Source organism: Micromonospora sp. WMMD812, from assembly GCF_027497215.1.
Lineage (GTDB): Bacteria > Actinomycetota > Actinomycetes > Mycobacteriales > Micromonosporaceae > Micromonospora.
The window spans coordinates 918,955-1,030,780 of sequence record NZ_CP114904.1 but is presented as its reverse complement, the minus strand read 5'-3'; the positions used below and the strand labels follow the sequence as shown (position 1 = coordinate 1,030,780).

At 73.8% G+C, this 111,826-nt stretch carries 110 protein-coding genes, 1 tRNA gene and 1 pseudogene (2 of these 112 running past the window's edge); 53 read left to right on the top strand and 59 right to left on the bottom strand.

Annotation, left to right across the window (positions count from 1 at the left end; translation table 11 throughout):
- The 9 genes from O7603_RS04650 to O7603_RS04610 form a co-directional block, all read right to left on the bottom strand.
- A protein-coding gene (locus tag O7603_RS04650) for a hypothetical protein (RefSeq protein WP_281574446.1) crosses the window boundary here: on the bottom strand, positions 1-147 show its 5' portion. 51 nt of this gene lie to the left of the window's left edge; the window shows 147 of its 198 coding nt (coding positions 1-147); it begins with the start codon at positions 145-147; the stop codon falls past the left edge of the window.
- Between the two features lie 49 nt (positions 148-196).
- Positions 197-928, bottom strand: a complete 732-nt coding sequence (locus O7603_RS04645) for a hypothetical protein (protein ID WP_281574445.1) — start codon at positions 926-928, stop codon at positions 197-199.
- Positions 929-976: 48 nt separating this feature from the next.
- Complete coding sequence (selB, locus tag O7603_RS04640) at positions 977-2,740, bottom strand: selenocysteine-specific translation elongation factor (protein ID WP_281574444.1); 1,764 nt, start codon at positions 2,738-2,740, stop codon at positions 977-979.
- 1 nt (position 2,741) lies between these two features.
- Positions 2,742-4,046 (bottom strand): L-seryl-tRNA(Sec) selenium transferase, encoded by a 1,305-nt coding sequence (gene selA / locus O7603_RS04635; RefSeq protein ID WP_281574443.1) that lies wholly within the window; start codon positions 4,044-4,046, stop codon positions 2,742-2,744.
- Positions 4,047-4,067: 21 nt separating this feature from the next.
- A tRNA-Sec gene (locus tag O7603_RS04630) sits at positions 4,068-4,163 on the bottom strand.
- Positions 4,164-4,233: 70 nt separating this feature from the next.
- Complete coding sequence (nrfD, locus tag O7603_RS04625) at positions 4,234-5,406, bottom strand: NrfD/PsrC family molybdoenzyme membrane anchor subunit (protein ID WP_281574442.1); 1,173 nt, start codon at positions 5,404-5,406, stop codon at positions 4,234-4,236.
- Positions 5,403-6,449: a 4Fe-4S dicluster domain-containing protein gene (locus O7603_RS04620; RefSeq protein ID WP_281576595.1), complete on the bottom strand. Its 1,047-nt coding sequence runs from the start codon at positions 6,447-6,449 to the stop codon at positions 5,403-5,405. Before O7603_RS04620 ends, nrfD begins: the two co-directional genes overlap by 4 nt.
- Positions 6,442-9,711 (bottom strand): formate dehydrogenase, encoded by a 3,270-nt coding sequence (gene fdh, locus O7603_RS04615; RefSeq protein ID WP_281574441.1) that lies wholly within the window; start codon positions 9,709-9,711, stop codon positions 6,442-6,444. The genes O7603_RS04620 and fdh overlap by 8 nt, the downstream gene beginning before the upstream one ends.
- A gap of 719 nt (positions 9,712-10,430) precedes the next feature.
- Positions 10,431-11,024, bottom strand: a complete 594-nt coding sequence (locus tag O7603_RS04610; RefSeq protein ID WP_281574440.1) for a hypothetical protein — start codon at positions 11,022-11,024, stop codon at positions 10,431-10,433.
- Positions 11,025-12,053: 1,029 nt separating this feature from the next.
- Between O7603_RS04610 and O7603_RS04605 the strand changes: the two genes are divergently transcribed.
- Both O7603_RS04605 and O7603_RS04600 read left to right on the top strand, forming a co-directional pair.
- Complete coding sequence (locus O7603_RS04605) at positions 12,054-12,380, top strand: hypothetical protein (protein WP_281574439.1); 327 nt, start codon at positions 12,054-12,056, stop codon at positions 12,378-12,380.
- Positions 12,377-13,030: a nucleotidyl transferase AbiEii/AbiGii toxin family protein gene (locus tag O7603_RS04600; RefSeq protein ID WP_281574438.1), complete on the top strand. Its 654-nt coding sequence runs from the start codon at positions 12,377-12,379 to the stop codon at positions 13,028-13,030. Before O7603_RS04605 ends, O7603_RS04600 begins: the two co-directional genes overlap by 4 nt.
- A 104-nt stretch (positions 13,031-13,134) precedes the next feature.
- Here the strand turns inward: O7603_RS04600 and O7603_RS04595 are convergent, their stop codons facing one another.
- Positions 13,135-14,037 carry an SDR family oxidoreductase gene (locus O7603_RS04595; protein ID WP_281574437.1) on the bottom strand — a complete coding sequence of 301 codons (903 nt, stop codon included), beginning with the start codon at positions 14,035-14,037 and terminating at the stop codon, positions 13,135-13,137.
- 240 nt (positions 14,038-14,277) lie between these two features.
- Between O7603_RS04595 and O7603_RS04590 the strand changes: the two genes are divergently transcribed.
- On the top strand, positions 14,278-16,071 hold the full coding sequence (locus tag O7603_RS04590; RefSeq protein ID WP_281574436.1) for a 5'-nucleotidase C-terminal domain-containing protein: 1,794 nt from the start codon (positions 14,278-14,280) through the stop codon (positions 16,069-16,071).
- A 120-nt stretch (positions 16,072-16,191) separates the two neighbouring features.
- Here O7603_RS04590 and O7603_RS04585 read toward each other — a convergent pair whose 3' ends face one another.
- Entirely contained in the window at positions 16,192-16,380 is a 189-nt protein-coding gene (locus O7603_RS04585) for a hypothetical protein (RefSeq protein ID WP_281574435.1), read from the bottom strand.
- Positions 16,381-16,584: 204 nt separating this feature from the next.
- On the bottom strand, positions 16,585-17,742 hold the full coding sequence (locus O7603_RS04580) for a geranylgeranyl reductase family protein (protein WP_281574434.1): 1,158 nt from the start codon (positions 17,740-17,742) through the stop codon (positions 16,585-16,587).
- Between the two features lie 155 nt (positions 17,743-17,897).
- On the opposite strand from O7603_RS04580, the gene O7603_RS04575 reads away from it, so the two are divergent.
- Positions 17,898-18,134, top strand: a complete 237-nt coding sequence (locus O7603_RS04575; protein WP_281574433.1) for a hypothetical protein — start codon at positions 17,898-17,900, stop codon at positions 18,132-18,134.
- An 82-nt stretch (positions 18,135-18,216) separates the two neighbouring features.
- Positions 18,217-19,659, top strand: a complete 1,443-nt coding sequence (locus tag O7603_RS04570) for an MFS transporter (RefSeq protein ID WP_281576594.1) — start codon at positions 18,217-18,219, stop codon at positions 19,657-19,659.
- Positions 19,660-19,746: 87 nt separating this feature from the next.
- Here O7603_RS04570 and O7603_RS04565 read toward each other — a convergent pair whose 3' ends face one another.
- From O7603_RS04565 to rho, 4 genes and pseudogenes are all read right to left on the bottom strand, one after another.
- A complete protein-coding gene (locus O7603_RS04565) occupies positions 19,747-20,340 on the bottom strand; it encodes a hypothetical protein (protein ID WP_281574432.1) in 594 nt (197 codons plus the stop codon).
- 1,196 nt (positions 20,341-21,536) lie between these two features.
- A complete protein-coding gene (locus O7603_RS04560; protein WP_281574431.1) occupies positions 21,537-22,244 on the bottom strand; it encodes a hypothetical protein in 708 nt (235 codons plus the stop codon).
- 361 nt (positions 22,245-22,605) lie between these two features.
- Positions 22,606-23,082 carry a VOC family protein gene (locus tag O7603_RS04555; RefSeq protein ID WP_281574430.1) on the bottom strand — a complete coding sequence of 159 codons (477 nt, stop codon included), beginning with the start codon at positions 23,080-23,082 and terminating at the stop codon, positions 22,606-22,608.
- An 11-nt stretch (positions 23,083-23,093) separates the two neighbouring features.
- Positions 23,094-24,206 (bottom strand): annotated as a pseudogene (gene rho / locus O7603_RS04550) (transcription termination factor Rho); the annotation flags it as partial.
- 357 nt (positions 24,207-24,563) lie between these two features.
- Between rho and O7603_RS04545 the strand changes: the two are divergent.
- Complete coding sequence (locus O7603_RS04545) at positions 24,564-25,433, top strand: MEDS domain-containing protein (RefSeq protein WP_281574429.1); 870 nt, start codon at positions 24,564-24,566, stop codon at positions 25,431-25,433.
- Positions 25,430-26,371, top strand: coding sequence for a sensor histidine kinase (locus tag O7603_RS04540; RefSeq protein ID WP_281574428.1), 942 nt, complete (start codon positions 25,430-25,432; stop codon positions 26,369-26,371). The genes O7603_RS04545 and O7603_RS04540 overlap by 4 nt, the downstream gene beginning before the upstream one ends.
- Before the next feature lie 6 nt (positions 26,372-26,377).
- Here the strand turns inward: O7603_RS04540 and O7603_RS04535 are convergent, their stop codons facing one another.
- Both O7603_RS04535 and O7603_RS04530 read right to left on the bottom strand, forming a co-directional pair.
- A complete protein-coding gene (locus O7603_RS04535; RefSeq protein ID WP_281574427.1) occupies positions 26,378-27,007 on the bottom strand; it encodes an MBL fold metallo-hydrolase in 630 nt (209 codons plus the stop codon).
- Positions 27,004-28,092, bottom strand: a complete 1,089-nt coding sequence (locus O7603_RS04530; RefSeq protein WP_281574426.1) for an S-(hydroxymethyl)mycothiol dehydrogenase — start codon at positions 28,090-28,092, stop codon at positions 27,004-27,006. The genes O7603_RS04535 and O7603_RS04530 overlap by 4 nt, the downstream gene beginning before the upstream one ends.
- 194 nt (positions 28,093-28,286) lie before the next feature.
- On the opposite strand from O7603_RS04530, the gene O7603_RS04525 reads away from it, so the two are divergent.
- Positions 28,287-28,715 (top strand): hypothetical protein, encoded by a 429-nt coding sequence (locus O7603_RS04525; RefSeq protein WP_281574425.1) that lies wholly within the window; start codon positions 28,287-28,289, stop codon positions 28,713-28,715.
- Here O7603_RS04525 and O7603_RS04520 read toward each other — a convergent pair.
- The 3 genes from O7603_RS04520 to O7603_RS04510 all read right to left on the bottom strand — a co-directional run bounded on the left by O7603_RS04520 (position 28,681) and on the right by O7603_RS04510 (position 31,929).
- A complete protein-coding gene (locus tag O7603_RS04520) occupies positions 28,681-30,045 on the bottom strand; it encodes an MFS transporter (RefSeq protein WP_281574424.1) in 1,365 nt (454 codons plus the stop codon). The two genes, O7603_RS04525 and O7603_RS04520, sit on opposite strands and share 35 nt — an antisense overlap.
- Positions 30,042-30,734: a GntR family transcriptional regulator gene (locus O7603_RS04515; RefSeq protein ID WP_281574423.1), complete on the bottom strand. Its 693-nt coding sequence runs from the start codon at positions 30,732-30,734 to the stop codon at positions 30,042-30,044. The genes O7603_RS04520 and O7603_RS04515 overlap by 4 nt, the downstream gene beginning before the upstream one ends.
- Before the next feature lie 97 nt (positions 30,735-30,831).
- Entirely contained in the window at positions 30,832-31,929 is a 1,098-nt protein-coding gene (locus tag O7603_RS04510; RefSeq protein WP_281574422.1) for a CapA family protein, read from the bottom strand.
- A gap of 143 nt (positions 31,930-32,072) precedes the next feature.
- Between O7603_RS04510 and O7603_RS04505 the strand changes: the two genes are divergently transcribed.
- The gene (locus O7603_RS04505; protein ID WP_281574421.1) at positions 32,073-33,275 is read left to right on the top strand and encodes a low temperature requirement protein A; all 1,203 of its coding nucleotides are present in this window, start codon (positions 32,073-32,075) and stop codon (positions 33,273-33,275) included.
- A gap of 37 nt (positions 33,276-33,312) precedes the next feature.
- Here the strand turns inward: O7603_RS04505 and O7603_RS04500 are convergent, their stop codons facing one another.
- From O7603_RS04500 to O7603_RS04490, 3 genes are read right to left on the bottom strand one after another with little or no spacing between them, the layout of a single operon-like run.
- The gene (locus tag O7603_RS04500; protein WP_281574420.1) at positions 33,313-34,320 is read right to left on the bottom strand and encodes an alpha/beta fold hydrolase; all 1,008 of its coding nucleotides are present in this window, start codon (positions 34,318-34,320) and stop codon (positions 33,313-33,315) included.
- On the bottom strand, positions 34,317-35,261 hold the full coding sequence (locus O7603_RS04495) for an SDR family NAD(P)-dependent oxidoreductase (RefSeq protein ID WP_281574419.1): 945 nt from the start codon (positions 35,259-35,261) through the stop codon (positions 34,317-34,319). Before O7603_RS04495 ends, O7603_RS04500 begins: the two co-directional genes overlap by 4 nt.
- Complete coding sequence (locus O7603_RS04490) at positions 35,254-36,738, bottom strand: NAD(P)/FAD-dependent oxidoreductase (RefSeq protein ID WP_281574418.1); 1,485 nt, start codon at positions 36,736-36,738, stop codon at positions 35,254-35,256. The genes O7603_RS04495 and O7603_RS04490 overlap by 8 nt, the downstream gene beginning before the upstream one ends.
- 111 nt (positions 36,739-36,849) lie before the next feature.
- Here O7603_RS04490 and O7603_RS04485 point away from each other — a divergent pair, with 111 nt between their 5' ends.
- The gene (locus tag O7603_RS04485) at positions 36,850-37,512 is read left to right on the top strand and encodes a TetR/AcrR family transcriptional regulator (protein ID WP_281574417.1); all 663 of its coding nucleotides are present in this window, start codon (positions 36,850-36,852) and stop codon (positions 37,510-37,512) included.
- Here O7603_RS04485 and O7603_RS04480 read toward each other — a convergent pair.
- Together O7603_RS04480 and O7603_RS04475 are read right to left on the bottom strand one after the other, a co-directional pair.
- Positions 37,482-37,970 (bottom strand): hypothetical protein, encoded by a 489-nt coding sequence (locus O7603_RS04480; protein ID WP_281574416.1) that lies wholly within the window; start codon positions 37,968-37,970, stop codon positions 37,482-37,484. The genes O7603_RS04485 and O7603_RS04480 overlap by 31 nt on opposite strands.
- Positions 37,970-38,443 carry a hypothetical protein gene (locus O7603_RS04475; RefSeq protein WP_281574415.1) on the bottom strand — a complete coding sequence of 158 codons (474 nt, stop codon included), beginning with the start codon at positions 38,441-38,443 and terminating at the stop codon, positions 37,970-37,972. Before O7603_RS04475 ends, O7603_RS04480 begins: the two co-directional genes overlap by 1 nt.
- A 45-nt stretch (positions 38,444-38,488) precedes the next feature.
- Between O7603_RS04475 and O7603_RS04470 the strand changes: the two genes are divergently transcribed.
- From O7603_RS04470 to O7603_RS04450, 5 genes are all read left to right on the top strand, one after another.
- Positions 38,489-39,469 carry a WYL domain-containing protein gene (locus O7603_RS04470; protein WP_281574414.1) on the top strand — a complete coding sequence of 327 codons (981 nt, stop codon included), beginning with the start codon at positions 38,489-38,491 and terminating at the stop codon, positions 39,467-39,469.
- Positions 39,470-39,555: 86 nt separating this feature from the next.
- Complete coding sequence (locus O7603_RS04465) at positions 39,556-40,182, top strand: ATP-binding cassette domain-containing protein (RefSeq protein WP_281574413.1); 627 nt, start codon at positions 39,556-39,558, stop codon at positions 40,180-40,182.
- Positions 40,179-41,444 (top strand): extracellular solute-binding protein, encoded by a 1,266-nt coding sequence (locus tag O7603_RS04460; RefSeq protein ID WP_281574412.1) that lies wholly within the window; start codon positions 40,179-40,181, stop codon positions 41,442-41,444. The genes O7603_RS04465 and O7603_RS04460 overlap by 4 nt, the downstream gene beginning before the upstream one ends.
- Positions 41,441-43,210, top strand: a complete 1,770-nt coding sequence (locus tag O7603_RS04455) for an ABC transporter permease subunit (RefSeq protein WP_281574411.1) — start codon at positions 41,441-41,443, stop codon at positions 43,208-43,210. The genes O7603_RS04460 and O7603_RS04455 overlap by 4 nt, the downstream gene beginning before the upstream one ends.
- A complete protein-coding gene (locus O7603_RS04450) occupies positions 43,207-45,597 on the top strand; it encodes a tetratricopeptide repeat protein (protein WP_281574410.1) in 2,391 nt (796 codons plus the stop codon). The genes O7603_RS04455 and O7603_RS04450 overlap by 4 nt, the downstream gene beginning before the upstream one ends.
- A gap of 210 nt (positions 45,598-45,807) precedes the next feature.
- Here O7603_RS04450 and O7603_RS04445 read toward each other — a convergent pair whose 3' ends face one another.
- Positions 45,808-46,290 carry a hypothetical protein gene (locus tag O7603_RS04445; RefSeq protein ID WP_281576593.1) on the bottom strand — a complete coding sequence of 161 codons (483 nt, stop codon included), beginning with the start codon at positions 46,288-46,290 and terminating at the stop codon, positions 45,808-45,810.
- A gap of 198 nt (positions 46,291-46,488) precedes the next feature.
- Between O7603_RS04445 and O7603_RS04440 the strand changes: the two genes are divergently transcribed.
- Positions 46,489-46,803: a hypothetical protein gene (locus tag O7603_RS04440; RefSeq protein WP_281574409.1), complete on the top strand. Its 315-nt coding sequence runs from the start codon at positions 46,489-46,491 to the stop codon at positions 46,801-46,803.
- 230 nt (positions 46,804-47,033) lie between these two features.
- Positions 47,034-48,896, top strand: a complete 1,863-nt coding sequence (locus O7603_RS04435) for a LamG-like jellyroll fold domain-containing protein (RefSeq protein WP_281574408.1) — start codon at positions 47,034-47,036, stop codon at positions 48,894-48,896.
- Positions 48,897-49,011: 115 nt separating this feature from the next.
- On the opposite strand, the gene O7603_RS04430 is transcribed toward O7603_RS04435, so the two are convergent.
- A complete protein-coding gene (locus O7603_RS04430) occupies positions 49,012-49,803 on the bottom strand; it encodes an MBL fold metallo-hydrolase (protein WP_281574407.1) in 792 nt (263 codons plus the stop codon).
- Positions 49,800-50,600 (bottom strand): alpha/beta hydrolase, encoded by an 801-nt coding sequence (locus O7603_RS04425; protein ID WP_281574406.1) that lies wholly within the window; start codon positions 50,598-50,600, stop codon positions 49,800-49,802. The genes O7603_RS04430 and O7603_RS04425 overlap by 4 nt, the downstream gene beginning before the upstream one ends.
- A gap of 104 nt (positions 50,601-50,704) precedes the next feature.
- Between O7603_RS04425 and O7603_RS04420 the strand changes: the two genes are divergently transcribed.
- Together O7603_RS04420 and O7603_RS04415 are read left to right on the top strand one after the other, a co-directional pair.
- Positions 50,705-51,706, top strand: coding sequence for a helix-turn-helix domain-containing protein (locus tag O7603_RS04420; protein WP_281574405.1), 1,002 nt, complete (start codon positions 50,705-50,707; stop codon positions 51,704-51,706).
- 206 nt (positions 51,707-51,912) lie between these two features.
- Entirely contained in the window at positions 51,913-53,124 is a 1,212-nt protein-coding gene (locus tag O7603_RS04415; protein WP_348651068.1) for a serine hydrolase, read from the top strand.
- A 120-nt stretch (positions 53,125-53,244) separates the two neighbouring features.
- Here O7603_RS04415 and O7603_RS04410 read toward each other — a convergent pair whose 3' ends face one another.
- A complete protein-coding gene (locus O7603_RS04410; RefSeq protein WP_281574404.1) occupies positions 53,245-53,838 on the bottom strand; it encodes a hypothetical protein in 594 nt (197 codons plus the stop codon).
- 211 nt (positions 53,839-54,049) lie between these two features.
- Between O7603_RS04410 and O7603_RS04405 the strand changes: the two genes are divergently transcribed.
- Positions 54,050-55,102 carry a zinc-dependent alcohol dehydrogenase family protein gene (locus O7603_RS04405; protein ID WP_281574403.1) on the top strand — a complete coding sequence of 351 codons (1,053 nt, stop codon included), beginning with the start codon at positions 54,050-54,052 and terminating at the stop codon, positions 55,100-55,102.
- Between the two features lie 110 nt (positions 55,103-55,212).
- Here O7603_RS04405 and O7603_RS04400 read toward each other — a convergent pair whose 3' ends face one another.
- Complete coding sequence (locus O7603_RS04400) at positions 55,213-55,959, bottom strand: hypothetical protein (RefSeq protein ID WP_281574402.1); 747 nt, start codon at positions 55,957-55,959, stop codon at positions 55,213-55,215.
- A 125-nt stretch (positions 55,960-56,084) separates the two neighbouring features.
- Between O7603_RS04400 and O7603_RS04395 the strand changes: the two genes are divergently transcribed.
- The 3 genes from O7603_RS04395 (at position 56,085) to O7603_RS04385 (ending at position 59,679) form a co-directional block, all read left to right on the top strand.
- Positions 56,085-56,315 (top strand): DUF2188 domain-containing protein, encoded by a 231-nt coding sequence (locus tag O7603_RS04395; RefSeq protein WP_281574401.1) that lies wholly within the window; start codon positions 56,085-56,087, stop codon positions 56,313-56,315.
- A gap of 192 nt (positions 56,316-56,507) precedes the next feature.
- Positions 56,508-58,172 carry an ATP-binding cassette domain-containing protein gene (locus O7603_RS04390; protein ID WP_281574400.1) on the top strand — a complete coding sequence of 555 codons (1,665 nt, stop codon included), beginning with the start codon at positions 56,508-56,510 and terminating at the stop codon, positions 58,170-58,172.
- Positions 58,162-59,679: an aminotransferase class V-fold PLP-dependent enzyme gene (locus tag O7603_RS04385; protein ID WP_281574399.1), complete on the top strand. Its 1,518-nt coding sequence runs from the start codon at positions 58,162-58,164 to the stop codon at positions 59,677-59,679. Before O7603_RS04390 ends, O7603_RS04385 begins: the two co-directional genes overlap by 11 nt.
- A gap of 69 nt (positions 59,680-59,748) precedes the next feature.
- Here the strand turns inward: O7603_RS04385 and O7603_RS04380 are convergent, their stop codons facing one another.
- Positions 59,749-60,735 carry a hypothetical protein gene (locus O7603_RS04380; protein WP_281574398.1) on the bottom strand — a complete coding sequence of 329 codons (987 nt, stop codon included), beginning with the start codon at positions 60,733-60,735 and terminating at the stop codon, positions 59,749-59,751.
- Complete coding sequence (locus O7603_RS04375) at positions 60,732-62,027, bottom strand: MFS transporter (protein ID WP_281574397.1); 1,296 nt, start codon at positions 62,025-62,027, stop codon at positions 60,732-60,734. Before O7603_RS04375 ends, O7603_RS04380 begins: the two co-directional genes overlap by 4 nt.
- A 261-nt stretch (positions 62,028-62,288) precedes the next feature.
- On the opposite strand from O7603_RS04375, the gene O7603_RS04370 reads away from it, so the two are divergent.
- Entirely contained in the window at positions 62,289-63,665 is a 1,377-nt protein-coding gene (locus O7603_RS04370) for a DNRLRE domain-containing protein (protein ID WP_281574396.1), read from the top strand.
- Positions 63,666-63,720: 55 nt separating this feature from the next.
- Here O7603_RS04370 and O7603_RS04365 read toward each other — a convergent pair whose 3' ends face one another.
- Together O7603_RS04365 and O7603_RS04360 are read right to left on the bottom strand one after the other, a co-directional pair.
- On the bottom strand, positions 63,721-64,944 hold the full coding sequence (locus O7603_RS04365) for a multidrug effflux MFS transporter (RefSeq protein WP_281576591.1): 1,224 nt from the start codon (positions 64,942-64,944) through the stop codon (positions 63,721-63,723).
- Between the two features lie 258 nt (positions 64,945-65,202).
- Entirely contained in the window at positions 65,203-65,676 is a 474-nt protein-coding gene (locus O7603_RS04360) for an ArsI/CadI family heavy metal resistance metalloenzyme (protein WP_281574395.1), read from the bottom strand.
- 78 nt (positions 65,677-65,754) lie between these two features.
- Between O7603_RS04360 and O7603_RS04355 the strand changes: the two genes are divergently transcribed.
- From O7603_RS04355 to O7603_RS04345, 3 genes are read left to right on the top strand one after another with little or no spacing between them, the layout of a single operon-like run.
- Positions 65,755-66,126 carry a metalloregulator ArsR/SmtB family transcription factor gene (locus O7603_RS04355; protein ID WP_281574394.1) on the top strand — a complete coding sequence of 124 codons (372 nt, stop codon included), beginning with the start codon at positions 65,755-65,757 and terminating at the stop codon, positions 66,124-66,126.
- Positions 66,123-66,860, top strand: coding sequence for an aquaporin (locus O7603_RS04350; protein ID WP_281574393.1), 738 nt, complete (start codon positions 66,123-66,125; stop codon positions 66,858-66,860). Before O7603_RS04355 ends, O7603_RS04350 begins: the two co-directional genes overlap by 4 nt.
- Positions 66,857-67,267 carry an arsenate reductase ArsC gene (locus tag O7603_RS04345; protein ID WP_281574392.1) on the top strand — a complete coding sequence of 137 codons (411 nt, stop codon included), beginning with the start codon at positions 66,857-66,859 and terminating at the stop codon, positions 67,265-67,267. The genes O7603_RS04350 and O7603_RS04345 overlap by 4 nt, the downstream gene beginning before the upstream one ends.
- A 36-nt stretch (positions 67,268-67,303) precedes the next feature.
- Here O7603_RS04345 and O7603_RS04340 read toward each other — a convergent pair whose 3' ends face one another.
- Positions 67,304-68,863, bottom strand: a complete 1,560-nt coding sequence (locus O7603_RS04340; RefSeq protein WP_281574391.1) for a PLP-dependent aminotransferase family protein — start codon at positions 68,861-68,863, stop codon at positions 67,304-67,306.
- Positions 68,864-68,933: 70 nt separating this feature from the next.
- On the opposite strand from O7603_RS04340, the gene O7603_RS04335 reads away from it, so the two are divergent.
- Entirely contained in the window at positions 68,934-69,545 is a 612-nt protein-coding gene (locus tag O7603_RS04335; RefSeq protein ID WP_281574390.1) for a LysE family translocator, read from the top strand.
- 9 nt (positions 69,546-69,554) lie between these two features.
- Positions 69,555-70,283 carry a phenylalanine--tRNA ligase beta subunit-related protein gene (locus tag O7603_RS04330; protein ID WP_281574389.1) on the top strand — a complete coding sequence of 243 codons (729 nt, stop codon included), beginning with the start codon at positions 69,555-69,557 and terminating at the stop codon, positions 70,281-70,283.
- A gap of 130 nt (positions 70,284-70,413) precedes the next feature.
- On the opposite strand, the gene O7603_RS04325 is transcribed toward O7603_RS04330, so the two are convergent.
- Positions 70,414-71,016, bottom strand: a complete 603-nt coding sequence (locus O7603_RS04325; RefSeq protein ID WP_281574388.1) for an MBL fold metallo-hydrolase — start codon at positions 71,014-71,016, stop codon at positions 70,414-70,416.
- A 242-nt stretch (positions 71,017-71,258) separates the two neighbouring features.
- Between O7603_RS04325 and O7603_RS04320 the strand changes: the two genes are divergently transcribed.
- Positions 71,259-71,687, top strand: a complete 429-nt coding sequence (locus tag O7603_RS04320; protein WP_281574387.1) for an archease — start codon at positions 71,259-71,261, stop codon at positions 71,685-71,687.
- 12 nt (positions 71,688-71,699) lie between these two features.
- Here O7603_RS04320 and O7603_RS04315 read toward each other — a convergent pair whose 3' ends face one another.
- The gene (locus tag O7603_RS04315) at positions 71,700-73,118 is read right to left on the bottom strand and encodes an RtcB family protein (RefSeq protein WP_281574386.1); all 1,419 of its coding nucleotides are present in this window, start codon (positions 73,116-73,118) and stop codon (positions 71,700-71,702) included.
- Positions 73,119-73,173: 55 nt separating this feature from the next.
- Positions 73,174-73,680: a DUF5818 domain-containing protein gene (locus tag O7603_RS04310; protein WP_281574385.1), complete on the bottom strand. Its 507-nt coding sequence runs from the start codon at positions 73,678-73,680 to the stop codon at positions 73,174-73,176.
- A gap of 168 nt (positions 73,681-73,848) precedes the next feature.
- Between O7603_RS04310 and O7603_RS04305 the strand changes: the two genes are divergently transcribed.
- Together O7603_RS04305 and O7603_RS04300 are read left to right on the top strand one after the other, a co-directional pair.
- Positions 73,849-74,319 carry a hypothetical protein gene (locus O7603_RS04305; protein ID WP_281574384.1) on the top strand — a complete coding sequence of 157 codons (471 nt, stop codon included), beginning with the start codon at positions 73,849-73,851 and terminating at the stop codon, positions 74,317-74,319.
- Positions 74,316-74,657 (top strand): hypothetical protein, encoded by a 342-nt coding sequence (locus O7603_RS04300; RefSeq protein WP_281574383.1) that lies wholly within the window; start codon positions 74,316-74,318, stop codon positions 74,655-74,657. The genes O7603_RS04305 and O7603_RS04300 overlap by 4 nt, the downstream gene beginning before the upstream one ends.
- On the opposite strand, the gene O7603_RS04295 is transcribed toward O7603_RS04300, so the two are convergent.
- On the bottom strand, positions 74,658-75,812 hold the full coding sequence (locus O7603_RS04295) for a winged helix DNA-binding domain-containing protein (RefSeq protein WP_281574382.1): 1,155 nt from the start codon (positions 75,810-75,812) through the stop codon (positions 74,658-74,660).
- Positions 75,809-76,927: an epoxide hydrolase family protein gene (locus O7603_RS04290; protein ID WP_281574381.1), complete on the bottom strand. Its 1,119-nt coding sequence runs from the start codon at positions 76,925-76,927 to the stop codon at positions 75,809-75,811. Before O7603_RS04290 ends, O7603_RS04295 begins: the two co-directional genes overlap by 4 nt.
- Before the next feature lie 63 nt (positions 76,928-76,990).
- On the opposite strand from O7603_RS04290, the gene O7603_RS04285 reads away from it, so the two are divergent.
- On the top strand, positions 76,991-77,959 hold the full coding sequence (locus O7603_RS04285) for a YafY family protein (RefSeq protein WP_281574380.1): 969 nt from the start codon (positions 76,991-76,993) through the stop codon (positions 77,957-77,959).
- A 13-nt stretch (positions 77,960-77,972) separates the two neighbouring features.
- Here O7603_RS04285 and O7603_RS04280 read toward each other — a convergent pair whose 3' ends face one another.
- From O7603_RS04280 to O7603_RS04260, 5 genes are read right to left on the bottom strand one after another with little or no spacing between them, the layout of a single operon-like run.
- Entirely contained in the window at positions 77,973-78,842 is an 870-nt protein-coding gene (locus O7603_RS04280; RefSeq protein ID WP_281576590.1) for a sugar ABC transporter permease, read from the bottom strand.
- A gap of 35 nt (positions 78,843-78,877) precedes the next feature.
- Positions 78,878-79,921, bottom strand: coding sequence for an ABC transporter ATP-binding protein (locus O7603_RS04275; RefSeq protein WP_281574379.1), 1,044 nt, complete (start codon positions 79,919-79,921; stop codon positions 78,878-78,880).
- A complete protein-coding gene (locus O7603_RS04270; RefSeq protein ID WP_281574378.1) occupies positions 79,918-81,240 on the bottom strand; it encodes a sugar ABC transporter substrate-binding protein in 1,323 nt (440 codons plus the stop codon). Before O7603_RS04270 ends, O7603_RS04275 begins: the two co-directional genes overlap by 4 nt.
- Positions 81,237-82,082 (bottom strand): carbohydrate ABC transporter permease, encoded by an 846-nt coding sequence (locus O7603_RS04265; RefSeq protein WP_281574377.1) that lies wholly within the window; start codon positions 82,080-82,082, stop codon positions 81,237-81,239. Before O7603_RS04265 ends, O7603_RS04270 begins: the two co-directional genes overlap by 4 nt.
- Positions 82,083-82,116: 34 nt before the next feature.
- Positions 82,117-84,912 carry a sialidase family protein gene (locus tag O7603_RS04260; protein WP_281574376.1) on the bottom strand — a complete coding sequence of 932 codons (2,796 nt, stop codon included), beginning with the start codon at positions 84,910-84,912 and terminating at the stop codon, positions 82,117-82,119.
- Between the two features lie 171 nt (positions 84,913-85,083).
- Between O7603_RS04260 and O7603_RS04255 the strand changes: the two genes are divergently transcribed.
- Entirely contained in the window at positions 85,084-85,899 is an 816-nt protein-coding gene (locus O7603_RS04255) for an SDR family oxidoreductase (protein WP_281574375.1), read from the top strand.
- A gap of 114 nt (positions 85,900-86,013) precedes the next feature.
- Positions 86,014-86,421 (top strand): SSI family serine proteinase inhibitor, encoded by a 408-nt coding sequence (locus O7603_RS04250; protein ID WP_281574374.1) that lies wholly within the window; start codon positions 86,014-86,016, stop codon positions 86,419-86,421.
- Between the two features lie 75 nt (positions 86,422-86,496).
- Here O7603_RS04250 and O7603_RS04245 read toward each other — a convergent pair whose 3' ends face one another.
- A complete protein-coding gene (locus O7603_RS04245) occupies positions 86,497-87,102 on the bottom strand; it encodes a hypothetical protein (protein ID WP_281574373.1) in 606 nt (201 codons plus the stop codon).
- 181 nt (positions 87,103-87,283) lie between these two features.
- On the opposite strand from O7603_RS04245, the gene O7603_RS04240 reads away from it, so the two are divergent.
- From O7603_RS04240 to O7603_RS04230, 3 genes are all read left to right on the top strand, one after another.
- Positions 87,284-88,396, top strand: coding sequence for a hypothetical protein (locus O7603_RS04240; RefSeq protein ID WP_281574372.1), 1,113 nt, complete (start codon positions 87,284-87,286; stop codon positions 88,394-88,396).
- 97 nt (positions 88,397-88,493) lie between these two features.
- The gene (locus tag O7603_RS04235; protein WP_281574371.1) at positions 88,494-89,405 is read left to right on the top strand and encodes a pentapeptide repeat-containing protein; all 912 of its coding nucleotides are present in this window, start codon (positions 88,494-88,496) and stop codon (positions 89,403-89,405) included.
- A gap of 171 nt (positions 89,406-89,576) precedes the next feature.
- Positions 89,577-89,822 carry a preprotein translocase YidC gene (locus O7603_RS04230; RefSeq protein WP_281574370.1) on the top strand — a complete coding sequence of 82 codons (246 nt, stop codon included), beginning with the start codon at positions 89,577-89,579 and terminating at the stop codon, positions 89,820-89,822.
- Positions 89,823-89,832: 10 nt separating this feature from the next.
- Here the strand turns inward: O7603_RS04230 and rnhA are convergent, their stop codons facing one another.
- On the bottom strand, positions 89,833-90,303 hold the full coding sequence (rnhA, locus tag O7603_RS04225) for a ribonuclease HI (protein WP_281574369.1): 471 nt from the start codon (positions 90,301-90,303) through the stop codon (positions 89,833-89,835).
- Positions 90,304-90,349: 46 nt separating this feature from the next.
- Positions 90,350-90,820, bottom strand: coding sequence for an ASCH domain-containing protein (locus O7603_RS04220; RefSeq protein WP_281574368.1), 471 nt, complete (start codon positions 90,818-90,820; stop codon positions 90,350-90,352).
- A gap of 155 nt (positions 90,821-90,975) precedes the next feature.
- Between O7603_RS04220 and O7603_RS04215 the strand changes: the two genes are divergently transcribed.
- Together O7603_RS04215 and O7603_RS04210 are read left to right on the top strand one after the other, a co-directional pair.
- Positions 90,976-92,112, top strand: a complete 1,137-nt coding sequence (locus O7603_RS04215) for a serine hydrolase domain-containing protein (protein WP_281574367.1) — start codon at positions 90,976-90,978, stop codon at positions 92,110-92,112.
- Positions 92,109-92,639 (top strand): GNAT family N-acetyltransferase, encoded by a 531-nt coding sequence (locus O7603_RS04210; protein ID WP_281574366.1) that lies wholly within the window; start codon positions 92,109-92,111, stop codon positions 92,637-92,639. Before O7603_RS04215 ends, O7603_RS04210 begins: the two co-directional genes overlap by 4 nt.
- Positions 92,640-92,920: 281 nt before the next feature.
- On the opposite strand, the gene O7603_RS04205 is transcribed toward O7603_RS04210, so the two are convergent.
- The 3 genes from O7603_RS04205 to O7603_RS04195 form a co-directional block, all read right to left on the bottom strand.
- Positions 92,921-94,153, bottom strand: coding sequence for a lycopene cyclase family protein (locus O7603_RS04205; protein WP_281574365.1), 1,233 nt, complete (start codon positions 94,151-94,153; stop codon positions 92,921-92,923).
- A gap of 53 nt (positions 94,154-94,206) precedes the next feature.
- A complete protein-coding gene (locus tag O7603_RS04200; protein ID WP_281574364.1) occupies positions 94,207-94,746 on the bottom strand; it encodes a YfbM family protein in 540 nt (179 codons plus the stop codon).
- A gap of 140 nt (positions 94,747-94,886) precedes the next feature.
- Complete coding sequence (locus O7603_RS04195) at positions 94,887-95,513, bottom strand: LUD domain-containing protein (RefSeq protein WP_281574363.1); 627 nt, start codon at positions 95,511-95,513, stop codon at positions 94,887-94,889.
- A 128-nt stretch (positions 95,514-95,641) separates the two neighbouring features.
- Here O7603_RS04195 and O7603_RS04190 point away from each other — a divergent pair, with 128 nt between their 5' ends.
- A complete protein-coding gene (locus tag O7603_RS04190; RefSeq protein ID WP_281574362.1) occupies positions 95,642-96,229 on the top strand; it encodes a TetR/AcrR family transcriptional regulator in 588 nt (195 codons plus the stop codon).
- Positions 96,230-96,262: 33 nt separating this feature from the next.
- Here the strand turns inward: O7603_RS04190 and O7603_RS04185 are convergent, their stop codons facing one another.
- A complete protein-coding gene (locus O7603_RS04185) occupies positions 96,263-96,397 on the bottom strand; it encodes a hypothetical protein (protein ID WP_281574361.1) in 135 nt (44 codons plus the stop codon).
- Between the two features lie 97 nt (positions 96,398-96,494).
- On the opposite strand from O7603_RS04185, the gene O7603_RS04180 reads away from it, so the two are divergent.
- From O7603_RS04180 to O7603_RS04165, 4 genes are all read left to right on the top strand, one after another.
- A complete protein-coding gene (locus O7603_RS04180; RefSeq protein WP_281574360.1) occupies positions 96,495-97,310 on the top strand; it encodes a metalloregulator ArsR/SmtB family transcription factor in 816 nt (271 codons plus the stop codon).
- A gap of 324 nt (positions 97,311-97,634) precedes the next feature.
- Entirely contained in the window at positions 97,635-98,120 is a 486-nt protein-coding gene (locus tag O7603_RS04175; protein WP_281574359.1) for a hypothetical protein, read from the top strand.
- A gap of 89 nt (positions 98,121-98,209) precedes the next feature.
- The gene (locus O7603_RS04170) at positions 98,210-98,842 is read left to right on the top strand and encodes a class F sortase (protein ID WP_281574358.1); all 633 of its coding nucleotides are present in this window, start codon (positions 98,210-98,212) and stop codon (positions 98,840-98,842) included.
- A gap of 87 nt (positions 98,843-98,929) precedes the next feature.
- On the top strand, positions 98,930-100,036 hold the full coding sequence (locus O7603_RS04165; protein WP_281574357.1) for a magnesium and cobalt transport protein CorA: 1,107 nt from the start codon (positions 98,930-98,932) through the stop codon (positions 100,034-100,036).
- A 39-nt stretch (positions 100,037-100,075) separates the two neighbouring features.
- On the opposite strand, the gene O7603_RS04160 is transcribed toward O7603_RS04165, so the two are convergent.
- A complete protein-coding gene (locus O7603_RS04160) occupies positions 100,076-100,789 on the bottom strand; it encodes an MBL fold metallo-hydrolase (RefSeq protein ID WP_281574356.1) in 714 nt (237 codons plus the stop codon).
- A 74-nt stretch (positions 100,790-100,863) separates the two neighbouring features.
- On the opposite strand from O7603_RS04160, the gene O7603_RS04155 reads away from it, so the two are divergent.
- Entirely contained in the window at positions 100,864-101,631 is a 768-nt protein-coding gene (locus O7603_RS04155; RefSeq protein WP_281576589.1) for an SGNH/GDSL hydrolase family protein, read from the top strand.
- Between the two features lie 134 nt (positions 101,632-101,765).
- Here O7603_RS04155 and O7603_RS04150 read toward each other — a convergent pair whose 3' ends face one another.
- Positions 101,766-102,380: a DsbA family protein gene (locus O7603_RS04150; RefSeq protein ID WP_281576588.1), complete on the bottom strand. Its 615-nt coding sequence runs from the start codon at positions 102,378-102,380 to the stop codon at positions 101,766-101,768.
- Positions 102,381-102,593: 213 nt separating this feature from the next.
- On the opposite strand from O7603_RS04150, the gene O7603_RS04145 reads away from it, so the two are divergent.
- The 3 genes from O7603_RS04145 (at position 102,594) to O7603_RS04135 (ending at position 104,346) form a co-directional block, all read left to right on the top strand.
- On the top strand, positions 102,594-103,013 hold the full coding sequence (locus tag O7603_RS04145; protein ID WP_281574355.1) for a YchJ family protein: 420 nt from the start codon (positions 102,594-102,596) through the stop codon (positions 103,011-103,013).
- A gap of 209 nt (positions 103,014-103,222) precedes the next feature.
- Complete coding sequence (locus tag O7603_RS04140; RefSeq protein ID WP_281574354.1) at positions 103,223-103,960, top strand: hypothetical protein; 738 nt, start codon at positions 103,223-103,225, stop codon at positions 103,958-103,960.
- Positions 103,957-104,346 (top strand): VOC family protein, encoded by a 390-nt coding sequence (locus O7603_RS04135; protein WP_281574353.1) that lies wholly within the window; start codon positions 103,957-103,959, stop codon positions 104,344-104,346. The genes O7603_RS04140 and O7603_RS04135 overlap by 4 nt, the downstream gene beginning before the upstream one ends.
- Positions 104,347-104,361: 15 nt before the next feature.
- Here O7603_RS04135 and O7603_RS04130 read toward each other — a convergent pair whose 3' ends face one another.
- From O7603_RS04130 to O7603_RS04115, 4 genes are all read right to left on the bottom strand, one after another.
- On the bottom strand, positions 104,362-105,144 hold the full coding sequence (locus tag O7603_RS04130; RefSeq protein ID WP_281576587.1) for a maleylpyruvate isomerase family mycothiol-dependent enzyme: 783 nt from the start codon (positions 105,142-105,144) through the stop codon (positions 104,362-104,364).
- Positions 105,145-105,162: 18 nt separating this feature from the next.
- Positions 105,163-106,419 (bottom strand): MFS transporter, encoded by a 1,257-nt coding sequence (locus O7603_RS04125; RefSeq protein WP_281574352.1) that lies wholly within the window; start codon positions 106,417-106,419, stop codon positions 105,163-105,165.
- Positions 106,420-106,624: 205 nt separating this feature from the next.
- Complete coding sequence (locus O7603_RS04120) at positions 106,625-107,620, bottom strand: hypothetical protein (protein ID WP_281574351.1); 996 nt, start codon at positions 107,618-107,620, stop codon at positions 106,625-106,627.
- 162 nt (positions 107,621-107,782) lie between these two features.
- Positions 107,783-108,637 (bottom strand): SPFH domain-containing protein, encoded by an 855-nt coding sequence (locus tag O7603_RS04115; protein ID WP_348651052.1) that lies wholly within the window; start codon positions 108,635-108,637, stop codon positions 107,783-107,785.
- A gap of 245 nt (positions 108,638-108,882) precedes the next feature.
- Here O7603_RS04115 and O7603_RS04110 point away from each other — a divergent pair, with 245 nt between their 5' ends.
- The 4 genes from O7603_RS04110 to O7603_RS04095 form a co-directional block, all read left to right on the top strand.
- Positions 108,883-109,575: an RraA family protein gene (locus tag O7603_RS04110; RefSeq protein WP_281574350.1), complete on the top strand. Its 693-nt coding sequence runs from the start codon at positions 108,883-108,885 to the stop codon at positions 109,573-109,575.
- A gap of 161 nt (positions 109,576-109,736) precedes the next feature.
- Complete coding sequence (locus O7603_RS04105) at positions 109,737-110,870, top strand: N-acetylmuramoyl-L-alanine amidase (RefSeq protein ID WP_281574349.1); 1,134 nt, start codon at positions 109,737-109,739, stop codon at positions 110,868-110,870.
- A 127-nt stretch (positions 110,871-110,997) separates the two neighbouring features.
- Positions 110,998-111,411, top strand: coding sequence for a VOC family protein (locus O7603_RS04100; protein WP_281574348.1), 414 nt, complete (start codon positions 110,998-111,000; stop codon positions 111,409-111,411).
- A 140-nt stretch (positions 111,412-111,551) separates the two neighbouring features.
- Positions 111,552-111,826, top strand: partial view of an FMN-binding glutamate synthase family protein gene (locus O7603_RS04095; protein WP_281574347.1) — the start only. The gene runs 1,300 nt beyond the window's last position; the window shows 275 of its 1,575 coding nt (coding positions 1-275); its start codon is at positions 111,552-111,554; its stop codon lies off the right edge, out of view.

Below are 111,826 nucleotides of genomic sequence, written 5' to 3'. Positions count from 1 at the left end.
GGCCAGCGCCGACATCCCGAACAGCCACAGCGGGGCCGACTCCGTGGTGCCGTTGGTCGCGAAGATGGCGAACCGCAGGTCCGGCGCCCGGTACGCCTCGATCCGCCACTTGTGCTGCCGGTCCCGCCAGACCGCGGAAGGGTCCATGCCGTCACCGTAGGTGACCAGGGCTGGGCGGGAGGGGCCGTTCGCCGGGCTAGCCCGGCACGACCGTGCCACCGAGGAGCGCACGCGCCCCGGCGACCAGCACGGACAGCCCGATCCCGCCGAGGACCAGCAGGCCGAACCCCCACCACCCGGTCCGGCGTCTGTCCGGGGCCGGTGCCGGGGTCGGGGCCGGGGTCGGTCGCCACCGCTCCCGGTACAGCCAGGCCAGCACGCCGACCCCGAACGGCAGCAGGCCGACCCAGAACCAGAACCAGCGGGTGCCGGCGCGCGGCGGCCGCCCGCTCACAAGCATCACCAGCCAGGTCAACCCGATGGCGGCGGCCGACAGGACGGCCGCGTCGGCGATCCGATGCGCCGGCGCGCCGTCGGCACGCCACGCCTGGGCCGTCGCCGTCAGTCGGGCGTCACGCCCCACCGGCTCCGCGTCGGGCCCCTGCGGCGGCCCGCCGTCGTACGTGTACCGGACCTGTCCGGTCGGCACCGTCCACGCGACGATGCCGCCCTCCTCCGCGCCGTAGCGAGGCTCGGGGGCGCTACCCCAGTAGGCGGTGGAGTCGTTCCAGCCGTCCGTCCGCTGGAACGTCACGACGCGGCCGGCCGCGATGTCCCGGTCCAGGTCGCTCACCGACACCTCCCGGGGCGCCGACCACCAGGCCAGGCCCGCCCACAGCACCCACAGGAGCAGCAAGGCCCACGGCAACCCCACGCCGGCCAGAGCCGGCAACCGCCGCCCGAGGGGGCGCACCCGTTTGCTGGACACGCCGGCACGATGCCACATGCCAGCGCCGTCCGCCGCCCGGCGGGCGGGTCACGGCCGGCCGGCGACCACGATCCGGACGTCGTCGGGCAGCCGTCGGGTGGCGCCCCGGCGGTCCAGCAGCTCCAGCAGCGGCACCGCGACTCGGCGGGTGGTGTCCAGCGCCTGCCGGGCGGCGGAGAGGGTGAACGGCTGAGGCAGCCCGGCGAGCACCCGCACCGCGCCGTCGACGGCGTCGGGCAGCAGCACCACGTTCTCCGCCAGCCGCAGCAGCGCGCCGGCGCGGACCGCCGCGCCGATCTCCCGGGGTCCCAGGCCCAGGTCGGCGAGGCGGTGCGCCTCCGGCGCCCGGAACGGGCGGTCGCCGTACTCGTCGTGGATGCGTCGCACGGCCCGCGCCACCGGCTCCGGCAACGCGTCGCCCGCCGTCGCGGTGACCCGGCCGCCGTGGATCCGCAGCGGCGGACCCACCAGAGCCTCGACCAGGGCACGGTCGGGCAGGGCGAGGCGTTGCCGCAGCGTCTCCACCGGCGCGCCGGGCTCCAGCGGGTGCTCCCGGGCGTGCCGGGCGACCTCCTCGACGAGGTGGGACCGGAGCTGCGTCCAGTGATCCGGGTCGGCCAACCACTCACCGGCCACCGGCCGTGCCTCGACGGGCACACCCATCCGCAGCAGGTCGGCGGCGCGGGCCAGCCGGCGGCGACGCAGTTCCCCCGCCAGGTCGGGACGGCCGTCCAGCCCGGCCAGCACCGCCGCGCGGGCCGCTGCGGCGCCGCGTCGGTGCAGCGGCGGCGGCGCCACGTCGAGTACGGTCACCCCGCCGGCGACGTGGCGCCGGCCCGGGTCGCGCAGCAACGCCCGGTCTCCGACGAGCAGCGGCAGCGGGCGGGCCAGCCGGAGCCGGGCGGTGTCCGGCCCGAGCGGGCGGACCCGGGCCGGCACCGCGGCCGAGCCGACGTGCAGGGTGAGGGTGACCGGCAGGTCCCCCGCCGGGTCGCCGGCGAGGCGCACGTCCAGCAGGTCAGTCCGGTGGAACCGGCCCGGGCTGAGCAGCGCGTCCCCGCGGGCCAGCCGGTCCCGCGGGGTGCCCCGCAGGTTGACGGCCACCCGGGCCACCGCGGCCACCTCGGGCCGGGCCACCCCGAGCGACTGCAGGCCGCGTACCCGCACCGGCTCACCGGTGGCCGCCAGTTCCAGCTCGTCGCCGAGCCGCAGCCGGCCCGCGCCGAGGGTGCCGGTGACCACCGTGCCGCTGCCCCGGATGGTGAAGCTGCGGTCCACCCACAGCCGGACCGGGCCGTCTTCTGTCGGCGTCGGCAACCGGGCGGCGAGCCGGTCCAGGGCGGCGCGCAGCTCCGGCAGGCCCGCGCCGGTCAGCGCGCTGACCGCGACGGACTCCACCGCGCCGAGTGAGGTGGCGGCGATCTCGGCGCGGGCCCGGGCCGCCGCCGGTCCCGGATCGGCCAGGTCCGCGCGGGTCACCACGAGCAGGCCGTACGCGACGCCGAGCGCGTCCAGCGCGGCCAGGTGTTCGGCGGACTGCGGCATCCAGCCCTCGTCGGCGGCCACCACGACCAGCGCGGCCGGCACCGGGCCGACCCCGGCGAGCATGTTCGGCACGAACCGCTCGTGGCCGGGCACGTCGACGAATGCCACCGTCGCGCCCGAGGGCAGCGTGGTCCAGGCGAAGCCGAGGTCGATGGTCATGCCCCGGCGGCGTTCCTCCGCCCACCGGTCGGGTTCCATCCCGGTCAGCGCCCGCACCAGGGTGGACTTACCGTGGTCGACGTGCCCCGCGGTCGCGACGACCCACACGTCAGTCGTCCCCCGGCACGGCCAGCACCGCGGCGCGGACCGCCTCGTCGGCCTCCGGCGGCACGCAGCGCAGATCGAGCAGCAGTCGTCCACGCACCACCCGGCCGAGCACCGGTGGCTCCCCGGTACGCAGGGACGCCGCGTACCGCTCGGGCAGGCTCAGCGCCCAGGAGTCCAGCTCCACGCCCGGCGCGCCGCCCCCGCCGACCACCGCCACGGACGGCACCACCTCCGCCTTGCGGCCGTCGGCGCCGAGCCGGTCACGCAGCCGCTCCACCCGGGCCCGCAGCGCGGTCGGGTCGGCGTGCAGGGCCACCCGGGTCGGGGTGTCCGCCTGGTGCAGGGTGGCAGCCAGCGCGGCGAGGGTGAGCTTGTCCACCCGTAGCGCCCGCGCGAGGGGGTGCCGGCGCAGCCGCTCGACCAGATCGGCGTCGCCGAGCAGCAGCCCCGCCTGCGGCCCGCCGAGCAGCTTGTCACCGCTCGCCGTGACCAGGTGCGCCCCGGCGCGCAGGGTGCTGGCGGCGTCCGGCTCGTCGGGCAGCAGCGGATCCGGGGCCAGCAGCCCGGAGCCGATGTCCGCGACCACCGGTACGCCGAGGGTGGCCAGCTCGCGCACGCCGACGGCGGAGGTGAACCCGGTGACCCGGAAGTTCGACGGGTGCACCTTGAGCAGGAAACCGGTGGCCGACCCGACCGCGGCGGCGTAGTCGGCCAGGGTGGTGCGGTTGGTGGTGCCCACCTCGCGCAGCCGCGCGCCGGTGCTCTCCAGCAGGTCCGGCAGGCGGAAGCCGTCGCCGATCTCGACCAGTTCGCCGCGGCTGACGACGATCTCCCGGTCGGCGGCGAGCGCCGTCGCCGCGAGCACCAGCGCCGCGGCGCCGTTGTTCACCACGTGCACCGCGGCCGCGTCGGGGACCGCGGCGGCCAGCGCGTCCAGTGTGTCCCGGCCGCGCCGCGCCCGCCGGCCGGTGGCGAGGTCCAACTCGACGTCGGTGTGCCCGGCTGCGGCCACCAGCGCCGCGACCGCGGGGCGGGACAGCGCCGCCCGGCCGAGGTTGGTGTGCAGCACGACGCCGGTGGCGTTGAGCACCGTGCGCGGTGCCGGCGTCGGCAGCGTCGCGGCAGCGGCGTCGCGTACCGCGTCGGGGCTGATCTCGCCTCTGCGGGCCCGGTCCTGCGCGGCGAGCACGGCGGCCTTGACCCGGTCGCGGCCGAGGGCGGTCACGGCGGCGGCCAGCCGGGGATCGGCGAGCAACACGTCGGTGCGGGGTACGCGGCGCCGCGGATCGGTCTGCCCGTCACCCATCGCGTCATCTCCCACCGCGGTTGGCGGAGACGGACGGGAATCGAACCCGCCTGGCCCGGGTCCCGGACCACACCGGTTTTGAAGACCGGGAGGGGCACCAGCCGCCTGAACGCCTCCACCGAGCATTTGACCACAGGGGCCGGACGGACCGCGCGGCAAGGTCGAAAACTGTTCGGGCCCGCCGGTGTCAGTCCACCGGGTCGGCGGCCGCGTCCCGGCGGTCGGCGCGCTCGCGCTGCGGCACCACCGTGTACTTCGGATCCCGGGCGGAGGCCACGCCGGCGTAGAAGACGCCGAACCGGGTGGCGACCGAGGCGCCCAGCAGCGCCGCGCCGGAGAGCACGGAGAGCGCCCGGCTACGCCGGCCCAGCAGGGCGCCGGCCACGCCGGCCGCGGTGAGCATCCGGCCGGCGCGCAGCAGCTGGCCCGGCCGGCCGGTGCGGTACGGCTCGCCGAGCAGCCCGAACCGGGTCTCCACCCGGTGCGACCCGGCGAGCTCCAGGGCCGCGCCGGCCACCGCCATCCGCCGGGCCGGACCGGCCTGCGCCGGCGGTGCGCCGATCAGGCCCACGGCGGCGCCGCTGGCCAGCGCGCTGCCCGCGAAGATGACCGGCAGCTCCGGGTACGCCTCGTGCCAGGACGGCACCGCGGTGTCGGCGAGCAGCACCCCGGTGTACGTGGCCAGCGCCGGCGCGGTGACGGCGGCGGCCAGCCCGGCCGCCTGCCCGACCGGCGGCAGCAGCCGGCGGGCCAGCCCGGGCACACCACGCTCAGGCAGCAGCGGCGCCGCCTCGGAGATCGCCGCCACGCCGGCCATCGGGCCGAACGCGGTGAGGATCCAGGTGCCCACCGACATCGGCGACGTCAGCTTCGCCACCCGCAGCATGTGGTGGAACCGGGACGGCCGGCCCAGGTCCCGGATCAGGAAGCCGGCGCTCGCCGTGATCGCGGCGAGCGCGGTGACCCGGCCGGCCCGGCGCAGCGCCGGCCGGCCGGTGAGCTGGCCGCCCGCCGCGAGCAGCGCCGAGCCCGCCGACAGTCCACCGGTGAAGAGGTACGCGGCGATGTCCCACTTCCACACCGGCGCCTTGAGGATCGGCCGGCCGTAGTAGGAGGTGAACTCGGCCTCCGGAACCCGCAGCTCCTCGCCGCCCCGGCGGCGCCCGCCGCCCCGACGGCGCTCTCCGGGCCGGGCCTCGCGGCCGGGCACCGGCGCGAGACCGGCGGCGTCGGCGTCGCTGCGCGGCGCGTCCGTCCGGAAGCTGCTCGCGCGGGTGCCGTCCTCCGCCCGCTCGCGCCCGCCGTCGAGGCGGTCGCGGAAGCGGCGGAAACGGTCGCCGACCGGGCGGTCCGAACTCACGAGTTACCTCCGACGAACGCGACCACGGCGGCCGCCGCCATCGCCAGCGCGGCCAGGCCGGCGCGCTTCCACATCTTCGGCAGGTCCCGGGTGGTGACCACCGGGTCGGGCGGCAGCCCGTACACCTCCGGCTCGTCCAACAGCAGGAAGAACGCGCCGTCACCGCCGACCCCGTCGGTCGGGTCGTGGCCGTAGAGCCGGGCCTCCGGCACCCCCCGCTCGTGCAGCGTCGCGACCCGGGCGGCGGCCCGCTCGCGCAGCTCCTCCAGCGGCCCGTACTGGATCGACTCGGTGGGGCAGGCCTGCGCGCAGGCCGGGGTCATGCCGGCGCCCAGCCGGTCATAGCAGAGCGTGCACTTCCACGCCCGGCCGTCGCCCTTGCGCTGGTCGATAACTCCGTAGGGGCAGGCGGAGATGCAGTAGCCGCAGCCGTTGCAGATGTCCTCCTGCACCACGACGGTGCCGAACTCGGTGCGGAACAGCGAGCCGGTGGGGCACACGTCCAGGCAGGCGGCGTGCGTGCAGTGCTTGCACACGTCGGACATCATCAGCCAGCGGAAGTCGGTGCGGCTCTCCGGGCCGGTGGCCCGCCCCGGTGGCTGCGCGCCGGGCATGCCGAGGAACTCCGGTCCGGCGGCCATCCGGGCGGCCGCCTCCGGCGACCCGGGTGGCAGGCCCGGGTCGGTGCCGGTCGGATTGGCGGTGGACGCGGAGACCGCCGCGGCGGTGGGACTCACCGCGGCGTCGGTGGGGTTGCCGGCGAACGACGGGGTCCGGTGCTGCCCGAGGGGGCGGGGCTGTTCGATGAACGCGACGTGCCGCCACGAGTTGGCGGTCAGCGCGCCGGTGTTGTCGTACGACATGCCCAGCAGGTCCAGGCCGGACGCGGGCACCGCGTTCCACTCCTTGCAGGCCACCTCGCACGCCTTGCAGCCGATGCAGACGCTGGTGTCGGTGAAGAAACCCATCCGCGGCGGCGCGTCGGACCAGCCCGCGTCCGGCGCCGGGTCGAGCGGGCCGTAGAGGCTGTTCGGGTCAGGAATCATCGCGCCCCTCCCCGTCGCCGGGGGTCACCGCCGGGGCGTTCTGGCCCGGCGTGATGCCGGCTCGCCGCCGGTAGTCGTCGACCAGCTCCAGCAACGCCGGGCCGGTGGGCCGGCGACCGGATCGTACGTCACACGTGCCGACCTTGCTCTCCTGGATCAACACGTTCGGGTCGAGGGTGATCCCGAACAGGTCGTTGGCCGAGTCGCCGGTCACCAGGCCCTCGAAGCCGAAATGGTACGGCAGCCAGACCTGGTGGATCATTCGACCGTCGACCCACAGTGGCGTCATCCGGTCGGTGACCAGCACCTTCGCCTCGATCACCGCCCGGCCGCTGACCAGGTGCGCCCACCCCAGATGGTTCACCCCCACCTGCGCGGCCAGCTCCGGCGACACCTCGACGAACATCTCCGGCTGCAGCTCCGCCAGCGACCGCACCGTGCGGCTCATCCCGCCCGCCGTGTGGTGCTCGGTGAGTCGGCTGACCGAGAACACGTACGGGAAGACCTGGCTGTGCTCCTGCGGCGGGCTCGGATTCACCGAGTTCACCGGGTGCGTGTACACCTTGCGGGTCGGATTGGCCTGCTGCTGGTACAGCGGGTTGCGCAGCGGCGACTCGGCCGGCTCGTAGTGGGTGGGCAGCGGCCCGTCCACCACGCCGGTCGGCGCGTACAGCCAGGCCTTGCCGTCGCCCTGCATGACGAACGCGTCGTCGCCGGCGATCCCCTCCGTGCCGGACGTGCCCAACGCCGGCCGGTACGTCGGCGACTTCGTCTTCTCGAAGTCCGGCACGTCGTAGCCGGTCCACTCGCCCTTCTCCGCGTCCCACCAGACGTACTTCTTCCGCTCGCTCCACGGCCGGCCCTCGGGATCGGCGGACGCGCGGTTGTAGAGGATGCGCCGGTTCGCCGGCCAGGCCCAGCCCCACTCGCCGGCCACCCAGTCCTGCTCGTGCCGGGACTTGCGGCGCGCGGCCTGGTTCACCCCGTCGGCGTACACCCCGCTGTAGATCCAGCAGCCGACCGCGGTCGAGCCGTCGTCCTTCGCCTCCGGGAACCCGCTGAGCGGGCGGCCGGTGGCCACCTCGTACCCGTTGATCTCGCGCAGGACCGCCTCGGCGCTCGGCTCGGCGTGCGGACCCTCCGTGGGGTAGTCCCAGGTCAGGTCCAGCAGCGCCCGGTCGCGGGGCTTGTCCGACGCGGCCAGCTTCTCCCGCAGGCGGCGGCCGAGGTGGTAGAAGAACCACAGCTCGGAGCGGCAGTCGGCCGGCGGGTCGAGAGCCTTCTCCCGCCACTGCAGCAGGCGCTGCGTCTGGGTGAAGGTGCCCTCCTTCTCCACGTGCGAGGCGGCGGGCAGGAAGAACACCTCCGTCCGGCACTGCTCCGGGACGATCTCGCCGGTGGCCACCTCCGGCCCGTTCTTCCAGAACGTCGCGCTCTCGATCATGAACAGGTCCCGGACCACCAGCCAGTCCAGGTTCGCCATACCGAGGCGCTGCGCCCGCCCGTGCGCCGAGCCGACCGCCGGGTTCTGCCCGAGCAGGAAGTAGCCCTTCACCTTGCCGTCGATCATGTTGAGCACCTGCTGGTAGGTGCCGTGGTCGCCGGTCATCCGCGGCAGGTAGCCGTAGCAGAAGTCGTTCTCCGGCGTCGCCGCGTCCCCCCAGTACGCCTTCAACAGGCTGGCCCCGTAGGCGCGGGCGTTGCCCCAGAAGCCCTTCTGCCCCGGGTGCCGGATGCTGTCCACCCACTCCTCGAAGGTCGGGTGGTTGGCGTGGTGCGGCATCGGCAGGTAGCCGGGCAGCAGGTTGAACAGGGTGGGGATGTCGGTCGAGCCCTGGATGCTGGCGTGCCCGCGCAGCGCCAGCACGCCGCCACCGGGCCGGCCCATGTTGCCCAGGAGGCTCTGGATGATCGCCCCGGTCCGGATGTACTGCACGCCGACGCTGTGCTGGGTCCAGCCCACCGAGTAGATGAGCACCCCGGTGCGCTCCCGCCCGGAGTTCTCCGTCCACGCGCGGGCCAGCTCGAGGAACTTCTCCTGCGGGATGCCGCAGACCCGCTCCACCATCTCCGGCGTGTAGCGGGCGAAGTGCCGCTTGAGGATCTGGTAGACGCAGCGCGGGTGCCTCAACGTCTCGTCCCGGATCACCCGGCCCGGAATCGGTCGGCCGTGCGACTCGTGCCGCAGCCCGGCCGCGGTCTCCCGCTCCTCACTGGTGTCCGTCGACCCGGCGTTGCCCTCGTGACCCGCGTACTGCCAGCTGGTCTGGTCGTACGCGCTGGTGTCGGGGTTGAACCCGGAGAAGATGCCGCCGCCGTCCTCGGCGTCGACGAACTGGTCACTGACGATCGTCGCCGCGTTCGTGTACGCGAGAACGTACTCCCGGAAGTCGAGCTCGTTCTCCAGGATGTAGCGCACCACCCCGCCGAGCAGGGCGATGTCCGTGCCGGCCCGGATCGGCAGGTACGTGTCGGCCAGCGCGCTGGTCCGGGTGAACCGCGGGTCGACGTGGAAGACCTTGGCACCGCGCGCCTTGGCCTCCATCACCCACTGGAAGCCCACCGGGTGGGCCTCGGCCATGTTCGAGCCCTGGATGACGACGACGTCAGCGTTCGCCACGTCCTGCTGGAAGTCCGTCGCACCACCGCGACCGAAGCTGGTCCCCAGACCGGGGACGGTGGCGGAGTGTCAAATACGGGCCTGGTTCTCGATCTGGAGCGCCCCCATCGCCGTGAACAGCTTCTTGATGAGGTAGTTCTCCTCGTTGTCCAGCGTCGCCCCGCCCAGGCTGGAGATGCCCAGCGTGCGGTTGAGCGGCCGCCCCTCGCTGTCCACGTCCTCCCAGGTCTGCTCACGCGCGGCGAGCACCCGGTCGGCGATCATGTCGACCGCGACGTCGAGGTCCAGGTCCTCCCACTCCGTCGCGTACGGCCGGCGGTAGCGCACCTTCGTCTGCCGCAGCGGGCTGGTCACCAGGCCCTTGCTGGCCGAACCCTTGGGGCAGAGCCGGCCGCGGGAGATCGGGCTGTCCGGATCGCCCTCGATCTGGGTGACCTGCCCGTCCTTGACGTAGACCCGCTGGCCGCAGCCCACGGCGCAGTAGGGACAGATGGAACGGGCCATGCTGTCGGCGGTCTCGGTGCGGGCGGTCAGCGCCGCCGAGTGGGTCGACTGGGCGGCCGCGCCCCGGCCGAGCGGGTCGGTGCCGGTGAGCTGCCGGTAGACCGGCCAACCCTCGATGAAGGTACGCAGACCCATCCGCGACACCCCCTCCCGACCGTCGACGCCGACCCCATGAACATAGGCCAGCCGACGCGCCGCCGCGACCCGAGCGGCCGATCTTCCACCCACTCCGTGAGCCGCCGGATCATGGCCGCTTTTTCCTCGATCGTGGGCCCGCCCGGTTCGACGGGCCTGGCTGACCCGGTCAAGGGCCTGGGAGCGGGCCGCGCGCGTGGGCGGCCTCGGGCAGCGCGGATGCGCGACCTCGGACGGCGTGCGTGGGCGGCCTCGGGCGGCGCGGATGCGCGACCTCGGACGGCGCCCGGGCGCGGGCGGGCGCGGGAAGGCCGCGCGGGCGGGCGCGGGAAGGCCGCGCGGGCGGGCGCGGGAAGGCCGCGCGGGCGGGCGCGGGAAGGCCGCGCGGGCGGGCGCAGGTAGACAGCGCCGCCCCCGGCCGGGTGGCCGGGGTCGGCGCTGAGGTGTCGGTGTGCAGGTCGCCTCGCGGCGAGTGGCACGAACGCGGCTCCAGCCGAACGGTAGTCCGCGACGGCATTTATTAGGTGAGGCCCGGGGACACTGGGCACACCGACACTCCACACAACCTACCCGCGCCCCCGCTTGTTCCCACCTGCCAAGCCGCACCGATCCGGCATGCCCTGGAGCCCGAACTGCCGCTGGCCGGCACCCGGGGTGGGGTGCCGGCCAGCGTTGTTGTTCGTGTTCGGTTGTTGCTGGTGTTCGCTTGTTCGCTGGGGTCAGCTGTTCCAGTGCTGGGCGACGAGGTCGGCGGCCTGCTGCTCCCACTGCGCGTACGCGTCGGGGTAGGCCGAGACCTGCACGGTCTGGGCGGCGTCGGTCAGCGGCATGTCGTGCCACCCGTCGACCTGCTTGAGGCCCTTGAGGAACGCCTGGGTGGAGTAGATCGGGTCGGTGATCTGCTCCGGGCTACCCCAACCCGAGCTCGGGCGCTGCTGGAACAGGCCCAGCGAGTCATGATCATTCTTGTCGCCGAGGTGGCCCAGGTTCTCCAGCTTCGACTCCTGCAGGCTGGTAGCGATCGAGATCACCGCGGCCCGCTCGTCCAGACCGGACTTCTTCGTCGCGGCGATGATCGCCTTGACGTTAGCGGTCTGCTCGTCGTTCAGGTCGATGCGCGACTGCGCGCCCTGCACACCGTGCGGGATCAGCTTGCCCGCGTCCACACCCGGCTTGTCCAAGTGCACGACCGCGACGGGCTTGGCGTCGACGGTGGGGGTGGCGGCGTGCGCGGCCACCGGACCGGCGAAGATCCCACCAGCGAAAGCCACACCAGCGATACCCAGAACACTCTTGCGCATGATCGTGTTCATCACAAAGGCTCCTTCGGGGGTGAGATCACGCCGACTGGGGGGTCGGCGCGGGCGAACCCATCACGGGCGCCCGCGAAAAGGGGGAAAGTCTGTAAACCGGGATCGGCGAACGCGGGGGACGGTCCGCGATCCGGGGGTTCCGGTCGTGAGCGATGCTCACCGTGACCGGAGGGCCGGCGGGTGGTGGGCGGGGGTGCCGCACCGCGCCGGGTCCATATCCAACGACCGACAGCCCACCATCATTCCGGGGGCCAGGCCATCCGCGTCACCCGGCCAGGTCAGCCGGAGACCGGCGCGCTACCTCGGCCGTCGCCCATGTTCAACGACCCGGCGCCGCCCACGATTCCGGCCCGGGGATGCCCCCGGTCACACGCCAAAGCACCCACACCGGCCCAGCCGGCCGGAAACCACCGCCCCGCGCCGAGCCCGAACCGGACATCAGGCACCACACCGGCTCACCCGATCCCACACCGCCGCCGGCCCGCTTCCCTTCTCGCCGCGCCCACCCACCCAACCCGACCCATGGCGTCGATCACTCCAGTTGCGTATCGGGCGGGGCGGTTGATCAAGAGGTTTGCGTCATCTGAGAGAGTTTTGCTGACGCAAACCTCTTGATCACCAGAGCTGCCGGCCAAGATCTGTGGGGGGCGGCTCGGCGCCGGGCAGGCGCCCGGTCGGTGACTCGTTTGCGCCATCAGTTCCTAAGGAAACGCCGCCGTGCCCCAGGGCGCCCACAGCAGTCCGCCTGCTTCCACTCGGGTCCTGGAAATCGCGCCGACACCACGGCGGAAAGGCACCCGGATATCCCGGAAATCAAGCGCCCAAACGGCACAACCGGCCTGATCAACACCACCTCGCCGACATGGCGGTAAACGCAAGACCCGGATACCGCCATGTCGGCGAAACGGAGTGGATCATGGCGTTTGGGCGGAGTTCGGCGCGCCGGCACGTCGGGGACGGTGCCGTGACGCGCAAAAGACGCGAGGCCGCCGCACGCCACCACCCCGCAGCTAGCGTTACCCTGACAGCATGTCGGCCGTCACGAGCGCCCATCTCGCCCGCCCCGGGCGTCCCGCCGTGGTGGCCCGCACCCTCAGCGAGCTCGCCGGCCCCACGCGCGGCATCGTCGAGCTGCCCGTACGCCTGATGTGGAGCAGCGAACGCGCCTTCGACCTGGGCGATCCGGACGACCTGCTCTGGATGTACGAGAACGTGCTGCGGGAGACCACCCGCGTCGAGGACCTGCGGGGCCTGATCAACGGGCGGACGTTGCGCCGGGTGTGGCGGCGGCTGAACCTGCCCCGGGGCGTGCGCCTGGCGTGGGAGAGCCGGCACCGGGGTCTGCGTACCGCGTGAACCACCTGCACGACTTCTACCGGGACGTGGCCCGGGTGGCCCTGACCGCCGCGGGCCCGCACCGCTTCGTGCTGGGCGGCGGAGTGGCGTGGGCGGCCCACGGCCTGGTCACCCGCCCGACGGAGGACGTCGACCTGTTCGCCGACGTCGAGGGCGCGGCCGCCGCGGCGGCGGACGGGGTGCGGGCGGCCTTGGAACGGGCCGGCTACCACGTGGTCGACGCGGATCCGGACAGCCAGCTGGCGCAGCTCTTCGAGGGCTTCGACCGGGACCTGCGGGACTTCGTGGTGAGCCGCGACGGCCGACAGATCCGGCTCAGCCTGGCCCGCCTCGAGCGGCACCGCAGCCCGGTGGTGATGGACCTCGGCCCGGTGATGGACGTCCGTGACCTGATCGCCAACAAGACCGCCGCGCTGGTCAACCGCCGGGAGGTACGCGACTACATCGACGTCGCGGCCGCCCTCGACCGGTACGACGTGACGGACCTGCTGGCGCTGGCCCGCCAGGTGGACCCGGCACTGGACCTGGCCGACGTCCGGGCGGCGGGCCGGTACCTGGACCAGGTGCCGGACCGCCGCTTCACCCGCTACGGGCTGGACGCCGACCGGATCGCCCAGGTCCGCCGCCGGATGGCCGCCTGGCCCCGCTGACGGCACGGCGGCTGCGAGGCGCGCGGCACGGCGGACGAGCAGACCGGTGCCGCCGCGCCGCCGTGCCGGCCGCCCCGACGCGGGCACGCCGCACGGCGGAGCGCTCACCTCGTCAGCTTGCCGCCGGTGACGCCGAGGATCTCCCCCGTCACGTAGCTCGACTCCTGCGAGGCGAAGAAGACGTACGCGGGAGCCAGCTCGGCGGGCTGGCCGGGACGGCCCATCGGCGTGTCAGTGCCGAACTGCTCCACCTTCTCCGGTGGCATCGTCGCCGGAATCAGCGGCGTCCAGACCGGACCGGGTGCGACGGCGTTGACCCGGATGCCCTGCTCGGCCAGGTCCAGCGCCAGAGCCTTCGTGAAGTTGGCGATGGCCGCCTTGGTGGTCGCGTAGTCGAGTAGTTGCGGCGACGGGTCGAACGCCTGGATCGAGGAGGTGTTGATGATCACCGACCCGTCCGGCAGGCGCGGCACGGCAGCTCGGCACAGCCAGAACATGGCGTACACATTGGTCTTGAAGACGCGGTCGAACTGTTCGGTGCTGATGCCGAGGAGCCCCTTGTCCTGCGCCATCTGGAACGCCGCGTTGTTGACCAGCACGTCGATGCCGCCGAGATCGGACAGCGCCCGGTCGACGAGTTGACGGCAGTGGCCCTCGTCGGTCAGGTCGGTCCGGACGGCGACGCCCCGCCGGCCCGCCTGTTCGACGAGCCGTACGGTGTCCCGGGCATCCGCCTCCTCCTCGTCGCCGAGGTAGGAGATCAGCACGTCGGCGCCCTCCCGGGCGAAGGCGATCGCGACGGCCCGACCGATGCCGGAGTCGCCGCCGGTGATCACCGCCCGCTTGCCGTCGAGCCGGCCACTGCCACGGTACGACTCCTCGCCGTGGTCCGGCTTCGGGCCCATCCGCCGCGTGGATCCGGGCACCGACTGCTGCTGCGCGGGCTGGCCCTGCTGCTGGCCGTACTGCCGCGCCGGGTCCTTCTGGGTGTACTGGTCCTCGCTCACCGGAGTCTCCCTTGTGCCGTCCAACCGTGCCGCTCCCCCGCAGCCCTACCCCCGGACGGTGGGCGAAAACGACCACCCGAGGACCGGAACGAGCAACGGGTGACCACCGTGTGACGCCCCGGCGGCCGCCGGCCTCGACAACGGCAAACACCTCGGGGTGCGGTCGCGCACCGGAGCGCCGGTCGTTATGGTGCGCAACGGCGCCCACGAGGCGCGTCCACCCCCACGGAAGGGCACCCCATGACCTCCTCCTCCGGAGCCTCGCGCCGCCAGGTGCTGGCCGTCGCGGCCGCCGCCGCGACCGCCCCCCTGATCGCCGGTGCGCCCGCCCAGGCGGCCGCCTCGACCAAGCCCTCGAGGACCTGGGACCTCACCCTCCTCGGCACCTCCGACACCCACGGCAACGTCTACAACTGGGACTACTACCGGGACGCCGAGTACGACGACAGCAAGCACAACGACATCGGCGTCGCCAAGCTGGCGACCTTGATCAACCAGATCCGCGCCGAGCGCCGCGGCAAGGCCACGCTGGTGCTCGACGCCGGCGACACCATCCAGGGCACCCCGCTGGCCACCTTCTACGCCAAGCAGGAGCCGATCACCGCCACGGGCGAGAAGCACCCGATGGCCCGAGCCATGAACATCATCGACTACGACGCCGTGACGCTGGGCAACCACGAGTTCAACTACGGCCTTCCCCTGCTGGACCTGTGGATCCGCCAGCTCGGCTTCCCCGCCCTGGCCGCGAACGCGATCAACGCGAAGACCGGAAAGCCGGCCTTCCTCCCGTACGTCATCAAGAAGGTCTCCCTCGGCTTCGCGGCGCCCACCCTGCGCGTCGGCATCCTTGGCCTGACCAACCCGGGCGTGGCCATCTGGGACAAGGGCAACGTCGAGGGCAAGCTGCGGTTCGACGACATGATCGCCACCGCGGCGAAGTACGTGCCGGTCATGCGCGCGCGCGGCGCGGACATCGTGCTGATCTCGGCGCACGGCGGTGACAGCGGCACCTCCAGCTACGGGCCGGAGCTGCCGAACGAGAACCCGGTCGCGCTGATCGCCCAGCAGGTGCCGGGGATCGACGCGATCCTCTTCGGACACGCCCACAACGAGGTCGTCGAGAAGTTCGTCACCAACGAGCGGACCGGCGCGCAGGTGCTGCTCTCCGAGCCGTCCCGGTGGGGCCAGCGCCTCACCCGGATGGACTTCACGCTGGCCCGCGCGCACGGCCGCTGGACCATCACCAAGAAGTCCGCCACCATGCTGAACACCAACACGGTGGTCGAGGACCCCAAGGTCGTCGCGGCCGTCCGGGCCCAGCACCAGAAGACCGTGGCGTACGTCAACCAGGTCGTCGCGCAGGCCAGCGTGGAGATGTCCACCGTCGAGTCCCGGTACAAGGACACCCCGATCCTGGACTTCATCAACCACGTCCAGGCCGAGACGGTCACCAAGGCGCTCGCCGGCACGTCGTACGCCAGCCTGCCGGTGCTGTCGCAGGCCTCGCCGTTCAGCCGCACCGCGGTCTTCCCGTCCGGCGACGTGAAGATCCGCGATGTGGCGGGCCTCTACGTCTACGACAACACCCTCGAGGCGGTCGTGCTCAGCGGCGCCGAGGTGCGCGCGTACCTGGAGTACTCGGCGAGGTACTTCCGCACCCTCGCCCCGGGCGCTCCGGTGGACCCCGAGCAGATCAACGACACGTCGATCCCGGACTACAACTACGACGCCCTCTCCGGCGTCGACTACGACATCGACATCTCCAAGCCGGTGGGGCAGCGGATCACCCGGCTGGTCCTGGCCGGCACCGACACCCCGGTGGCGGACGACGCGCAGTTCGTGGTGGCGGTGAACAACTACCGGCGCAGCGGCGGCGGCAACTTCCCCGGCATCGTGAAGACCCAGGTCTACAACGAGCAGCAGGAGATCCGCCAGTTGCTGATCGACTGGGCGCAGGAGAAGGGCGTCATCGACCCGGCCGACTTCTTCCAGCCGAACTGGAAGCTGGTGCGCGAGGGCGTGCCGGTCTTCTGACCGATCCACTCCGGACGGGCCGTGGGCGTACTGCCCGCGGCCCGTCCGTGCGTCACGGTTCGGGCAACCGTCCGCGGGTGACCCGGTCGCTCACCGCGTCCGCGCGGGGCGGGCCGGAGCTCAGGTCGTCCCGCGCCGCGGGTCCCAGAGCTCCGGCTCGTCGACCGGCCGGGCGCGACCGGGGTCGGTCTCGGTCAGCGCGACCCGCTCCTCCGGTCGGACCGCGGGCGGCAGCTCACCGAACCGGACGTGTCGCAGGAAGGCGTACTCGTCGTCGGTGAACGACGGTTCGGAGTGTGCGTCGGTCATCTGCGGCCCCCCTTCGACGAGTTGATTCTCCGCCGCCGGAGTCGTGCACCGCCATCGTCGCGTCGGCTACTCCCCCGCGCCGCCTGCTGCACTCAGGGTTGGCCGTGGCCGGCCGGCGCCTTCCGCCGTCCGGGCCGGTCACACCCTCTTAGGCATCCTAGGATCCTGGGTGAGAGGCGCCTGCCGGGTCGGCGGCTCCGCCCGTCAGGACGAAAGGTCGGCGGCGGGCTTCCGGCGCGGCGCCGGAAGCCGGTCCAGCAGCGCCAGACCCGCCCGGACCGGGGCCCGGCCCAGCGTCTCGTCGAAGCTCGCCCGTCCCTGGCAGAACCGGACGAACATCCGCCAGCCGGGTGGGGTCGCCAGCAGCGCGTGGAAGACCTCCGGCCGCCGCTCGAAGATGTCGAGCAGCCGGTGACCGGCTCGCATCGACGGGACGAGGCGCTCGGCCACCGCCCGCTCGTAGCCGGCCAGGTCGCCCTCGGCGACCGCCGCACCGGCCAGCGCGCCCGAGCGCAGCGCGTAGCTGATCCCCTCCCGACTCCACGGTTCGAGCAGACCGGCGGCGTCACCGGCGACGAGCACCCGACCCCGGCGCAGCGGGGAATCCTCCGCCCGGCACCGGGTGAGGTGGCCGGAGTCGTGCGCCGCCGGCGCGTCGGCCAGGCCGAGCCGGTCGACGAAGCCGCTCAGGTACTCCCGGGTCCGCTCCCCCGCGCCGCGGGCCGCGATCACACCCACCGTGAGGCGGTCGCCCTTCGGAAAGACCCAGGCGTACGACCCCGGCAGCGGTCCCCAGTCGAGTAGCACCCGGTGCCGCCACCGCTCCCGCTGCTCGGGCGGCACCTCCAACTCCAGCTCCAGCCCCAGGTCCACCTGCCGGTAGCGGACACCCACGTGCCGGGCGGTCACCCCGGAGGAGCCGTCCGCCCCGATCACCGTGCGGGCGTGCACGGTGGTGCGGTCGCCCAGCCGCAGGCGTACGCCGTCGGGGTCCTGCTCCATCGCACGGACCGCGGCGCCCTCGCGGACCTCGGCCCCGGCGGCGACCGCGGCCGCCCGCAACCGGTCGTCGAACTCCTCCCGGCGGACCATCGTCACCAGCGGACCGTGGTGCCGGCGGGTGAAGCCGCGTCGCCCGTCCCGGGTGAACGTCACCCGGTCCACCCGGTCGTGCGCGGGCACCTCGATCCGGTCGTGCACCTCGGCGAGTGAGGTGCCGATGAGCCCGCCCCCGCACGTCTTGTAGCGCGGATGGGTCGCCCGTTCGACGACCAGGGTGCGCACGCCCGCGCGGGCGGCGGCGTGCGCGGCGGAGAGCCCGGCGGGGCCCCCACCGACGACGGCGAGATCCCAAACGATCACGGAAGCAGCCTAGGGCACCCGCCCGGCGCCGGGCCCGGCAGCGCGGCCACGGCACCCCTGTCCACCCCTCGATCGGGTGGGCATCTTCGGTCACGCAGGGGGTAACCGGCGCAGGTCAACCGCTTGTTCAGGGCAGACGAGCAGAGGAGGAAGCGATGCGGCGGGACCAACTGTCGGACGTCGAGGAACGGGTGTACCAGGCGGTCACGGCGCTGGAGGCGCGCGGCCAGGTGCCCTACCCTGACCTGATCGCGGAGGAGTCCGGCCTGACCGAGGAGCAGGTGAACGCGCCTCTGCACCTGCTCACGGAGAAGAATCTGCTGCACCGGGAGGATTCGCCGATGGCCGGGCTGGACTTCGGTCCCCGGTTCTGCGCGCGTCAGATGGCGTGACCCGCGGTTCGCCGCCACGATTCGCCCCCCGTGGCCGGGGTAGCGGTCAGAGATGCGTGATCGACGGTCACCGGGGGGCGCGATGAGCGCGGCGGGCGCGCCGCAGTCGGCCGACATCGACCCGGCCGAGAACCGACGACGCTGGCAGGCCCTCGGTGTGGGACTGGCCGCCGCGTTCATGACGCTGCTCGACATCAGCATCGTCAACGTGGCGCTGCCCTCGCTGGACCGCGCGCTGCACGCCTCCCCCAGCGACCTGCAGTGGGTGCTGTCCGGGTACGCACTGACCTTCGGCCTCGCGCTCGTGCCGGCCGGTCGCTTCGGCGACGCCCGGGGCCGGCGCAACGCCTTCGTCTTCGGCATCGCGCTGTTCACCGTCACCAGCACGTTGGCGGGCCTCGCCCCCTCCCCCACCTGGCTGGTCCTCGCGCGGCTGCTCCAGGGCGCCGCGGCCGGCATCGTCAACCCACAGGTCACCGGCGTTATCCAGGAGCTGTTCCGGGGGCCGGAACGGGCCCGTCCTTTCGCGCTGCTCGGCGCCACCATCGGCATCTCCACCGCGGTCGGGCCGCTGCTCGGCGGGCTGCTCATCGCGCTCGGCGGCGAGGAGCACGGCTGGCGGTACGTCTTCTTCGTCAACATCCCCGTCGGCATCATCACGGTGATCCTCGGCTGGCGGTTGCTGCCCCACCGACCCCGGCAGCAGGCGGACCGCCACCGGCTCGACCCGGTCGGCGTGGTGCTGCTCGGCATCGGCGTGCTGCTGGTCCTGCTGCCGTTGGTGCAGGAACAGCAGTGGCGCACCCCGTGGAAGTGGGTCCTGATCCCGCTCGGGCTACTGGTGCTGCTGGCCTTCGCGCTCTGGGAACGGCGGTACGCCCGACACACCACGCCGCTGTTCGACCTGCGGCTGTTCGACTTCCGGTCGTACACGCTGGGCTCGCTCATCGGCCTGATCTACTTCGGCGGGTTCACCGCCATCTTCTTCATCTTCACCCTGTTCCTGCAGAACGGGCACGGGTACAGCCCGCTCATCGCCGGCCTGGCCGTCACCCCGTTCGCGCTCGGTTCCGCGGCCTCGTCGGCGGTCGGCGGGCGGTACGTCAACCGGTTGGGCCGGCCGATGGTCGCCGCCGGGCTGATCGCCGTCGTGGTCGGCCTCGCCGCGACGGCCCTGGTGCTGCGCGAGTTCCCGCACGCCCCGGTGCCCTGGGTCACCGCGGCCCCGCTACTGGTCGCCGGGCTCGGCAGCGGCCTGGTGATCGCCCCCAACCAGACGCTCACCCTGTCCCAGGTGCCCGTACCGCAGGCGGGCAGCGGCGCCGGGATGCTTCAGACCGGCCAACGGATCGGCGCCGCCGCCGGCATCGCCGCGGTCGGCTCCGTCTTCTTCTCCTCGCTGAACACCAACCGTGGCAACTGGACGACGGCCTTCGAGCACGCCCTCATCACGGCCACCGTGATCATCGCGCTGGCTCTGGTCGCCGCGCTGGTGGACATCGCCCTCGGCCGACGCCAGACCTGATACGCCGCTGGCCGGCACCCCTTCGGTTGGGGGTGCCGGCCAGCGGCGTTGTTGTTCGTGTTCGGTTGTTGCTCGTGTTCGCTGGGGTCAGCTGTTCCAGTGCTGGGCGACGAGGTCGGCGGCCTGCTGCTCCCACTGCGCGTACGCATCCGGGTAGGCCGACACCTGCACGGTCTGGGCGGCGTCGGTCAGCGGCATGTCCTGCCACCCGTCGACCTGCTTGAGGCCCTTGAGGAACGCCTGGGTGGAGTAGATCGGGTCGGTAATCTGCTCCGGGCTACCCCAACCCGAGCTCGGGCGCTGCTGGAACAGGCCCAGCGAGTCATGATCATTCTTGTCGCCGAGGTGGCCCAGGTTCTCCAGCTTCGACTCCTGCAGGCTGGTAGCGATCGAGATCACCGCGGCCCGCTCGTCCATACCGGACTTCTTCGTCGCGGCGATGATCGCCTTGACGTTAGCGGTCTGCTCGTCGTTCAGGTCGATCCGCGACTGCGCGCCCTGCACACCGTGCGGGATCAGCTTGCCCGCGTCCACACCCGGCTTGTCCACGTGCACGACCGCGACGGGCTTGGCATCGACGGTGGGGGTGGCGGCGTGCGCGGCCACCGGACCGGCGAAGATCCCACCAGCGAAAGCCACACCAGCGATACCCAGAACACTCTTGCGCATGATCGTGTTCATCACAAAGGCTCCTTCGGGGGTGAGACACCCGCACACCAGACGGGGGACGGTGATGCGGGACGCGGCACGCCCACGGCGTCCGCAAGGGGGGAAAGTCTGTAAACCGGGATCGACGAACGCGGGGGACGGTCCGCGACCCGGGGGGTCCGGTCGGGAGCGATGCTCACCGTGACCGGAGGCCGGCGGTGGTGGGCGGGGGTGCCGCACCGCGCCGGGTCCATATCCAACGACCGACGACCCGCCATCATTCCGGGGCCGGCCGATCGCCGGGTCCGTGTGCAACGACCGGCCGCCCGCCGTCATTCCGGGGGCCAGGCCATCCGCGTCACCCGGCCAGGTCAGCCGGCGACCGGCGCGCCACCTCGGCCGTCGCCCATGTTCAACGACCCGGCGCCGCCCACGATTCCAGCCCGGGGATGCCCCCGGTCACACGCCAAAGCACCCACACCGGCCCAGCCGACCCCACACCGCCACGAGCGCGCCGCACCCAAACGGGACACTCGAGGACGCATCGGTCCGCCGCCATGGAGTCGGATCAACCGGCGGAACTGGTGATCAAGAGGTTCGCGTCTAACCCGACTCAGACGACGCAAACCTCTTGATCACCATCTTGAGGTGGCGGACCTGGATGCGGATGGCGCTGGGGTTCAGGGATCGCCGGGTGAGCAGCATGTCCCGATTCGCACCCCCGCCCGGACCACTCCAAGGCTCAAGACGTCCACTCATCAACGCCGCCCACCGCATCATGAAGGTCGCCCTGAACCAGGTCGACGCGATCCGCCACGACAACGCGGGACACGCTGCCGACACCTCCCCGATTAGCCGCGGTGGCTGGCAGCGCCCCTCAGCGTTTCGCCTGGATCTTGGTACGAAACGGCCCCTGGAGGGGCCTCGTCTTACCAAGATCTGCGGGATCGCGGGAACCACGGGATCGCGGGGCTGGGGGCGCTGTGAGCTGGCGGCCCGGCCCGTGAGTCGATTACGCCATCAGCTCCAAAGGGCGCATCCGGGTGCCTCAAGGAGGGCGCCCGGGTTTGGCGGCGGCGGGCAATCATCCCCGCTCGCCGGGCAGATCCACTCGAGAAGTCGCGGTAGCACCCTGTCCGGGACGCCCCGAGATCCCGGAAACAGGCGGAACGGGGCGGGCAGACGGAACCGGCCGGTCCCCGAAGGGACCGGCCGGTCAGTTCGTCATCTCACCAGAGCTGCTGGACGATGTCCGCCGCCTGCTCCTCCCACTGCGCGTACGCGAACGGGTACGCGGAGACCTGGACGGTCTGCGCGGCGGTGGTCAGCGGCAGGTCCTGCCAGCCGCCGACGTTCTTCAGCGCGCTGAAGAACGCGGTGGCGGCGTAGTCCGGGTCGGTGATCTGGTCGGGGCTACCCCAACCGGACGACGGGCGCTGCTGGAACAGGCCCTGCGAGTCGTGGTCGTTGTACGCGCCGAGGTGGCCGAGGTTGTACAGCTTCGACTCCTGCAGCGACGTGGCGACACCGACCACCGCGCCCCGCTCACCCACGCCCGTCTTCTTGGCGGCCTCGATGATCGCCCTGGCGTTGGAGAGCTGAGCGTCGTCCAGCGGGATACGCGACTGAGCGCCCTCGACCCCGTGCGGGATCAGCTGGTCCCGGCTCGGCTTGCCGTCGTCCGACGTGCCGCCACGGGCACCGGTGGTCAGGTCGGACTTCACGTCGGCGCCCGGGTCGTCCGCCCTGGCCTTGCCGGTGGCGAGGTCGATGGCGGCGACGGCACCCTCGTGGGGCCCGGTGGTGATCGGGGCGGCGACCGCGGTCGGCCCGAATGCGAGGCCGCCGAGGGCGGCCACACCCACCACGCTCAGTGCGGTCTTGCGGTAAGAGTCCTTCGCGATGGCCGGGAGCCATCGAGTGAAGTCGACCTTCACGATGGTTGCCCTTTCGATCGTGCGAAGCGCTCCGGATTGAGCACTCCTCGGGGGATGTCCGCACCGGAAATGGGTTTGGGCTCGGGCGGTACGGGGGACACAACCAGGTTGGCGTGTCGGTCATTCCGGAAATGCCGGTGCCAGCGTCGGCTGCGGTCCTGGTCACGCGCGGGATTGGGACGCCCGGGCCATGCAGGTGAATCGGTGAGCCAGGCGATCCGGTCAGGCGTGACCAGAGGTCCGGAACGGGACGCCGGGGACGACACGAAACGGCGGGCACTCCGTCGACAGCGACGACGCGTACAGGGCATGCGCTCCGGCGCCGGTCACTCGGGAATCCGAGGCGGACGACGGACGACCGTCACTCCTCGCGGGAGCGTTCGATGCCGAAGCCGTCGAGCGCGGTCCGCTCGTCGAGGCTGCGCAGTTCCTGGAAGACCGTGATGTGGAGGTCGGCCGGGGCGTCCAGGCGGGCGTTCAGCGACTGCCACGGGGTCACCGTCGGTGGCGCGATCTGCTCCGCGCCGGCGCCGACCAGCCGTTCGGTGGCGGCGCGCGCGTCGTCCACCTCGAACGCCACCCGGATCCGCGGCGCGACCTGCCGTCCCACCTCGACCTCGTCGATCATCCGCTTCTGTGCCGGATTGGCGATCTCCAGGGTGGCGCGGCCGGCGTCCAGGATGACCACGCGGGCCTCGCCCTCCCCGGTGAACGCCGCCTGCTCGGGCAGGCCGAGCGCGTCCCGGAAGAACGCGACCGCCGCCTCGTAGTCCTCGGCCTCGACCACCAGGCGGAGCTGGCGTACGGCGGGCGGGCGATCGGCGGCCTCGCTGGTCATGCCGACAGATCCTAGTGTTCTGCCGGGCCGGTCCCACCGAGGCGGGTGAGGAGCCGCCGGTTGTCGGTGCTGGCCTTGAGCTGCCGGAGGAGCTGGTCGAGGCCGTGCTGGCGGTCGACGGTGAGCAGGGCGGCCCGCAGTGCGCGCACTCGGGCCAGCTCGTCCGGGCTGAGCAGCAGCTCCTCCCGCCGGGTGCCCGACCCGCGCAGGTCGACGGCCGGGTACGTACGCCGGTCGGCCAGCGTGCGGTCCAGCCGCAACTCGGCGTTGCCGGTGCTCTTGAACTCCTCGAAGATCAGGGTGTCCGCGGCGGACCCGGTCTCGACCAGCGCGCTGGCGAGGATGGTGAGCGACCCGCCGTGCTCGATGTTGCGCGCGGCGGCGAGCAGTTGCTTCGGCGGGGCGAGGGCGGCCACGTCGACACCGCCGGACAGCGTCCGTCCCGCGGACCGCGTGGTCAGGTTGTACGCGCGCCCCAGCCGGGTGAGCGAGTCGAGCAGCACGACCACGTCGTGCCCCAGCTCGACCAGGCGCTTCGCCCGCTCGATCGCCAGCTCCGCCACCGTCGTGTGGTCCTGCGGCGGACGGTCGAACGTGGCCGCGATGACCTCGCCCTTCACCGACCGGGACATGTCGGTGACCTCTTCCGGCCGCTCGTCCACCAGCACCACCATCAGGTGGCACTCCGGGTTGTTGCGGGTGATGGCGTTCGCCAGCGCCTGCAGCACCATCGTCTTACCCGCCTTCGGCGGCGACACGATGAGCGCCCGCTGACCCTTGCCGATCGGCATCACCAGGTCGATCACCCGGGTGGTCAGGATGTGCGGCTCCGTCTCCAACCGCAACCGCTCCTGCGGGTACAGCGGAGTCAGCTTGTAGAACTCCGGCCGGCGACGAGCCTCCTGCGGCTCCATCCCGTTGACGGTGTCCAATCGGACCAGTGACGGTGGCCGGTTCCGGCGCTGGTCGCCGGGGCCGGCCGCGCCGACGATCAGGTCGCCGCGGCGCAGGCCGTGGCGGCGCAGCATCGCCGCCGGCACCGGCACGTCCCGGGGCGAGGGCAGGTAGCCGTCGACCCGCAGGACGGCCCGGTCGTCGTGGATGTCGAGCACGCCGGTGACCGGCGCGGGGGTAGGGAGTGGGGACGTCATGGCAGTGCCTCTCGACGGGTGGTGCGTCGTCCGTCCCGACCGGCACGGACGTACGAGGGAATGCCGACCGATCGACACGGCAGCCGGCGCGGGAAGGGGCGGCAGGATGATCGGCCGGTGTAGGCAGGTCGAAACCGGTCACAGTCGGTATGGGACGACTGGCCTGGTTTTCGCGATGACTCCGGGCGGCAGTAGCCGGCGTCCGGGCCGAGTGCAGGCTAGCTCGCGGATCGCGCGCCTGGCAAGCACCCCTGGCATCCGACCCGCCAAAGCGGCGGTCGAGGTGGCCGAGGGATAGGCTGGGGATTCGTCGACCGGAAGGGCGATGAGGTGACGACTGTCAGGGTGGTCGACCAGGTGGGGCTCGGCGATCACGTGTTCTGGTCGTACGACGACACCGCCGCCGCGCTCGACGCCGTCGGCCGGTTCCTCGCCACGGGTCTGCGCCTCGGCCACAAGGCACTGTGCTTCCTCGACGCGCTGGCCCCCGACGCCGTCCTCGCCGACCTCTCGGCGCGAGGCGTGCCGGCCGACGCCGCCCGCGCCGAGGGCCGGCTGCGGCTGCTCCCGGCGGGCGGCAGTTACCGACCCGGGCGCCGGTTCGACCGGCCGGGGATGATCGCGGTCCTGGCGGCGGAGTCCGCCCGGGCGCACCGCGAGGGCTATCCGGGGCTGCGGCTGGTGGGCGACATGGCGTGGGCGGCCCGCGCCGGCACCTCGGTGGTGGAGCTGCACCGGTACGAGACCGAGGTGAACGCCCTCTTCCCGGACGGGACGGTCGCCGGCCTCTGCCTCTACGACCGCCGGCTCTTCCCGGCAGACCAGATCCGGGCGATCGCCGCGGCGCACCCCGGCTCCGCGGGCCCGGACACGGGAGGATCGTGGCGACCGCTGCTGCGGGCGTACCGGACCAGGGACCCGGCCGGTCTACGCCTGGTGGGTGAGATCGACCGCAGCAACGGCGACGCGTTCACCGCCATGCTCAGCGGCATGTCCGGGTGGGCGGTGCCGGGCGGCCCCGCGGTGCTGGACGTCTCGGGCCTGAGCTTCGCCGACGTGGGAGCCGCCCACGACCTGCTGCGGGCCGGCGAGACACAGACCGGCGGCCTACGTCTGGTCGGCTGCCGCCCCGCCGTGCGGCGGCTGCTCGACCTGGTCGGGCAGGGCGCGCACCTACAGCCCGTGGGTCGCCCGGCATGACGGAGCCGGACACGGCCGTACGGCCGGCGGGCGGCCTCGCCCACGAGGGGTTCTTCTACGGCGACCCGCGGCACCTGCTCGACGGCGCGGTGCCGTTCATCGAGCACGGGCTGGCCGGCGGGGAGCCCGTGCTGGTCGCGTTGCCGACGGCCAACCTCGAACTCGTCCGGGACGCGGTCGGCGAGGCGCCCGGGCTGTACTGGACCGACATGGCGGAGGCGGGCCGGAATCCCGGCGCGATCCTGCCGTGGGTGCTGCAGGCGTTCATCGACCGGCATCCGGGCCGGCGGACCCGCATCGTGGGCGAGTCGGTGTGGTCCGGCCGCAGCCTGGCCGAGCACCGGGCCTGCGCGCAGCACGAGGCGCTGGTGAACGCCGCGCTCGCCGGGCACGGCGTCTCCCTGCTCTGCCCGTACGACGCGGGACGGTTGGACCAGACGGTCCTCGCCGACGCGTGCGCGACGCACCCGGTGATCGTGGATGCGGACGGGCGGCGCCCGAGCAACGGGTTCGCGCCGTCCGATGTGGTCGTCCGGTACGACGGCCCGCTCCCGGCGCCACCGGATCCGGTGGCCGCGCTGCGCTACGGGTTGGATGATCTGGCTGACGTACGCCGGTTCGTGGCCGGCCACGCGGAGGACGCCGGTCTGGTCGCGGACCGGGTGGCCGACCTGCAGATCGCGGTGACCGAGGTGGCCGCCAACAGCGTCCTGCACGGCGGCGGCGGCGGCACGCTGCGGGTGTGGCGCACCGACGACGACCTGGTGTGCGAATTCCACGACGACGGCTGGTTGAGCAACCCCCTCGCCGGCCGGTTGACCCCGGCGCGGGACGGCGAGGGCGGGCGCGGGCTGGTGATCGTGCACGCGCTTTGCGACCTGGTCCTGTTGCACAGCACCGCGGCCGGCACGACCGTCCGGCTGCACATGCGCCGCTGAGCGGGCTCAGTGGCCCCGGGCGATCCACTCGTCGACGTGCGGCGCCTCGGCACCGACGGTGGTGTCGTCGCCGTGCCCGGTGTGCACCATCGTCTCCGGTGGCAGCGTGAGCAGCAGGTCCCGCACCGACCGGATGATCGTGCCGAAGTCGCTGTAGGAGCGGCCGGTGGCGCCGGGCCCGCCGGCGAAGAGCGTGTCGCCGGTGAACACGGCGCCCAACGCCGGCGCGTGGAAGCTGCACGCGCCGGGGCTGTGGCCCGGGGTGTGCAGCACGAGCAGCTCGGTGCCGGCGACGGTCAGGGTCTGACCGTCGCGCAGCTGCCCGTCCGGCGGCACGTCCGGGTGCACCAGGTCCCACAGCACCCGGTCGGCGGGGTGCAGGAGCACCGGGGCGCCGGTGGCCTCGGCGAGGGCCGGGGCGGCCCGGACGTGGTCGTCGTGGGCGTGGGTGGCCAGGATCGCCCGGACCCGCCGCTCCCCCACCACGCGCAGGATCGCGTCCACGTCGTGCGGCGCGTCCAGCACGACGCACTCGGTGTCGTCGCCGACCACCCAGACGTTGTTGTCCACGTCGAAGGTCTGCCCGTCCAGGGAGAAGGTCCCGGAGGTGACGGCGTGGTCGATGCGGGCGGTCACGGGAAGACCACCACCGACCGCAGCACGTCGCCGTGGTGCATCCGGTCGAAGGCCTGCTCCACCTGGTCCAGCGCGATCTCCTCGGTGACGAAGGCGTCCAGGTCGAGGCGGCCCTGGAGGTAGAGCTCGGTCAACATGGGGAAGTCGCGGCTGGGCAGGCAGTCGCCGTACCAGCTGGACTTGAGCGCGCCGCCGCGGCCGAACACGTCGAGCAGCGGCATGTCGACGTTCATCTCGGGGGTCGGCACCCCGACCAGCACGACGGTGCCGGCCAGGTCGCGGGCGTAGAACGCCTGCTTCCAGGTCTCCGGGCGGCCCACCGCCTCGATCACCACGTCGGCGCCGAAGCCGTCGGTGGCGGCACGGATCGCCTCGACCGGGTCGTCCTCGGAGGCGTTGACGGTGTGGGTGGCGCCGAACCTGCGGGCCCAGTCGAGCTTGCGGGAGTCGGTGTCCACCGCGACGATCGTCGTCGCGCCGGCCAGCGCCGCGCCGGCGACCGCGGCGTCGCCGACGCCGCCGCAGCCGATCACCGCCACCGAGTCGCCCCGGGTCACCCCGCCGGTGTTCATGGCCGCGCCCAGGCCGGCCATCACCCCGCAGCCGAGCAGCCCCACCGCCGCCGGTCGCGCCGCCGGGTTCACCTTGGTGCACTGCCCGGCGTGGACGAGCGTCTTCTCGACGAACGCCCCGATGCCCAGCGCCGGCGCCAGCTCCGTGCCGTCGGTCAGGGTCATCCGCTGCCGGGCGTTGTGAGTGGCGAAGCAGTACCAGGGGCGGCCGCGCCGGCAGGCCCGGCACACCCCGCACACGGCGCGCCAGTTGAGGATGACGAAGTCGCCGGGCGCCACGTCGCTGACGCCCTCGCCCACCTCCTCGACGATGCCGGCGGCCTCGTGGCCGAGCAGGAAGGGGTACTCGTCGGTGATGCCGCCCTCGCGGTAGTGCAGGTCGGTGTGGCAGACCCCGCACGACTGGATCCTGACGATCGCCTCACCCGGCCCCGGATCGGGTACGACGATGGTGGTGACCTCGACCGGCGTGCCCTTGCTGCGGGAGATGACCCCCCGGACCTCCTGGCTCACGCTTGCCCTCCTGTTCGGCGGTGGCGGCGGGCCAGCCGCACGCACCGGTGCGCCGCGGGCGCCCGGGTGCCGACGGTCGGCCTCCCGGCGAACCTATCGCGATCGATCAGTGCGGCACAGTCGCCGCGGGTGCGGTTATCGCGCCGACTGGCGGGTACGCGGGGGCCCGAACCGTCCGGACCGCGGGAGTGATCATGAAGTTAGTGCACGTACCACTGCGGGTGGCCATCGGCGCCTTCTTCCTCAACTCGGGGCTGTCCAAACGGACGCTGGAGGGTGAGGCCGCGGAGGGGCTGCACGGGATGGCCACCGGGGCGGTGCCGCAGCTGCGGCGGTTCAGCCCGAACCAGTTCGCCAAGCTCCTCTCGTACAGCGAGGTCGCGATCGGGGCGGCCCTGGTGGTCCCGTTCATCCCGTCGGCGCTGGTCGGGCTGGGCCTGGCCGCCTTCGGCAGCGGTCTGATGCAGCTCTACGTCAAGACGCCGGGGCTACGTGAGCCGAACAGCCTCCGCCCGACGCAGCAGGGCGTACCGATCGCCAAGGACGCGTGGCTGGTCGGCGCGGGGCTGACCCTGCTGCTGGACGACCTCACCCACCGCCGGCACCGCCGCCTGCACCACTGACGCCGCCCGGCGCGCGCACCGCGACCCGGTCCGCCGCACGCGTGGACGGCGCGGACGCGGCGGCGGCGAGCTGGCGGCGAGCGGCGTTGCGATAGCGGAGCACCTGGACCGCGCCGAGCGCCCAGAGCGCGTACTGCACGGCGAAGGCCCAGCGGAACGCGGTCAGGTCGGGCGTGTCGCGCCCGGCCGGGGTCGTCAGGTCGAGCACCGCGCCGACGGCGAGCACCAGCACGATCGAGGCGACGAAGCCTCCGACGTTGACGATGCCGGTGGCGCTGCCGATGCGGTGCGTGGGATTGAACGTACGGGCGTAGTCGAAGCCGATGATCGAGGCGGGTCCGTTGACCGCGAGCACCAGCACCAGCACCACCAGGAGCCACTGCGGCGCCGGCCCGGGCCAGCTGAGCACGACCCCCCACACCGTCGCGGTGGCGGCGACCACCGTGAAGACCAGCACCGACCGGCGGAACGGGTGCCGGGCGCAGAGATGGGCGAGGACCGGCCCGACCAGCAGCCCGGCGACGGTCATCAGCGTGAGCAGGGCCGCCGCGGCGGTGGGCGTCCGACCCTGGGCCTGCACCAGGAACGGATAGCCCCAGAGCAGCGCGAAGACCGCGCCGGAGAACTGGGTGACGAAGTGTGTCCACAGACCCAGCCGGGTGCCGGGCTGGGCCCAGGCGGTGGCCAGCTCCCGGCGGACGTCGGCGAACCGGGGTGGCGGACCGGCCAGGGTCTCCCGGTGCGGAGTGTCCCGCACGGCGGCGAGCACGAGCAGCACGGCCGTCGCGCCGAACGCCGCGGCGACGAGGAATGCCGGGGTCCAGCCGGCGTGGTGCAGCAGGGCCACCAGCGGTACGGCGCCGAGGATCGCGCCGAGCTGGCCGAGCGTGCCGGTGAGCTGCACGATGAGCGGGTTGGCCCGGCCGGGGAACCAGAACGTCACGATCCGCAGCACGCTGATGAAGGTCATCGCGTCGCCGAGGCCGACCAGGATCCGGGCCGCCACGGCGAGCCGGACGTCCGTGGCGAGGGCGAAGCAGAGCTGGCCGGCGACCATCAGGGCGCCGCCGGCGACCAGCAGCCGGCGCGAGCCGAACCGGTCGATCAGCACCCCGACAGGGACCTGCATCGCCGCGTACACGGCCAGCTGGGCGACGGAGAAGGTGGCGAGCGCGGACGCGTTGATGTCGAAGCGGTGGGCGGCGTCGACCCCGGTGACCCCGAGCGAGCTGCGGTGGAAGACCGCGGCCACGTACGCGGTCAGCGCCACGCCCCAGACCAGGACGGCGGATCGGCGGGGAACGGCAGGTGCGGCGGGGGCCGCGCTCACCGCAGCGTCCGCAGCATGGTGGCGGCCGTGTCGATGTGCGCGGCGACAGCGGCCAGCCAGCGCTCCGGATCCTCGTCGTCGAGCAGGGCGAGCTGCGCGGCGTGCTCGGTCAGCGCCACCTCCGCCCAGCCGGGTGAGAGGCGGAAACTGGCCTCGCCCATCCGCAGCTGCCGATCGCGCAGGCGCTGGTACAGCTCGGCGAGGATCTCGTTGCCGGCGGCGTCCACCACGGCGGCGTGGAAGGCCCGGTCGGCGGCCATCAGCGCGGTGAGGTCCCCGGCGGCGTGCGCCGTCCGCATCTCGGCCAGCCAGCGGCCGAGGTCGGCCTTCAGCTCCGCCCGGCGCGGCCAGACCCGCTCGGCGGCGTGCAGCTCGACCAGCCGACGGGCCTCGATCACGTCGGTGATCTCCCGTGCGGAGACCGGCCGGATCAGGGCGCCCCGCTTCGGGTAGAGCTTGACCAGCCCCTCCGCCTCCAGGCGGAGCAGCGCCTCGCGCACCGGCGTACGGGAGACCCCGGTCGCCTCGGCGATCTCGCCCTCGCTGACCAGCAGCCCGCCCGGGTAGACCTGTTCCAGGATCGCGCCCTTGAGGTACCGGTAGGCGCGCTCGGCGGCGGAGGGCGTGGCAGCGCGGGCCGAGGCCGCCGCAACTGGCGCCGGCTGGCCCGCCGGAGAGGGATGCGTCATGTATCTATGATGCGTTCCCCGGGTGGAGACGCCGACGCGGTCGTCGGGAACGTGGCGGGAACCACGGACCGGGGCGAATTGGCCCCCGGCCCGCACCTCAGCGGACCAGGCGCAGCAGCCCGTCGGGCGCCACCCCGAACCGCTCCCCCAGCCGGGTGAGCAGGTCGGCGAGCCAGTCCGCCTCGGCCGGGGCGGCCCGTTCCAGTCGCATCCGGCGCATCCGCACCGGCGCCGCCCGCAGGTCGCGCAGCTCGCCGGTGGCGGCGTCGAGGGTCGGCAGCCAGAGCAGCCGCAGCTCCGGCCGGTACGCCTCCTGACCGCTGATCCCCTCGTAGTCGTCGATCAGGTCGCCGCAGCCGTACAGGATCAGCCGACCGTGGTGCACCTCCACCGGCCGCGGGTGGTGCGAGGAGTGCCCGTGCAGCACGTCGACCCCCGCGTCGAGCAGCCGGCGCGCGAACGCGCGCTGCTCCGCCGGCACGTCGTACCCCCAGTTGGACCCCCAGTGCACGGAGACCACCACCCGGTCCGCCGGCCCGGCCTGGGCGCGGATCCGCTCGGCGAGGGCGTCGGCCGAGGCGGCGGAGACCTCCGGCAGGTAGGCGACGCCGGGCCCGTCCGGGCTCGCGGCCCAGGTCGACGGCACCCCGCTGGACGGCGCGGCGACCGAGAAGACCAGCAGGCCTCGGCCTCCCGCGAGCACCGTCCGGGCCGGCCGCCACGCCGACGCGGCGTCCCGGCCGGCGCCGACGCTCGCGACGCCGGCGGCCGTCAGCGCGTCGAGCGTGTCGGTGAGGCCGACCGGCCCGAAGTCGAGCACGTGGTTGTTGGCCAACGCGCACACGTCGATGCCGGCCGCGGTGAGGCACGGCAGGTTGCCAGGGTGCATCCGGTAGTGCACGGCCTTGCCCGGCGCGTGCCTCCCGCGTCCGGTCACCGCCGTCTCCAGGTTGACGATCCGCACGTCCGGCCGCACATCGTCCAGGAGCGCCAGGGCGTCGCCCCACGGCCAGGCCGGCGGCACCGGTCGGGGCACGGGCCCGTTGACCCGCTCGGCCAGGCCGACGTACTCGCGCGCGTCGTGGACCAGCTCCTCCCACAGCTCAGGCGGCCCCGGGTGGGGCAGCACCGCGTCCACGCCGCGGCCGGTCATCACGTCCCCGGCGAGGAAGAGGGTCAGCGCGTCGTCGGCCATGCGGGCGCTTTCCCGCCCGGGCGCCGCCCGCACCTGCCAGATCGGGCTCGGGCCGCGCACGGCGCCGCCGACGGAATCCGTGGCTCGTCCGGCCGGTCGGCTGGCTATCGTGGGGCGACCCGTGGCCGCCCCGAGGAGCATCCGTGACGCAGACCCGATCCGCGCACCCCTGGTACCGGCGGATGACGGCCCGCCGCCCGGACGAGCCGCACCGCACGGCCACGCCGCTGGAGCTCTTCTTCGACCTGTGTTTCGTGGTGGCGGTGGCGCAGGCGGCCGCCAGCCTGCACCACGACGTGTCGGAGGACCACATCGGTCACGCGGTGACCAGCTACCTGATGGTGTTCTTCGCGATCTGGTGGTCCTGGATGAACTTCACCTGGTTCGCCTCCGCGTACGACACGGACGACGACGTCTACCGGATCACCACGCTGGTGCAGATCGCCGGCGCGCTGATCATCGCCGCCGGTGTGCCGCGTGCCTTCACCGAGGGCGACTTCACCGCGATCACCTACGGGTACGTGGTGATGCGGCTGGCCGCGGTGGCGCACTGGATCCGCGCGGCGGCCGGCGACCCCGACCACCGTGTCGCCGCGATCCGGTACGCGATCGGGGTCACCGTCGTGCAGTCGGGCTGGTTGCTCCGGCTGTTCCTGCCCGAGGACTGGCGGCTGGCCTCGTTCCTGGTGCTGGCGCTCGCCGACGTCCTGGTCCCGGTGTTCGCCGAGCGGTCCGGGATGACCCCGTGGCACCCGCGGCACATCGTCGAGCGGTATGGCCTGTTCACCCTGATCGTCCTCGGCGAGGCGGTGCTGGCCATCTCGCTGGCCATCCAGACCGGGGTGGACGCCGGTGAGCACGGCCTCTGGTCACTCGCCGCGGCCGGCGCGGTGATCGTGTTCGCGCTGTGGTGGGTCTACTTCGACCGGCCGGTCGAGGTGTCGACCCGGCTGCGCGATTCGCTGGTCTGGGGGTACGGCCACTACCTGATCTTCGCTTCGATCGCCGCCGTCGGTGCGGGCCTGGCGGTGGCGGTCGACCACGAGCGGCACACGGCGCACGTCTCCGGCACCGTCGTCGGGTACGCGGTAGCCGTGCCGGTCGCGGTCTACCTGCTCGTGGTCTGGGCGGTGCACGTCCGCCGGCGGGATCGCGGGCTGCTGGTCACGGCCTTCCCGATCACCGCGGCTCTGACGCTGCTCGCCCCGCTCGGCCCCGCGCCGGTGCACCTCGTGGCGGCGCTGCTGTTCCTTCTGGTGGTGGTCACCGTGCTGGCCCGCCGGCCGCTCAACGCGCGGACCGGCGAGGAAGCGGATGCCGCGGCGGCCGGCCCGCTGGCGTCCTGACCGACGGAGCAGCGGGACGACACCCGGCTCGCGGCCCTCAGCCCGCCTCCGGGGCGGGTCGGCGCCGGGTGGCGTCGCGGGGGTCGTCGATGGTCGCCGTGAGACTCTCCCCTGCGCCGGCCTGGTCGCCGGTCGTGATCGGTGCGGCGTCGGCGGGCGCGGCCCAGAAGTCGAGCAGCAGCCGGTGGAACTCCTCGGCCCGTTCGATCTGCGGCATGTGCCCGCAGTCGCGGAACAGGTGGGTGCGGGCCCGCGGCAGCCGGGCGCGGGCGGCGTCGAGGTGGGCCGCCGGCAGGATCAGGTCGCGGTCGCCCCAGACGACCAGCGTCGGCACGTCCAACTCCGCCACCCGGGTCAGCAGCTCCTCCCGCCACTGTGGCCGGGCGCCGCGGAAGCCGCCCAGGCTCCGCAGGGTCTCCAGCATGACCCGCGCGGCGTAGGGCTGGCGGGCGACCTCCAGGGCGTACGCGATCCGCTCGGCGGTCGCGAACGCCGGGTCGTGGAAGAGCGCCCGTTCGACGCGCCGGGCGGCGTTCCGGTTGGGACGCAGCAGCATCCGGCCCAGCGGGCGCAGCGCAAGCAGCCGCAGCGCCAGGGTCACCTCCCGGCCGAAGCCAGCGCTGCCGACCAGCGCGAGGCTGGCGACCCGCGCCGGTTCGGTGACGGCCAGCTGCATGGCGACCGCGCCGCCGAGCGAGTTGCCGACCATGTGCGCGGGCCGGTCGACGCCGACCGCGTCGAGGTAGTCGCCGACGAAGCGGGCCAGCCCCGGTAGGCCGTGCGGCCCGGCCATCGGCAGCGACCCGCCGTAGCCGGGCAGGTCGACGCTGTGCACTCGGAACCCCTGTGCGAGCAGCTCGTGCTGTTCGGTGAAGTCGCGCAGGGTCCGGCCGATGCCGTGCAGCAGCACCACCGGCGGGCCGTCGCCGTCGACCCGGTGGCGGACCCGGCGCCCGGCGACGGTGACGTGGCGGGGGCGGTCCGGGGTGCTCACGGAGGCGGCCGTTCCGTTCGCGGCGGCGGGGTTCGCACGGTCGGCGCTCACGCTGACTCCCTGGCGGTGTCGGCGGTCGGCGCCGGGGCGGACCGCGGGGTGGGTACGGCGGCCGCCGGCGCCGGCGGGGTCGGCGCGGTGGTGACGCCCGGCGCCGAGCCGATGGTCGTGCGCTTGAGACCGAGGGCGAGGACCCGGTGGTACGAGGCCGGCGCCACCCGGACCAACAGGTCCGGGAGCTTCGCAGACCAGCCGATCAGCACCCGGCCCCGGCGTCGGGAGACGGCCCGCAGGATCACCTCGGCGGCCCTGGCCGGCGGGATGGTGAGCAGCTTCTCGAACTGCCGCCGGCCCCGCTCGTACTCGGTGTGGTCGACACCGCTGCCGATCCGGGCGTTGGCCGCGATGCGGGTGTTGATGCCGCCGGGGTGCACCGAGGTGACCCCGATCCCGTTCTCGGCGAGCTCGGGCCGCAACGCCTCGGTGAAGCCCCGGACGGCGAACTTGCTCGCCGAGTAGGCGGTCTGCCCGGGCGGCGCCATCAGCCCGAAGAGGCTGGACACGTTGACCAGGTGTGCGCCGGACTCGGCCTTCAGCGCGGGCAGCAGCGCGTGGGTCAGCTGCGCCACGGCCCGGAAGTTGATGTCGACGACCCAGCTGAACTCCTCGAAGGTCACCTGGTCGAAGCGGCCGCCGAGGGCCACTCCGGCGTTGTTGATCAGCAGCCGGACCCGCGGGTGCCGCTGCCGGACCTCGGCGGCCACCCGGGCCGTCGCCGCCGGATCGGCCAGGTCGACCAGGTAGGTGGCGAGCTGGCGGTCGGGGTACGCGGCGCGCAGGGCCGAGGCCACGCCGTCGAGCCGGGCGGCGTCCCGGTCGAGCAGGACGAGGTGGCTGCCGCGGCGGACCAGCGCGTGGGCCAGGGCTTCGCCGATGCCGCTGGCGGCGCCGGTGACCAGGGCGGTGCCGTCGGCGAAGTCGAATCTACGCACGGAGCGCGCTCCTCTCCTGGCTGCCCGCGCGGGAGAACCGCACGCCGGAGTCGGCGAGCCGGCCGTGCCGCATCAGCAGCACGTCCCGCGGGTAGTTCTGGTACAGCCGCCAGGGCGCGGAGGCGCCCTGCTTGGGCAACGCATCCAGGCTACGCAGCACGTACCCGGCCTGGAGGTCGATCAGCGGCACCCGGTCCTCGCCGGGCGGCGGCAGCGGGGTGACGATCTGCTGCCCGGTGCGGTCCAGGTGCCGCAGCAACCGGCAGACGTACGTGGCGACCAGGTCCGCCTTCAGCGTCCAGGAGGCGTTGGTGTAGCCGATGGTCATGGCGAGGTTCGGCACGCCGGAGAGCATCATGCCCTTGTAGGCGACGGTGCCGGCCAGGTCGACCGCCGCGCCGTCGACGGTGAGGGTCATGCCGCCGAGGGCGAGCAGGTTCAGCCCGGTGGCGGTGACCACGACGTCGGCGGGCAGCTCCGCACCGGAGGCCAGGCGGACGCCGTGCTCGGTGAAGGTGTCGACGGTGTCGGTGACCACCGACGCCCGGCCGGCCTGCACGGCGGTGAAGAGGTCGCCGTCGGGCACGATGCAGAGCCGCTGGTCCCAGGGGTCGTAGCGGGGGGCGAAGTGCCGGTCGAGGTCGTAGCCGACCGGGAGGCGACGCCGGGCGGCCCGGCGCAGCAGCCTCTTCATGAGGCCGGGGGCGCGCCGGCTGAACTGGTAGCTGGCGCTGGTGAGCAGGACGTTCTTCCACCGCACCACGGGGTACGCGGCCCGCGCCGACAGCCGGCGCCGCAGCGCGTCGGCGAACCGGTCGCGCGACGGCAACGGCAGGATGTACGTGGGCGAGCGCTGGAGCATGGTCACGTGGGCGGCGCGCTCGGCCACCGCGGGCACCAGGGTGACCGCCGTGGCGCCGCTGCCGATCACCACGACCCGCTTGCCACCGTGGTCCAGGTCGGACGGCCAGTGCTGCGGGTGGACCAGCCGCCCGGCGAACCGGTCGACGCCGGGGAAGGCGGGGGTGTAGCCCTCGTCGTAGCGGTAGTAGCCGGAGCAGACGTAGAGGAAGGCGCAGGTCAGCTCGACGGTTTCGGCGGTGTCCTCCCGGTGGGCGTGCACCGTCCAGCGGGCGGTGGTGCTGTCCCACGCGGCGCGGACCACTCGGTGCCGGAACCGGATGTGCGCGTCCACGCCGTATTCCCGGGCGGTCTCCCGGACGTAGTCGCGGATCGCGTCGCCGTCGGCGATCGCCTTCGGGTTGGTCCACGGCTTGAAGGAGTAGCCGAGGGTGAACATGTCCGAGTCGGACCGGACACCGGGGTAGCGGAACAGGTCCCAGGTGCCGCCGATGGCGTCGCGGGCCTCCAGCACCGCGTACGTCCGGCCCGGGCAGCTGCGCTGGAGGTGGCAGGCGGCGCCGACGCCGGACAGCCCGGCGCCGACGATGAGCACGTCGACGTGGTCGGAGGCCATGGCATCTCCCGATGGTGGCGGTGGACCGGACCTTATCCACCACCGTCGACGCCGGTCAACACCCTGTCGACTCACTCGACAGGGTGTTGAACCGCGATAGGATCGACGGCCATGACGACCGTCCGTGCCGCCGGCGGGAGTGCGACCCCGCGCGGACGGCGGGCCGCCCGGTCCGCCGGCGACCACCGCGAGCTGGCGATCCTCCGCACCGCCGAGCGGCTGCTGGAACGGCGGCCGTTCGCCGAGATCTCCATCGACGACCTGGCCCGCGGCGCCGGGATCTCCCGCCCGACGTTCTACTTCTACTTCCCCTCCAAGGACGCGGTGCTGCTCACGCTGCTCGACCGGGTGACCGAGGAGGCCGACGCGGCGGCCGGCGACGTCCTGGACCGGCTGGCGGAGGACCCGCGGGCCCGCTGGCGGGAGCTGATCAGCCGGTTCCACGACACGTTCCAGGCCCACAAGGCGGTGACGTTGGCCTGCGCGCAGGTGCGTGGCACCAACGCCGAGGTGCGCCGGCTCTGGGCGGCGGTGCTGGAACGGTGGGTGCAGGCCACCGAGACGGCCATCCGGGCCGAGCGGGAGCGCGGCGCGGCCCCGGGCGGCCCACCCGCCCGGGACCTCGCCATCGCGCTGAACTCGATGAACGAACGCGTCATCTACGCCGCGTTCGCCGCCGACGGGCCCGCCGTCGCCGGGCCGGACGTGGTGGACGTGCTGCTCGACGTGTGGTTGTCGGCGATCTACCGCAGCACCACACCCCCACCCGCCTGACCCGGGCCGCGCCGGGTGAAGTCCATCGTCCAGTTGGTCTCCCAGGTGCGTTCGCCGTCGGTGGAGAACGCCTGCTCCCAGCGGCACGAGGTCTCGGTGATCCCGGACCAGATGAACCTGCACCGCACTGGCCGGCCCTCGTCCACGTCGTCGGCGTAGAAGGTGCCCACGCCGTCGACGAACCGGCCGACCACCGGCGGCAGCTCCAGCACCCCGTGCCGGCTGTTCATCCAGTAAATCGACCAGGTGCCGGCGGCCGGGTCGGAGATCCGGACGGTGGCGCCGGAGAAGCCCCTGGTCGGAAAGGTGATCTCGTCGAAGCTGCCGGCGCCGCCGAAGAAGCTGCCGGCGACCGAGACGCCGGGGAACTCGTCCCACTCGTCGCTGCCCACGTGCCGCTTGGTCAGCCGCCGGTTGACCACGTCCCAGGTGCCGACGAAGAAGTCGAAGTCGCCCATCAGAGGCCCACCGGCCCCTCGGCGCGGCTGTCGGCCAGGTACGCCTCGACGTCCGGCCGCTGCGGGGCGAGCACGTGCCGGATCCAGGCGGCCCGCTCGTGCTCCAGCACGCCCAGCTCCCAGACGCAGCCCACGCCCGGCCGATCGAGCGGGACGAAGTGGCTCGGGTCCTCGTCCGGGCAGTCCAGCGCCGGCTGACCGGCCACGGCGATCCGCACCTCGACCACGTTGTCCCAGGTCCAGCAGTACGCCAGCAGGTAGGCGCCGGTGTCCGCGCCCCGGTGCAGCACCACCCAGCCGGCGGGCGGGGTGCCGTCGGGTCCCGGGAGCAGGCTCGGCAGCAGGTCGTACGCCGCTTTCTCCACCTCCGGTTCGATCGGTCGGTCGGGTTGGTCGATGTGGTAGCGCTTGAGCTGCCGGCCGGTCACCGTGACCGGTCCCAGGACGCGCAGGTCCTTGTCGCGAAATGCCATGCCCGGGACGGTACGGACGCTCCCCTGACACGTACTGTCAGTGGAGTGCGGGCCAGTCGACTTCTCTCCGTCCTGCTGCTCCTGCAGGCGCACGGCCGGATGACCGCCGGCCAGCTCGCCGAGCGGCTGGAGGTCTCCACCCGGACCATCTACCGGGACGTGGAGTCCCTGCACGCCGCCGGCATCCCGCTCTACGGCGAGGCGGGGCACGCCGGCGGCTATCAGCTGGTCGACGGGTGGCGGACCCGGCTGACCGGTCTGACCGCCGAGGAGGCGGACCGGCTCTTCCTGGCCGGCCTGCCCGGGCCGGCCGACGAGTTGGGCGACGGCGCCGTGGTGGCCGCGCTCCAGCTCAAGCTGCACGCCGCGCTGCCGCCGCCGCTGCGGGAGCGGGCCACGCTGCTCCAGCAACGGTTCCACCTGGACACCCCCGGCTGGTACGCGGACGGCGACCCCTCGCCGCACCTTGCGCCCACCGCCGACGCGGTGTGGCGGCAGCGCCGGGTCGAGGTCCGCTACCGCAGCTGGACCGGCGAGGTGACCCGCGTGCTGGAGCCGTACGGGCTGGTGCTCAAGGGCGGCCGGTGGTATGTGGTGGCCGCCCGGCCGGACCGGGCCGAGCCGGCGACCTACCGGGTCAACCAGATCCTCGCGCTGTCCCCGCTGGACGAGGGATTCGACCGGCCGGCCGACTTCGACCTGCCCGCCTGGTGGCACGCGCACGTACGGGAGTTCCGGGCACGGCTACACCGCGACGAGGCGATCGTCCGGCTCTCCCCCGCCGGCCGGGACCGGCTCCGCGAGATCGCCAGCGACGTCGTGGTGACCGCGGTGGACGCCAGCGCCGAGCCACCGGACGACGCCGGCTGGGTCACCGCCGTGCTGCCGATCGAGTCGCTCACCCACGCGCACGGCGACCTGCTGCGCCTCGGCGCCGAGGTGGAGGTGCTCGCGCCCGCGGCGCTGCGCGACCGGCTGGCCGCCACCGCCGCCGGGCTGGCCCGCCTGTACGGCACGGCCGGGTGACCTCTACCTCCACTGTGGAGTCTGGTGGGGACATCGATTGTCGGCGTGATGTGCCACCCTGGGACGGGTCGACGAGGTCACCGGAGGTGAGAGTCACGCTACGGCTGCGCGCACTGGTCGCCGTGCCCGGCACCGGGCCGGTCACCTTCGACGTGCCGGCCGGCGGGACGACCGCCCTGGTGGCCCCGCCCCGGACGGGCACCGCGATCGCCCGGGTGCTGGCCGGGCTCGCCACCCCGCTCGCCGGGCGGATCCTGGTCGGCGAGCGGGACGTCACCGCCCTGCCGCCGCCCCGCCGGCAGATCGGCTACGTCCCGGCCGGCGGCGCGCTGCTGCCCCAACTCACCGTGCGCCGCAACATCGAGTACGGGCAGCGCAGGCGCGAGCGGGTCCGCGAGATGGCCGACGACTGGGCGACCACGGTGATCGACCGGCTGGAGCTGGCGCCGACCCTCGCCCTGCTGCCCCACCTGCTCTCCGACGCCCAGCGGTTCCGGGTCGCCCTCGCCCGCGCCGCCGCCTGCCTGCCGGAGGTGCTCGTGGTGGACCTGCCGACCGGGATGGCCGGCGGCGGCCGGCTCGGCGACCTCGTCCCCCGGCTCTCCCCGCCGGACGCGCCGGGGGTCGCCGTGCTGGTCTGCACCGCCGACCCTGCCACCCTGGACGAGATCCCCGACCGGGTCGAGGTCGTCACCGAGGCGGCGGGCCGGTGACGGTCGCGTTGCTCCGCCGTACGCTGCTGCGGGCCGCCGCCGCCGGCGCCACGACGGCCGTGACCGGCTGCACCGGCGGGCAGCGGTCGGTCCAGGTGGCGGTGGTCTGGAGCGGCGGCGAGCTGGCCCGGTTCCGTGAGGTGGTGGCCGGCTACGACGCGCCCGTGCAGGTGATCAGCGCCGGGAACGACATCGACGCGTTCCTGCGTGCCCGGCACCTCGCCGGCACCAGTCCCGACGTGGCGATCCTGCCCCGGCCTGGCCTGGTCACCGAGTACGCCCGGCGGGGCTGGCTGAGGTCGCTGGCCGCCGGCCCCGGCTACGCCGTGCCCGGCGACCTCGGCGGCCTGCTCAGTGACGACGGGCAGCGCTACGGCGTCTGGGTGAAGGCCGCGCACAAGTCGCTCTTCTGGCACCTGCCCGCCGTGCTGCCGCAGCCGCCGGCCAGCTGGGACGACCTGGTGGCGCTGACCCGCCGGCTCGGCGCGCGGGCCCGCCGCGGCGACGGCCCGGCGCCCCTGGCGATCGGCGCGGCCGACGGTTGGGTGCTCACCGACTGGTTCGAGAACGTCCTGGCCGACCTGGCGCCCACCGGCTACGACGGGCTGGCCGGCCCGGCCGCCGACTGGCAGGGCCGACCGGTACGGGACGCCCTCGACCGGCTCGCCGAGATCTGGAGCATCGACGGCGCCTTTCCCGGCGGCGCTCGCCGCGCGCTGCTCACCCAGTACGAGGAGTCGGTGATCCAGGTGGTGCACGCCCGCCGGGCGGCGATGGTCTTCGAGGGCGACTTCGTCGACGACGTGGTGCGGCGGTTCCGTCGCGGGTCGCAGGAGCCGTCGACGTTCCGCTTCCCCGGCACCCGGCCGGGCGGCGGCCCGCTCATCGTCGGCGGCGACGCCGCCGTGGCGTTCGCCCCCACCGGGGTGGACCTGGTCGGCTGGCTCACCGACCCCGCCGCGTTCCGGCCCTGGCTACGCGCCGGTGGCTACCTCTCGCCGAACGTCAGCGTCCCTCTCGACAGCTACGCGGATCCGGTCCGGCGCCGCCTGGCCGGCGAGATGCGGACGGCCGGGACCCTCCGGTTCGACCTCTCCGACCAACTGCCCGGCCCGTTCACCGGCTCCGACGGCGTCGGCATCTGGCGGATCATGCAGGACTTCTTCGCCGACGTGACCGGCGGGGTGCGTGCCGCCGAGGCGGTGCGCCGGGCCACCGGTCAGCTCGCCGCGGCTGCGCGCAGCGCGGGCGGTGGGCGATGAGCCGGGCGCCGGTGCTCGGCGAGCTGGCCGTGCTGGACGACGTCGGGCCGCCCCGTCGCGGCCGGGCCTACCCGGCGGCGGGCGCGACCTCGGCCCTGCTGCTGCCGGCGGCGCTGCTGCTCGGCGGGCTGGTGCTCTGGCCGGTGCTGCGGACGGTGCACGCCAGCGTCACCACCGACGGCGACTGGGTCGGGGCGGCGCACTTCCGGGCCGCGCTGGCCGCGCCGGGCACCGGCGCGGTGGTCGGCCGCACCGTGCTCTGGGCGCTGCTCGTGCCGGCCGTGGTGACCGGGTTGGGCTACATGCTCGCCGCCGCGTCCCGCCGCTCGCAGGAGGGCGGGCTGGTCCGCCTGATCCTGGTGGTGCCGATCGCGCTGCCGCTGGTGGTCACCGGGGTCACCTTCCGGCTGATGTACGACCCGGACCCGTCCCGCGGGCTGGCCACGCTGATCGCCGCGCGGCTGACCGGCCGCTCCGCCGAGGACGCGCCGCAACTGCTCGGCCCGGGCCTGGTCACCGTGGCCCTGATGTCGGCCTTCGTCTGGGCCTGGGTGGGGCTGGCCGTGCTCGTGTTCCGGGCCGCGCTGGACCGGGTGCCGCCGAGCCTCGCCGACGCGGTCCGCGCCTACGGGGGCGGCCGTCGGCACATGCTCTGGGACGCGCAGTGGCGGCCGCTGCTGCTGCGTACCGTCGCGGTGGTCTTCGCCCTGGTGGCCCTCGGCACCAGCCGGACGTTCGACCTGATCCTGGTGATGACGCCCGGTTCGGTGCGCGAGGAGGCGGCCGTGCTGGCCCTGCGGGTCTGGCAGACCTCCGGCGGCACCACCACCGGCGAGGGCGCGGCGCTCGGCGTGGTCTGGCTGGTGGCCGTGGCCGCCGGCATGCTGGTGGCGGCGCTGTTCGTCCGACAGGCGTGGCCGCCGCCGCGCCCCGTCGAGCCGCCCGACCCCGACCCTTCGCCCGCCCCGCCGCCACGGCTGTTCCGGCTCCTCGCCGCCGGCGCCGCGGTGGCCTGGCTGGTGCCGCTCGGCGTGCTCGTGGCCACGTCCCTGCACGGCGAGGTGGACGCCGCGGCCGAGGGCTGGTGGTCGACGCCGCCCAGCCTGGCCTCCTACGGGGACCTGGTCAGCGGGTCCGAGCTGTGGCGGGCGCTCACGTTCACGCTGGTGCTGGCCACCGTGGTCACCGCCGCCGTGCTGGCCGTCGCGCTGCTCGCCGCGTACCCGTTGGCGTGGCTGACCGGGCCGACCGCGCAGGCCACCGGCCTGCTACTGATGGCCGCCAGCATCGTGCCGGTGCAGGTGATCGCCGGGCCGGTCAACGAGGTGCTCGGCGTGGCGCTCTCCTCCGGCACCGCCCGCGGCCTGGCGCTGGTGCACGTGGCGCTGGGCGTGCCGTTCGCGGTCCTGGTGCTGCGCAACGCCTTCGCCGACCTGCCGGCCGAACAGGTACGCGGCGCGCGGTTCGGCGGGCGGCACTGGTGGGGCACGCTGCGCCGGCTGGCCCGGCACAACCGGCCGGCGATCGTCGCGGTGTCCGTGCTGGAGTTCGTGCAGGTCTGGAACGACCTCGTGGTCGGCCTTCTGTTCAGCGGCCCGGACGCCGCGCCGCTGGGGCTCTTCCTGGCCGGGCAGACCCGCGGCTTCGTGGCCAACAGCGGCGCGCTCGCCGCCGGCTCGGTGATCGCCTCGGTGCTGCCGGTGCTGCTGGTCGTGCTGGCCCGCCGGCACCTCGTCGCCGGCCTGGTCTCCGGCGGTGTGCGGTGACCGGCCCGACCGGCTCCGGCGGCCGGCCGCCCCGCTGGCCCGTGCTGGTCGCCATCGGCACGCTGGTCAGTGGCGTGCTGGCCAATGTGGCCAGCAACCTCCTCTCCGAGCTGGCCGACAGCGTGCTCGGGCCGGCGAGCATCGTGCTGCTTGTCACCGGCGCGGTCGGCGGGGTCGTCTGGGAGGTCTACCGCCGCCGGGGTGGCCCACCGGTCGGCGCCGAGCCGACGGAGATCGTCGCCGCGCCGGCCACCGGCGCGCCGACGCTGCCCTACCCGGCCGGCTTCACCGGGCGGGGCGAGCACGTCGAGTCGATCGTCGCGCTGCTCGCCCGGGAGCACGCGGTGGCCGTGCTGGGTCGGCGCGCGGTCGGCACCTCGGCGTGCGCGGTGCAGGCGGCCAACCTGTGCCGGGAGGACTTCCCGGACGGGCTGTTCTACCTCGACCTGCGCCCCGGCGGCCGGCCCCGCCCGGCCCGGCAGGTGCTCACCGCGCTGGCCCGCATCCTGGGCACCACCCCGCCGACGTCCGGTCGGCCGGACGCGCTCGGCGAGGCGGCCGACGCGCTGCGCCGGCAACTCGACGGGCGCCGGATCCTGCTGGTGCTGGACAATGTGGACCGACCGGACCAGGTGCGGCCGCTGCTGCCGCCGACCGCGCGGACCTGTCGGCTGCTGCTCGCGGGCGGTCCCGCCCTGGCGGGCCTCGAGGGCGTGGTGGCGCACTGGATCGCCGAGCCCGGCCCGGCCGAGGCGGTCGAGCTGTTCGCCGCCGCCGGGCAGGCCGCGCCCGCCGCCCGCGCCCGGCGGGCCGACCCGCGTACCGACCCGGCGGTGCGGTCGATCGTCGACCTGTGCGGGCGGCAGCCCCGGACGGTCCGCGCGCTCGGCTACCGCACCGCGCAGCACGGCTGGCGGCACGCCGACGTGCTGGAGGCGCTGCGCCGGGCGGTCGAGACGCCGCCGCACCAGCGGATCAGCGTCTCCCCGGCCGCCCGGCTGGTCACCGAGCGGGACACCGCCTACCGGGTCCTGTCCGCCGAGGCGCGGCGGCTGCACCGGCTGATGTCGCTCAGCCCCGCCCCGGTCGACCGGCCGACCATCGCGGCGCTGGCCGACCGCCGCCCGGAGCGGGTGGCCGCGCTCCTCGACGAGCTGGCCGCGGCGGCGTTCGTGGTCGGCGCGCCCGGCGACCGCTACGAGATCCCCCCGCTGCTCGCCGGCTACGCCCGGCTGCACCTGCGCGACGCCGAACCGGCGCGCCGGCGGGTCGCCGCCCAGGCCCGGCTGACCCGGCACCTGGCCCGGCAGGCCGAGCGGCACGCGGCGAACCTCGCCGCGCTCGGGTCGCCGCCGGACCGGGAGTGGTCGCTGCCGCTGGACGACGACCCGTACGGCTGGTTCGACCTGCACCAGGAGCTGCTGCTGGCGGTGGTGCGGGTGCCGGCCGGCGCGGCGGAGACGCTGCCCCGGCGGGTGCGCCGCTGGTGGTTCCGGCTGGCCGTGGCGCTCTGCGGGTGGCTGGCGCACGCCGAGCGGCTGCACGAGTGGGAGCAGGTGTGCCGCACCGTCCTCGCCACCCCGACCGCCGACGACCGACCGGAGATCGCCGGCTGGGCGCACAACGAGCTGGGCGTGCTGCGCCGGCGCCGGCACGACCCGCAGGGCGCCGCCGCCGCGCTCACCCTCGCCGTGGCCGAACGCGGCCGGCGCGGCACCGCACAGGCGCGGATGAACCTCGGCCTGGCCCTGCTCGACCTCGGCCAGCTCGACGACGCGGTCGAGCACCTGGAGCTGTCCCGGCGGCACCGCTCCGGGGCCGACCGGGCCGGGCACGCGCTCACCGACCTGGGGCTGGGCGCCGCCCGGCTGGCCCGGGGCGAGCTGGACGCCGCCCACCACCACCTGGTCCGGGCCGCGAACACGTTCCGGTCGCTCGGCGACGCCCGGGGCTACGCCGCCGCGCTGACCAACCTCGTGCTGGTGCACGCCGGTGTGGGCGAACACCTCGACGCGGCGCAGGCGTGGCGGGCGGCGCTGCGCGAGTACGAGTCGGTGAGCGACCCGACCAGCCGGGCCGCCGCGCTGCTCAACGCGGGGGCCACCCTGCTGAGCACCAGCCCGGGTCAGGCGCGGCAGGCGTACGAGATGCTCGCCGAGAGCCGGCGGCTGCGCGAGGCGGGCCGTCCCACCGCCGGGCTCGGCCGGACCCTGCTCTACCTGGGCGACGCGGCGGCGGCCCTGGGCGACCCGGACGAGGCGCACCGGCACTGGGTGGACGCGACGGCCGTCTGCGAGGAGGTGGGCGACGCCGAGGGGCAGGCGGCGGCGGACACTCGCCTGGCCCCCGACGAGCCCGCGACCGACGAGACGCCCCTACCCGCCTGACCGCGCCGCAGTCACCGCCGCAAGGACCCGCCCGGCGCCCCCGCGCCGCTGCCGAGCCCCGCCCCCTCCAAGATCGCGCCACTTCACTGAATTAGTGGCCTCGGGCCGTCGCGGAGACCACTGGTTCCACGAAGTAGCGCGATCTTGGCGACTGCCCGGTCGGGATGGGCGTTGCGTCGGTCGGGACTGGCGGCCTGGCGGAGGTGCGGCCTAGACGAAGTCCCGCCAGAACGGGACGTCGGCCTGCGGGTCGCCGGTCCGCTTCACGGCGGGGCCGCCGAACTCCCGGTGGATGTACTCCGCCAGGTCGTGTCCGTAGTGGATGATGTCCGTCTGGTACATCGACAGGACCGGGTGGCCGTACGTGCCACGTCCGGCGGGCAGGTAACGATGCCCGAACACCGGCACCATCTGCGGCACGGCACGCAGGTACGGCGCCGCGACGGCGACCGCCGTCCGCCTGCTCTCCGGGCGCTCGCCCCAGCTCTCGTGCCAGTAGCCGTTGTGCTCGACGTCAAACCGCACCCCGCTGACCGGCCAGTCGAGGGACTCGCGCAACGCGGCCGGATCGCCGTCGGGCCAGTCCGGCCAGGAGTCCCCCACCGGAAGAACCGTGGCCAGGAACGCCCGGTGGTCGTCGGCGAACTCGAACCCGAAGGTCCGCTCGACCCGGGTGATCTCGGTGTCGCTCAAACGTCGCCGTACGGTCACGCGGGTCCAGGCCAGGTGCTTGGCCGCCGCCTGCCCCAGGTCCAGGCCCACGCCATCCGTCACCGCGACACGGTAGCGCCGCCGCAGCCCGGGGTCATCCCCGCCCGGCGGCCGTGGAGGAGTCCGGGGTGGTGGTGGCCGGGGCACCACGGTGCCCGGCGGAATGGAATGCTCCCTCGGGTGGAGAAGGCGGAGCCGGTCGTCGTGCAGCTCTACTGCCGCTTGGAGGTCCAGGTCGGGGCGCCGGACGCGGTGGTCGAGCTGGCCGTGCGGCGGCTGCGGGAGGCCGACATCGACTGGTCGGCCGAGCCGGACACCCTCGACGAGGCGATCGCCGAGCTGCGGGGCGACCTGCCGCGGGCGCTGGCCGGCCTGGTCGACCCCGACGGCCCGTTGGCCGGGGTGCCCGGCGTGGAGGTGCTCCGCGGCCGGTGCTGGGCCGAGATCGGCGCGCCGTCCGAGCGGTTCCGGCCGGGCCCGGACACGTCCGGCTGACAGCGGGGACGCGGCGGCCGGGCTCGACCTGGCTCGCGCCGCCACCGTCACCGATCAGCCAGGGCGTCGGGTCGAGTCGTGCGGCGCGGCTGAGCTCGCTGCGGCCGGCGGACCCCACCGGATGATCTTCGGCTTGCCGCCGGGCGCCGTTCAGGCCACGGTCGGGGGATGCTCACTGCCACCCGGGACAGTGGGCGACGTAACGCCTTGATCACTCACCGGGAGACGAGATGGCCAACAACGGCGATCACCCCACCGTGGAGCGCCGGACCCTGCTGCAGGCCGTGCTGGCCGCGCCCGCGGCCGGCGCCGCCGCCGCGGTGCTCGGCGCCCCCGCCACCCCGGCGGCCGCCGCGGCCGGCCCGTTCGACGTCGAGAGCCCGCGCTTCGCGCTCGCCGTGCTGCCGGACACGCAGTACCTCTTCGACGAGGACAGCTCCGACCCCGAGCCGCTGAAGGCGACCTTCCGCTACCTCAACCAGGAGCGCAAGGACGCGAACATCGCGTTCATGACCCACCTCGGTGACGTCACCGAGCACGGCAGCGAGCACGAGATCGCCCTGGCCGGCGAGACGTTCCGGGCGCTCGACGGCAAGCTCCCGTACAGCGTCGTCGCCGGCAATCACGACATCCGCGGCGGCGACGACCAGCGCGGCGACAGCGTCTACCTGCGCGCGTTCGGGCCGCAGCGGTTCAGCAGGATGCCGACCTTCGGCGGCGCCTCGCCCGACGGCTACAACAGCTACCACGTGCTGCGCGCCGCCGGCCGCGACTGGCTGGTCCTGGCGCTGGACTGGCGCGTGTCGGACAAGGGCCTGGCGTGGGCGCAGAAGGTGATCGACGACCACCGTACGCTGCCGGTCATCCTCACCACCCACGACCTGGCCTGGGCCGACGACGACGGTAAGGCCCAGCTCTCGGACAACGGCCAGCGGCTCTGGGATCGGCTGATCCGCGACAACGACCAGATCTTCCTTACCCTCAACGGCCACTACTGGCCGCCCGGCCGCGCCACGCTGAAGAACGCCGCCGGCAACGACGTGCGGGTGCACATCACCAACTACCAGGACCGCTACTACGGCGGCGCGGCGATGATCCGCCTCTACCACTTCGACCTGGCCCGGAACGTCATCGACGTCGAGACCTTCTCGCCTTGGTTCCTCGCCCGGGACCCGGCGAGGCGTACGCCGCTGGAGGCCGAGACCATCGAGCTGACCGGCCCGGTCGACCGGTTCAGCATGGACGTCGACTTCGACGCCCGGTTCGCCGGGTTCGCGCCGGTGACCCCGCCCGCCTCCCGCCCCCCGGTCGCGGTGCTGCCGCGGGGGACGGTCGGATACTGGCGGTTCGACTCGTACGGGCTGGCGGCGGGCGCCGCCGGCAGTCCGGTCGCCGACGGGACCGTCGTCCGGGACCTCAGCGGGAACGGCAACGACCTGGCCGTGCAGCGGATCGGGGCGGGCGCGAGCGGGGCGCTGACCTACTCGGCCGAACACCACCCCGGCCAGCCGGCACACGCCAGCCTCCGCTTCGACGGCGGCAAGGGCCCGGACCGTGGCGCGATCCTGCGGGCCGTGGCCGACGCGCCGATCAACAGCATGAAGTTCACCAGCGGCTACAGCATCGAGGCGTTCGTCAAGCTGCCCGAGCCGTTCGAGGGCAACCACGACTGGATGGGGATCCTCAGCTGGGAGGGGCGCAGCGGCGACGCCGGCAAGACGACCGGCTGGTCGCCCCTGGAGTGCACCTGCAGCCTCAACATCTCCCCGGAGCGCTTCCTCCAGTACGTCGTCTACGCCGACAAGCAGGACGCGGACCCGACCTCGTGGAGCCACGCCCTGCCGACCGGTCGGTGGACGCACATCGCGGTGGTGAACGACGGCCGGCAGACGGTGGTCCACGTCGACGGCTCGAAGATCGCCCGCAACCCGACCCAGCCGTCGACCGGTATCGCCACCCTGGGCCGCCCGTTCGTGATCGGCGCGACGTCGTTCGACCTGAAGTACGGCCAGGGCTTCTACGGCTGGATCGGAGACGTCCGGGTCACCGCCAAGGCGCTGCGCCCGAAGGAGTTCCTCACCCCGTACGCCTGACGGTTCGATCGGCGGCTCCCACCCGGCGCGTCGGGCGGGAGCCGCTGTCGTCGCCGGGCCGGCCGCGGCCTACTCGTCCCAGCAGGCCGGCATCCCGACCTCCGGATACGCCCGCTCAGGTCTCCAGGTCGGTGGGATCGCCGATCGGCAGCCAGCGGACGCTGTCGCGCACGGCCCGCGGCGCGTTCGCGAACTCGCGTTCGATCGCGGCCCGGGGCTGCTGGAAGTGTCGCCACCCCTCGTAGTGCACCGGCACGACGGTGCGTGGCCGGACGGCCTGGCACAGCGCGACGGCGTCCCGCGCGGTCATGGTGTAGCGCACGGGTCCGGTGACCGGGAACCGGACTCCGCCGAGGTGCAGCAGCGCGAGGCCGACCGGCAGCCGGTCGGCGACCGCACGGACGCCGCCGTACAGGACGGTGTCGCCGGAGACCCACAGCGCGCCGTGCCGCTGGCCGTCCCACCGCAGCGCGAAGCCGACCACGTCGCCGACGATGGCGCGGCTCAGCGGCGGGCCGTGCCGGGCCGGGGTGGCGGTGATCTCGATCGGCGGCCGGCCCGGCGCCGCCAGCGTGGTCGAGGACCACGGGGTCAGGCCCCGGGCAGCACCGCCGAGCCGCGCCGCGCCCGACCGGGTGGTGATGACCGCTCCCGCCGACGGCAGGAGCCGGCGGCCGGCGTCGTCGAGGTTGTCGCCGTGGTGGTCGTGGGTGAGCAGGACCGCGTCGACCGGTCCGACGTCGTCGGCGGCGACGGCCGGACCGGCCAGCTTGCGCGACGACGTGCCCCAGCCGAAGGCGTACGTGCGGCCCGCGGGGTCGAAGGTGGGGTCGGTCAGCAACCGCCACTCGTTGACCTCGATGAGGGCCGTCGGTCCGCCGATGTGGGTGACGCGGACGCGGGTCATGCTCGCGCGTGCCGCAGGGCCCAGTCGAGAGCGTGGTCGGCGATCTCCTCCCAGCCCTTCTGGGCGGGAAGCAGGTGCGCGTAGCCCTCGTACTCCTTGACCTCGGTGATGGTGTCGGACTTGTAGTGCTTGGCGTTGGACTGCTGCACGGCCGGCGGCATGATGTGGTCCTCGCTGCCGGAGACGAACAGCAGCGGCGCCCGGTCGTTGTTGTGGTAGTCGACCCAGGTGTCCTGGTGGCCGGGCTGGAAGTTGGCCAGCACACCGCCCCACACGATGCCGCCGTTGGCGGGGATGTGGTAGCGCTCGTAGAGGGCCCGGGACTCCTCGTCGGTGAACGTGTTGGTGAAGGCGTACTTCCACTCGTCGAACGAGAGCCCCACCGCCTTGTGCCGGTTGGCCGGGCTCTTCAACACCGGGAACGTGGACTTCACCTGCGACAGCGGCACGACCCGTACGCCCTCGGTCGGGGCCGAGTTCAGCGCGACACCCGCGGCGCCGAGGCCGTGGTCGAGCAGGATCTGGGTGAACGCCCCGCCGGCGGAGTGCCCCATGATGATCGGCGACCTGGGCAGCTCCCGGATGACCGCCGTGAGATGGGCGACGATCTTCGGAACGGTCACCTCCATGATCGGGGTCGGGTCGGCGTTGAGGGCCTCCACCTCGACCTCGAAGCCGGGATAGGCGGGCGCGAGCACCCGGAAGCCCCGCTGCTCGTAGTAGGTGACCCAGTGCTCCCAGCTGCGCGGGGTGACCCAGAATCCGTGGACGAGAACGATCGTGTCGGGCGCGGTCATGGCGTACTCCTCAGGACGGCGAACAAGGTCCGGCACGGTGATCCCCTTGATGACCTCTGCGTGGGAACGTTAGGGGACGGAGCGCGCCGGCGACGGGGCTGTGCGTGCACTCTTCTCGGCTCTGCGTGCACACCGGGGCGGCGTACATGGGCTTTGTGCTGGACACGGCGGACCTACCACCCCGCGGCCGCGTCGAGGCGGTCGCCGCCGCGATGAGGCAGGCGTCGGCCCCGTGCCACGTCGTGCACGAGGAGCCGGGCGGCGAGGTCCGCTCCCGGCTGGAGGTCTGGGACCTGGGCGCCGCCACCGTCTTCACGACCCGATCCTCGGGCATCCGGCTGCTCCGCACGCCGCGACAGGCCAGACAGGACGTCGCGCCGGTCGTCGCGCTGTCGGTCCAGCGGGTCGCCGACGGCCGCCACGAACAACTCGGCCATCGCCAGATCGTGCGACCCGGGGCGCTGATGATGGTGGACCTGTCGGCCGCGTACGACTTCTCCTGGTCGGGCCACGGCGCCGCCGGCTGCCTCCAGATGCCCATCGACCAGATCGGACTGCCGGTCGACGTCATCCGCCGCGCCGCGCGCAACCTCCGGGCCAGTCCGCTGTACGACCTGGTGACGCGCCACGTCGCCGACCTGACGCGGGACGCCGAACGGCTCAGCGCCGACCTCGCGGCGGACACCCTCGGCGGAGCCGGCATCGAGTTGACCCGGGCCCTCCTGGCGTCCGCCGCCGGCGTCGAGCACCACGCCCGCACCGTGCTCGCCGATACCCTGCTGACCCGGGTCCGGGCGTACGTGCGCCAACACCTGGCCGATCCGGATCTGAGCCCGGTCACCATCGCGGCCGCGCACAACATCTCTCTGCGACAGCTCTACAAGGTCTGCTCCCGGGCCGACGTCAGCCTCGAACAATGGATCATCGGCGAACGGCTGCGGGGCGCACGGGAGGAGCTGCTCCGGCCGGACGGCCGCCGGCGCACGATCGCCCTGGTCGCGCAGCGCTGGGGGTTCCGGGATCCCACCCATTTCGCCCGGCGGTTCCGGAGCACGTACGGTCTCACCCCGAGTGAATGGCGGCGCGGGGCGTCGGAACGGGGTTAGTCGTCCCTTTTGCCGACGGCTTCCCACACCTGCGATTCACGTCTGGTTTGTCCCGCCGGCAAGGGCCGTCGACCGTGCTGACCGTGACCCCCGATCCCTTACCAAGCAGGCTTTTCGCAATCGGACCGCATCGGCCGTGGCGACGATTACCGTACGTTAGCGTGACCACTTTGCGTGTTACCGCCGTCACGCTCTGCGCCCTTCTGGTGCCGGCCACCGTCACGGTGGCGCCGGCAGCGGGAGTGGCGGCCGCGCCCTACGTGCGCTGCCCGAGCGTGAAGCCGCCGATGCCTCCGCCGCCCGCCGTGCCGTCTCCGCCGCCGGTCGGCGCCTCGCAGGCCGCGGTCGGCGGGGCAGCCCTGGCGACATCCGGGCTGGCGATTCCCGCGGGCGCGCCGATGGCGCCGGCGGTGACCGCCACCTCCTGGCTCGTGGCGGACCTGAACAGCGGCGAGGTCCTGGGTGGATGCGGCCCTCACGAGCACCGGACGCCGGCCAGCGTGCAGAAGTTGCTGCTGGCGGCGGCCCTGATGCCCCGGCTCGACCCGAAGCAGGTGGTCGAGGTGACGCGGGCGGACCTGCGTGACCTCGACCCGGCCAGTTCGCTGATGGGCGTGAGCGCCGGCGGCCGGTACTCGGTCGAGAGCCTGTGGTTGGGGCTGCTGCTCACGTCGGGCAACGACGCGGCCAACGTGCTGGCCCGTCTCGGAGGCGGCAACGCCGGCCGGCAGGGCGGCGTCGACGCGATGAACGACGAGGCGCGCCGGCTCCGCGCGAACCAGACCCACGCGGCGACGCCGTCCGGTCTGGACGGCCCCGGTCAGTACACCAGCGCGTACGACCTGGCGCTGATCGCGCGGGCCACGTTCGCGCGCGAGGACTTCCGGCGGTACATCGCGACGCCTGTCGCCCAGATACCCGACCGGCCGGGAACGCCCGGGTTCGCGATCAAGCACGACACCACGCTGCTGGGCCGGTATCCCGGCACGCTCGGCGGAAAGACGGGCTTCACCGACCTGGCCCGGCAGACGTACGTGGGGGTGGCCGAACGCGACGGCCGCCGGCTCGCGGTGACCCTGCTCGGCGCGGAGACCGCGCCGCTGGGCAGCCTGGGCGAGGCGACGGCCCTGCTGAACTGGGGCTTCGCGCTTCCGCCGCACGCGTCCGTCGGCGAACTCGTCGCACCCGAGGAGAAGAAGCAGGACCGCCCCGTCGTGCCCGTCAAGGGCGAGCACGCCGACGGTGACGAGGAGTCGTCACCGTTGACGGTGTTCACGTGGCTCGGTCTCGGCGCCGCCCTGGTGATCGCCGCGCTGTTCCTCTCGACGCCGTGGTGGCGCGGTGGTCGGCGGCGGGGCGCCGACCAACCGGCGATCGAGAACACCGCGCCGCCGGCCCACGACTCGTCCGCGCCGTAGCGGAAGTCGGGCGGGGCGGCGGGCGGGTGGCGCCGCCGCCCCGGGGGACGACCTACGCGGTCGGCCGGCGGGTCCGGGCGACCTGCGTGGCCGGCCGGCGAATCAGGGGCGGCCGGCGGATCAGGGGCGGCCGGTGCGGTCGAAGGCCCGGGCCAGCCCGCCCGGCGGGACCGGCGTCGGCTCGGGCCGGGCCGGGTTGGCGCCCAGGCCCAGGCCGTCCACGCCGAGCGGACGGTCCTCGGGATGGGTGACCGGCTCGGTGCTCAGGTCCGCATCCTCGGCGGCCGGCGCGGGCCACCGGCGCCACCGCCCGACGCTGGCGACGCCGACGAGCAGCAACCCGCCGAGCATGAGCGCGCCGCCGGTGCGCAGCGGCGTGGTCGGGTCGACGCTGTGGCCGGCGAGGGACACGCTCTTCGGGAAGGCGCCCACCACGCCGTCCGGGCTGACCAGCAGGGCGACGTAGCTGCCCGTGTAGACGAGCCCGGTGAGCACCGCGCCGAGCGGGGAGAACCGCAGCGTGGCGAGCAGCCCGAGCAGCAGCCCCGCGGCGGCCAGGGACACGGCGGGCCGGACGAAGTCTCCGGTGGCGAACGCTCCGGCGCTCTCCTCGTTGGCGAAGGCCTGCAGGCTCCGGTCCTGCCCGTAGGCGAGCAGCAACCACGCCAGCGGCGCGACGACGACAGCGGCGATCATGGTCCAGATGTGACGCATGCGGGACACCGTAGTCATGTCGCGGCTCCCCCGGAATCCACGAATGCAGGCCGACGGACGGAAATTAGCGAAACATAAGGAAAGAGGGCGGTTCGTGAAACGGACTGACGCGGACGAGCGCTAGATCATCGGGGGCCGGTGCAGGCGGGCCGATTCGTGGCCCGGCGGGGTGGCCGCCGCCCCCGGACCGGGGCGTGTGAGGATGCGGCGCATGCGTGCCGTGATCTTCGACGAGTTCGGCGTCCGCCCCGAGGTCCGCGATGTCCCGGACCCGGTGCCGCCGGCCGGGGGTGTGGTCATCCGGGTCGAGGCGACCGGATTGTGCCGCAGTGACTGGCACGGCTGGCAGGGGCACGATCCCGACATCCGCCCGCCGCACGTTCCCGGCCACGAGTTCGCCGGCGTCGTCGCCGCGGTCGGCGACGGGGTACGCGGCTGGCGGCCCGGTGACCGGGTCACCGCGCCCTTCGTCTGCGCGTGCGGGCGGTGCCCCGCCTGCCTGGCCGGTGAGCAGCAGGTGTGCGAACGGCAGACGCAGCCGGGCTTCACCCACTGGGGATCGTTCGCCGAGTACGTGGCGGTGCACGACGCCGACGTCAACCTCGTCCGGCTCCCCGACGACGTCGACCATCCCGCCGCGGCGGCGCTCGGCTGCCGCTTCGCCACGGCGTTCCGGGCGGTGGTCGGCCAGGGTCGGGTCGCCGCCGGCGAGTGGGTCACCGTGCACGGCTGCGGCGGCGTGGGGCTCTCCGCGGTGATGATCGCGGCGGCGTGCGGCGCCCGGGTGGTGGCGGTCGACGTCGTTCCCGGCGCGCTCGAACTCGCGCGCGCCTGCGGGGCCGCGATCTGTCTCGACGCCAGCACCCTCACCGGGCCCGGCGCGGTCGCCGCCGCCGTCCGCGAGGCGACCGGCGGAGGCGCTCACCTGTCGCTCGACGCGTTGGGCAGCCACGCCACCTGCGCCGCCTCGATCGAGAGCCTGCGGCGGCGCGGCCGGCACGTGCAGGTCGGCCTCCTCCCGGCCGCCGAGGGCCGCCCGGCCCTGCCGATGGACCTCGTGATCGCGTATGAGCTGGAGCTGCGGGGCAGCCACGGCATGGCCGCGCACTCCTACCCGAAGCTGCTCCGGCTGGTCACCGCCGGCGTGCTGCGCCCCGCCGAGCTGATCACCAGCACCATCGGCCTCGCCGAGGTGCCGGACGCCCTGTCGACGATGGACCGCCCCGGCGCCGGCGGGATGCGGCTCATCCGTCCGGTCGGCTGACGCGACGGCCCAGGCCGACGGGGCCGCCGGCGCGGACGCTGCCGAAACCGGCGCTCAGGCCGGCGCGGGCGCTCGGGCCGGCGCGGGCGCGCTCGGGCCGGCGCGGTCGCTCACGCCCATTCGCCGGCGAAGAGCGGGGCGACCGGGCGATCCCGGCGCCCGATCCGCAGGTCTCCGAAGATCGTGCTCCGCGCGGCCCGCTCGACCTCGGCGTCGAGGTCGACGCGCAGTTCCTCCGAGGCGTCGTGCGCGGCCCCGATGAGCACGATCTCGGTGCCGGCGTGGTCGAGGAATCCCGGCGGATCCAGCGGGGCGAAGCGGCGACCGTGGAACCGCCGGCGCAGCGTGCCGGGCAGCGTGACCTTCCGGGACCCGCGCAACCCCACCCCCGGCGGCGAGGGCGCCTCCGGGTTCTTCACGGTCACGATGTAGCTCGCCTCCGGCTCGATGGCCAGGTCGTGCTGCGCCGGCCCGGGTCGCAGCGGGAGCTCCAGCTCGTACGCGAGATGCGTGTGGTCGTCGTGGCGGGCGATCACGTACGCGCCCTCGGCCACGGGTCGGGCCGGGGGCTGGTCGCGTCGCCCGCTGGTCCTGGTCGCGTAGCGGCGCGCCCGCAGGGTCTCGTGCAGCTGTTCCGGGCGGTCCACCACCTCGTCGACGAACGCCCAGAAGCGGTCGTGCGCGTCGATGCCGGGCAGTCGTTTGCGCCCCACCACCAGGAGCCGCAGGTGCCGCCCGTGCCACGGGTGCATCACCACCAGCAGGCGCTGCACCTCGTCGAGGGAGCCGACGTGCCGCTCCTGCACCCGCGGTCGGTAGAGGAAGTAGATGTCCCCGTCCTCGAGCAGCTCGGCCATGGGCCCCGCGTACCCGGAAACCGCGCCGGCCAACGCCCAGCCGGCGCGGCCGTCGGCAGGTTTGCGACGCGGCGACGGGGGCAGATATTCACGCGTGAGCACGCCGACCAGGGAGGCCACGAGTCATGGCTAAGGGTGACATCGACACCTACCACCAGGATGGACAGTGGAAGAACCGTCCGGAGGGCAACGAGCGCGCCAGCAGCGTGCACGACACGAAGGCGGAGGCGCAGACCGCGGGCCGGGAGATGGCCGGCGACCGCGACGTCGAGCACGTGATCAAGAAGGAGGACGGCACGATCGGGGAGAAGAACACCTATCCCCGCAGCCGCGACCCCCGCGAGATCAAGGGCTGACCCGCCCCACCGAGCGCCCGCTGACGGGGCGGGTGGCGTCCGGAGCACCGGGCGCCACCTGCCCTCTTCTTGTCGTCGAGTCGTTCGTGGGCGGGGCGGCCGTCGTGATCAGGACAGCGACGTGACGCCGTTCCGTGCCATATTCAACGGCACGGATCGACGGCTCGACCCCCGACCGGAGTGGCCACCCCCATGACGACCGAGCGGCTCGCGTCTCCCGCACGGACCGGCGTACGCATCACGGCTGATGGCCTGGGTCAGACCGTCCGCGGCGGTCGCCGGATCCTGGACGACATCGCGCTGACGATCGAACCCGGCCAGGTGGTCGCCGTCATCGGGGCCAGCGGCGCCGGCAAGACCACCCTGCTGGAGACCCTGGCCGGCGTACGGCGTCCCGCCGCGGGCACGGTGCGGCACGACGGCGCACGTCCGGCGGGCGCGATCGGCTTCGTGCCGCAGGACGACATCATCCACCGCGAGCTGCCGCTGGGACGGACCCTGCGGCACGCGGCCCGGCTGCGCCTGCCACCCGGGACCGGGGCCGCCGAGGTGACCCGGCGGGTGGACGAGGTCCTGGCCGAGCTGGGGCTCGGTGAGCGCGTCGCCGTGCCGGTGGGCCGGCTCAGCGGCGGCGAGCGCAAGCGGGCCAGCATCGCGGTGGAGTTGCTGACCCGGCCGGGTGTCCTCCTGCTCGACGAGCCGACGTCCGGGCTCGACCCGGCGATCGCGGTGGACCTGCTGCGGGCGCTGCGGACGCTCGCCGACGCCGGGGCGACGGTCGTCCTCACCACGCACCAGATCACCGACGTGGATCGCTGCGACCGGGTCGTGGTCCTCACCCGGGACGGGCGGCTGGCGTTCGCCGGCACGCCTTCGGGCGCCCGGGAGTTCTTCGGCGTGCGGTCGCTGGCCGAGGTCTACCTGCGGCTCGACGAGGACGCGTCCGGCGGACCCGCTGCGCTCGCCCCCACCCCCGGCCCTCCGGATGACCTGGCCGCTCCCCCGCCCATCCCGGTCCGACCGGTCGGCCGGCTCCGGCAGTGGGCGGTGCTCACCAGCCGCAACGCGGAGATCGTCGTCCGGAACCGACTCACCCTGGCGATCCTCGTCGGCTCGCCGCTCCTGGTGCTCGGCATGTTCACGCTGCTCTTCCGCCCCGGCGCGTTCGACCCGGCGGATCCGAGCCCGAACGTCACCGTGATGATCCTGTTCTGGATCGCCTTCGGCGGATTCTTCTTCGGGCTCACGTACGGCCTGTTGCAGATCTGCACCGAGGTGCCGATCCTCCGGCGGGAGCGGCTGGCCGGCGTGCGGTTCGTGCCGTATCTGCTGGCCAAGGTGGCGGTGCTGCTGCCGCTGCTGGCCCTGGTGGACCTGGCCCTGCTCGGCGTGCTGCGCGGCATCGACCGGCTGCCACCGGTCGGCGGCGCCGACTTCGCCGCCCTGTACGTGACGCTGCTGCTGTCCTCGGCCGCCGCGCTCGCCCTGGGCCTGCTCTGCTCCGCGGCCGTCTCCGACGCCGCCCAGGCGACGTTGATGCTGCCGATGCTCTGCTTCCCGCAGGTCCTCTTCGTCGGCGCGATCCTGCCGGTCCCGGCGATGGCGGCGGGCGGCCGGTGGCTCAGCTACGCGATGTCGAACCGGTGGGCGTTCGAAGGGCTCGGCCACACCGCCGGCGTGGAGCGGCTGTGGCGCGACGGCGGCTCACCGCTCGGGCCGCCGCTGCTCGCCACGTACGGGGAGACGTTCTCCCGCCCGGTCTGGGGGAACTGGTTGATCCTCGGCGGGTTCCTGCTGCTCTTCCTCGGCGCGACCTGGGCCGTGCTGGTCCGCAAGGCGTCCCGTCATGCGGCCTGACGCCTCCCGCCGTCCCGCGCGCCCGGCCGGAGCGGCGCTGACGGCTGACCCGGCGTACGCCGGCACGGGCCGGATCGACGAGTTGCGGGCCACCGAGTACCGGCACCTCGACCGGGACGGCCACGTCTACCTGGACTACGCCGGCGCCGGCGTGGCCGCGCGGGCGCAGATCGTGGCCCACCACGATCGGCTGCTCACCGGCCTGTTCAGCAACCCGCACTCGGAGAACCCCACGTCGGAGGCGGCCGGTTCGCTGGTCGAGTCGGCCCGGCGCGCGGTGCTCGCCTTCTTCCGCGCCGACCCGGCCGAGTACGCGGTCGTCTTCACCCCGAACGCCAGCGGCGCGTGCCGGCTCGTGGGCGAGGCGTACGCCTTCGGCCGGGCCAGCCCGCTCGTGCTGACCTGGGACAACCACAACTCGGTCAACGGGATCCGCGAGTACGCCCGGGCGGCCGGCGCGCCGGTGCGCTATGTCCCGCTGACCGACCCCGACCTGCGGGCCGCCGAAGCCGACGTGGTCGCCGCGCTGACCGGGCGAGACGGGCTGACCGGGCGAGGCGGGCTGACCGGGTTGGCGGGTTGGACTCGACGGTGGGATGGGGCCGGCGGCCGAGGGCTCTTCGCCTACCCGGCACAGAGCAATTTCAGCGGCGTGCAGCACCCGCTGGGCTGGGTGGAGCTGGCCCAACGGCACGGCTACGACGTGCTGCTCGACGCCGCCGCGTACGCGCCGACGAACCGGCTCGACCTGAGCGTCGTCCGCCCGCAGTTCGTCTGCCTGAGCTGGTACAAGCTGTTCGGCTACCCCACCGGCGTCGGGGCGCTGCTGGCCCGGCGCGACGCGCTGGCCCGGCTGCGCCGGCCGTGGTTCGCCGGCGGCACGATCCGGGCGGTCAGCGTGCAGGGCGACTGGCACCGGTCCATGGACGACGAGTCGGGCTTCGAGGACGGCACGCTCAACTTCCTCAGCATCCCGGACGTGGAGTTCGGGGTGCGCTGGCTCGACTCGATCGGCGTTGACCTCGTCCACACCCGGGTCGGCCTGCTCACCGGTTGGCTGCTGGAGCGGCTGACCGCGCTGCGGCACCGCAACGGCAACCCGCTGGTCCAGGTGTACGGGCCACCGACGGCCGACGGTCGGGGCGGCACGGTGGCGTTCAACTTCCGTCGTCCGGACGGCTCGCTCGTCGACGAGCGGCTCGTCGCGCGCGAGTCGTCGGCGGCCGGGTTCTCCCTGCGCACCGGCTGCTTCTGCAACCCGGGCGCGGGCGAGGGCGCGTTCGGGATCACCCGGGCGGCGCTGCGGCGTACGCTCCGGCACCGCGTCGAGACGATCGACGAGTACCTGACCGCGCTGCGGCTGCCGACCGGCGGTGCGGTGCGGGTCTCCTTCGGCCTGGCCTCGAACGCGGCCGACGCGGAGCGCTTCCTGACCTTCGCCGCGTCCACGTACCTGGACCGGGACGCCGACGCCGGCACCCGGCTGGTGCCCCGGCAACGCTGCTGACCGCCCGGACGGAGGCGGGTCCCGGTGGTCGGGGCGACGGCCGAGGGTCGCGGTGGCCGCGGCCCGGCGTCAGGTCAGCGGCGACGGCGACTCGGCGCCGGGGATCAGCAGCCGAGGCTTGCCGGACCCGTCCGCCGGCACCGCCCACACGTCGGGGCGGCCGTCGCTCTGGCGCAGCGTGTACGCCAGTGTCGCGCCGTCCAGCCACGCCGCCTGGTCGTCGACGCTCGCGGTCTCGGCCGTCGCGGTGACCCGCATCGTCGCGAGGTCCAGCACCGACAGGCGCCAGCCCTTCGCCGGGTCGGCGTCGATCGCCTCCTTGAACGCGAGCCGGGTGCCGTCGGGTGACAGCGACGGGCACTCGACGTTCTCTTTCACCGTCTCGACGGTCCGGGCGGCGAAGTCACCCCGCACCAGGTACCGCTTCCCGCCGGTGGACATGGTCGCGTAGAAGAGGTTGTCGTCGACGGCGAACGTGACGCCCCAGTAGTTGACGTCGGCGTTGCGGTACGGCCGGCCGTCGCGCCGTACCGCGAACTCCTCCAGCGACATGACGGCCGTGCCGCCACGGGTGTCGAGGACTCCGGTGCGGGTCGAGAAGCCGCTGGTCGTGTAGGAGTCCCCGCCGACGAACGTCGTCCACGAGACCATGCGACCGGACGCCGAGACCCGGGCCCGGTTGGGCAGGCCGGGGATGTCGACGGCGCGCGTGGCGCCCAGCGCGCCGTCGAGCACGACGAGCTGGTACTGCCAGGGCGTCTTCGGCCCGAGGCAGACGCCGGTGCCGGCGGCGGCGTACACCCGCAGGCACTCCCTCGTCGACACGGTGCGCGGGCCGGACGGCTCGGCGGCGGCGACCGAGGAGACGTGCCGGTCGGTGATCGCCAGCAGGCGCGGCCCGGGATCCAGCGTGACCGTGCCCTCGCCGGCGGCGACCGCCGGCGAGGGTGACGACGACGGCCCGGCGGCGACGGCGTACCCGGCCGCCACGGCCCCCAGCACGACGGCGGCGGCCGTCACCACGCCGAGCTTCGCCCGGTTCGACATCGCGGTCATGAGGACACCTTCCCGGTGACGACGCGCCGGCCACGGGCCAGCAGGAGCAGGGTGACGAGCAGGATCCCGGCGACGGCCGCCGCCGCGACCCGGATCGCGGTCTGCGGGCCCCACGCCTGCCAGGCGAGCCCGAACAGGACCGACGACACGAGGTAGGCCAGCGCCTGCCCGGTCTGGACGAGCGCGATACCCGTCGTCCGCAGCCGGGGTGGCAGGACTGGCCCGGCGAGCGCGATGAGCACGCCGTCGGTGGCCGCGTAGAACAGGCCGTACAGGGCGAGCGCCAGGACCAGCAGCGGCCAGCCGCCGACCGGGCCGGCCAGCAGCAGGTAGGTCGCGCCGAGCGCCACGTACCCGCCGACCACCACCGGCAGCCGCCCGATCCGGTCGGCGAGCAGGCCGATCGGGGTGGCGAGCACCAGGTACGCCAGGCTGGTCCCGACCGCGAGCAGCGGAAACCACGTGAGACTCAGGTCCTCCCGGCGTTGCAGCAGCAGGTAGACGAAGCCGTCGCCGATGGTCGCCAGCCCGAGCAGTCCGGCGGCCAGCACGAGCCGGCGGGCCGGCCGGTCGCGCAGCAGGCCGAGCGCCTCGCGGACGGAGACCTTCCGTTCCTCCGCGTCACCGGGGCCACCAGGCCTCGGGCCGGTGGGGCGCTCCCGCACGAACAGCACGAGCACGACGACGCCGAGCGCGGCGATGCAGAAGCTCGCCACGAACACCGCGTCGTACGACTCGCCGACGGCCGCCAGGACCGCGATCGCCACCAGCGGGCCGAGGAACGCGCCGACGCTGTCCATCATGCGGTGCACCCCGAACGCCCGGCCCAGCGACTGGGGCGGCGTGGACAGGGTGATGAGCGCGTCGCGGGGCGCGCTGCGCACGCCCTTGCCGAGCCGGTCGACCGCGATCACGGCCCCGATCGCCGGCACCGAGCGGCCGGCGAGCAGCAGGCCGAGCTTGGCGACGGCGGAGAGCGCGTAGCCGACACCGGCGACCAGTTTCCGCCGCCGGAACCGGTCGGCGAGGAACCCGCCGACGACCCGCAGCAGGGCGGTCGCGCCGGTGTAGACGCCGTCGATCACCCCGAAGGCCAGCGGGCTGAGTTGCAGGCCGAGCACCAGGTAGAGCGGCAGTACCGCGGTGACCATCTCGGCCGAGACGTCGGTGATCAGGCTGACCGTGCCGAGGGCGACGACGTTGCCGCTGACCAGGGCGAGCCGGCGTCGGGTGCGGCCGGGCGCGGGACCGGGCGGTGCGGTCTCCGGTCGGGTGACGGTCGACAGGTACACGGGCATCCTCTTCGGTCGGCGGCTGGCGGTCGGTGCGTTGGCGCTCACCGCTCGGCGCCGACGGTCAGCCATCGTCCGTCCCCTCCGGACGCGGGACAACGCACCGCGCGTGCCGGCCGGGCGTGCACCCGGTGAACACCTCGACAACATCGATGTGTTTCCCTGCGCGGACGGGCTGTTCACCCCGCGGCCTCCCGCCGGTCCATCGACCTTCCTACATTCCGAACGCTCTCTACACGCACGCCAGAGAAGGGTTCCTGAATGGGCAATCGACTCCTCCGCCCGCCGGTGACGATCGGGGCGGTCGCGGTGCTGGTCGCCGCCACCGCCGCGATCGTCGTGACCGGCGCGACCTCGGCCTCGGCGGCGACACTCACGTTCACGCCGGCCGCCGACACGTACGTCCAGAGCGACACCGCGTCCACCAACTACGGCACGTCGACGCAGATCGTGGTCGACAACTCGCCGGTCCGGCGGACGTTCCTGCGCTTCAGCGTGAGCGGGGTCAGCGGCACGGTCACCAGCGCCAAGCTGCGGCTGCGCACGATCAGCGGCAACAGCGGCAGCAGCAACGGCGGCACGTTCAAGGCGATGTCCAACACGACCTGGTCGGAGACCGGCACGACCTGGAACAACCAGCCGGCCATCGACGGCGCCACGCTGGGCTCGATCGGCTCGGTCACCGCCAACGGCTGGTACGAAGTCGACGTCACCTCCCGGGTCACCGGGAACGGCGCCGTCAGCTTCGGCGCGACCTCCGCCAACAGCGACGGCGCCTACTACGACTCGCGGGAGAGCGGCGCCGACGCTCCGCAGCTGGTCATCACGACCGGCACCACGCCGCCGCCGTCCGGCGACCCGGTGCTCGTCGGCGCCGGCGACATCGCCAACTCCGGCTCGGGCGACACCGCGACCGCGGCGCTGCTCGACACCATCCCCGGCACGGTGTTCACCACCGGCGACAACGTCTACAACAACGGCACGGCGTCCGAGTTCACCAGCTACTACGCGCCGACCTGGGGCCGGCACAAGTCGCGCACCCGCCCGTCGCCGGGCAACCACGACTACAACACCTCGGGCGCGACCCCGTACTACAACTACTTCGGGATGCAGGCCGGCCCGAGCGGCCGGGGCTACTACTCCTACGACCTCGGCAACTGGCACATCGTGTCGTTGAACTCGAACATCAGCATGTCCGCCGGGTCGGCGCAGGAGCAGTGGCTCCGGTCCGACCTGGCGGCCAGCACGAAGCCGTGCACGCTGGCGTACTGGCACCACCCGCTGTTCACGTCGAGCTCCAACCACGCGCCGTCGACCTCGACGCGCCCGCTCTACCAGGCGCTCTACGACCACAACGCCGACGTCGTCGTGTGGGGTCACAACCACGTCTACGAGCGGTTCGGCCCGATGAACCCGAACGGTGGCCTGGACACCGGCCGGGGCCTGCGCAGCTTCGTCGCCGGGATGGGCGGTGCGAGCCACTACGGCTTCGGCACCATCCAGCCCAACAGCGAGGCGCGCAACAGCTCCGCGTACGGGGTCCTGAAGTTCACCCTGCACTCCGGCAGCTACGACTGGCAGTTCGTGCCGGTGGCCGGGCAGTCGTACAACGACAGCGGCACCGGCTCCTGCCACTGACGCTGACGAACCGGTGCCGGTGGGGAGCTCGCACCCCGCCGGCAACGGTTCGGCGTCAGTGCGCGGCCACCGCCACCGCGCCCGGCTCGAGGTCCCCGAGCCGGGCGGGTCGGACGACCACGAGCAGGACGAGCGTCGCCGCCGCCATCCCGCCGGCCACCACCACGGCCATCCCCACGCTGCCGGTGCCGAGCACGCCCACCAGAGGCGCGGCCAGCGCGCCGACGGCGAACTGCACCGCGCCGAGCAGGGCGGCCGCGGTGCCGGCCGACTCGCCGTGGCGGGACAGCGCCAGGGCGGGCGCGTTCGGCAGGGCCAGCCCGCACGCGGCGAGTACGGCCCACAGCGACACCAGCACGGCCGCGAGGCCACCGCGCCCGGTGGCGGCGAACACCAGCAGGGCGAACCCGGCGGCGGTGCCCGCGCCCAGCGCGGCGACGAGGATCCGCTGCGGTGAGTACCGCTGCAGCAGTCGGACGTTCAGCTGGGTGGCGGTGATCAGGCCGACCGCGCCGGCGCCGAAGGCCAGCCCGAACTCCTGCTCGTCGAGGCCGTACTGCTCCTGGAAGACGAACGACGAGCCGGACACGTACGAGAAGAGGGCCGCCATGGCCAGGCCGGCGACCAGGATGAGCCCGACGAAGGTGCGATCGCGCAGCAGCCCGCCGTAGACGCGCACGGTCGCGGCGACGCCACCGCGTCGCCGCCGCGCCGGTGGCAGGGTCTCCCGGAGGCCGAGCGCCGCGACGGCCAGCAGCGCCAGGCCGAGCACGGCGAGGGCCACGAACACGCCCCGCCAGGCCGACCAGCGCAGCAGCAGGCTGCCGAGGGTGGGAGCGAGGATCGGCGCCATGCCCATCACCAGCATCAGGCGGGAGAACAGCTTGGCGAACGCGGCGCCGTCGAACAGGTCCCGGACGACCGCCATCGCCACCACCGAGGCGGCGGCGACGCCCAGCCCCTGGAGCACCCGCAGCGCCCCGACCAGGCCGATGGTCGGCGCGACGACGCAGAGCACCGACGCCACGATGTGCAGCGCCATGCCGGCGAGCAACGGCGTACGCCGGCCCACCGCGTCGGAGAGCGGGCCGATCAGCAACTGACCGAAGGCGAGCCCGGCGAGCGTGCCGGTGAGCGTCAACTGGACGGCCGCCGACGTCGTGTGGAGGTCGGTGGCGATGGCCGGCAGCGACGGCAGGTACATGTCGATGGTCAGCGGCCCGATCGCGATCAGCGAACCGAGCACGAGGACGAGTCGCCACCGCTGTCGGGGGCTCATCAGGTCGCCGGGCATCACGGACGTCGGCGCCTCGGTCGTTTCGGCGGTGGCGGTCATCGGGCCGTCTCCGGCTCGTACGGGTGAGTATCGGCAGGGGAGGATGCAACGATCACACCTGGCACCAACCCCCGCCGGCGGAGCTCATTCCCGGCGCGCCGAGAGGTAACCCAGCTCACATCGCCGCGCGGTCCCCGCCCGTCCGGCGTGCCGGACGGGCGCGCCGGCCGGCGGTCCGCGACCGGCGCGCACGTGGCCCGGTCAGCAGCAGCGTGCGGCGGCTCCACCGGCTGCCGGTTCCTTCTCCGCCTCGGCGTCGGTCGGGTCGCCGCAGCGGCACGCACCCTCGGTCGACTTGGCGAGGGTGTCGGAGTCGGCCTTGACCGTGTAGACCTCCCACGGCTCGTTGCCCGGCCCCCGCACCCAGACCTTGTCCTGGAGGGCGTAGCAGCACTCGGTGTCGCTCTCCTCCAGGGTGATCAGACCGGCGTCGGTGAGGCGCGTGGTGGCGGCGTCGACATCGGCACTGCTGAGCACCTCGACACCCAGGTGGTCCAGCACGGTCGGCTGGGCGGGCTCGCCCTCGATCAGGACGAGCTTGAGCGGAGGGTTCTCGATGGCGAAGTTGGCGTAGCCGGGCCGGCGCTTGGCCGGGTCGACGCCGAACAGCTTGGTGTAGAAGGCGACCGAGCCCTCGAGGTCGGACACACGCAGGGCCAGCTGGACACGGGACATGACGCTTCTCCTGTCTCGATGATTATCGAAGCAACCTCCACTGTTGTCCACTGTTTCGACATCTGTCAAGCTAGAGGAATGTCGAAACAGACCCTCCCCGTCGTGGACTCCCGAGCGGTGGCGTGCTGCTCCCCGCTGGCGGTCCGCCCGATGGACCCGGATCAGGCGTCGGTGATCGCGCCGATGTTCAAGGCCCTCGGCGACCCGGTCCGGCTGCGACTGATGTCGATGATCGCCTCGGTCCCCGAGATGTGCGTCTGCGACCTGACACCCGCGTTCGACCTGTCCGGGCCGACCATCTCCCACCACCTGAAGGTGCTGCGGGAGGCTGGCCTCGTCGACTCCGAGCGTCGCGGCACGTGGGTGTGGTACCGGGTCCGGCCGGAGGCGTTCCGCCAGCTCGGCGCGCTGCTGGATCTGCCCGCCACCACCACCCCCACGACGGCGTGAACCACACGCTGACGCGCCGCGCCTCGGCGGAGTTCGCCGGCACCGCCGTGCTGGTCGCCGCCGTCGTCGGCTCCGGGATCGCCGCGGCCCGGCTCTCCCCCGGCGACGTCGGGCTCCAACTCCTGGAGAACTCGGTCGCCACCGCCTTCGCGCTGGGCGCGCTGATCCTGACGTTCGGGCCGGTGTCCGGGGCGCATTTCAACCCCGTCGTCTCGGCCGTCGACTGGTGGCTCGGCCGGCGCGCCGGCACCGGGCTGACCACGCGGGACCTCGTCGGCTACACCGCCGCGCAGGTGGCGGGTGCGGCGGCCGGGGCCGTCCTGGCCAACCTCATGTTCGACCTGCCCGCGGTCGCGTGGTCACAGACTCACCGCACGGGCGGGAACCTGTGGCTGGCCGAGGTCGTGGCCACCGCCGGCCTGATCGTCCTGATCTTCGCCCTCGCCCGCAGCGGCCGGGCGACCGCCACGCCGGCCGCGGTGGGCGCGTACATCGGCGCCGCCTACTGGTTCACCTCGTCCACCTCGTTCGCCAACCCCGCCGTCACCATCGGCCGGGCCTTCACCGACACCTTCGCCGGCATCGCCCCCACCTCGCTGCCTGCCTTCGTGGTCGCCCAGTTCGTCGGCGGCCTGGTCGCCGTCGCCGCGCTCGCCGCCTGGTACCCCCAGGCCGGAAACGCCGCCGACGTGGTCCTCGTACCCCCACTCACCAAGGAGACCGAAGCGCGATGAGCGACAAGCCCAGCGTCCTGTTCGTCTGCGTCCACAACGCCGGCCGTTCGCAGATGGCCGCCGGCTGGCTGCGCCAGCTCGCCGGTGACACCGTCGAGGTCCGCTCGGCCGGCAGCGAACCAGGCGACCGGATCAACCCCACGGCCGTGGAGGCCATGCGCGAGGTCGGCATCGACATCACGGCCGCGACACCCACCCGGCTCACCTGGGACGCCGCCGAGGCCAGCGACGTCATCGTCACCATGGGCTGCGGCGACGCCTGCCCGGTCTTCCCGGGCAAGCGGTACGAGGACTGGAAGCTCACCGATCCCGCCGGACAGCCCATCGACGTCGTCCGCGAGGTCCGCGACGAGATCCGGGACCGCGTTCTCGCCCTGCTCACCGACCTGACCGGTCAGGCGCGCTGAGCCGACCAGGTCGTCGACACGCCCACAGCCAGCCGCTCAGGGTGCTGCCGCCACGCCGGGACCGCGGTCACTCATGCACCCGCGGCGGAGGACGGCCCCGATCGTGGCGACGCCCTCCTCGATGTCGGTGGCCGTGTTCGCCGCGTACCCGAGGACGAGGCCGGGCCGGTGCGGTCGCTGGCAGTGCCAGGAGAGCGGCTGCACCTTCACCCCGCGCGCCAGCGCCGCGGCCGCCACCTCGGTGTCCGGCACGTCGCCGGGCAGCGTCACCATCAGGTGCAGCCCGGCCGCCGCGCCGTGCACCGTCGCGCCGGGTAGGTCGGACGACACCGCGGCGACCATCGCGTCGCGGCGGCGGACGTGTCGGCGACGGAGCAGCCGGAGCTGCCGCTCCAGCGCGCCGGAGGTCATCAGCTCCGCGAGCACCAGCTGCGGCAGCACCGAGTTGCCGAGGTCGGCGTTGCGCTTCGCGGCCACCACCGCGTCCCGGTAGCGGTTCGGCACGAGCAGCCAGCCCACCCGCAACGCGGGCGCGAGCAGCTTCGAGACGCTGCCGGCGTAGCAGACGTGATCGGGCAGCAGGGCGCGCAGCGCGGGCACCGGCGGCCGGTCGTACCGGTGCTCGGCGTCGTAGTCGTCCTCGACGACGAGACCGCCGGCCCGCGCCCACCCGACGAGTTGCCGGCGACGGTCGCCGTCGAGCACCACTCCGGTGGGGAACTGGTGGGCCGGGGTGAGCATCACCGCGCCGGCCCCGCCCACGGCCAGCTCGTCGACCCGCAGCCCGGCGGCGTCGACGGTGACCGGTGGGGTGTCCATCCCCCAGTTGTTCAGGTGCTGCCGCACACCGAGCGAGCCCGGCTCCTCGACCGCGATCCGGTCGATCCCGTCCGTGCGCAGGGCCTGCGCGAGCAGGCCGAGCGCCTGGGAGACGCCGGCGGTGACGAGCACGTCGGCGGGGTCCACGGCGATGCCCCGGTTGCGGGCCAGCCAGGCGGCCACGGCCCGGCGCAGCGCGGGCGCGCCCCGCGGGTCGCCGTAGCCGAAGTCGGCCGCGGCGAGGTGCCGCAGCACGGTCCGTTCGGCGCGCAGCCATTCCGCGCGGGGAAAGGCGGCCAGGTCGGGTACGCCCGGGGTGAGGTCGATCCGGGCGGGCGCGGTGCGTACGGCGTCGAAGATGTCGCTGCCCGGGGAGGTCGGGAAGAGCGTGGCCGGCGCCGGCGCGACCTGCGGCCTGGGCGGCGCCGGCGGTGCGGCGACGACGACGGTGCCGGCGCGTCCACGTCCGGCGACCCGGCCCTCCTCCACCAGCCGCTGGTACGCCTCGGTGACCACGCCCCGGGACACGCCGAGGTCGCCGGCGAGCACGCGGGTGGCGGGCAGCCGGCCACCGGCGGTGATCCGCCCGTCGGCGATGGCGGCGCGCAACTGGTCGGCGAGCCACGCGGCCCGCCCGCCGGCCGGCGCGTCGGCGATGTCGAGGTGCAGGAAGTCGGAGCCGGCCGTGAGCGGGGGCGCGGTCGCCGCGCCGGTGGCGGGCGTGGCTCTCAGGCCGGTTATGGACCTGTCGGGAGGCGTCGCTTTGGCTCTGCTCACCGGGCCATGGTGCCAGCAGAGTGGGTGGGGTGACGCCCGCCGGGCGTCGTCACCGCACGGAGGGGTCGTCGTGAGTCTCGCTTTCCTGATCACCACGCTCGTCGTGGTGGTCACCCCGGGCACCGGGGTCGTCTACACACTCTCGGCCGGGCTGTCCCGGGGCGCCCGGGCCGGCCTGGTCGCCGCGGTCGGCTGCACGCTGGGGACCGTGCCGCACCTGGTCGCGGCCGTCACCGGGCTGGCGGCCCTGCTGTCGGCCAGCGCGACGGCGTTCCACGCGGTGAAGTGGGTGGGCGTCGGCTATCTGTTCTACCTGGCGTGGTCGACCGTTCGGGACCGGAGCGCGTTCACCCCGGCCGCGGACGCGGCACCTCGCTCGGCGCTGCGGGTGATCGTCACGGCGGTGCTGGTGAACCTGCTCAACCCGAAACCGACGCTCTTCTTCGTCGCGTTCCTGCCGCAGTTCGTCGACCCGGCCGGCGCGGGCGCCACGCGGGGCATGCTGGCGGCCGGCGGGGTGTTCATGCTGCTCACGCTGGTGGTGTTCAGCGGCTACGGGGTGGCGGCCGCCGCGGTCCGGGACCGGGTGCTCGCCCGGCCGCGGGTCACCGCGTGGCTGCGGCGCACCGTCGCCGGCACCTTCGTCGCGCTCGGCCTCTCACTCGTCTTCTCCGGCCGTTAGGAGCCTGACGTGCGGTTCCAGCACTCCGCGCCGCTGCGGGCGGCCTTCCCGGACCTGGTGGCCGGGGTCGTGGTGGTCACCGGCATCACGCCGGACGTCGACGTGGCGCCCCGGGTCGAGACGTTCACCGACCGCGCCCGGGCTCGGCTCGGCGCCGGCCCGGAGGGCGGTCTTCCGGAGATCCAGGCGTGGCGGCGGGCCTTCGCCGCGATGGGCCTGAAGCCCACGCAGTACCGGTGCGCGTCCGAGGCGTTGCTGCGGCGGCTCCGGCTCGACGGTGACCTGCCCCGGCTGCATCCGCTGGTCGACCTCTGCAACGCGGTCTCGGTCGCGTACGCGCTCCCGGTCGCCGCGCTGGATCTCGACCGGATCAGCGGTGACCTGACCGTGCGGCACGCGGACGGCGACGAGGAGTACGTGACCTTCGCCGGCGGCACGGAGCAGCCGGAGCCCGGGGAGGTGATCTTCGCCGACGCGGCCGGGCGGTCGCACGCGCGACGCTGGACCAACCGGCAGAGCGGCTGGTCGGCGGTCCGGGCGGAGACCTCACGCGTGCTGATCGTCGCGGAGGGACTGCACGCGACGGCCGCCGGGGACCTCGCCGGGCTGGTCGACACGCTGGTGGTGGAGGTCGCCGCGGTCTGGTCCCCGCCCGTCGCGCACACCCTGCTGACCGGGCTGGCGCCCGCGTTCGACGTGCCCTCCGGCGCGACGGCCGGCCCGCCGCGGCGACGGTGAGCCCACGCCGTCGTCAGGAGGTGAACCGGCCGCCGCGGCGGTGAGCCCGCGCCGTCGTCACGGAGGTGAGCCGGCCGGGCACGGCCTCGCGGAGGTGAGACGGCGGCGGCGGGCCCGTCGTGGCGGGCCGTCAGGCGGTCTCGCCGGGCACGAGGTGGCGGTAGCCGGGCACGGTCTCGCCGAGCCAGCCGGTGACGCTGGCCAGGCCGCGTTCGTTGATCTGCGCGTCGTGGATGGTGTACGCCCGGTCCGGGCCGACCGCGCGCGCGAAGTCGATCGCCTCCCCCAGCCGCAGCCAGGACGCCTGCCCCGGGATCAGCAGGGTCCGCACCGGCTCGTCCGGCACGTGCAGCGCGTCGCCCGGGTGGTAGAGGCCGTCACCGACGAGGTAGCCGAGGTTGGGGCAGTCCGGTTGTCCGTCGTGGATGGTGGCGTGCCGGCCGCCGACCGCGGTGACCGGGAACCCGCCGGCGGTGAACCGCTGCCCGGCCCGGACCGGGATCGCCGGCAGCGCGGCCAGGTCGGGCAGGTTCGCGCCCTCCGGGGCGTACACCGGCACGCCGAGGCCGGCCAGGCGGAGCACGTCGACGTGGTCGGTGTGCTCGTGGGTGACGAGCACCGCGTCGGCGCCGGCCAGGGCGGCCGGCTCACTCCAGGTGCCCGGGTCGATGACGAGCACCCCGCCGTCGTGCTCCAGCCGGACGCAGGAATGGGTGAACTTGGTGATCCGCATCCGGCGACGGTAACGGCGCGCGGCGTTCCGCCGTGCCCCTGGTGGGCGGCCGCCGGTCTCTCGCCGGGCCGTCGGTGATCGACACCAAGTCGCCCACGTGGCGGTATCCGGCAGAACCGGATTCCGCCATGTCGCCCCCCTGGAGTGGATCAACCGGCCGCCTCGCCGCACGGCGGCGCGGTTCCGGCGCCGGGCTCGCGGGACCGCCGGCCAGGGGGCGGTGCGTGGCGGATGATCGGGGCATGGAGCAGCCAGCGGAGCGGGGACACCGGTGCGTGCCGCACACCGCCGACGTCCGGATCGAGGCGTGGGCGCCGACCCGGGAGGCTTGCGTGGCCGAGGCGGTCGCCGCGCTGGTCGACACGTTCACCGACACCACCGGCGCGCGACCCGGCCCCGAGCGGGAGTTTCGGGCGCCCGCCGCCGACGACGAGGATCTGCTGGTCAGCGTCCTCGACGAGGTGATCTACCGGATGGACACGGCCGACGAGCTGCCGCTGGTCACCGAGGTGACCGACGACGGGGCCGGTGGCCTGCTGGTGCGCTGGCGCATGACCGGCACCGACGCGGTCGAACTGATCGGCGCGGTGCCGAAAGCGGTCTCCCTGCACGAGCTGCGCTTCGCCCCTGACGGCGGGCGATGGTCGTGCGCGGTGACGCTGGACGTGTGACCGCCCTTGGGTTCAGCCCTTGACGACGCCGATCGGCACCAGCCGGGCCACCTTCCGGCACAGCCCGGCGCCCTCGGCCGACTCGACCACCGCCGTGACGTCCTTGTACGCCGTCGGCATCTCCTCGGCCAGGCCCCGGCGGGACGCGCCGCGGACGGCGATGTCCTGCGCCTCCAGCTGCTGGCGCGGATCGCCGCCCCGTTCGGCCTTGACCGCCTGTTTGCGGCTCTGCACCCGGCCCGCGCCGTGACAGGTGGACGCGAAGGCGGGCGCGCCGGGCACGCCGGTGAGGACGTACGAGCCGGTGCCCATGGAGCCGGGGATCAGCACCGGCTGCCCCACCTCCGACAGGTCCGCGGGCAGGTCCTCGTGGCCCGGCGGCAGCGCCCGGGTGGCGCCCTTGCGGTGGACGCAGAGGCTGCGCCGGGCGCCGTCGACGTCATGAGTCTCGATCTTCGCGAGGTTGTGTGAGATGTCGTAGACGAGGTCGAGGCCGCGCCCGGTCTGGCGGGTGAAGACCTTCCGGGCGGCGTCCGTCAGCAGCTGCCGGTTGGCGCGGGCGTAGTTGGCGGCGGCGGCCATCGCACCGAGATAGGCGCGCCCCTCGGGGGACGAGACCGGGGCGCAGGCCAGCTGCCGGTCCGGCACCTGGATGCCGTAGCGGGTCATCACCTTCTCCATGCCCCGCAGGTGGTCGGTGCAGATCTGGTGGCCCAGCCCCCGAGACCCGCAGTGGATCATCACGCAGATCTGGCCCGGGCGGAGCCCGAACGTGGTGCCGACGTCGTCGTCGTACACCTCCTCGACCGCCTGCACCTCCAGGAAGTGGTTGCCGGAGCCGAGGCTGCCGACCTGGCGGGCGCCCCGCTCCACCGCCCGCTCGCTGACCCCGGCCGGGTCGGCGTCGTCGACGGCGCCGTAGTCCTCGCAGCGCTCCAGATCCCGCTCGACGCCGAACCCGCGCTCCACGGCGTACCGGGACCCGCCCCGCAGCACCCCGTCGAGCTCCGCCCGGTCGGTCAGGTGCCACACCGCGCCCTTGCCCATCCCGCGCGGGGTCGCCTCGGCGAGCCCGTCCATCAGGGCCTTCATCCGGGGGCCCAGCTCGGCGCGGTCGAGGTCGGCGGCGAGCAGGCGGACGCCGCAGGAGATGTCGAAGCCCACCCCGCCCGGTGACACCACGCCGTCGTGCTGCACGTCGGTGGCGGCGACGCCGCCGATCGGGAAGCCGTAGCCCCAGTGCACGTCGGGCATGGCGTACGAGGCGTCGACGATGCCCGGCAGCGTGGCGACGTTCGCCACCTGTTCGAGGGACTTGTCGGCTCCGGCGTCGGGCAGCAGTGACCGGGTCGCGAAGACCACGCCCGGCACCCGCATGGGGTCGTGCTGGTCGATCCGGAACCGGTACGGCGACTCCTCCACCAGCTCCATTCGGTGCGGCTACCCGCCCGGGACGGCCCTACACCTGCCCGGGCCGAGCGGCGGGTCAGGCCGGCTCGACCCGGTTGACGGCCAGGGCCTGGGCCAGGTCGCGGTCACCGCACGCGGCGGGTCGCGGCGCGACGCCGCCGTGCACGGTGACCCGGTCGCCCGGGGTCAGCCCGGCCGCCACGTCGCCGGTGAGCGCCCACCGCCGCTCCCCCACCAGCAGCATCGTGCACCCGCCGTCGCGTTCGACCGTGCCGGTCAGCGTCCGCCCGCCCCAGGGCAGCGGCCCGGGCACGTCCCCGCCGCCCGGCGGCGTGGCCGCCGGACGGGTCGGCTCGGGCCGCGCGGTCGCCGGGGGCGGCGTGGGCGTCGATCGGGACGGTCGCGGTGTGGGCGGGACCGGCGCCGGGGTCGCTCCGGCCGGCGTGTCCGATCCGGCCGACGGGGTAGAGCCGCCGGACGCGGTCGGCCCCGTCCACACCGCCTCGGGCCGGTCGGGCGAGGCGCACGCGGTCACCCAGCACAGCAGACCGACGGCGGTCAGGAGCAGCCCGGCTCGGCGCATCGGCGAACACCTCCGTCAGCTGGGACGGTCCACCCGGCCGGGTGGTTCCGTGGCCGGGAGCCCCGCGCGAATCGGCAGGGATGATTCTGCCCCGCCGGCAGGGGAACCGGGCGAAGCTGCCACGACCGTTCGCACGCATGTCATCCGGATCGCCTACCGTCGGCGGCCATGACGGTGATCTTTCCGGTGCGGACCCGGCTCCGCGCGGAACAGCTGGTCGCGTACGACCTGTCCGCCCCGCCTACGACGACGACCGCGCTCACGCCGGCCGCCGTCTTCCCGGTCGACCCCGAGGTGGGCAGGGTCGACAACCGCGCGGCCGCCCGTGACCTCACCCGGGCCGTGTACGCCACCGCCGGCACGGCGGTCTGCGTGGACCGCGACGGTCGCCAGCTCTGGCGGCTGGACTTCGGTCCCCGGAGGGAGGACAGCTACGTCGGCCACGTCTCCTGCGCGTTCTCGCTCGACGGACAGGTGGTCTGGATCTACCGCCCGGACGCGATGGCGGGCCGCGGCGCCGGCCTGGACCGCTGGCTGGCCGTCGACGCCGCCACGGGCGCGGTGCTGGCCGAGGTGGAGCTGCCGACCATCGGCAGGGCGGCGAGCACCTCCCGCATCCGGACGGCCGGCACTTCATGACCGTGCACCACGAGCAGGAGGACGTCGCCTTCGACCGCTGGCCGGACGGCGACGAGGTGGCCCAGGTCCCGCTGGCGGCCTTCGGCCACGAATGGGGTGACGCCCTCGTCGAGTGGGCCGGTGGCTACCTCGACACGGACACGGCCGTGGTCACCATCGCCGGCGAGGACGAGGAGACCGAGGAGCAGTGGCACCGGCACCACCTGGTCGACGCGCGGACCGGCGAGATCCGGGGCGTCCTCGACGCGCCGACCAGGGACGCGTACGACCTGGAGCCGCTCGGCGACGGCAGTTGGCTGCGCACCGACGACGAGGGCCGGCTCCGGCGCCACCGGTAGCTAGGCGTGAGGGCCGACGCTGACGGGGCCGATCGTCAGTGACGGCCTGCCCTCCAGGATCTCGCCGACCCGATCGACCTGCTCGTCCAGCGCACGCCGCCGGCCGGCGCTCAGCACCGTGAACGGCTCCACGGTGACGTGGAGGGTGCGGCCGGAGCGGCGCTGGTGCCACACCCCGGCGACCGTCCCGTCGACCAGCAGCACCGGGTAGTTGCCGGCCTGCCCACGGGCCAGCGCCCGCTCCGCCGCGTCGCCGGGGAAGAGCAGGTCGCGCGGGTGGCAGCCGACCGCGTACGCGTCGAAGTACGGCAGCAGCCGCAGCCCCGTCGCGCGGTCGTCGGGGAAGTCGGTGTCGCCGGCCGCCACCCAGGCCCGGGCATCCGCCACCGTGACGGGCTCCAGGTCCAGTGACGCGAACAGCTCCGCCGCCCAGGGCCGGGGCACCGCCAGCCACTGGGCGAAGTGCGCCGGGGTGGCCGGCCCGTACGCGTACAGGTAACGGCGGACGAGTTCGGCCAGGGCCTCGGGCCCGTTCATCGGGGTGAAGTCGGGCAGCCAGCGCGCCGGGCTGGTGTAGGTGGTGCGGCGGCCCCGGTTCGGGCCCGAGCACAGCACACCGGCCCGCGTCGCGGGGCCGATCGCGGCGATCCAGCGGGGCCACGTGTCCTGGAACGCCTCCATGACCCGGTCCCCGGCCCAGGGTCCGGTGCGGGCGACGACCTGGTCGGTCAGCTCCGCCGTGGTCAGCTCCGCGTCGCGCAGCGCGTCCGCGATGGCCGCCAGCACCTGTCCGGTCTGCTCGGCGGTGAGCAGGCCGTGACCCTGCTCCTGCGGTGGGGGCGGTGTCGCGGACAGCGCGCCGGTCCACATCGGCAGGTCCGCGGCGGCGAGCAGGTGCACGGTGCCGCGCGGCCCGCGCGTCTTGACGAGCGTCCAGTCCGTCCACAACGCCTGACGCACGTGGATGCGGGTGGTGTTCGGGACGCGCAGCCCGACGGACAGCTCGGCGGCGGAGGCGACCTGCGCGTGCGCGCCGCACATCGCGGAGACCACCGCGGCGATCGGATCACGCTCCGCCGGCGGGCGCGCCGGCGCCGTGAGCGCGTGCCGCTCAAGACGCCGGGCGCACACCTGCGACCAGGTCAGCCGGGTCACCGCAGCGGCCGGAAGAAGGCACGGATGTCGGCCGCGTGGGCCAACGGCTCCTCCATCGCCACGAAGTGGCCGCCGGGGTTCCCCTCCGGCCAGTGGACGATCTTGTTGTGCCGCTCGGCGAGGCGGCGGAACAGCGGCGGTCCGCCGCGGTAGACGCCGGTGGGCACCAGCGCCTGCCCCCGCGGCCACGCGAACAGGGGGCTGTCGTACATGAACCACGACGAGGTGCCCGCGGTGCCGGTCAGCCAGTACAGGGTCACGTTCGTCAGTATCCGGTCACGGGCGATCGCCTGCTCGGGTGTCGGGGCCGTGAGGGTGAACTCCTTGAACTTCTGGATCATCCAGGCGAGCAGCCCGACCGGGGAGTCGTTCCAGGCGTACGCGAACGTCTGCGGCGCGGCCCGCAACAGGGCGTGGTGGTCCACCCCGCCGCTCATCCACTGCTGCATCTCCGCGTAGAGCGCGCGCTCCCGCGCGTCCATCTCCGGCACGTCGGCCTCGGTCGGGAAGCCGAGCCCACTGTCGATGTGCACGCCGACCACGTGTTGCGCCGCCACCGCCGCCACCTCCGGCGCCACGTACGCGCCGAGGTCTCCGCCTTGGGTGCCGTAGCGGTCGTAGCCGAGGCGGCGCATCAGCTCGGCCCACATCCGGGCGAGCCGGTCGACCGTGAAGCCGGTCGCGGGCGGCGCCTGCGAGAACCCGAAGCCGGGCACCGACGGCACGACCACGTGGAACGCCTGAGCCGGGTCGCCGCCGTGGGCCCGCGGGTCGGTGAGCGGCCCGATCAGGTCGGTGAACTCGACGACGGAGTTCGGCCAGCCGTGCGTGAGGATCAGCGGCAGCGCGTCCGGCTCCGGCGAGCGTACGTGCAGGAAGTGCACGTCCAGCCCGTCGATCTCGGTGACGAACTGCGGGAACTCGTTCAACCGCGCCTCGTGCGCCCGCCAGTCGTACCCGGTCGCCCAGTAACCGGCCAGGTCGCGCAGGTGGTCCAGCGGCACCCCGCGGGTCCAGCCGTCGCCGGGCAACCGGCGGGGCCACCGGGTCCGGTGGAGCCGGTCGCGCAGGTCGTCGAGGTCCGATTGCGGAATGTCGATGCGAATTGGCTGCATGCCCGAAACGCTACGACCGATGTAGGTCAGTTCCTGACACACATCGCTGGCATCCTGGGGGCCATGTCCGACCCGTCTTCCCGCCTGCTGAGCCTGCTGTCGCTTCTGCAGACCCCGCGCGAGTGGCCCGGCAGCGAGCTCGCCGCCCGGCTGCGCGTGAGCCTGCGCACGGTCCGTCGGGACGTCGAGCGCCTCCGCGACCTCGGCTACCCGGTCGAGGCGACCATGGGCACGCTCGGCGGCTACCGCCTCGTCGCCGGCAAGGCCATGCCGCCCCTGCTGCTCGACGACGAGGAGGCGGTGGCGATCGCGGTCGGCCTGCGCACGGCGGCACGGCACGCGGTCGCCGGCATCGAGGAAGCTTCGGTGCGGGCGCTGGCGAAGGTCGAACAGGTGCTGCCGTCCCGGCTGCGCCAGCGGATCGGCGCGTTGGGCGCGGCCACCGTGCCGCTGCTCGCCTGGGAGCAGCCGACGGTCGACCCCGAGCAGCTGACCACGCTGGCCGCCGCCGTCACCAACCGTGAACAGCTGCGGTTCGCCTACCGGCGGCACGGCGGCGACGAGCGCGAACGGCTGGTCGAGCCCCAAAATCTGGTGTCCGCCGGCCGCCGCTGGTACCTGGTCGGGTACGACAACGACCGCGACGACTGGCGTATCTACCGCGTGGACCGGATCGTCGGGCAGCGGCCGACCGGGAGGCGCACCCCGCCGCGCGCGCTGCCAGCCCCGGACGCGGCCGCGTACGTGACGGACAGGCTGCGCGACCTGGCTCCCGTCTACCGGGCGGTGGCGACGCTGCACGCACCGATCGAGCGGCTGGCCGGCCGGCTCGGCGATGCCCCCGACGACCTGGAGCCGATCGACGCGCAGAGCTGCCGACTCCGCAGCCACAGCGACACCCTGGAATGGCTGGCCTGGCGACTGCTGACGCTGGGCTGCCCGTTCGAGGTGCACGAGCCGCCCGAACTCGTCGCGTACCTGCACGGGATCGGTGCCCGGGCGACGGCCGCGGCGGGCCCGCCGACCGGGTAGGCCGCGCGGTCCCTTACAGCCGGTAGAAGGCCCGGTAGCGGCGGAACAGCCGCCATTGCACCACGATCGCCGCCACGGTCAGCAGAATCATCACCAGCGTCGCCGCGGCGGCGTAGCCGTAGCGCAGGTACTCGAACGCGTTGCGGTAGACGAACAGTGACAGGTAGGTGGTGGCGTACGGAGGCGGGCCGCCGTCGGTGACGACGAACGCCGGCACGAAGGAGAAGTGCAGGCTGGCGATGGCGTCCCGGAGCGCGAGCAGCCCGAGCACCGGGGCCATCAGCGGCAGGGTGGCCCGGCGGAACACGTCCCAGCCGGTCGCATCCTCCAGGGCGGCCATCTCGTACACGTCGCGGGGCAGCGCCCGGCGGGCGGCCAGCAACACCACGAAGGTCTCCCCCATGGTGAACAGGCTCATGCCGATGATCGCGGCCCGGGCGTCGGTGGGGTCGGTGAGCCACTGCGGCGGGGTACGCCCCAGCACGGTCAGCCCGTTCTCCCCGCCGGTGCGCAGCAGCTGGTTGACCGGGCCGTAGAGCGGGTTGAGCAGCCAGAGCCAGAGCAGCCCGTAGGCGATCTCCGGCACCGCCGTGGGCAGCACGGCCGCGGTGCGGGCGCTGCCCACGCCGGGCGCCCGGCGGTGCAGCAGCAGCGCCAGGCCGAGCGCCAGGAGCACCCGCAGGGGTACGGCCACCAGCGCGAACACCAGCGAGTTGGTCAGCGCCACCCGGAACACCGGGTCGTCGAGGAGTGCCGTGACGTTGTCCAGGCCCACCCAGGTCGGTGGACGCAGCAGGTCGTACTCGGTGAAGGCGAGCGCCAGGGTGATCGCGGCGGGCAGCAGGACCAACCCGACCAGCCCCACCAGGTATGGCGCGAGCATCAGCGCCAGCTGCCGCCGGGCGCGGGTGTCCGGCCTCATGCGGAGGTGTGCCGGCGACCCGAACCGGCGTGGAAGACGTGAGTGTCCGCCCAGCGCACGCCCACACGTACCGCCGATCCCCGGCCCGGCCGGCGGGCCGCCGGAACCCGCGCGACCACCGGACCCCCGCCGGCGAGCGTAAGGTACGCGTAGGCGTCCTCGCCGACCACCTCGACCCGGTCCACGGTGGCCGCCGCGCCCTCGGCCGCGTCCAGGACGACCGCCTCGGGCCGGAACCCGATCCGCAGGTCCTCGTCCGTCCGTCCCGACGGCGCCTCGCCGGTCGGCCGCACCGGCCCGGACACGGGCAGCAGGTTCATCGCCGGGGAGCCGACGAAGGTGGCCACGAAGGTGCTCGCCGGGGCGTGCCAGATCTCGTCCGGGGTGCCGACTTGCTCGATCCGCCCGTCGCGCAGCACCGCGATCCGGTCGGCCAGCACCAGCGCCTCGGTCTGGTCGTGGGTGACGTGCACCATGGTCGCGCCCAGCCGGTCGTGCAGAGCCCGCAGCTCGGCCCGCATCTCCACCCGCAGCGCGAGGTCGAGGTTGGACAGCGGTTCGTCGAGCAGGAAGACGTCGGGCTCGCGGACCAGCGCCCGGGCCAGCGCGACCCGCTGCCGTTCGCCGCCGGAGAGCTGCCCTGGCCGCCGGTCGAGCAGGCCCGCGCAGCCGACCGTCTCGGCCGCCGCGCGCGCCCGGTCCCGGGCGACCGCCCGCGGGGTGTCCCGGACCTCCAGGCCGAACGCGATGTTCTCGGCGACGGTGAGGTGCGGGAAGAGCGCGTACGACTGGAAGACCATCGACACGTTGCGCAGGCCGGGGCGCGCGGCGGTGACGTCCCGGCCGGCGATGTGCACGCGGCCGGCGGTGACCGGTTCGAGGCCGGCCACCACCCGCAGCACGGTGGACTTGCCGGCGCCGGACGGGCCGAGCACCACGAGCAGCTCACCACGGGCGACGGTCAGGTCGACCTCGTGGAGCACGGTCGCGCCGCGGTAGGCGGCGCTGACCCCGGCCAGGGCGAGTCCCGGTGCGCTCACCCGTGCTCGCCCCGGGCGAACAGCGGCCGGGTCTGCTGGTCGAGGTCCCGGATCACGTCGTCGAGGCGGTCGCCCCGGTGCATGGCGTTCTCCAGGATGCCGTACGTGACGTCCTCGATCTCCGGCCAGGTGGAGACGGTGGGCAGGGCCCGGACGGTGGGGATGGCGTCGAGGAACACCTTCGCGCTGCGCGGCGGCTGGGCCGGGCCGAGGAAGGCCGGGGACTGCGACACCCCGATGTGCGAGGGCACCGTACGCCCGGTGGCCGCGATGATCTCCTGCCCCTCCTCGGCGATGGCGAACTCCAGGAACCGCCAGGCCGCCTCCTTGTTCCGTGCGCCGCGGGTCATGCAGTACGCGTCGGAGTGCAGCACGCCGACCTGTTCCCGGTAGACCGGCAGCGGGGCGACGTCCCACTCGAAGTCGTCGATCGTGCGGAACGTGGTGGTGGACCGCCGGGAGCTCATCAGCATGGCGAGGCGCCCGTTGGCGAAGCGGGACTCGTCGTCCTCGGCCTCGACCTCCTCGTCGGTCGGCACCACCCCGTACGCCAGCCGCAGGTCGACGAGGTTCTTCAGGGCCTCGCGGGCGGCCGGGGTGTCCAGGGTGAGCCGGGTCGGCCGGGCCGGGTCGTCGACGATCTCGCCGCCGTTGGACCAGACGAACGGGGCGAGCCGGATGATCGACGGTTCGACGCCGAGGCCGTGCACGGCCGGTCGCAGGGCCGCGCCCTCGCTCTCGGTGGCCTTGATGATCTGGCCGCGGGCGTCGCGGGTCATCGCGCCGGCGGTGCCGACCAGGTCGTTCCAGGTCCAGCCCGCCCTCGGCTCCGGCACGCTGTACTTCTGGAACAGGGTCCGGTTGTAGTAGACGGCCAGGCTGGACACGTTCTGCGGGAGGCACAGCTGCTTACCGCTCCATGTGAAGGCGTCCATGGCGACCGGGTAGTAGTCGGCCGGGTCGATCGCCTCGGACGCCGCGATCCGGTCGTCCAGCGGTTCCACCACGTTCTTCGCCGCGAACTGGCCGTAGAAGCGGTAGTTCATCAGAAACAGGTCCGGCGGCGCGCCCCCGGCGACCGACGTGGCCAGCCGGGCGAGCAGGTCCTTGCGGTCGCTGGCTTCGATGAGCTGCACCTCGGCATTCGGTCGCGCCTTCTCGTACGCGTCGATGAGGGTGCGGTATGCGGCCAACTCCTCGGGCGCGCCGAAGACCAGCAGCCGGACCGGGTCGCCGGGCGACGAGCCGGAGCCGGAGCCGCAGCCGGCGGTCAGCAGCACGGCGGAGAGCAGCAGGGCGAGCAGCGCCTTGGGCTTCATCGTTCCCGTCCCGTCGGGTCGTCGTGGTGAAGGAAGCGACGCTGGGCCAGCACGAACACCAGCAGCGCCGGGACCGTGGCGAGCACCGCCCCGGCCAGGAACACCGGGAAGTTCGTCGGGTCCAGCACGGACAGCGAGCGCAGGGCCAGCGGCAGGGTGAACTGGTCGCGGTCGTAGACGTAGATCAGAGGGTCGAGGAAGTTCGACCAGGTGAGCACGAACGTGAGGGCGGTGAGCGCGGCGGTGACCGGGCGGACCAGCGGCAGGGCCACCCGCCACCAGGTCCGCAGGGGCGACAGGTCCTCCACCAGGCAGGCGTCGTAGAGGTCGGCCGGCAGGGCACGGAAGGCCAGGTAGTAGACCAGGACGTAGAGCGGCGAGGTGCCCAGCAACGCCGGGGCGACCAACGGCACCAGCGTGTCGGTGAGACCGAGGGCCCGGAAGATGGCGAAGCGGGGCACCAGCAGGGCGGTGGCCGGCACCATGAGGGCGAGCAGGGAGGCGCCCACCACGGTGGCGGTGGTCCGCGGCGCGAGCCGGGCCAGCGCGAACCCGGCGAGCGAGGCGACGAGCACGCTCAGCGGCACGGCGACGACCGCGACGAGCACCGAGTTGAGCGAGGCGCGCAGCAGCCCGCCGATCTCGACCGCGTCGTGGTAGCCGGTGGTGGAGACCGGGTCCGGCACCAGCCGCGGCGTCGGCGGCGGTGGCAGGCCCGGCTCGGTGAGCGAGCCGGAGACCAGCAGCAGCAGCGGCGGAACGAAGACCAGGATGACGAAGGCCGCGCCGAGGGTGCGCCAGGCCCGTCCGGCCGCCTCGGGCAGCGGTGAGGGGCCGCCCACGCGACCCCTCACCCGACTGGTGCCGATCTCCTACCTACTTCTTCAGCGCGAGCTGCCAGGCGCCGAGGCCGTGCGAGGCGGCGTAGAGGATCCGCTTGCCCGGCACGATGGTGAGCCCCGCGACCTCCACGTTCGGCATTCCGGCGCCCGCCCTCACCCAACTCGTCGTGCCCCTGGCCAGCCGCAGGACGCCGAAGTCGGTGGCCGCGTAGAGGTCGCCGGTGGCGTCGTCGCGGACCAGGTCGGTGATCGGCTGGTCGCCGAAGTCGTACGACCGGTCGGACCAGCTCGCCCCGGCGCCGGTCACCCGCACCTCGAAGGCGTGCCCCAGCGTGGCCGGGGTGTTCGAGTTGAACCCGCTGTAGGAGATCCACGCCCGGGCGGGGTCGGCCGGGTCGATGTGGACGCTGGTGACGAAGCGGTTCGGCGTGGCGGCGGTGTCGATCCGGGTCCAGGTCACCGCGGACGCCGGCGTGGCGTCAGCGTTGCGGGTGACGAAGACGCGGCCGGTGCTGGTCGCCGCGTACGCGGTCGACGAGTCGCTGCCGACCCGCTGGACCACCGAGACGGCGCCGCCGGCGCGGTCGCCCCAGGCGGCGTCGGTCAACGCGACCGTGCCCAGCTGCTCCCAGTCGCCGCACTGCGCCTCGAAGGTGCCGGTCCAGCTGTTGCAGATCCGGTTGGCCTCCTCCAGCGTCCGGTTGCCGAGGCCGAACGTCTTCGTGCGGTACACGGAGCGGCCGGTGCCGGCAAACATCGTGCCGCTGACCTTCGGGTCGGTGATCACCGGCGCGTAGAAAAGGTTGCCCGCCTGGCCGAACACCCCGTCGTAGACCGAGATCCAGCTGCCGATGTCGCCGTTGTTGAAGTTCACCTCGGGCGTCACGTCGTAGAACGTGTGGAAGCGGAACTCTGGCTTGGCGACGTCGAAGCCGGAGGCGCCACCGTCACCGATCATCGTGTTGACCCAGCGGGTGCGCTGGCCCTTGTTCTCCCACGTGCCGTTGTCCTGGGTGCCGCCCTGGAGCAGGTTGTGGTCGTGCGGGCTGACCGAGAGGCTGATGAACTGCAGGGTGTTCATCCCCGTGTTGATTCCCTCCAGCTTGGACGGGATCTTCGAGAGCATCTGCCGGCAGCGGTCCTTCTGGGCCTGCGTGGTCAGGCCCCGGTCGGGGTTGTCGCACCAGGCGGAGCGGTCGACGAACTGGCCGCTGGAGCGCATCAGGCCACCGTCGTTGGCCTCGAAGAACTGGTACGGGTTCCGCGGGTTGGTGATCAGGGCGTGCTGGTCGGGGTGCAGGCCGTTCGGGTGCAGTTCGTCGGTGCCGTCGTAGGTCATGTCGGTGCCGCTGACCCCCGCGTCGGTGGAGAGCACGACGGCCCGCTTGTGCGCGATGGTCTCGCCGTAGACGTAGGAGCCGCCGGTGTAGACGAGGTCCGGGTGCCCCGCCGGGGTGTGCACGAACACGTCGTACCAGCACTGGCCGGTGCACTGGTTGTAGGTGGCGTACCCCGGGTCGGCCGGGTTGGCGCTGGTCAGGTCGGTGAACGTCGGGGTGCCGCCGGCGACGTCGTCGCTGCGGAACAGTCGCGAGTAGGGGGTGCCGGTGTTGCCCTCGTAGACGTACATCCGGGTCGTGCCGCCCGGCAGCGCGGTCACGTCGATCGCCGCGCGCGTCTGGGGCAGCGTCGCGTTCAGCGACGGCTTGATCTGCGTCCAGGTGGCGCCGGCGTCGGCCGACCGCCACACGCCCCGGGCGTACGAGGAGGCGTAGACGACGTTGGCGTTCCTCGGGTCGAGCTTGACGTAGCGGACGCCACGCGGCGAGCAGGCCGCCGTGTTGTTGTATTCCGCGAGGCTGCCGGTGCACTCGGTGGCGTTGGCCGCGCCGTTGTGGATGAACTTCCAGTTGGCGCCGCCGTCGGTGGACTTGTACAGGCCCCACTTCGCGGCGTCCGGCACCGGCCGGGTGACGCCCGTGCAGCAGGAGCTGGACATGCCGCGCAGCGCCGTGGTGGTGGCGACGTAGAGGGTCTTCGGGTCACCGGGCTTGATGGTGATCTCGCCGATGCCCTTGCCGGCCAGCACGTCCTTGCCGAGCGGGCCCTGCCAGGTGAGGCCGCCGTTGGTGGACCGGTAGAGGCCGACGCCGGCCACGCAGCCGGAGGCGCAGGTGTTCGCCTCACCGGTGCCGACATAGATGGTCAGGCCCGTCCGGTCGTTGCGGTCGATCTTCACCGAGCCGGCCGCGTTGATCCCGAGGGGGCCACCGAGGTAGAACCATTTGGGCTGGGCGGCGAGGATGTTGAGGGTGCCCCAGACGCCACCGCCGGCCGGGGTGGCGTACGCCCGGCAGAGCAGCTGGTTGCAGTCGGGGCTGATGTCGAGCGAGGTCACCCGGCCGCCCGCGACGTACTCGTTGGGCACGTAGTTGTACGCGTCGCGGAAGCGGGTGAACGGATAGAGCGCCTCGCTCGGGCCGACGTTGGTCCAGCGCTGGCTGCCCCGGGAGCGCTTGTCCGCGGCGGAGTAGGCGGCCTTCGACCGGTCGAACTGGGCGATGGTGATGGCGTTCGCCGGGTAGGCCCGCTCCAGGAACTCCTGCTGGGCCGCTCCGCCTGGCCCTTCGGGCGACATGCCGTCGTTGCCGGGTGTCGTCTGCCAGAGGCGTTCGAGGTGGGCGCCGGTGGCGCCGGGCATCTCGCCGTCGCCGACCGCCGCTGTTGCCGGCACCTCGGCGCCGGTGAGATGGATGCCCGCGGCACCCGTCGTCGCGACCAGGGCGACGACCGCTAGTCCTGCGAGGAGATGGCGACGTCTGCGCTTCACGAGGGTCCCTCCCGGGAATGGAGGCGTCGCCGCAGCGCGGTACCCCGGATTGGCGACCGTCACTGGCAGCGTCCAGCAGAAATATGGCAGAGCGCATCGACGACGACAATCCCCTGCATGGACGCGGATCGACGTATGGTTGCATTCGCATAGGACGGGTATTGCGCCGCCATGCCCGCACGCTATGAGCACTTTCCGCGGCTCGCGATCGTCACCGGCGCGGATTCCGGCATCGGCAAGGCCTGCGCGGTGGCCCTCGCGGAGGCCGGCTTCGACATCGGCATCACCTGGTACGGCGACCCCGACGGCGCGGAGCGGACGGCCGCCGAGGTGCACGCCGCCGGCCGGCGCTGCGAGGTCGCCGAGATGGACCTGACCCGACTGCCGGGTGCGGCCGACGTGATCGACGATCTGGCGGACCGGCTGGGCGGCCTCGGAGTCCTGGTGAACAACGCCGGAACCGGCGCCTCCGTGCCCTTCGTCGACACCGACTGGGAGCGGTGGCGGACCGTGCTGTCGGTGGACCTCGACGGGCCGTTCCTCTGCGGCCAGCGGGCGGCGCGGCGGATGCGGGCCGCCGGGACCGGAGGACGGATCGTCAACATCACCAGCGTGCACGAGCACGCGCCACGGGTCGGCTCGGCCGCGTACTGCGCGGCGAAGGGCGGGCTCGGGCTGCTCACCAAGGTCATGGCCCAGGAACTGGCCGCGGACGGGATCACCGTCAACGCGGTCGCCCCCGGCGAGATCGCGACGCCGATGACCGGCCAGGAGGACGTGGACCCGTTCACCCAGGAGCGGCCGGGCGTGCCGGTCGGGCGGCCGGGCGACGCCCGGGAGGTGGCCGCAGTGGTCGCGCTGCTCGCCTCCCCCGCCGCCGCGTACGTGACCGGCGCCTCCTGGCCGGTCGACGGCGGCATGCTGATGATGGGCCCGCAGGCCAACTCGCTGACCGCGAACGACTGGCGGCGGGTCGAACCGACGTAACAGTTGGTGACGCAGGGGATTCACAGTGTCCACTTAGGGTGGTCGTCGGTCCGGGCGCACGACGCCGGGCCGCCGACCGGCCCCACACCCGGGGCCCCGACGGAAGGACACACCATGCCCTTCGCCCAGCGGATCGCCGCGTTCGTCGCGGCCACCCTCCTCCTCGCCGGCGGGCTGACCGCCGGGGCGGCGCGGCCCGCCGCCGCCCACACCGGCCATCCGGCGTCGGCGCTGCTGCTCACGGTGCAGCCGGCCACGGCCACGCCCCGGGCCAGCGTGCTGCTGTGCGGCCCGAGCGGCGGTGACCACCCGGCCGCGCCGGCCGCCTGCGGCGCCCTCGCCCACGTCGACGGCGACCTCGCCACGCTGAATCTCGACCCCGACACGCTCTGCACCCTGGAGTACGCACCGGTCACCGTCCGCGCGCTCGGCTTCTGGGGAGAGCGGCCGGTGACGTACTCGAAGACGTACGCCAACCGCTGCGTGCTGCTACGGGAGACCGGCGACCTGTTCGCCTTCTGACCCCTCCCCGCGCGGCGCCCGTGCTCTCGCGGGCGCCGCGCCCGGCGGTCGCTCCGCCCGGCCGTGCGCGGCCCGCTACGGGATGGAGATCGACCGGCGATTGACGTACGCGAACTCGGCGACGAAGGCCAGCACCGCGACGACGGCGCCGATGCCGATCGCGAACCCCGGCGACAGCCCCGCGAGCCCGACCAGCAGGGTGACGCCCAGGCCCGCCAGAAGCGCGTTCACCGCGCCCACCATGGCCGCCGTGGTCAGCAGCAACTGCGCCCGCCTCGGCCGGTTGCCGACCGCCGCCCAGGTCGGCCCCCCGGCGCCCTCGCCCTGCAGCGCGTCAGCGAAGAAGTCGGCGCCACCGGCGAGCCGGTGGTGGTAATAGGCCCGGATGCGCTGGATCCGCTCGAGATCGACCTCGTTCTCCACCATGTTCTGCACCAGCCGCAGAAACGTGAACGCTCCGGTGACGAGCAGGGTCGGCAGCACCGCCGCGAGGTACGGCGCCACCAGCGCGTCGTTGCTGGCGACGAAGCCGAGCCCGATCAGCGTGGCGGAGAGCAGGGACAGGAAGACGGTCGCCCGGCCCACCGACTCGGTGACGGTCGCGCTGCGCGAGGTCTGCAGCACGAAGTGCTCGGTGGTCAGGGCGGTCAGCAGCGCCTGCTCGCGTTCCCTGTCGTCCATGCCTCGCCGTTCGTGGTCGACCCGTTGCGGTCACCGTCACGATACGGCGGTGGCGGACGGGCGGAGCGCGAAATGCCGTCGTCGCGAACGGGACAGCGCGCTTCAAAGCGGGCACGTATCCTTCCGTCCTCCAGGGTGATCACCGGCACCGGCCGGGTCGGGCGGGATCGGAGGGGCCGGGATGCGGCGGGCGGGTGGCTGGCGACGGGGGCGTACGGCCCGGCAGCGGCGCGCCTTCGTGGTCGCCGGGGCACTGCTCGGCGTGGCCGCCGCGATGCTGCTGGCCGCCTGGCGCAGCACCGGCTTCCTCAGCGACCTGCTGCTCAACCTGGGCGCCAGCGTGGTGCTCGCGGCGATCTCGTACGTCATCTTCGACCCGCTGTTCGAGGAGGCCCGCAAGGCCCGGGTCCAGGAGCATCTGAGCTTCGACCAGGCGGCGTTCGTCGCGCGCCTGCACCACAGCGGGCGGCGGGTACGGATTCTCGACACCTGGACGATCCTGCTGGAGCACAAACACCGGGACGACACCCTGGCGGCCGTCCGGGCGGCCCTCCAGCACGGCGCGCAGGTCCAGTTGCTCCTGCTCGACCCGGACTGCACCGCCGCCCAGCAGCGCTCCGAGGAGCTGGAGCGGCAGCGGGTGAACGTGCCTCGGCAGATCCGGGCCAACCTACGACACCTGGCCGCCTTCCAGCAGTCGCTGCCGCCGGAGCTGAAACCCCGGTTGCAGGTCCGCATCTACGACGCCTCGCCGTCCATCCAGCTCTACCAGTGGGACGGGCAGGCGCTGATCTCGTTCTTCCCGATCGGCAAGCTGTCCTTCAACGTCCCGCAGTTGGAGGTGGACATGGACAGCCCGTGGGGTGGGTTCGTGCACGCCCGGTTCGAGGAGCTGTGGGAGCACGAGCAGGCCACGCTGTCCCTGGACGACTACTGGTCGACCACGGTCACGCTGCGCCACGACGACTCGGACGTGGTCGACGTGCAGGTGCCGTACGTGGCGGTGGACGGGCAGCACTACATCGACTGTCGCGCGTTCCGGTTGAGCCGGCCGCTGACCGTTCGGGCGCAGTTGCCGCCGCGTACGGCCGCCCCGGCGGCGGGGGTGTTCACCCTCGTGGAAGCGGCGGACGTCGACCGCGGCGCGGCGGTGCCGGTGACTCGGCTCTTCGACCAGAAGTACGGGCCCGGCGACGGAGAGCGGACCATCCTGCGCCTCCTGCCGCAGCGCGCGGGCGACGGGCGGGCGTCCGGGCCCCGGTCTCCCGCCGGCGCCGACCCACACGGACGGTGACCCCGCCCGGTCGGCGACCGCCGGCCGGCGGGACAATGGTGGAACGCGCCCGACGCCGGGGCGCCACCCCCAACGGATCGGCAGGAGTTCGGTCAGCATGTCGGAAGGCTCTCCGTCGGCGACGCCGGCGTCGCCCCGCCGGGACGGCCTACGTGCCGACTGCGCCCGCTGCTTCGGCATCTGCTGCGTCGCACCGGCCTTCGCGGCCTCCGCGGACTTCGCCATCGACAAGCCCGCCGGACAGGCCTGCCCCCACCTGGGCCCGGGCCACCGCTGCGGCATCCACGCCGACCTGCGCGACCGGGGCTTCCCCGGCTGCACGGTCTTCGACTGCTTCGGCGCCGGGCAGCAGGTCGCCCAGGTGACCTTCGGCGGCCGGGACTGGCGGGCGGCCCCGGAGACGGCCGCGGTCATGTTCGACACCTTCGCGGTGATGCGACCCCTGCACGAGCTGCTCTGGTACCTGACCGAGGCGCTGGCGCTGCACCCGCCGGCCCCGCTGCGCGACGCGCTCGACCGGGCCCGCGCGGACACCGTCCAGCTCACCGCAGGCAGCCCGGAGGAGTTGCTGGCGCTCGACGTGCCCGCCCACCGCGACCGGGTCAACGCCCTGCTGTCGCGGGCCGGCGACGCGGCCCGGGCCCGCGGCGGCCGGGCCGGCGTGGACCGCCGGGGCGCCCAGCTGTTCGGGGCGGACCTGCGCGGGGTCGACCTGCGCCGGGCCAACCTGCGCGGCGCCCTGCTGATCGGGGCCGACCTGCGCGGGGTCGACCTGCGCCTGGCCGACCTCACCGGGGCCGACCTGCGCGGTGCGGATGTGCGCGGCGCGGACCTCTCCGGGGCCCTGTTCCTGCACCAGTCTCAGCTCGACGCCGCGCGCGGCGACGCCCGGACCGGGCTTCCGACGTGGCTCACCCGCCCCGGGCACTGGACGGCCCTGCCCCTCACCCCGGTACGCCGGGCCCACCGTGTCCAGCGCGGCCGTGGTCGGGCGCAACCCGATCGTTGACGGCGCACCGACCCGACACGCCCGGGGGTGGGCACGCCGAGCCGCCAACGATCGACGCGACGCGGGTCGGCACACGACCTGCGTGGGGGCCGGCCCGCCAGCTGACGTTTCGCCCCTTTTCCGCCGGGTAGCCAGCCCCGACCGGACAGGGTGCGGACGGGGGAGGCGACCGTGGGGTTCAGAACGCGGCAGGGTGTGCAGCCGGTCGACCCGGAGCACGCCGAGGACGAGGCCGGCGAGCGGCCGCTGGTCCAGGTGGAGGCGGACACCGAGGTGCCGCCGCCGGACGACACCGACGTGCGGCCGGACCTGGTCACCGAGGACGACGGGTCAGGCGTCGCGGGCGGCTCGTCCGGAAGCAGCGGCGGGGGCTCCAGCATGCCCGGGCACCCCGACGCGACGCGCAAACCCCGCTAGCCGGTGACGGTCAGCGGGCCGACACTACCCCGGCCCGGGCCTCCGTCATGCCACGGTTGGCCAGAGCGTCGGCACGCTCGTTCTCCGGGTGGCCGTTGTGCCCCTTCACCCACAGCCAGGTGACCTCGTGCCGGGCGCAGGCCGCCTCCAGCCGCTGCCACAGGTCGGCGTTCTTGACCGGCTGCTTCGCCGCCGTCCGCCACCCGTTGCGCTTCCACGAGGCGAGCCAGCTCGTGATGCCGTTGCGCACGTACGTGCTGTCGGTGTGCAGCTCCACCGCGACCGCCCGGGTGAGGCTCTCCAGCGCCTGGATGGCGGCCATCAGCTCCATCCGGTTGTTGGTGGTCGGCGTGGCCTCGCCCCCGCACAACTCCCGCTCGTGGTCGCCGTAGCGCAGCAGCACACCCCAGCCGCCCGGCCCCGGGTTACCGCTGCACGCACCGTCGGTCCAGATCCGCACCACCCTGCCGGCGTCCACCATGCCGGCAACCTACCGGGCGCCGCGGTCGTCGGGGGTCGCCGGGGCCCTACGACCCGCCGGGTGTCGCACCGTCCGGCCCCGAGTGAACGCGCTCCGCGTCGATGTGCCGCACCACCCGGAACCGTTCGGCGAGCACGAGGGTGTCGTCGTCCACGGTGAAGTCCGGGTCACCGAGCTCGTCGCGCACCTCGGGGCTATGCCAGAACGCCTCGTGCCCGGCCCGCCACCCGGCCACCGACTCGTCGCCCTCGCCCTCGTCGAGGGCATGCTGCAGGTCAACGTCCGCGAGCCGGAGCACCCGCACCTCGGTCGTCTCGATCACCGCGACCGGGCGGTCCGCGGAGTCCACCACCACCGACCGCTGGCCGACGCGGGGCAACGGCTCGCCCTCGCGTTCGTAACCGAGCACCAGGCTGCTGGTCGAGGTCTTCGTCCCGGCGAGGATGGCCGCCACGAGCCGGTCCCGCAGCGGGCCGGGGAACGCGAACTCGGCGCGGGGAAGATCATCGAGGTCCATCCGGCCGAGGATAGCGCCGGAACCGCCCGGCCGGCCCCCCGCGCCGAGCGGCATGCCGGTCCGACCGGCCGCACCACCACCCGGATCTGGACAGCCGAAGCGGCGGACGAAATTGCCGCGCCGGGTTCCGGGCCGCTCTGGCAGGGTTGATCACCATGGGCGCTGAGTGGGACGGCCTGCGGGCCGAGGTGCGAAAGACGATCGACGGCCTGGTCGCGTCCGGCCGGGAGACCGGCGTGCAGGTCGCCGCATACCTCGACGGGCGGGCGATCGTCGAGGCCGAGGCGGGGGTTTCCGACCCGGACACCGGCCGGCCGCTCACCGGCGACATGCCGATCTGGAGCGTGTCCACCGGCAAGGGTCTGACGTCCACCGTGGCGCACGTGCTGGCCGAGCAGGGCCGGCTGGACTACGACCTACGGTTGGCCGAGGTGTGGCCGGAGTTCGCCCGGCACGGCAAGGAGGGGATCACCCTGCGGCACGTGCTCACCCACACCGCCGGGGTGCCCACCCTGCCGGCCGACACCACCGTCGAGGACTTCACCGACTGGGACCGGATGTGCGCGATCATCGCGGACACCGAACCGATCGCGCCGCCCGGTGAGCTGAAGGCGTACCACGCCTGGACGTTCGGCTGGCTCGTTGGCGAGACGGTCCGCCGCGTCACCGGCCGGCGCATCTCGCAGGTGCTGGCCGAGGAGGTGGCCGGGCCGCTCGGCGTCGCCGGCGAGCTGTTCCTCGGCGTACCGGCCGCAGACCTGGACCGGATCGCCCCGGTGCGTGACGGCAACCTGTCCGCGCTGTTCGACCAGGTCGCCGCCACCCTGCCGAACTTCGACCGCGTCGCACCGCCCGGCGTGCGGCCCGGTGCGGAGGTCGGCCGCCGCCGGGACTTCCTCGCCGCCGACGTGCCGGCGACCGGCACGATGACGGCCCGCGCGGTCGCCCGGATGTTCGCCGCGCTCATCGGCGGGGTGGACGGCGTACGGCTGATCTCGCCGCGACGGCTGCGGGAGGTCGTCACACCGGCGGCGCCCGGGCCCGAGTGGGTCTTCGGGCAGGAGGCGACCTGGGGGCTGGGGTACGCGGTCGAGCCCGACGGCGCGTTCGGGGCGTCCGGCAGCGGCGGCAGCATCGCGTACGCCTATCCGGAACTCGGACTGACGGTGGCCGCGACGAAGACGCGGCTGTCGGTGGGCGACGGCGACCCGATGGAGGAACTGCGCACGCGGATCCGCGACGCCGTCGCGGCCCGGTCTCCGCGGCCGGCGACGGACGTGGAGGCAGGGTGATCGACGGCGAGGCCACCCGGGCCACGCCGGTGGTGATCCGGCCGGCGGAACCGCCCGACGTGCCCGTGCTGCACCGGTTCATCGTCGAGTTGGCCGCGGCGGAGGACTTTCCCGGCGAGGTCAGCGCGCGGCCGGCGGATGTCGGCGCGGCGCTGTTCGGGCCGAGGCCGGTCGCCGAGGCGGTGGTGGCGACGGTCGGCGACGAGCCGGTCGGGTTCGCCCTCTTCTACCCGACCTACAGCACGGTGCTCGGCCGCCCCGGCATCCACCTGGAGGACCTGTACGTCCGGCCGGAGTGGCGGGGCGGCGGGCTCGGGCGGACGCTGCTCGCCCATCTGGCCGAGCTGGCGGTGAGCCGCGGCGGCGCCCGCATAAAGTGGTGGGTCCTGCGGACCAACGATCCCGCGCTGCGCTTCTACCGGCGGCTGCGGGCCCGTTCCCTCGACGAGATCGAGATGCTGCGCCTCGACGGTCCGGCGCTGCAGGCCCTGGCCGGCGCCGATCCGGTCGTACCGTCCGTCGACTGAGGACCCTCGCCGGGTGCGGCCGGCGGTCCGGCGGCGGCGAGATCAGTGACAAGGGCACCAACTGGCTGGGCCCACTCGCGTGCGGGGACCGCCCGCTCGCGGCGTTCCCGGCCGACCGCCGCCCAGTCGGCGACGGCCGCGGCGTCTCCGGGATGGTTCGGCGACGCGGCGGGCTGCCTGATCGGCGACGGCCTGGTCAGTGACGGCCTGGTCAGTGACGGCCTGGTCGGTGACGGCCCGGAAGCCCGATCGGCGACGCCCGGGAGTGGGCGGTGGCGCGGTCACGGGTGCGGGGGCGCGCCGTCCCGGACGACCGCCGGCACCGGCGGGGCGGATCGTGCCGGGCGGAGCCGGTCGCGCACCCGGTGCGCCGCGTCGCCGGCGGTGGCGGCCACCATCGCCAGCAGCGGGGTGGACCGCATCACCGCCAGCTCCTCGCCCGGGGTGGTGGTGCCGTCGAGAAACCGCAGCACCCGCTCGGCCGGGTTGCGGGCGAAGAGCCGGTCGAAGAAGTCCGGCCCGCCGACCGAACCGCGGTCCAGCGCGCGGAGCGCGACCGCGTCCAGCCAACCGTGCCGGCGCGGATATGCGGGTTCCGGCACCGGCGGCCGGCCCGCGGCGAGCGCGCGCGCCACCTGGTCGGCCTGCCGGTACATGGCGGAGAAGGTGAAGCCGGTGGACGGCCGGGTCGCCCCGCCGGCGGTACCGAGGCGGACCACCCGGGGCGAGGGGCGGGCGACGAACGGGGCGTCGGTCATCGGGATCACCCCGTTCTCCACCTCCCGCACGGTCAGCCGGGACGGGTCGAGCCGCAGTAGGTCCCGGTAGCCGGCCAGCGCGGCGTCGTAACCGGCGCCGGTGAGCAGTGCGGGTGAGAACTCGGTGTACTCGACCAGGGCGTAGCGGTCGCTGACCGGCAACAGGTAGCCGAAGGAGACGCCCCGGGCCGGCTGCGGGGTGCGGAAGTCCATCAGCGCGGCTCGCGCGGGGTCGAACGTGGGACGGTCCGCCGCCAGCCACCAGCCGCGGAAGTGTTGCAGCCAGCTCGTCCGGCCCGCGCGCGCCGGGGGCCGGGGCCGGGAGTCCAGCACCCAGCCCGCCCGCACGGTCGGCCCGCTCCCGGTGCGGACCAGCACCCGGTCGCCGTCGTCGTGCGTGTCCTGGACCGCGGCGACCACCCGGGTCGCGCCGAGACGCCGCTCGGCCTCGGCCGCGCGCGCGTAGACCGGGCCGGAGCGGAGCATCGCGTACCGCAGCGGGGCGAGGTCGAGCACCCGGCGGGCGGCGGGCGTGGTGATCTCGACCTGCCGCCAGCTCGCGCTGAGCAGCGGGTCGAGGTCACTGCCCGGACGGTCCCAGAACGCCCACGTCCGGTCCTGGCCGCGCCGGTGCACCGGGTCGACGACGGCCACCCGCAGGTCCCGCACTCCGTGCCGGTCCAGCGCGGCCAGGACCAGCGAGGCCGCACCGCCGCCGCCGACCAGGGCGAGGTCGACGTCGACGCGGCTCTGCATCCGTCCACGCTGTCACATCCGGCCGGCCGACCCGCCGCCGGTCTGCCCCGGGGTCAGGAGATCCAGCAGATGACCGCGTCGCCGTTCTTGGCCGCGGCGATGAAGTAGTCGCGCACGCCGGGCAGGAAGTGCGCGACCCAGGCCAGCTCCCCGGGCCGGTCCCACACCGTCGGGTAGATCTCGGCCCGCTGCAGCTCCGCCGGGTCGACCCCGCCGACCAGGTCCTCCTCGGTCAGCTCGGCCAGCGCCGCAGCCGCCTCGACCACCTGCGCCGGGGTGAGGTAACCGGGCGGCCCATAGCCCCAGTCGGCCCCCGACGCCTCGATGACATCGAGAGCCTCCTCCGGATCGTCCGGCAGGTCGATGAACGACTCCTCGCCGTAGACGATCGACACCGGGAAGTCGCGCCGGTCGAGCAGGAACTGCAGGGCGTGCCAGGCCTTGTCGGTGCCGGAACAGCGCGGGTCGCCCGGCGGGTCATCGTCCTCCGCTTCGCTGACCCGTTCGGCCAGGCCGTAGGCCCAGTCGAGGTCGTCCTTCGCCCGTGCCAGCTCCGCCTCGGAAACCCGAAGCCAACTCCCGTACATCCCCATGGGCGCGACCGTAGCCGGCGGGTCCGACATGTCGCGCGGCGCGAGGCGTGCCGGTGTCTGCGCCTGGATCGTGGTACGACAGGGCGCCTGGAGGGGCCCTGTCGTACCAGACCTACGGTGTCGCGATCCGCGGGGCGCGGTCAGAAGCCGACGACCTGGCGGATCAGGACGACGTGGATGCGCCCCGGCAGCTCCTGGTGGATCTCCAGGACCTTGCCGACGCTGCTGTGCTGCCCGTACGCGGCCTGCGCGCGCACGTCCTCGAGCTTCAGGCTGTGCTGGTAGATCCGCTCGTGGGCGGCCTCCAGTGTGGGAACGAGCTTCTGCGCGCCGACGACGAAGATGACGTTGGCCGCGCCCCAGGCGTACGAGGACAGTTGGCTGCCGGAGGCCGAGGCGATGACGAGCGTCCCCTCCCGGGTGACGGCGTGCACGCTGCCGAGCGCGTAGTCGGCCTGCCCGGAGATCACCTTCATCTCCTGCGCCTGGGTCTGGTAGTCCAGCGCGAGCATCTTGTTGCGCGCCGACTCGTACGGCCCCCCGCCGTCGATCGCGTCCTCGATGCCCGTCTCCTTCAGGGTCATCGAGGTGTTCGTCATCACCGAGGAGCCGTGCGGGATGCGGGTCAGCACCGCCTTGCGAGCGGCGTCGAGGTCGTCGACGACGTCCACGCTGAACCCGTGCTCCTCCAGCGCGACGACCGTCGCCGAGAGCGTCGCGTCGTCGGGCAGCGTGGTGAAGCGCTCCGAGGTGTCGATCGTGGTCATGGGGTATCTCCTGTCTGCGATGTCGGCGCCGCGCGCCCGGGCCGGAGCGCGGCCGAGCCGCCCGGCTAAACGGACCGTACCCCGCTTATGGCGACCACGGTAGGGTGAGGTCTGTGAGGAGGATCAACGTGTCGGGGGGAACAGGCCCCACGGAGCGGGCCGACGCGGCACGCAACCGCCGGCACCTGATCACCACAGCCCGCGAGATGCTCACCGAGCTGGGCCCCGACCAACTCACCATGGACGCCCTCGCCGAGCGGTCCGGCCTGGGCAAGGGCACGGTCTTCCGCCGCTTCGGCACCCGGGCCGGCATCTTTCAGGCGCTGCTCGACGACGGCGAACGCGCCTTCCAGGAGCAGGTGCTCGCCGGGCCGCCGCCGCTGGGCCCGGGCGCGCCGGCACCGGACCGCCTGATCGCCTACGGTCAGGCGCGGATCCACTTCCTGGCGGACTACTACGAGATCGCCCGTTCCGCGCTCGACGGTCGCCAGCCCATCCCCGCCGGATCCCAGACGCCGATGTCCCAGACGCACATCAGGGTCCTCCTGGCCCAGATCGACCTCGGCCCGGCCGACCTCGACCTGCTCGCCATCCAGCTCACCGCGGCCCTCGACGGCCCCCTGCTGCTCTACCTGTCCGCGACCGACCTCGGCCGGGCCGCGCCCCAGCTCGCCCGCGGCTGGGCGGACCTCGTGCGACGCGTCTGCCGCCCCTGATCCCGCACCGCCGCACTGACACCGGGTTCGCGGTCATGGCCAGCGGACCGCCCGACCGCTGCCGGTGAAGGCGTAGGCGATGGCGGTGAGCAGAAAACCCGCGCGCGGTCGGATCGTCGGCGATTCCAGACCGAGGACGTCCCGGTGCAGGGTGGCGCCGACGCGCACCCGGTGGCGCCGCCCACGCCCGGCGCCGCCTTTTGACAGGCAACCGTGCGGGTGCCTATGCTGACATGCAGCCGATTGGTTGCATGAGAGGTGACGGGTGGACGAGGTCTTCCGGGCGCTGGCTGACGCCAGCCGGCGGCGGCTGCTCGACAGCCTCAACGCCCGCAACGGGCAGAGCCTGCGCGACCTCTGCGCGGGGCTCGACATGACCCGGCAGTCGGTCAGCAAACACCTGGCGGTGCTGGAGTCGGCCGGCCTGGTCACGACCGTGCGCCGCGGCCGGGAGAAGCTGCACCACCTCAACGCCGCACCGATCACCGCCATCGCCGACCGGTGGATCAGCCGATACGACCGTCAGCGGGCCGAGGCGCTCGCCGACCTGCGCGCAGCACTGGAGCGTGAGTCCGTGGAGAATCCGACCTTCGTCTACACCACCTACATCAACACCACCCCGCAACGGCTCTGGGCGGCGCTGACCGAGCCGGCGTTCACCCGCCGCTACTGGGGCGGCGTGGCGCTGAAGTCCGACTGGCGGGTCGGCTCGCCGGTGCTGTGGCAGGACGCGCCCGACGGCGAGTTCCGCGATCTCGGCCAGCGGGTGCTGGCCGCCGAGCCCTACCGGCGGCTCAGTTATCGCTGGCACGGCTTCCAGCCGGAGCACGCCGCGCACTTCGGCTGGTCGGACGAGGAACTGGCGGCCCGCCTCGGCGAGCGGCGCTCCACGGTCACCTTCGAGATCGAGCCACACGGAGCCGCCGTGCGGTTGACCGTCGTCCATGACGACTTCTCCCCCGACAGCGAGATGCACCGGGCGATCAGCGGGCAGCTCGACGGCAGCGGCGGCTGGCCGGAGCTGTTGGCCAGCCTGAAGACGCTGCTGGAGACTGGCGAGCCGATGCCCGGCCAGGCGTGACGGATCAGCTCGACTTCGACGAGGTCGCGGCGTAACCGCCCGCCCCGGACATCCCGGAACCGGGTCAGCCCGGCAACCCGGGCGTACCTCCTGAAGGACGCGCCCGCGGTGCTTTCCTCGCGCTGCTCGCGAGCGGCACCACCGGTCGCAGCCGGCTGCTTCCACCGTCGGCCGGCGGACACGTGACGGCAACGAGGATTTCTCATTTTCACCGGATCGGGGGCCCAACCCCCCTAGTGTTGGGCACACCGGTGCTAGTCGCGGAGTTGGCCACCCGAACGACGTCCCACGTTCTCAGCGGACGAAAAGTGAGGGAAGACGCGTATGAAGGCGAAGACAGTACTCGTGTCGGCGGCGGTCGGTGTCGGTCTCGGCACGCTCCTGCTGCCCGGCGCCGCGCTGGCCGAGACCATCGTGTCCCCGGCCAGCACACCGGTCGGCGGCACGGTCGTGCTCACCGCGACGACCTGCAACCCCAAGTCGGGTGACGCGATCTTCCGCGTCACCGGTCCGAACCGGGACCAGAACGTCCGCTCCACCACCGCCGCGGCCGGCGGCGGGCTGAGCGCCGAGCTCTTCACCGCCGGATTCACCCTCGGCACCTACACGGTCACCGCGACCTGCGGCGACGGCAGCGCGGCCGGAAGCGCCACGTTCACCGTCACCCCGATCGGCGGCGCCCCGGCCGGCGCGGGCAGCCGTGCCGACGGCACCGGCGCCCTCGCCGCCGGCGGCACGCTGCTCGGCGCGGCGGCGGCCGGCACGGTCCTGCTGCTGCGCCGCCGGCGCCCCGCAACCACCGTCGCCTGACCGGCGGCCCGCACCATCCCTGGGACGGGTGCCCGCACCGGCGACACACCGGGGCGGGCACCCCCACGATCCGGCACGGAGGTGGGCACGTGTGGTGGCGTGGCGCGATCGGACGCCGGACGGCTCCCGCCGTCGCGGTCGTCACCCTGCTCGGGGTCACCGGCCTCGGACTGGTCACCGTCGGGCTGACCGCCGACCCGACCCGCCCACCGCAACCCGGCCACGCCACGCCCCGCCGCACCCACCCGGCGCCGGACCTGCCGCCTCTCCCCCACGCCGCGCCGACACGGGTGCAGATCCCCGCCATCGGCGTACGGGCCGAGGTCGTTCCGGTCGGCACGGACGCCGCCGGCGTGCTGGAAGTGCCGCCCCTGGACCGGCCCGGCCTCGCCGGCTGGTACCGGCACGGGGTCAGCCCCGGCGAGGCCGGCAACGCGGTTCTCGTCGGACACGTCGACTCGAAGGCCGGCCCGGCCGTCTTCTTCGACCTCGGCCGCCTGCGCGCCGGCGACACCATCCGGGTCACCCGGGCCGACACGAGCGTCGCGACGTTCACCGTGGACGGTGTGGGCGCGTACCCGAAGGACCGCTTCCCCAGCACCCTCGTCTACGGCCCGGCGGACGTGCCCGCGCTGCGCCTGATCACGTGCGGCGGCCGGTTCGACGCGCGCACCGGGAACTACGTCGACAACGTGGTCGTCCTCGCCACCCGGACCGGCTGACCGCTGTTCCCGCCGGGCTCCGCGACCGCGTCGGCCGCCCGATCCGCGTACCGTAGGCCGGCAGTCCCGGCGACGCGGAGGTGGGCGGTGGATCAGCGACCGGTACGGGTCCGATCGGGTCGGGGCCTGCACGCCCTCGTCGACCGGCTGCTCGGTCGGTCGTCCGCCGACATCCCCGCGCCGCGGCGGTCCAACCCGGACGCGGTCGTCGACTGCGCGGTCTACGTCAACGGCCGGCGCGAACCCGGTCGCCCGCACTACGCCGACGCGTACGCCCGCGGCCGGCGCGGCCGCAACGCGTTCGTGTGGCTCGGCCTGCACGAGCCGGGTCCCGCCGTGATGGCCGCGGTGGGCCGGGTCTTCGGGCTCGACGAGCTGACCGTCGAGCAGGCGCTCGCCGACGGCCACCGGCCGGCCGTCCAGCGGCACGGCGAGGTGACGCTGCTGGTGCTGCGCACCGCCGGCTACGTGGAGCACGCCGAGCTTACCGAGAGCTCCGAGGTGATCGACACCGGCGACGTCATGGTGTTCCTCGGCGACCGGTTCGTGATCACCGTCCGGCACGGCGCCTCCGGCGCGCTGAGCATGGTGCGGGCCGACATCGAGCAGCGCCCGGCGCTGCTGGCCGAGGGCCCGTGGGCCGTGGCGTACGCGGTCTGCGACCGCATGGTCGACCTCTACCTGGAGGTCGCCGGCCACGTCGAGCGGGACCTGGAACGGGTCGAGGAGAGTGTCTTCGCGCGGGATCGCGGCGCCGACATCCAGCACATCTACCAGCTGAAGCGCGAGGTGGTCGAGTTCAAGCGGGCGGTCCTGCCGTTGCAGGCGCCGCTGCGGACCCTGGTCGAGGGGCATCCGACCGACCCGCCGAGGGGCCTGCACCGCTGGTTCGTGGACGTGGACGCGCGGCTGGCCCGGGCGGTCGACCGGGTCGCCGCGTACGACGACCTGCTCACCTCGATCGTGCAGTCGCGGCTGGCCCAGCTCGCGGTCGAGCAGAACAACGACATGCGGAAGATCGCGGCGTGGGCGGCCATCGCGGCCGCGCAGACCGGCATCGCCGGCATCTACGGCATGAACTTCGCCACCCTGCCCGGGCTGGAGTGGCGCTACGGCTACGCGTTCGCGCTCGGCCTGATGGCGCTGGCCGCGCTCACCCTGTACCGGCTGTTCCGCCGCTCCGGCTGGCTCTGAGCCCGGACCCACGCCGTCCCGCCGCCCGGTCCCGGCCGGTCAGGGTTGCCGGAGCAGGAAGGCGCGGATGCGGTCGCGGGGGTTGTCGGTGAGCTCAGGGCCGTGGGTGAAGGCGGCGATGTCGTACGCCAGCTCACCGAGGACGTGCGCGGTCCGCTGGGTCATCCGGAAGTCGCTGCAGAGCACCTTGATCGGCCAGCGGATGCCGGCGACGTTGAAGAGCGCGTCCCCGGTGATCAGCAACCGGGTCGGCTCGTGCAGCAACGAGACGTGCCCCGGCGAGTGGCCGGGGGTGTGCACCACCCGCAGGCCGCCGGCGATCGGCAGCACGTCCCCGTCGGCGAGCTGCTGGGCCACCTCGACGGCCGGGAACCGGCCGCCGCCGTCGAGCCGGGCGAAGAGCCGGGCCCCGGTCACCGTGGCGTCCCGGGGCGGGGAGTGGCCCGCCCGCGCGTAGCCGACGTCGGCGGCGTGCGCGGCGACCGGGGCGCCGGTGCGCCGGGCCAGCTCGGCCGCGCCGCCGGCATGATCCGGATGGGCGTGGGTGAGCACGATCCGGATGACGTCGGCCGGGGCCTTGCCGATCGCGGCGAGCCCGCGCACGATCCGGGCCGGCGCGCGTTTCAGCCCGCAGTCGACCAGCGTGACGCTGCCGTCGTCGTCGACCAGGGCGTACGAGTTGACCAGCGCGCGGCCGGCGGTGGGGATGCGCCAGACACCGGGGGCGAGCGCGACGGCGGGTGATCGCGACATGACGTCGAGCCTACGAACGGGGGGCAAACCTCGGCGCGGTCGGGCAGCAGGTCCTGGTTACCCTCGCCGACGTGATGTGGCAGCGGTACGTGGCGATCGGCGACAGCACCACCGAGGGCCTGGACGACCCGGACGAGGCCGGCGGCTACCGGGGCTGGGCCGACCGGTTCGCCCTGGCGGTGGCGCGGGCGCAGGGCGGTCTGGAGTATGCCAATCTCGCGGTGCGGGGGCGCACGACGGCCCGGATCCGGGCCGAGCAGCTGCCGGTGGCACTCGACCTCGCTCCGGACCTGGCGACCGTGGTCGCGGGGATGAACGACGTGCTCCGCCCGACGTTCGACGTCGACCGGATCGCCACGGACGTCGGCGCGATGCAGGAGGCCCTGGTCGCGCAGGGCGCGACGGTCCTCACCTTTACCCTGCCCGACCCGGCGCCGGTGATGCCGATCGCCCGTCCGCTACGCGGCCGGGTGCTCGCCCTGAACGCGGCGCTGCGGGCGGTCACCGCACGGACCGGTGCCACCCTGCTGGACCTCGGCGCCCACCCAGTCGCCTCCGACCCGCGGCTCTGGAGCGACGACCGGCTGCACGCCAACAGCGCCGGGCACGAACGGATTGCCGCCGCCCTGGCGCACACCGCCGGCCTGCCCGGCACCGACGACTCCTGGTCCCACCCGCTGGCCGTCGCGCCGCGCCGACGCCGGCCGGAGGTGGTCCGCGCCGAGTTGGCCTGGACCCGGCGGCATCTGCTGCCGTGGCTGGCCCGACACCTGCGCGGCCGCTCGTCCGGGGACGACCGGGCGGCCAAGCGCCCGGTGCCGCTGCCGGTCGACCTGGACTGACGGGCCGGCCGCGGCCGACCTGCCCGCGGAGCCGGGCGTCGGCGTCAGCTCAGCCGGCTCGCTTCCGCGCCCGGCCGGTGGACAGGCAGCCGGCTCGCCGCGGCGCTCGTCCGGTGGCCCGCAGCCGGCTCGCCTCAGCGCTCGATCGGCGCCCGGGTGCGGGCGCGCTTGAGCTCGAAGAACCCGTCGGTGCCCGCGACCAGCAGCACGCCGTCCCACAGCCGGCCGGCGTCCTCGCCACGCGGGATCGGCGCCACCACCGGGCCGAAGAAGGCCGTCCGCCGCCCGTCGACCGTGACGTGGATGGTCGGGGTGCCCAGGTCCTCGCCCACCGGCTCCAGGCCGGCCTGGTGGCTGGCCAGCAGCGCCGCGTCGTGGTCGGGGGACCCGGCAGCGTCGGCCAGGTCGGGAGCCAGCCCCACCTCGGTCAGCGCCGCGACGTACAACTCCCGGCCGATCGGGGCCCGCTCGTGGTGGATCCGGTTGCCCAGCGCGGTGTAGAGGTCGCGCAGCACCTCCGGGCCGTACTTCTGCTCGGCGGCGACCGCCACCCGCACCGGCCCCATCCCGGGCCTGAGCCACTCCCGGTACCACTCCTCCAGCCCCTCCCGCCCGTCGTTGAGGACCGACAGGCTCATCACGTGGAACCGCACGTCCACCGGTCGCACCCGCTCCACCTCCAGCAGCCAGCGCGAGGCGTTCCAGGCCCACGGGCAGCGCGGGTCGAACCACATGTCGGCCGTCGTCATGATCTCTTCCAGTCCTTCCTGACGATCGTCGGTCACAGGTCGACCCTGCCGCTCGGATCGGCCCAGTGGCAGAGCCGATCCGAGCCCCGGTGAGTGGTCCAATCGCGTTCGGGCTCGGCGGCGGGGCCGGACCCGTCCACCGGTCCGGACCGGTCCCGGTGCCGGCGCCGGCCCTGTCCGGGCCGGTCGGCACCGGTGCGGCAGGATGAGGCGGTGGCGAAGCGGGGAAACCGACGGGGTGCGGCCGGCGAGGCGAACCCGGCCTGCCCGTGCGGGTCGGGCCAGCCGTACGCCGAGTGTTGCGGCCCGCTGCACCGGGGCGAGGCCGACGCCGCGACCGCCGAGGCGCTGATGCGCTCGCGGTTCAGCGCCTTCGCCGTGGGCGACGCGAGCTACCTGCTGCGCAGCTGGCACGTGAGCATCCGGCCCGCGCGGCTCGACCTCGACCCCGCTCAGCGCTGGACCCGGCTGGAAATCGTCGACACCGACCGGGGCGGTCTGTTCGACAGCACCGGCACGGTCGAGTTCCGGGCGCACTACCGGGCCGGCGGGCGGGTCGGGACGCAGACCGAGCGCAGCCGGTTCGTGCGGGCGGGCGGCCGCTGGGTCTACCTGGACGCCGAGCGCCCCTGATCCCGCGTCACGGCTGCGTGCCAGCCCCGACAGGCGCTACGATGACCGCGGCGTAGTCCTGCGCCTCACCTCCCTCCCGGTGCTCACGCCACCGGCTTCGCGGAGGCAAAGGGGGCCCAGAGCCCTCGGGCGAGCACGACATGCCCCACTCCGGCGGGGTCGACGGGAGCGTGAGTCCCTGCGACCGTGCCGTCGACAGGGAGCATGTGATGACCAGCAAGAAATCGTTCAAGGCCCGGGTCCGCAGCCGGATGGACAAGACCGGCGAGGCCTACACCACCGCCCGCCGGCAGCTGCTGGCCCGATCCGAGGCCACCACCCCGGACCGGCCCGCCGACCCGCCCGCCGGGCTGCCACCTGCCACGCCGTCCCCGGCGGCGGCCGCCGAGCAGACCGAGCGCATCGCCGACGCCCTGCTGCGCGACCGCACCGGCCGGGGCTGGGACGAGTGGTTCGGTCTGCTCGACGACTGGCAGGCGACCGCGCGTACGCACACCGAGATCGCCCGCTGGCTGGTGACCGTGCACGAGGTGCCGGGCTGGTGGGCGCAAACGGTCACGGTCGGCTACGAGCAGGCCCGCGGGCTGCGCGCCCCCGGGCAGCGGCGCGGCGGCGGCTACACGGCGGGCGGCAGCCGTACGGTGGCGGTGCCGGTGGACCGGCTCTTCGCGGCGTTCGCCGACGACGGGCTGCGCACCCGCTGGCTGCCGGACGTCGAGGTGCGGGTGCGGACGGCCACCGCGCCGAAGTCGTTCCGCGCGGACTGGGCCGGTGGACCCACCCGGATCGTGGTCGGTTTCGAGCCGGTCGGCGAGACCAGGTCCCGGGTGGCGGTACAACACGAGAAGCTGACCGAGGCGGAGCAGGCTGCGGAGCTGAAGGCGTACTGGCGGGAGCGGCTCGCCGCGCTCAAGCAGTTCCTCGAGGCGGACGGAGACCCGCGGTGACCATCACGACCTTCATCAACCTGCCGGTGCGCGACCTCAGCACGGCCGCCGAGTTCTTCCGGTCCATCGGGTTCACCGGCGAGCAGCCCGCGCCGGACGGCACCACCCTCATGCTGTCCCTCAACGAGACGACCCAGCTGATGCTGCACGTCGCGTCGTCGTTCGCCGAGTACACCGGCGTCGCGGTCACCGACACGTCGACCAGCCGCGAGGTGATCGTCGGTCTCGTCACCGACAGTCGGGAGCGGGTCGACGAGCTGGTCGACCGGGCGGTCGCGGCCGGCGGCGAGGCCCTCGGCGAGGGGCAGGACGACGGCAGGCTCTACATGCGCGGGTTCCGGGACCTCGACGGCCACCAGTGGTCGTTCCTGCACCTGCACGGCTGACCGGCTCGGCGCGGGTCAGCCGAAGCTGACCCGCGCCAGCCAGAGCTCCAGCAGCCCGCGGTCGCCGAGCACCTGCACGGTGTCGTGCGGCGGGCGCCGGCCGTAGACGGTGAGCAGCAGCTCGGTGAGCGGCCCGCGCACGGCGACCGCGGCCTTCTCGTGCGCGCGCCGCCAGGTGCCGATCTCGCCGGTGAGGTCGACCACCCACTCGGCCGCCGCCTCGGGCGCGGTGTCGGTGGCATGCAGGTGCAGGGTGCGCCCGGGCCCGAGCAGCTCCCGCCGCTCGGGCTTGAACTCGAGCATGACCGGCAGCGAGTCCAGCTCCATCCACTCGTCGAGCGCGTCGACGGCCACCGGCTCCGCAGCGGCGAACGGCACCCCCAGCGCCAGCGCGGCGTCGGCCCGGTGCACCAGGGTCTCGTGCGCGAAGCGGCGAGCGTAGAAGGCGGCGTCCGTGCGGCCCGGGATCGGCGTCCAGACCTCGGCCCGCGGCCCGGCGGCACGCAGCGTGCCGGCGAGCTGGGCGGCGCCCTCGACGAGCCACGGCGCGAGGATCGCCGGATCGCCGTCGGCGTGCCCGGACAGGTCACGCAGGTCGGTGTCGGGCAGCGGTGTCGCCGCCCGGGTGCGGACGATCTCCTCGGCCCACCGGTGCCCGGCGCCGACGTGCCGCACGAGCTGGCCGACCGTCCAGCCCGGACAGGACGGCACCGGCGTGCGCGGATCGGCACCGGCGAGGTGCGCGGCCATCAGCTCGGCCTGCGCGACGATCTCGTCGCACCAGCCGTCGAAGCTCATCGCGGTCACCCGGTCACCCTAGACACCGCCACCGACAACCGTGGTGCGCCCGGCCGGCGGCCGACCGGTCGCTCGGGTGCGCACGGCCACCAGCAGCACCGCCACCAGCAGGTACGGCAGTGCGGAGACGGCGAACGCGACCGCGTTGCCGGCGGTCGTGGCGACCAGGCCGTAGCCGACGTACACGCCGATGATCGTGACGTCGGTGGCCATCCCGGCGAGCGAGGTGACGGTGGCGCGGCTGGGCCCGACGATGCGTGCCTGGAGGCGAGCGTCGGCCAGCACGGTGGCGAGTTGGCAGGCGCAGAAGGCGACCGCGATCAGACCGAACCCGGCCGGGTGGCCGGTCAGCGCGCCACCGGCCAGGGTCAGCGCGGCGAGTCCGAGCAGGGCCGCGTACCCCCGGGTGGTGAGCCGCTCGAAGGCCGGGGCGAGCAGCCCGCCGACGGTCACCCCGGCCCACACCAGCAGGAGCAGCAGCGGCACCGTCTGGCTGCCGACGCCGGTGTCCCGGGCCAGCAGCGGGGTGTACTCGTCGAGGGCGCCCCAGACGGCGGCGACCCCGGCGACCAACAGCACCGCCGCGCGCACCGCTGACACGGCACGGGCCTCGGCCAGGCCGGCGCGCAGGCTCGCCCACCAGCCGAGGTCGTCGTCCTCACCCACCCCGTCGCCGGCCGACGTGGTGGTGCGGTCTTCGGGGAACCGGGTGGCCACGGCGGCGGTCAGCAGGCAGGCGAGGACGCTGGCCGCGCCGACCGCCGGGTAGCCGTCGGCGGCGAGCACCGGGCCGGCCAGCGCGGTCGAGGCGAGCGCGCCGAGGATCTCGGCGGTCTTCGCCCGGCCGATGACCCGCGCGTACCGGCCGGCCGCGCCCCGGCGGTCGAGCTCGGTGAAGACCAGCGCCTCCAGCGCGCCGGACGCGAGCGCCCCGCCGGCGCCCCAGAGCAGGAACCCGACGGCGAAGGCCGGGTACGACGGCGACAGCACCCAGACGGCGTAGCCGACGGCGGTCACCAGCGGCGCGAGGCACAGCAGCAGCCGCCGGGACACCGCGTCGGCCCAGGCGCCGGAGGGCACCTCCAGCAGGATCGCGCTGGCCGACCAGAGAACGAAGAGCGAGGAGATCTGCCAGACCGACAACCCGGTGTCGGCGAACAGCAGCGCGTACACCGGGTAGAGCAGGACGAGTTCGCTGAGGAACGCGTACCCGTAGAGGGTCGCCGACAGGCGGCGGACGCCGCGGTCGCGCACGCGCGCGGAGGTGAGAGTCATGAGGCCTTCCCGTGGGGACGAATCGGACGCCGGAGGTACGGCGCCCGCGGCGGCCCACGGGAACGGCCACTAGTGAGGCATCAACATCGCCAAGTCATGCCCGCGATGCTAGTCGCCGGCGGTGTCGGCGGGCCAGGGATTCGCGACGGCCCGGTGACACGCGACGGGGTGGGACCCTCCGGTCCCACCCCGTCCACGGCGAACGTCAGCGGCGCTCCGTCGGCGGCTCCACCGGCGGGATGACCATCGTGGCCTCGCTGTCGTCGGCGGCGCGCTGCCCGGGAACCGGCGAGCCGGTCGAGGTCACCTGGGTGGCGTCCGGGTCGGTCGACCGGGGCACCGCCCGCGTGGCCTCCGGGTCGGTCGATCGCGGCACCACCTGCGTGGCGTCCGGGTCGGCGGGCCGGGTGACCACCTGTGTGCTGTCCGGATCGGCGGGAACCGGCTGGGTGAGGTCCGGGTCGGCCGCCGCCGGCCGGGACAGTTCGGCCTCCGTGTCGCGGCGACCGGCCTGGTACGCCCGCGCGTGCGTGGCGATCAGCCGGGACTCGTGCTCGGCGCGGCTCAGCCAGGACTCCCAGCGGCTCTGCATCGGGCGGACCAGCCCACCGCCGACACCGACGACGAGGATCCCGCCGAGGGTCGCCAGGACGGCGATCAGCACCGGGGTGGTCACCGCGGTGGCCACGCCGATCTGGTTGAGCGCGGCGATGACGCCGAGGCCGAGCAGGAAGACGTACGCGACGGTGGCCAGCACCCGACCGTACGAGAGGCCGCCGAGCGCGCCGCCGATGATGTCCTTGACGGCGTTGGCGATGGCCGCGGCGACCACCACGATGACGATGGCGACGAACGCCCGGGGAAGCCAGGCGATCACGCCGGCGATCAGGTCGGAGATCGGGTTCGGTCCCCAGATGCCGAAGGCCAGTTGAAGCGTTACCAGCAGAAGTCCGTAGTAGACGAGCTTGGCGACGATGTCGCTGGCGTCGTACCGGGAGCGGCTCAACGCCCGGCGGATGCCGCCGCGCTCGACGGCGCGGTCGAAGCCCACCCGCTCCAGGACCTTGTCCACGATCTTGAGCGCGGCCTTGGCGATCAGCCATCCGGCCACGAGGATCGCCACGAAGGCGACGGCCTTGGGCACGAAGAGCATCACCGAGCGGAAGGCGTCCCCCACCGCGTCGCTGACGTTGTCTCTCATATCACGGTCCTCCACACGGGGCGGTCAGGTCTCCGACCCCGCCCTACCCCGCGCGCACCGGACCCCAAACCCGCGACCACGTTCGTCGATCACGCGGTTGTGGTCGCCGAGACAGCCCGGTCAACACCTCCCCGAGACGCCACAGCCGCGTGATCCACGAGGTCAGCGCGTGGTGCCGTCGGCCTCGGCGGCGGTCGCCACGCTCTCGCTGACCGGCCCGAGATCCGGTGCGGCGGACGGCTGGCCGGCGGGCGGCCGGGCGATCTGGTCGAAGAAGCGGAGCAGCTCCACCGGGAACGGCATCACCAGCGTGCTGTTCTTCTCGGCCGCCACGTCCACCACCGTCTGGAGCAGCCGCAGTTGGTACGCGCCGGGGGTGGCCGCCATCGCTCGGGACGCGTCCGCGAGCCGGCGGGACGCCTGGAACTCGCCGTCCGCGGCGATCACCCGCGCGCGTCGCTCCCGTTCGGCCTCCGCCTGCCGGGACATCGACCGTTTCATGCCCTCCGGCAGCGAGACGTCCTTGACCTCGACCCGCTCGATCAGCAGGCCCCAAGGTTTCTCGGTCGGCGCGTCGATGACCGACTTCAGCTCGGCGTTGATCCGGTCCCGGTCGCCGAGCAGGGTGTCGAGGTCGGCCTTGCCGATCACCGAGCGCAGCGCGGTCTGCGCCACCTGGAGCACGGCCGCCGGGTAGTCGTGCACGTTGACCAGGGCCTTCACCGGGTCGACCACCCGGTAGTAGACGACGGCGTCGACGGTGAGCGTGACGTTGTCCCGGGTGATGGCGCCCTGTGCGGGCACCCCGATGACGGTGGTCTGCATGCTGACCCGCACCATCCGGTCGGCGATCGGGACGATCAGGTGCAGTCCCGGCTGGCGGACGTCGTCCAGCACCCGGCCGAACCGGAAGACGATGCCGCGCTGGTACTGCTGCACCAGGCGGATGCTGAGCGCCAGCACGACCACCACGACCGCGACCACGACGACCACGGCCACCACCACGGCGGCTCCCATGGCACCCCCGATCCCCGAACGACGCCGATGTCCCGGGGCGCGGCATACCCGCTGATCCGTCCGACAGTCCTGCGGATCGGCACGATCCGACCGGTCGCGGACACACCACGGGCGCCGGGTGGAACGCCCGCGCCCGCCCTCGCCGTCCTGCCGTGTCGCGGGCCAGGTCGACGGGATTGGATCTCGCCGTTCGCCCGGTCCGCGTCCTTACGATGACGTCCCGCCGCGCCGCCTGGAGGACCGTCATGCTGGAGCGCTTCGCCGACCTCACCACGCCGCTCGTCGCGGACGCCTGCGTACGCCTCGGGGTGCCGCTGCGGGCCGCGCCGGCCGGGATCCGGGCCGTGGTGCCCGGTCAGCGGATCGCCGGGCGGGTGCGGCCGGCCCGGCACTACGGCAGCGTGGACGTGTTCCTCGAGGCGTTCGGCCAGGCGGCGGCGGGCGACGTGCTGGTGGTCGACAACGGCGGCCGGTCGGACGAGGCCTGCGTCGGTGACCTGGTGGTGTTGGAGGCCGCCGCGGCCGGGGTGACCGGTCTGGTGGTGTGGGGGCTGCACCGGGACACCGCCGACCTGGTCGAGATCGGGCTACCGGTGTTCAGCTACGGGAGCCTGCCGCCCGGCCCGGTCCGGGTCGACGACCGCGAACCGGAGGCCCTGGTGACGGCCCGCGTCGGCGACCACGAGGTGGGCCCGGACGACCTGGTGTTCGGCGACGACGACGGCGTGCTCTTCGTGGCTGCCGGCCGGGCCGACGAGGTGCTGGCCACGGCGGCCGGGATCCGGCAGGTCGAGCGGGAGCAGGCGGCGCGGATCAGGTCCGGCGAGACGCTTCGCGAACAGACGGCTTTCGACGACTACCTGGCCCGGCGCACGGCCGACGCGTCGTACACGTTCCGCCGCCACCTGCGCCGGATCGGCGGGGCCATCGAGGAGTGACCGGAGGCCGACGCGTCGGACCGGTCGCCGCGATCCACATGGCAGGGATCGACGTCCGACCTCTAGCGCGACACCGAGGACTGGCAATATCCTCCACATCACGCGCGGCCTCTGGAGCTACTTTTCACACCCCCTGCCGTCCTGGCCGCAGAGGAGATGTCATGCACGTGGACCATTCCGAACTGGACCGCCGCACCCTGCTGCGGGCCGGCCTCGGCGCCGCCACGGTCGCCGTCGTCGGGAGCGAGCTCGCGTTCCCGGCCACCGCCCAGGCGGACCCGGGGGCGGACCTGGACTGGATCATCAGCTGCGACGAGTGGGGCGCGCGCCCGCCGGCCGACCCGCTGTCGGTCAGCGCCATCGCGACCAACAAGATCATCGTGCACCACATGGCGTTCCCGAACGTCACCGACTACTCCGAGGCGCAGGCCGTCAAGCTGGCGCGCGACTGCCAGAACCTGCACATGGACGGCAACGGCTGGTCCGACACCGGGCAGCACTTCACCGTCAGCCGCGGCGGCTACGTGCTCGAGGGCCGACGAGGCAGCCTGGAGCGGCTCCAGGCTGGCGACCGGCAGATGATCTCGGCGCACTGCCCCGGCGAGAACGGGCGGGCCATCGGGATCGAGAACGAGGGCACGTACGTCACCGAGACACCCCCGAAGGCGCTGCTGACCTCGCTGGTCAAGCTCTGCGTCGCGGTCTGCCGCCAGTACGGGCTGCACGCGCACGACATCTTCGGGCACTGGGACTTCCGCAACACGCAGTGCCCGGGCGCCGCGTTCTACCGGCAGTTCCCCGAGCTGCGCCGCCGGGTGTTCGCGGCCCTCGACACCGACCTGTCCGACGTGCCGGCCCGCCGCTGGCCGGACCTGTGGCGGTTCGTCAGCTCCCCGGCCGTGCAGGTCGTGCAGTACCTGCTCGCCCACCGGGGCTACACCGTGCCGGTCAACAGCGTCTTCGACGCGGCGACGGTGGCCGCCGTGCAGGACTGGCAGTACCGCAACGGCATCCCGGTGGACGTCGACGCGACGCTCACGCCCCAGACCTGGGAGACCCTGGTGCCGGAGCTGGACGGGCACGCCACCGGGCTGCCGGTCAGCGCGGTGCAGTTCATTCTCAACATCAAGGGCTACGCCGAGGTGACCGTCACCGGCGAGTACGACTACGTCACCAGGAAGGCCGTCAAGGACCTCCAGGCGCTGCACGGCCTGCCGCGCAACGGGAAGCTGACGACCAGCACCTGGTGCGCCATCGTCGGCGGCGTGGTCCGGCAGTCGTTCCGGCACCGCTGACCCGGAGCGGGTGAACGGCGGGGGACGGCCGACGCCCGGCCGCTCCCCCGCCGAAACACGCTCGCCGTTCGTTGTCCAGCGCCTCCTGGTCTGCGACGATTCGCAGGTCACGACCAAGGAGGGTGCTGTGGCTTCTCGACTCAACCCATACCTCAGCTTCACCGGCAACGCCCGGGAGGCGATGGAGTTCTACCACCGGGTCTTCGGTGGCTCGCTGCGGGTGAACACGTTCGGCGAGTTCGGCAACCAGGAGCCGGGCCTGGCCGAGCAGATCATGCACGCCCAGTTGGAGACCGACAGCGGCTTCACGCTGATGGCGTCGGACACTCCCCCGGGCATGGAGCACAGCCCGGGCAGCACCATGACCATCAGCCTCAGTGGCGACGACGCCGACGAGCTGCGCCGCTACTGGGAGCAGCTCAGCGAGGGCGGCGTGGTGACCATGCCGCTGGAGAAGCAGATGTGGGGCGACGAGTTCGGCATGTGCACCGACCGGTTCGGCGTCCCGTGGATGGTGGACATCACCCCGCCGCAGGGCTGATCCGCCCCCGTCGCTACCCGCTCGGCTCCCCGCCCCGGGCCCGCCCGTCCGGGCCGGCCCGGGGCTTCCACGAGCACGTCGGCGTACGGCAGGCCCCCACGCCCCGTTTGCCCCAGGGCGATCGCGGAAAGAGTGCGGGCATGACATGGGCACGTCGAGCCGTACCCGCGGCCGTGGCCGCGCTCGCGGCGCTCGCCGCGCGGGACCTGATCCAGCGCGACCACGCGCTGCTGCGCAACTTCCCGGTCCTCGGCCGGGCCCGGTATCTGCTGGAGGCGATCGGGCCCGAACTGCGGCAGTACATCGTGGCCGGCAACAACGAGGAGCGGCCGTTCACCCGGGACCAGCGCCGGTGGGTGTACGCGTCGGCGAAGCGGCAGAACAACTACTTCGGCTTCGGCACGGACAACGACAT

Excerpts from the sequence above, each read along its gene's own strand:
- O7603_RS04585 (WP_281574435.1), bottom strand. The coding sequence starts at position 16,380 with ATGACCGACGCACACTCCGAACCGTCGTTCACCGACGACGAGTACGCC.
- O7603_RS04480 (WP_281574416.1), bottom strand. The coding sequence starts at position 37,970 with ATGGGCGACTTCGACTTCTTCGTCGGCACCTGGGACGTGGTCAACCGG.
- O7603_RS04315 (WP_281574386.1), bottom strand. The coding sequence starts at position 73,118 with ATGGAGCTGGTGGAGGAGTCGCCGTACCGGTTCCGGATCGACCAGCAC.
- O7603_RS04360 (WP_281574395.1), bottom strand. The coding sequence starts at position 65,676 with ATGTCCCGTGTCCAGCTGGCCCTGCGTGTGTCCGACCTCGAGGGCTCG.
- O7603_RS04300 (WP_281574383.1), top strand. The coding sequence starts at position 74,316 with ATGACCGTGCACCACGAGCAGGAGGACGTCGCCTTCGACCGCTGGCCG.
- O7603_RS04320 (WP_281574387.1), top strand. The coding sequence starts at position 71,259 with ATGGAGCAGCCAGCGGAGCGGGGACACCGGTGCGTGCCGCACACCGCC.
- O7603_RS04175 (WP_281574359.1), top strand. The coding sequence starts at position 97,635 with ATGAAGGCGAAGACAGTACTCGTGTCGGCGGCGGTCGGTGTCGGTCTC.
- O7603_RS04240 (WP_281574372.1), top strand. The coding sequence starts at position 87,284 with ATGCGGCGGGCGGGTGGCTGGCGACGGGGGCGTACGGCCCGGCAGCGG.
- O7603_RS04410 (WP_281574404.1), bottom strand. The coding sequence starts at position 53,838 with ATGCGTCACATCTGGACCATGATCGCCGCTGTCGTCGTCGCGCCGCTG.
- O7603_RS04255 (WP_281574375.1), top strand. The coding sequence starts at position 85,084 with ATGCCCGCACGCTATGAGCACTTTCCGCGGCTCGCGATCGTCACCGGC.
- O7603_RS04540 (WP_281574428.1), top strand. The coding sequence starts at position 25,430 with ATGACGGAGCCGGACACGGCCGTACGGCCGGCGGGCGGCCTCGCCCAC.
- O7603_RS04605 (WP_281574439.1), top strand. The coding sequence starts at position 12,054 with ATGTCGGCCGTCACGAGCGCCCATCTCGCCCGCCCCGGGCGTCCCGCC.
- O7603_RS04555 (WP_281574430.1), bottom strand. The coding sequence starts at position 23,082 with ATGACCAGCGAGGCCGCCGATCGCCCGCCCGCCGTACGCCAGCTCCGC.
- O7603_RS04590 (WP_281574436.1), top strand. The coding sequence starts at position 14,278 with ATGACCTCCTCCTCCGGAGCCTCGCGCCGCCAGGTGCTGGCCGTCGCG.
- O7603_RS04195 (WP_281574363.1), bottom strand. The coding sequence starts at position 95,513 with ATGACCACGATCGACACCTCGGAGCGCTTCACCACGCTGCCCGACGAC.
- O7603_RS04475 (WP_281574415.1), bottom strand. The coding sequence starts at position 38,443 with ATGGCATTTCGCGACAAGGACCTGCGCGTCCTGGGACCGGTCACGGTG.
- O7603_RS04510 (WP_281574422.1), bottom strand. The coding sequence starts at position 31,929 with ATGGCCGACGACGCGCTGACCCTCTTCCTCGCCGGGGACGTGATGACC.
- O7603_RS04570 (WP_281576594.1), top strand. The coding sequence starts at position 18,217 with ATGAGCGCGGCGGGCGCGCCGCAGTCGGCCGACATCGACCCGGCCGAG.
- O7603_RS04365 (WP_281576591.1), bottom strand. The coding sequence starts at position 64,944 with ATGAGCCCCCGACAGCGGTGGCGACTCGTCCTCGTGCTCGGTTCGCTG.
- selA (WP_281574443.1), bottom strand. The coding sequence starts at position 4,046 with ATGGGTGACGGGCAGACCGATCCGCGGCGCCGCGTACCCCGCACCGAC.
- O7603_RS04435 (WP_281574408.1), top strand. The coding sequence starts at position 47,034 with ATGGCCAACAACGGCGATCACCCCACCGTGGAGCGCCGGACCCTGCTG.
- O7603_RS04130 (WP_281576587.1), bottom strand. The coding sequence starts at position 105,144 with ATGAGCTTCGACGGCTGGTGCGACGAGATCGTCGCGCAGGCCGAGCTG.
- O7603_RS04105 (WP_281574349.1), top strand. The coding sequence starts at position 109,737 with ATGCACGTGGACCATTCCGAACTGGACCGCCGCACCCTGCTGCGGGCC.
- O7603_RS04140 (WP_281574354.1), top strand. The coding sequence starts at position 103,223 with ATGACCAGCAAGAAATCGTTCAAGGCCCGGGTCCGCAGCCGGATGGAC.
- O7603_RS04395 (WP_281574401.1), top strand. The coding sequence starts at position 56,085 with ATGGCTAAGGGTGACATCGACACCTACCACCAGGATGGACAGTGGAAG.
- O7603_RS04120 (WP_281574351.1), bottom strand. The coding sequence starts at position 107,620 with ATGAGAGACAACGTCAGCGACGCGGTGGGGGACGCCTTCCGCTCGGTG.
- O7603_RS04400 (WP_281574402.1), bottom strand. The coding sequence starts at position 55,959 with ATGGCCGAGCTGCTCGAGGACGGGGACATCTACTTCCTCTACCGACCG.
- O7603_RS04345 (WP_281574392.1), top strand. The coding sequence starts at position 66,857 with ATGAGCGACAAGCCCAGCGTCCTGTTCGTCTGCGTCCACAACGCCGGC.
- O7603_RS04610 (WP_281574440.1), bottom strand. The coding sequence starts at position 11,024 with ATGAACACGATCATGCGCAAGAGTGTTCTGGGTATCGCTGGTGTGGCT.
- O7603_RS04430 (WP_281574407.1), bottom strand. The coding sequence starts at position 49,803 with ATGACCCGCGTCCGCGTCACCCACATCGGCGGACCGACGGCCCTCATC.
- O7603_RS04385 (WP_281574399.1), top strand. The coding sequence starts at position 58,162 with ATGCGGCCTGACGCCTCCCGCCGTCCCGCGCGCCCGGCCGGAGCGGCG.
- O7603_RS04575 (WP_281574433.1), top strand. The coding sequence starts at position 17,898 with ATGCGGCGGGACCAACTGTCGGACGTCGAGGAACGGGTGTACCAGGCG.
- O7603_RS04515 (WP_281574423.1), bottom strand. The coding sequence starts at position 30,734 with ATGACGCATCCCTCTCCGGCGGGCCAGCCGGCGCCAGTTGCGGCGGCC.
- O7603_RS04235 (WP_281574371.1), top strand. The coding sequence starts at position 88,494 with ATGTCGGAAGGCTCTCCGTCGGCGACGCCGGCGTCGCCCCGCCGGGAC.
- O7603_RS04290 (WP_281574381.1), bottom strand. The coding sequence starts at position 76,927 with ATGCAGCCAATTCGCATCGACATTCCGCAATCGGACCTCGACGACCTG.
- O7603_RS04110 (WP_281574350.1), top strand. The coding sequence starts at position 108,883 with ATGCTGGAGCGCTTCGCCGACCTCACCACGCCGCTCGTCGCGGACGCC.
- O7603_RS04250 (WP_281574374.1), top strand. The coding sequence starts at position 86,014 with ATGCCCTTCGCCCAGCGGATCGCCGCGTTCGTCGCGGCCACCCTCCTC.
- O7603_RS04200 (WP_281574364.1), bottom strand. The coding sequence starts at position 94,746 with ATGGGGATGTACGGGAGTTGGCTTCGGGTTTCCGAGGCGGAGCTGGCA.
- O7603_RS04215 (WP_281574367.1), top strand. The coding sequence starts at position 90,976 with ATGGGCGCTGAGTGGGACGGCCTGCGGGCCGAGGTGCGAAAGACGATC.
- O7603_RS04305 (WP_281574384.1), top strand. The coding sequence starts at position 73,849 with ATGACGGTGATCTTTCCGGTGCGGACCCGGCTCCGCGCGGAACAGCTG.
- O7603_RS04125 (WP_281574352.1), bottom strand. The coding sequence starts at position 106,419 with ATGACTCTCACCTCCGCGCGCGTGCGCGACCGCGGCGTCCGCCGCCTG.
- O7603_RS04485 (WP_281574417.1), top strand. The coding sequence starts at position 36,850 with ATGACGACCGTCCGTGCCGCCGGCGGGAGTGCGACCCCGCGCGGACGG.
- O7603_RS04280 (WP_281576590.1), bottom strand. The coding sequence starts at position 78,842 with ATGCTCGCGCCATACCTGGTGGGGCTGGTCGGGTTGGTCCTGCTGCCC.
- O7603_RS04455 (WP_281574411.1), top strand. The coding sequence starts at position 41,441 with ATGAGCCGGGCGCCGGTGCTCGGCGAGCTGGCCGTGCTGGACGACGTC.
- O7603_RS04160 (WP_281574356.1), bottom strand. The coding sequence starts at position 100,789 with ATGTCGCGATCACCCGCCGTCGCGCTCGCCCCCGGTGTCTGGCGCATC.
- O7603_RS04220 (WP_281574368.1), bottom strand. The coding sequence starts at position 90,820 with ATGGACCTCGATGATCTTCCCCGCGCCGAGTTCGCGTTCCCCGGCCCG.
- O7603_RS04285 (WP_281574380.1), top strand. The coding sequence starts at position 76,991 with ATGTCCGACCCGTCTTCCCGCCTGCTGAGCCTGCTGTCGCTTCTGCAG.
- O7603_RS04205 (WP_281574365.1), bottom strand. The coding sequence starts at position 94,153 with ATGCAGAGCCGCGTCGACGTCGACCTCGCCCTGGTCGGCGGCGGCGGT.
- O7603_RS04405 (WP_281574403.1), top strand. The coding sequence starts at position 54,050 with ATGCGTGCCGTGATCTTCGACGAGTTCGGCGTCCGCCCCGAGGTCCGC.
- rnhA (WP_281574369.1), bottom strand. The coding sequence starts at position 90,303 with ATGGTGGACGCCGGCAGGGTGGTGCGGATCTGGACCGACGGTGCGTGC.
- O7603_RS04490 (WP_281574418.1), bottom strand. The coding sequence starts at position 36,738 with ATGGCCTCCGACCACGTCGACGTGCTCATCGTCGGCGCCGGGCTGTCC.
- O7603_RS04310 (WP_281574385.1), bottom strand. The coding sequence starts at position 73,680 with ATGCGCCGAGCCGGGCTGCTCCTGACCGCCGTCGGTCTGCTGTGCTGG.
- O7603_RS04380 (WP_281574398.1), bottom strand. The coding sequence starts at position 60,735 with ATGACCGCGATGTCGAACCGGGCGAAGCTCGGCGTGGTGACGGCCGCC.
- O7603_RS04270 (WP_281574378.1), bottom strand. The coding sequence starts at position 81,240 with ATGAAGCCCAAGGCGCTGCTCGCCCTGCTGCTCTCCGCCGTGCTGCTG.
- O7603_RS04115 (WP_348651052.1), bottom strand. The coding sequence starts at position 108,637 with ATGGGAGCCGCCGTGGTGGTGGCCGTGGTCGTCGTGGTCGCGGTCGTG.
- O7603_RS04525 (WP_281574425.1), top strand. The coding sequence starts at position 28,287 with ATGAAGTTAGTGCACGTACCACTGCGGGTGGCCATCGGCGCCTTCTTC.
- O7603_RS04325 (WP_281574388.1), bottom strand. The coding sequence starts at position 71,016 with ATGCGGATCACCAAGTTCACCCATTCCTGCGTCCGGCTGGAGCACGAC.
- O7603_RS04390 (WP_281574400.1), top strand. The coding sequence starts at position 56,508 with ATGACGACCGAGCGGCTCGCGTCTCCCGCACGGACCGGCGTACGCATC.
- O7603_RS04565 (WP_281574432.1), bottom strand. The coding sequence starts at position 20,340 with ATGAACACGATCATGCGCAAGAGTGTTCTGGGTATCGCTGGTGTGGCT.
- O7603_RS04425 (WP_281574406.1), bottom strand. The coding sequence starts at position 50,600 with ATGACCGCGCCCGACACGATCGTTCTCGTCCACGGATTCTGGGTCACC.
- O7603_RS04155 (WP_281576589.1), top strand. The coding sequence starts at position 100,864 with ATGTGGCAGCGGTACGTGGCGATCGGCGACAGCACCACCGAGGGCCTG.
- O7603_RS04355 (WP_281574394.1), top strand. The coding sequence starts at position 65,755 with ATGTCGAAACAGACCCTCCCCGTCGTGGACTCCCGAGCGGTGGCGTGC.
- O7603_RS04245 (WP_281574373.1), bottom strand. The coding sequence starts at position 87,102 with ATGGACGACAGGGAACGCGAGCAGGCGCTGCTGACCGCCCTGACCACC.
- O7603_RS04150 (WP_281576588.1), bottom strand. The coding sequence starts at position 102,380 with ATGACGACGGCCGACATGTGGTTCGACCCGCGCTGCCCGTGGGCCTGG.
- O7603_RS04370 (WP_281574396.1), top strand. The coding sequence starts at position 62,289 with ATGGGCAATCGACTCCTCCGCCCGCCGGTGACGATCGGGGCGGTCGCG.